This is a genomic window from Paenibacillus sp. FSL H7-0326 (genome assembly GCF_001955535.1).
Taxonomy (GTDB): domain Bacteria; phylum Bacillota; class Bacilli; order Paenibacillales; family Paenibacillaceae; genus Paenibacillus; species Paenibacillus shunpengii.
Genome location: NZ_MPVN01000001.1, coordinates 1 through 115,343 on the forward strand (window position 1 = coordinate 1; position 115,343 = coordinate 115,343).

110 protein-coding genes and 1 pseudogene (1 of these 111 running past the window's edge) are annotated in these 115,343 nt (G+C 44.4%); 21 read left to right on the top strand and 90 right to left on the bottom strand.

Annotation, left to right across the window (positions count from 1 at the left end):
• Nucleotides 1-87 precede the first annotated feature (87 nt).
• Nucleotides 88-456, bottom strand: a complete 369-nt coding sequence (locus tag BK126_RS00010) for a MerR family DNA-binding transcriptional regulator (protein WP_076310713.1) — start codon at nt 454-456, stop codon at nt 88-90.
• Nucleotides 457-627: 171 nt separating this feature from the next.
• Here BK126_RS00010 and BK126_RS00015 point away from each other — a divergent pair, with 171 nt between their 5' ends.
• Nucleotides 628-1,029, top strand: a complete 402-nt coding sequence (locus tag BK126_RS00015; RefSeq protein WP_076310714.1) for a VOC family protein — start codon at nt 628-630, stop codon at nt 1,027-1,029.
• An 81-nt stretch (nt 1,030-1,110) separates the two neighbouring features.
• Here BK126_RS00015 and cysI read toward each other — a convergent pair whose 3' ends face one another.
• The 3 genes from cysI to BK126_RS00030 all read right to left on the bottom strand — a co-directional run bounded on the left by cysI (nt 1,111) and on the right by BK126_RS00030 (nt 8,056).
• Nucleotides 1,111-2,835, bottom strand: a complete 1,725-nt coding sequence (gene cysI / locus BK126_RS00020) for an assimilatory sulfite reductase (NADPH) hemoprotein subunit (protein WP_076310715.1) — start codon at nt 2,833-2,835, stop codon at nt 1,111-1,113.
• Between the two features lie 33 nt (nt 2,836-2,868).
• Nucleotides 2,869-4,710 carry an assimilatory sulfite reductase (NADPH) flavoprotein subunit gene (locus BK126_RS00025; RefSeq protein ID WP_076310716.1) on the bottom strand — a complete coding sequence of 614 codons (1,842 nt, stop codon included), beginning with the start codon at nt 4,708-4,710 and terminating at the stop codon, nt 2,869-2,871.
• A gap of 232 nt (nt 4,711-4,942) precedes the next feature.
• Nucleotides 4,943-8,056: a pullulanase gene (locus tag BK126_RS00030; RefSeq protein WP_076310717.1), complete on the bottom strand. Its 3,114-nt coding sequence runs from the start codon at nt 8,054-8,056 to the stop codon at nt 4,943-4,945.
• A 370-nt stretch (nt 8,057-8,426) separates the two neighbouring features.
• Between BK126_RS00030 and BK126_RS00035 the strand changes: the two genes are divergently transcribed.
• Nucleotides 8,427-8,726, top strand: a complete 300-nt coding sequence (locus BK126_RS00035; protein WP_076310718.1) for an MGMT family protein — start codon at nt 8,427-8,429, stop codon at nt 8,724-8,726.
• A 77-nt stretch (nt 8,727-8,803) separates the two neighbouring features.
• Here the strand turns inward: BK126_RS00035 and BK126_RS00040 are convergent, their stop codons facing one another.
• On the bottom strand, nt 8,804-14,215 hold the full coding sequence (locus tag BK126_RS00040) for a S8 family serine peptidase (protein ID WP_076310719.1): 5,412 nt from the start codon (nt 14,213-14,215) through the stop codon (nt 8,804-8,806).
• A gap of 807 nt (nt 14,216-15,022) precedes the next feature.
• Nucleotides 15,023-15,775 (bottom strand): MFS transporter, encoded by a 753-nt coding sequence (locus BK126_RS00045; RefSeq protein ID WP_179085492.1) that lies wholly within the window; start codon nt 15,773-15,775, stop codon nt 15,023-15,025.
• Between the two features lie 15 nt (nt 15,776-15,790).
• Between BK126_RS00045 and BK126_RS00050 the strand changes: the two genes are divergently transcribed.
• Nucleotides 15,791-16,408, top strand: coding sequence for a LysR family transcriptional regulator substrate-binding protein (locus BK126_RS00050; protein WP_179085493.1), 618 nt, complete (start codon nt 15,791-15,793; stop codon nt 16,406-16,408).
• A gap of 64 nt (nt 16,409-16,472) precedes the next feature.
• Here the strand turns inward: BK126_RS00050 and BK126_RS00055 are convergent, their stop codons facing one another.
• The 10 genes from BK126_RS00055 to BK126_RS00100 all read right to left on the bottom strand — a co-directional run bounded on the left by BK126_RS00055 (nt 16,473) and on the right by BK126_RS00100 (nt 26,055).
• Nucleotides 16,473-17,525 carry a glycoside hydrolase family 53 protein gene (locus BK126_RS00055; RefSeq protein ID WP_076310722.1) on the bottom strand — a complete coding sequence of 351 codons (1,053 nt, stop codon included), beginning with the start codon at nt 17,523-17,525 and terminating at the stop codon, nt 16,473-16,475.
• A 199-nt stretch (nt 17,526-17,724) separates the two neighbouring features.
• Nucleotides 17,725-18,207, bottom strand: a complete 483-nt coding sequence (locus tag BK126_RS00060; RefSeq protein WP_076310723.1) for an SRPBCC domain-containing protein — start codon at nt 18,205-18,207, stop codon at nt 17,725-17,727.
• Between the two features lie 127 nt (nt 18,208-18,334).
• Nucleotides 18,335-19,147: a class I SAM-dependent methyltransferase gene (locus tag BK126_RS00065; RefSeq protein ID WP_076310724.1), complete on the bottom strand. Its 813-nt coding sequence runs from the start codon at nt 19,145-19,147 to the stop codon at nt 18,335-18,337.
• 450 nt (nt 19,148-19,597) lie between these two features.
• Nucleotides 19,598-19,975 carry a PH domain-containing protein gene (locus BK126_RS00070; protein WP_076310725.1) on the bottom strand — a complete coding sequence of 126 codons (378 nt, stop codon included), beginning with the start codon at nt 19,973-19,975 and terminating at the stop codon, nt 19,598-19,600.
• Between the two features lie 158 nt (nt 19,976-20,133).
• A complete protein-coding gene (locus BK126_RS00075; protein ID WP_083655657.1) occupies nt 20,134-21,012 on the bottom strand; it encodes a carbohydrate ABC transporter permease in 879 nt (292 codons plus the stop codon).
• Between the two features lie 15 nt (nt 21,013-21,027).
• The gene (locus BK126_RS00080; protein ID WP_076310726.1) at nt 21,028-21,918 is read right to left on the bottom strand and encodes a carbohydrate ABC transporter permease; all 891 of its coding nucleotides are present in this window, start codon (nt 21,916-21,918) and stop codon (nt 21,028-21,030) included.
• Between the two features lie 55 nt (nt 21,919-21,973).
• Nucleotides 21,974-23,275, bottom strand: coding sequence for an ABC transporter substrate-binding protein (locus BK126_RS00085; protein ID WP_076310727.1), 1,302 nt, complete (start codon nt 23,273-23,275; stop codon nt 21,974-21,976).
• An 86-nt stretch (nt 23,276-23,361) separates the two neighbouring features.
• On the bottom strand, nt 23,362-24,240 hold the full coding sequence (locus BK126_RS00090; RefSeq protein WP_076310728.1) for an AraC family transcriptional regulator: 879 nt from the start codon (nt 24,238-24,240) through the stop codon (nt 23,362-23,364).
• A gap of 177 nt (nt 24,241-24,417) precedes the next feature.
• On the bottom strand, nt 24,418-24,789 hold the full coding sequence (locus BK126_RS00095; RefSeq protein ID WP_076310729.1) for a hypothetical protein: 372 nt from the start codon (nt 24,787-24,789) through the stop codon (nt 24,418-24,420).
• 12 nt (nt 24,790-24,801) lie between these two features.
• Nucleotides 24,802-26,055 carry a stalk domain-containing protein gene (locus BK126_RS00100; protein ID WP_076310730.1) on the bottom strand — a complete coding sequence of 418 codons (1,254 nt, stop codon included), beginning with the start codon at nt 26,053-26,055 and terminating at the stop codon, nt 24,802-24,804.
• 208 nt (nt 26,056-26,263) lie between these two features.
• On the opposite strand from BK126_RS00100, the gene BK126_RS00105 reads away from it, so the two are divergent.
• Nucleotides 26,264-26,716, top strand: coding sequence for a MarR family winged helix-turn-helix transcriptional regulator (locus BK126_RS00105; protein ID WP_076310731.1), 453 nt, complete (start codon nt 26,264-26,266; stop codon nt 26,714-26,716).
• A gap of 27 nt (nt 26,717-26,743) precedes the next feature.
• A complete protein-coding gene (paiA, locus tag BK126_RS00110; RefSeq protein WP_076310732.1) occupies nt 26,744-27,262 on the top strand; it encodes a spermidine/spermine N(1)-acetyltransferase in 519 nt (172 codons plus the stop codon).
• 68 nt (nt 27,263-27,330) lie between these two features.
• Here the strand turns inward: paiA and BK126_RS00115 are convergent, their stop codons facing one another.
• From BK126_RS00115 to BK126_RS00135, 5 genes are all read right to left on the bottom strand, one after another.
• Nucleotides 27,331-27,720, bottom strand: a complete 390-nt coding sequence (locus BK126_RS00115; RefSeq protein WP_076310733.1) for a hypothetical protein — start codon at nt 27,718-27,720, stop codon at nt 27,331-27,333.
• A 107-nt stretch (nt 27,721-27,827) separates the two neighbouring features.
• A complete protein-coding gene (locus BK126_RS00120) occupies nt 27,828-28,832 on the bottom strand; it encodes an LLM class flavin-dependent oxidoreductase (RefSeq protein WP_076310734.1) in 1,005 nt (334 codons plus the stop codon).
• 201 nt (nt 28,833-29,033) lie between these two features.
• A complete protein-coding gene (locus BK126_RS28945; RefSeq protein WP_143757645.1) occupies nt 29,034-29,255 on the bottom strand; it encodes a glycine betaine ABC transporter substrate-binding protein in 222 nt (73 codons plus the stop codon).
• A gap of 387 nt (nt 29,256-29,642) precedes the next feature.
• Nucleotides 29,643-30,584, bottom strand: a complete 942-nt coding sequence (locus BK126_RS00130; RefSeq protein ID WP_076310735.1) for a tyrosine-type recombinase/integrase — start codon at nt 30,582-30,584, stop codon at nt 29,643-29,645.
• A gap of 231 nt (nt 30,585-30,815) precedes the next feature.
• Entirely contained in the window at nt 30,816-31,394 is a 579-nt protein-coding gene (locus BK126_RS00135) for a LysE family transporter (protein WP_076310736.1), read from the bottom strand.
• A 117-nt stretch (nt 31,395-31,511) separates the two neighbouring features.
• On the opposite strand from BK126_RS00135, the gene BK126_RS00140 reads away from it, so the two are divergent.
• Entirely contained in the window at nt 31,512-32,069 is a 558-nt protein-coding gene (locus tag BK126_RS00140) for a helix-turn-helix domain-containing protein (RefSeq protein ID WP_076310737.1), read from the top strand.
• A gap of 132 nt (nt 32,070-32,201) precedes the next feature.
• Here the strand turns inward: BK126_RS00140 and BK126_RS00145 are convergent, their stop codons facing one another.
• The 6 genes from BK126_RS00145 to BK126_RS00170 form a co-directional block, all read right to left on the bottom strand.
• A complete protein-coding gene (locus BK126_RS00145; RefSeq protein WP_076310738.1) occupies nt 32,202-32,720 on the bottom strand; it encodes a DEAD/DEAH box helicase family protein in 519 nt (172 codons plus the stop codon).
• Between the two features lie 31 nt (nt 32,721-32,751).
• The gene (locus tag BK126_RS00150; RefSeq protein ID WP_076310739.1) at nt 32,752-33,192 is read right to left on the bottom strand and encodes a hypothetical protein; all 441 of its coding nucleotides are present in this window, start codon (nt 33,190-33,192) and stop codon (nt 32,752-32,754) included.
• Entirely contained in the window at nt 33,192-33,398 is a 207-nt protein-coding gene (locus tag BK126_RS00155; protein ID WP_076310740.1) for a helix-turn-helix transcriptional regulator, read from the bottom strand. The genes BK126_RS00150 and BK126_RS00155 overlap by 1 nt, the downstream gene beginning before the upstream one ends.
• A gap of 205 nt (nt 33,399-33,603) precedes the next feature.
• On the bottom strand, nt 33,604-34,464 hold the full coding sequence (locus BK126_RS00160; protein ID WP_179085494.1) for a linear amide C-N hydrolase: 861 nt from the start codon (nt 34,462-34,464) through the stop codon (nt 33,604-33,606).
• Between the two features lie 134 nt (nt 34,465-34,598).
• Nucleotides 34,599-35,090 (bottom strand): XRE family transcriptional regulator, encoded by a 492-nt coding sequence (locus tag BK126_RS00165; RefSeq protein WP_256702646.1) that lies wholly within the window; start codon nt 35,088-35,090, stop codon nt 34,599-34,601.
• A 93-nt stretch (nt 35,091-35,183) separates the two neighbouring features.
• Nucleotides 35,184-36,044 carry an alpha/beta fold hydrolase gene (locus BK126_RS00170; protein WP_076310742.1) on the bottom strand — a complete coding sequence of 287 codons (861 nt, stop codon included), beginning with the start codon at nt 36,042-36,044 and terminating at the stop codon, nt 35,184-35,186.
• A 239-nt stretch (nt 36,045-36,283) separates the two neighbouring features.
• Here BK126_RS00170 and BK126_RS00175 point away from each other — a divergent pair, with 239 nt between their 5' ends.
• Nucleotides 36,284-37,144, top strand: a complete 861-nt coding sequence (locus BK126_RS00175) for an AAA family ATPase (RefSeq protein ID WP_256702647.1) — start codon at nt 36,284-36,286, stop codon at nt 37,142-37,144.
• A gap of 69 nt (nt 37,145-37,213) precedes the next feature.
• Nucleotides 37,214-37,735 (top strand): hypothetical protein, encoded by a 522-nt coding sequence (locus BK126_RS00180; RefSeq protein ID WP_076310744.1) that lies wholly within the window; start codon nt 37,214-37,216, stop codon nt 37,733-37,735.
• A 147-nt stretch (nt 37,736-37,882) separates the two neighbouring features.
• Here the strand turns inward: BK126_RS00180 and BK126_RS00185 are convergent, their stop codons facing one another.
• The 9 genes from BK126_RS00185 to BK126_RS00225 all read right to left on the bottom strand — a co-directional run bounded on the left by BK126_RS00185 (nt 37,883) and on the right by BK126_RS00225 (nt 48,695).
• Nucleotides 37,883-38,524 carry a nitroreductase family protein gene (locus tag BK126_RS00185; protein ID WP_076310745.1) on the bottom strand — a complete coding sequence of 214 codons (642 nt, stop codon included), beginning with the start codon at nt 38,522-38,524 and terminating at the stop codon, nt 37,883-37,885.
• 202 nt (nt 38,525-38,726) lie between these two features.
• Nucleotides 38,727-39,617: a TIGR01777 family oxidoreductase gene (locus BK126_RS00190; protein WP_076310746.1), complete on the bottom strand. Its 891-nt coding sequence runs from the start codon at nt 39,615-39,617 to the stop codon at nt 38,727-38,729.
• 80 nt (nt 39,618-39,697) lie between these two features.
• Nucleotides 39,698-40,144 carry a hypothetical protein gene (locus tag BK126_RS00195; RefSeq protein WP_076310747.1) on the bottom strand — a complete coding sequence of 149 codons (447 nt, stop codon included), beginning with the start codon at nt 40,142-40,144 and terminating at the stop codon, nt 39,698-39,700.
• 181 nt (nt 40,145-40,325) lie between these two features.
• On the bottom strand, nt 40,326-41,783 hold the full coding sequence (locus tag BK126_RS00200; RefSeq protein ID WP_445321902.1) for an extracellular solute-binding protein: 1,458 nt from the start codon (nt 41,781-41,783) through the stop codon (nt 40,326-40,328).
• Between the two features lie 106 nt (nt 41,784-41,889).
• Entirely contained in the window at nt 41,890-42,765 is an 876-nt protein-coding gene (locus BK126_RS00205) for a carbohydrate ABC transporter permease (RefSeq protein ID WP_076310749.1), read from the bottom strand.
• A 22-nt stretch (nt 42,766-42,787) separates the two neighbouring features.
• Nucleotides 42,788-43,714: an ABC transporter permease gene (locus BK126_RS00210; protein ID WP_076310750.1), complete on the bottom strand. Its 927-nt coding sequence runs from the start codon at nt 43,712-43,714 to the stop codon at nt 42,788-42,790.
• Between the two features lie 233 nt (nt 43,715-43,947).
• Nucleotides 43,948-46,320 carry a helix-turn-helix domain-containing protein gene (locus BK126_RS00215; RefSeq protein ID WP_076310751.1) on the bottom strand — a complete coding sequence of 791 codons (2,373 nt, stop codon included), beginning with the start codon at nt 46,318-46,320 and terminating at the stop codon, nt 43,948-43,950.
• 205 nt (nt 46,321-46,525) lie between these two features.
• Nucleotides 46,526-47,932, bottom strand: a complete 1,407-nt coding sequence (locus BK126_RS00220) for an outer membrane protein assembly factor BamB (RefSeq protein ID WP_256702648.1) — start codon at nt 47,930-47,932, stop codon at nt 46,526-46,528.
• A gap of 49 nt (nt 47,933-47,981) precedes the next feature.
• A complete protein-coding gene (locus BK126_RS00225) occupies nt 47,982-48,695 on the bottom strand; it encodes a hypothetical protein (protein WP_076310753.1) in 714 nt (237 codons plus the stop codon).
• Between the two features lie 258 nt (nt 48,696-48,953).
• Between BK126_RS00225 and BK126_RS00230 the strand changes: the two genes are divergently transcribed.
• Entirely contained in the window at nt 48,954-50,444 is a 1,491-nt protein-coding gene (locus tag BK126_RS00230) for a glycoside hydrolase family 43 protein (protein ID WP_076310754.1), read from the top strand.
• 50 nt (nt 50,445-50,494) lie between these two features.
• On the opposite strand, the gene BK126_RS29605 is transcribed toward BK126_RS00230, so the two are convergent.
• The 6 genes from BK126_RS29605 to BK126_RS00260 all read right to left on the bottom strand — a co-directional run bounded on the left by BK126_RS29605 (nt 50,495) and on the right by BK126_RS00260 (nt 55,432).
• Nucleotides 50,495-50,839 carry a hypothetical protein gene (locus BK126_RS29605; RefSeq protein WP_076310755.1) on the bottom strand — a complete coding sequence of 115 codons (345 nt, stop codon included), beginning with the start codon at nt 50,837-50,839 and terminating at the stop codon, nt 50,495-50,497.
• A gap of 182 nt (nt 50,840-51,021) precedes the next feature.
• Complete coding sequence (locus tag BK126_RS00240) at nt 51,022-51,738, bottom strand: hypothetical protein (protein ID WP_076310756.1); 717 nt, start codon at nt 51,736-51,738, stop codon at nt 51,022-51,024.
• Complete coding sequence (locus tag BK126_RS00245) at nt 51,735-52,610, bottom strand: ATP-binding cassette domain-containing protein (RefSeq protein ID WP_076310757.1); 876 nt, start codon at nt 52,608-52,610, stop codon at nt 51,735-51,737. Before BK126_RS00245 ends, BK126_RS00240 begins: the two co-directional genes overlap by 4 nt.
• Complete coding sequence (locus BK126_RS00250) at nt 52,607-52,972, bottom strand: GntR family transcriptional regulator (protein WP_076310758.1); 366 nt, start codon at nt 52,970-52,972, stop codon at nt 52,607-52,609. The genes BK126_RS00245 and BK126_RS00250 overlap by 4 nt, the downstream gene beginning before the upstream one ends.
• A 184-nt stretch (nt 52,973-53,156) precedes the next feature.
• Nucleotides 53,157-54,446, bottom strand: coding sequence for a UDP-glucose dehydrogenase family protein (locus tag BK126_RS00255; RefSeq protein WP_076310759.1), 1,290 nt, complete (start codon nt 54,444-54,446; stop codon nt 53,157-53,159).
• Complete coding sequence (locus BK126_RS00260; RefSeq protein WP_076310760.1) at nt 54,443-55,432, bottom strand: sugar phosphate nucleotidyltransferase; 990 nt, start codon at nt 55,430-55,432, stop codon at nt 54,443-54,445. The genes BK126_RS00255 and BK126_RS00260 overlap by 4 nt, the downstream gene beginning before the upstream one ends.
• A 195-nt stretch (nt 55,433-55,627) precedes the next feature.
• Between BK126_RS00260 and BK126_RS00265 the strand changes: the two genes are divergently transcribed.
• Together BK126_RS00265 and BK126_RS00270 are read left to right on the top strand one after the other, a co-directional pair.
• Entirely contained in the window at nt 55,628-56,644 is a 1,017-nt protein-coding gene (locus BK126_RS00265; RefSeq protein WP_076310761.1) for a glycosyltransferase family 4 protein, read from the top strand.
• Between the two features lie 6 nt (nt 56,645-56,650).
• Complete coding sequence (locus BK126_RS00270; protein WP_076310762.1) at nt 56,651-57,403, top strand: glycosyltransferase family 2 protein; 753 nt, start codon at nt 56,651-56,653, stop codon at nt 57,401-57,403.
• Nucleotides 57,404-57,495: 92 nt separating this feature from the next.
• On the opposite strand, the gene BK126_RS00275 is transcribed toward BK126_RS00270, so the two are convergent.
• Together BK126_RS00275 and BK126_RS00280 are read right to left on the bottom strand one after the other, a co-directional pair.
• Nucleotides 57,496-57,996, bottom strand: a complete 501-nt coding sequence (locus BK126_RS00275) for a PIG-L family deacetylase (protein ID WP_076310763.1) — start codon at nt 57,994-57,996, stop codon at nt 57,496-57,498.
• A gap of 17 nt (nt 57,997-58,013) precedes the next feature.
• Nucleotides 58,014-59,090 (bottom strand): glycosyltransferase, encoded by a 1,077-nt coding sequence (locus BK126_RS00280; protein WP_076310764.1) that lies wholly within the window; start codon nt 59,088-59,090, stop codon nt 58,014-58,016.
• Nucleotides 59,091-59,445: 355 nt separating this feature from the next.
• Here BK126_RS00280 and BK126_RS29610 point away from each other — a divergent pair, with 355 nt between their 5' ends.
• On the top strand, nt 59,446-59,562 hold the full coding sequence (locus tag BK126_RS29610; protein WP_218639238.1) for a YjcZ family sporulation protein: 117 nt from the start codon (nt 59,446-59,448) through the stop codon (nt 59,560-59,562).
• A 49-nt stretch (nt 59,563-59,611) separates the two neighbouring features.
• A complete protein-coding gene (locus tag BK126_RS29680; protein ID WP_256209910.1) occupies nt 59,612-59,746 on the top strand; it encodes a hypothetical protein in 135 nt (44 codons plus the stop codon).
• A 140-nt stretch (nt 59,747-59,886) separates the two neighbouring features.
• On the opposite strand, the gene nspC is transcribed toward BK126_RS29680, so the two are convergent.
• The 5 genes from nspC to BK126_RS00305 all read right to left on the bottom strand — a co-directional run bounded on the left by nspC (nt 59,887) and on the right by BK126_RS00305 (nt 64,989).
• Entirely contained in the window at nt 59,887-61,014 is a 1,128-nt protein-coding gene (gene nspC / locus BK126_RS00285; protein WP_076310765.1) for a carboxynorspermidine decarboxylase, read from the bottom strand.
• 1 nt (nt 61,015) lies between these two features.
• Nucleotides 61,016-62,254, bottom strand: a complete 1,239-nt coding sequence (locus BK126_RS00290) for a saccharopine dehydrogenase family protein (RefSeq protein ID WP_076310766.1) — start codon at nt 62,252-62,254, stop codon at nt 61,016-61,018.
• A 642-nt stretch (nt 62,255-62,896) separates the two neighbouring features.
• Entirely contained in the window at nt 62,897-63,850 is a 954-nt protein-coding gene (locus tag BK126_RS00295; RefSeq protein WP_445321901.1) for a phage baseplate protein, read from the bottom strand.
• A 233-nt stretch (nt 63,851-64,083) separates the two neighbouring features.
• Nucleotides 64,084-64,290 (bottom strand): zinc ribbon domain-containing protein, encoded by a 207-nt coding sequence (locus tag BK126_RS00300; RefSeq protein WP_076310768.1) that lies wholly within the window; start codon nt 64,288-64,290, stop codon nt 64,084-64,086.
• A 42-nt stretch (nt 64,291-64,332) separates the two neighbouring features.
• Nucleotides 64,333-64,989: an SGNH/GDSL hydrolase family protein gene (locus BK126_RS00305; protein WP_076310769.1), complete on the bottom strand. Its 657-nt coding sequence runs from the start codon at nt 64,987-64,989 to the stop codon at nt 64,333-64,335.
• 195 nt (nt 64,990-65,184) lie between these two features.
• On the opposite strand from BK126_RS00305, the gene BK126_RS00310 reads away from it, so the two are divergent.
• Nucleotides 65,185-65,814, top strand: a complete 630-nt coding sequence (locus BK126_RS00310; RefSeq protein WP_047913859.1) for a YfbR-like 5'-deoxynucleotidase — start codon at nt 65,185-65,187, stop codon at nt 65,812-65,814.
• A gap of 128 nt (nt 65,815-65,942) precedes the next feature.
• Here BK126_RS00310 and BK126_RS00315 read toward each other — a convergent pair whose 3' ends face one another.
• The 8 genes from BK126_RS00315 to BK126_RS00350 all read right to left on the bottom strand — a co-directional run bounded on the left by BK126_RS00315 (nt 65,943) and on the right by BK126_RS00350 (nt 74,765).
• A complete protein-coding gene (locus BK126_RS00315; RefSeq protein ID WP_076310770.1) occupies nt 65,943-66,686 on the bottom strand; it encodes a class I SAM-dependent methyltransferase in 744 nt (247 codons plus the stop codon).
• Nucleotides 66,687-66,882: 196 nt separating this feature from the next.
• Complete coding sequence (locus BK126_RS00320; protein WP_076310771.1) at nt 66,883-67,284, bottom strand: Rrf2 family transcriptional regulator; 402 nt, start codon at nt 67,282-67,284, stop codon at nt 66,883-66,885.
• A gap of 54 nt (nt 67,285-67,338) precedes the next feature.
• On the bottom strand, nt 67,339-68,265 hold the full coding sequence (locus BK126_RS00325; RefSeq protein ID WP_076310772.1) for an NAD(P)/FAD-dependent oxidoreductase: 927 nt from the start codon (nt 68,263-68,265) through the stop codon (nt 67,339-67,341).
• 353 nt (nt 68,266-68,618) lie between these two features.
• On the bottom strand, nt 68,619-70,268 hold the full coding sequence (locus tag BK126_RS00330; protein WP_076310773.1) for a catalase: 1,650 nt from the start codon (nt 70,266-70,268) through the stop codon (nt 68,619-68,621).
• Between the two features lie 200 nt (nt 70,269-70,468).
• Complete coding sequence (locus BK126_RS00335) at nt 70,469-71,263, bottom strand: alpha/beta hydrolase (RefSeq protein WP_076310774.1); 795 nt, start codon at nt 71,261-71,263, stop codon at nt 70,469-70,471.
• Nucleotides 71,264-71,415: 152 nt separating this feature from the next.
• Nucleotides 71,416-71,589: an SDR family oxidoreductase gene (locus BK126_RS00340; RefSeq protein WP_083655659.1), complete on the bottom strand. Its 174-nt coding sequence runs from the start codon at nt 71,587-71,589 to the stop codon at nt 71,416-71,418.
• 115 nt (nt 71,590-71,704) lie between these two features.
• A complete protein-coding gene (locus BK126_RS00345; protein WP_076310775.1) occupies nt 71,705-72,961 on the bottom strand; it encodes an MFS transporter in 1,257 nt (418 codons plus the stop codon).
• A 391-nt stretch (nt 72,962-73,352) separates the two neighbouring features.
• Nucleotides 73,353-74,765, bottom strand: a complete 1,413-nt coding sequence (locus BK126_RS00350; RefSeq protein WP_076310776.1) for a family 4 glycosyl hydrolase — start codon at nt 74,763-74,765, stop codon at nt 73,353-73,355.
• 148 nt (nt 74,766-74,913) lie between these two features.
• Between BK126_RS00350 and BK126_RS00355 the strand changes: the two genes are divergently transcribed.
• Nucleotides 74,914-75,747, top strand: a complete 834-nt coding sequence (locus tag BK126_RS00355; RefSeq protein ID WP_256702653.1) for an AraC family transcriptional regulator — start codon at nt 74,914-74,916, stop codon at nt 75,745-75,747.
• A 51-nt stretch (nt 75,748-75,798) separates the two neighbouring features.
• Here the strand turns inward: BK126_RS00355 and BK126_RS00360 are convergent, their stop codons facing one another.
• The 21 genes and pseudogenes from BK126_RS00360 to BK126_RS00460 all read right to left on the bottom strand — a co-directional run bounded on the left by BK126_RS00360 (nt 75,799) and on the right by BK126_RS00460 (nt 98,117).
• Nucleotides 75,799-76,431 (bottom strand): spore coat protein, encoded by a 633-nt coding sequence (locus BK126_RS00360; protein ID WP_076310778.1) that lies wholly within the window; start codon nt 76,429-76,431, stop codon nt 75,799-75,801.
• Nucleotides 76,432-76,849: 418 nt separating this feature from the next.
• Nucleotides 76,850-77,359: a hypothetical protein gene (locus BK126_RS00365; RefSeq protein ID WP_076310779.1), complete on the bottom strand. Its 510-nt coding sequence runs from the start codon at nt 77,357-77,359 to the stop codon at nt 76,850-76,852.
• Between the two features lie 69 nt (nt 77,360-77,428).
• A pseudogene (locus tag BK126_RS00370) lies at nt 77,429-77,731 on the bottom strand (P-loop NTPase family protein); the annotation flags it as partial.
• A gap of 100 nt (nt 77,732-77,831) precedes the next feature.
• The gene (locus BK126_RS00375; RefSeq protein WP_076310780.1) at nt 77,832-78,311 is read right to left on the bottom strand and encodes a GNAT family N-acetyltransferase; all 480 of its coding nucleotides are present in this window, start codon (nt 78,309-78,311) and stop codon (nt 77,832-77,834) included.
• A gap of 229 nt (nt 78,312-78,540) precedes the next feature.
• Complete coding sequence (cntE, locus tag BK126_RS00380) at nt 78,541-79,731, bottom strand: staphylopine family metallophore export MFS transporter CntE (protein ID WP_076310781.1); 1,191 nt, start codon at nt 79,729-79,731, stop codon at nt 78,541-78,543.
• Nucleotides 79,732-79,780: 49 nt separating this feature from the next.
• A complete protein-coding gene (locus BK126_RS00385; RefSeq protein WP_076310782.1) occupies nt 79,781-80,521 on the bottom strand; it encodes an ABC transporter ATP-binding protein in 741 nt (246 codons plus the stop codon).
• A complete protein-coding gene (cntF, locus tag BK126_RS00390) occupies nt 80,499-81,332 on the bottom strand; it encodes a staphylopine uptake ABC transporter ATP-binding protein CntF (RefSeq protein ID WP_076310783.1) in 834 nt (277 codons plus the stop codon). The genes BK126_RS00385 and cntF overlap by 23 nt, the downstream gene beginning before the upstream one ends.
• Nucleotides 81,333-82,229 (bottom strand): staphylopine uptake ABC transporter permease subunit CntC, encoded by an 897-nt coding sequence (gene cntC, locus BK126_RS00395; protein WP_083655660.1) that lies wholly within the window; start codon nt 82,227-82,229, stop codon nt 81,333-81,335.
• Nucleotides 82,230-83,162, bottom strand: coding sequence for a nickel/cobalt ABC transporter permease (gene opp1B / locus BK126_RS00400; protein WP_076310784.1), 933 nt, complete (start codon nt 83,160-83,162; stop codon nt 82,230-82,232).
• Nucleotides 83,163-83,177: 15 nt separating this feature from the next.
• A complete protein-coding gene (gene cntA / locus BK126_RS00405) occupies nt 83,178-84,773 on the bottom strand; it encodes a staphylopine-dependent metal ABC transporter substrate-binding lipoprotein (protein WP_076312469.1) in 1,596 nt (531 codons plus the stop codon).
• 256 nt (nt 84,774-85,029) lie between these two features.
• Nucleotides 85,030-86,337 (bottom strand): opine metallophore biosynthesis dehydrogenase, encoded by a 1,308-nt coding sequence (locus BK126_RS00410; RefSeq protein ID WP_076310785.1) that lies wholly within the window; start codon nt 86,335-86,337, stop codon nt 85,030-85,032.
• Between the two features lie 16 nt (nt 86,338-86,353).
• A complete protein-coding gene (locus BK126_RS00415; RefSeq protein WP_076310786.1) occupies nt 86,354-87,163 on the bottom strand; it encodes a class I SAM-dependent methyltransferase in 810 nt (269 codons plus the stop codon).
• Entirely contained in the window at nt 87,156-87,962 is an 807-nt protein-coding gene (locus BK126_RS00420) for a histidine racemase CntK family protein (RefSeq protein ID WP_305954021.1), read from the bottom strand. The genes BK126_RS00415 and BK126_RS00420 overlap by 8 nt, the downstream gene beginning before the upstream one ends.
• A gap of 232 nt (nt 87,963-88,194) precedes the next feature.
• A complete protein-coding gene (locus BK126_RS00425; RefSeq protein ID WP_076310788.1) occupies nt 88,195-89,082 on the bottom strand; it encodes a YwqG family protein in 888 nt (295 codons plus the stop codon).
• Nucleotides 89,083-89,145: 63 nt separating this feature from the next.
• Nucleotides 89,146-90,330: an alanyl-tRNA editing protein gene (locus tag BK126_RS00430; RefSeq protein ID WP_076310789.1), complete on the bottom strand. Its 1,185-nt coding sequence runs from the start codon at nt 90,328-90,330 to the stop codon at nt 89,146-89,148.
• Nucleotides 90,331-90,563: 233 nt separating this feature from the next.
• The gene (locus tag BK126_RS00435; RefSeq protein WP_076310790.1) at nt 90,564-91,292 is read right to left on the bottom strand and encodes an amino acid ABC transporter ATP-binding protein; all 729 of its coding nucleotides are present in this window, start codon (nt 91,290-91,292) and stop codon (nt 90,564-90,566) included.
• Nucleotides 91,285-92,736 (bottom strand): amino acid ABC transporter substrate-binding protein/permease, encoded by a 1,452-nt coding sequence (locus tag BK126_RS00440; RefSeq protein ID WP_076310791.1) that lies wholly within the window; start codon nt 92,734-92,736, stop codon nt 91,285-91,287. The genes BK126_RS00435 and BK126_RS00440 overlap by 8 nt, the downstream gene beginning before the upstream one ends.
• Before the next feature lie 319 nt (nt 92,737-93,055).
• Entirely contained in the window at nt 93,056-94,069 is a 1,014-nt protein-coding gene (locus tag BK126_RS00445; protein ID WP_076310792.1) for an NADP-dependent oxidoreductase, read from the bottom strand.
• 90 nt (nt 94,070-94,159) lie between these two features.
• Complete coding sequence (locus BK126_RS00450; RefSeq protein ID WP_076310793.1) at nt 94,160-94,453, bottom strand: ArsR/SmtB family transcription factor; 294 nt, start codon at nt 94,451-94,453, stop codon at nt 94,160-94,162.
• A gap of 58 nt (nt 94,454-94,511) precedes the next feature.
• Nucleotides 94,512-97,316, bottom strand: a complete 2,805-nt coding sequence (locus BK126_RS00455; protein WP_076310794.1) for a glycoside hydrolase family 2 TIM barrel-domain containing protein — start codon at nt 97,314-97,316, stop codon at nt 94,512-94,514.
• A gap of 108 nt (nt 97,317-97,424) precedes the next feature.
• Entirely contained in the window at nt 97,425-98,117 is a 693-nt protein-coding gene (locus BK126_RS00460; RefSeq protein ID WP_256702656.1) for a CPBP family intramembrane glutamic endopeptidase, read from the bottom strand.
• Between the two features lie 91 nt (nt 98,118-98,208).
• Between BK126_RS00460 and BK126_RS00465 the strand changes: the two genes are divergently transcribed.
• From BK126_RS00465 to BK126_RS00475, 3 genes are all read left to right on the top strand, one after another.
• Nucleotides 98,209-98,991, top strand: a complete 783-nt coding sequence (locus BK126_RS00465; RefSeq protein WP_076310795.1) for a MerR family transcriptional regulator — start codon at nt 98,209-98,211, stop codon at nt 98,989-98,991.
• Between the two features lie 222 nt (nt 98,992-99,213).
• A complete protein-coding gene (locus BK126_RS00470; protein ID WP_076310796.1) occupies nt 99,214-100,113 on the top strand; it encodes a 3-hydroxyacyl-CoA dehydrogenase in 900 nt (299 codons plus the stop codon).
• A 16-nt stretch (nt 100,114-100,129) separates the two neighbouring features.
• Nucleotides 100,130-100,735 carry a TetR/AcrR family transcriptional regulator gene (locus BK126_RS00475; protein ID WP_076310797.1) on the top strand — a complete coding sequence of 202 codons (606 nt, stop codon included), beginning with the start codon at nt 100,130-100,132 and terminating at the stop codon, nt 100,733-100,735.
• Nucleotides 100,736-100,794: 59 nt separating this feature from the next.
• Here the strand turns inward: BK126_RS00475 and BK126_RS00480 are convergent, their stop codons facing one another.
• A complete protein-coding gene (locus tag BK126_RS00480) occupies nt 100,795-101,316 on the bottom strand; it encodes a PadR family transcriptional regulator (protein WP_076310798.1) in 522 nt (173 codons plus the stop codon).
• 200 nt (nt 101,317-101,516) lie between these two features.
• On the opposite strand from BK126_RS00480, the gene BK126_RS00485 reads away from it, so the two are divergent.
• Nucleotides 101,517-102,749: a cytochrome P450 gene (locus BK126_RS00485; protein ID WP_076310799.1), complete on the top strand. Its 1,233-nt coding sequence runs from the start codon at nt 101,517-101,519 to the stop codon at nt 102,747-102,749.
• 117 nt (nt 102,750-102,866) lie between these two features.
• Here BK126_RS00485 and BK126_RS00490 read toward each other — a convergent pair whose 3' ends face one another.
• A complete protein-coding gene (locus tag BK126_RS00490; protein WP_076310800.1) occupies nt 102,867-103,784 on the bottom strand; it encodes a LysR family transcriptional regulator in 918 nt (305 codons plus the stop codon).
• Between the two features lie 147 nt (nt 103,785-103,931).
• Between BK126_RS00490 and BK126_RS00495 the strand changes: the two genes are divergently transcribed.
• On the top strand, nt 103,932-104,969 hold the full coding sequence (locus BK126_RS00495; RefSeq protein WP_076310801.1) for an alpha/beta fold hydrolase: 1,038 nt from the start codon (nt 103,932-103,934) through the stop codon (nt 104,967-104,969).
• A gap of 65 nt (nt 104,970-105,034) precedes the next feature.
• Here the strand turns inward: BK126_RS00495 and BK126_RS00500 are convergent, their stop codons facing one another.
• The 5 genes from BK126_RS00500 to BK126_RS00520 form a co-directional block, all read right to left on the bottom strand.
• On the bottom strand, nt 105,035-106,156 hold the full coding sequence (locus BK126_RS00500) for an NAD(P)/FAD-dependent oxidoreductase (protein ID WP_076310802.1): 1,122 nt from the start codon (nt 106,154-106,156) through the stop codon (nt 105,035-105,037).
• A gap of 162 nt (nt 106,157-106,318) precedes the next feature.
• The gene (locus tag BK126_RS00505; protein ID WP_076310803.1) at nt 106,319-107,158 is read right to left on the bottom strand and encodes a formylglycine-generating enzyme family protein; all 840 of its coding nucleotides are present in this window, start codon (nt 107,156-107,158) and stop codon (nt 106,319-106,321) included.
• A gap of 104 nt (nt 107,159-107,262) precedes the next feature.
• Nucleotides 107,263-107,898 carry a glycoside hydrolase family 11 protein gene (locus tag BK126_RS00510; RefSeq protein ID WP_047913822.1) on the bottom strand — a complete coding sequence of 212 codons (636 nt, stop codon included), beginning with the start codon at nt 107,896-107,898 and terminating at the stop codon, nt 107,263-107,265.
• Between the two features lie 72 nt (nt 107,899-107,970).
• Complete coding sequence (locus BK126_RS00515; protein ID WP_076312471.1) at nt 107,971-108,741, bottom strand: alpha/beta hydrolase; 771 nt, start codon at nt 108,739-108,741, stop codon at nt 107,971-107,973.
• A 55-nt stretch (nt 108,742-108,796) separates the two neighbouring features.
• Nucleotides 108,797-110,080, bottom strand: a complete 1,284-nt coding sequence (locus BK126_RS00520) for an SGNH/GDSL hydrolase family protein (RefSeq protein ID WP_076310804.1) — start codon at nt 110,078-110,080, stop codon at nt 108,797-108,799.
• 288 nt (nt 110,081-110,368) lie between these two features.
• Between BK126_RS00520 and BK126_RS00525 the strand changes: the two genes are divergently transcribed.
• Entirely contained in the window at nt 110,369-111,511 is a 1,143-nt protein-coding gene (locus BK126_RS00525; protein WP_076310805.1) for a family 8 glycosyl hydrolase, read from the top strand.
• 277 nt (nt 111,512-111,788) lie between these two features.
• Here BK126_RS00525 and BK126_RS00530 read toward each other — a convergent pair whose 3' ends face one another.
• The 5 genes from BK126_RS00530 to BK126_RS00550 form a co-directional block, all read right to left on the bottom strand.
• On the bottom strand, nt 111,789-113,018 hold the full coding sequence (locus BK126_RS00530) for a serine hydrolase domain-containing protein (RefSeq protein ID WP_076312472.1): 1,230 nt from the start codon (nt 113,016-113,018) through the stop codon (nt 111,789-111,791).
• Nucleotides 113,019-113,167: 149 nt separating this feature from the next.
• Nucleotides 113,168-113,554 (bottom strand): DUF1048 domain-containing protein, encoded by a 387-nt coding sequence (locus tag BK126_RS00535; RefSeq protein ID WP_076310806.1) that lies wholly within the window; start codon nt 113,552-113,554, stop codon nt 113,168-113,170.
• A 9-nt stretch (nt 113,555-113,563) separates the two neighbouring features.
• Nucleotides 113,564-113,911, bottom strand: coding sequence for a DUF1048 domain-containing protein (locus tag BK126_RS00540; protein WP_076310807.1), 348 nt, complete (start codon nt 113,909-113,911; stop codon nt 113,564-113,566).
• Nucleotides 113,908-114,237: a PadR family transcriptional regulator gene (locus BK126_RS00545; protein WP_076310808.1), complete on the bottom strand. Its 330-nt coding sequence runs from the start codon at nt 114,235-114,237 to the stop codon at nt 113,908-113,910. Before BK126_RS00545 ends, BK126_RS00540 begins: the two co-directional genes overlap by 4 nt.
• A 747-nt stretch (nt 114,238-114,984) precedes the next feature.
• Nucleotides 114,985-115,343, bottom strand: the final stretch of a protein-coding gene (locus BK126_RS00550) for a nucleotidyltransferase domain-containing protein (RefSeq protein WP_076310809.1). 400 nt of this gene lie beyond the right edge of the window; 359 of the gene's 759 nt are visible here — the last part of the coding sequence; its start codon lies beyond the right edge, outside the window; the stop codon is at nt 114,985-114,987.

A 115,343-nucleotide genomic window follows, 5' to 3' on the forward strand; every position in this document is an offset into this window, starting at 1 on the left:
TCGTTGGAAGTCTATTCAAAACTGGCAATCACTGATGCACAGCAGGAGTACAACGAGGTCATCAACAAATTTCCCATTTAATAACATCTACTTTGCGGGTGGTGTCAGCTTCGCTGGTACTACCCCAATTTCCATCAGCTCATTTAATTCAAGTACTTCTGCCGTTTTTTGTACAGTTTCCTTCTCTGTATGTAGTTTTACCTGTGCTTGATTAACCAGCCATAATGCCTCCGTCTTGTTCCCTCTTATGATAAGTGGCATAAGCTCTTTAATCAATTCCATACCAAATCCAGGCAAGAGCGCACGGATACATTGAAAATAGGCCTCGTGCTCCACGGTATAAATTCGGTATCCATTCTTCTCCCTTTCCACCTTAGGAACCAATCCCCAGGATTCATAATGTCTTAAGGCACTGGTGCTAATGTTCAATTTCTTGGCTATATCAATCCCTCTCATAAACAACTCCTATGCACAGCTTGTAATTTAGAATTAAACCTAATGACGGCTTTCAAGTATAGAATACCCTTACTTCAATAAAAAACATAACAAACCTTAGCATTTGCATCAATATTATATGATCTAAATGTAAGGTGAAATTCATCAAAATCCTAAGGAGTGAAGTTCAAAATGAAGCATACAATCGTACCCTATTTCATGGTGCTGAGTGCACCCCAATTTATTGATTTTACCAAGTCCGTCTTTCAGTCCGAGGTCGTGAAGGTTAACAAGCATGAAGAAACAGGAGGAATTATTCATGCAGAAATGAAAATCGGTGAGAGCCTCATTTACTTTGCCGATACTTCACATGATGGCAGCTGTGGTCCAGGCGTTTGCGGTGAGTTAAAGAATGACGGATTAATACCAATTCAAATGTATATCTATGTGGATAACGTAGCAGATACATACGAGAAAGCAATTGCAGCGGGTGCAACATCCGTCATGGAAGTGATGGAAGATGAAGATGGCGGCTGCATGGCAGGGTTTGTCGATCCATTTCAAAACTTATGGTGGCTTCAATCGAAAAAGTAAAGCAGTACTAGAGCCAAAACAAAAAGAGAAGTACCTGTCAAAGCAGGTACTTCTCTAGCCTTAATTCCCATGCAGCAAATATTATGCGTGAAATTTCATACCGTCATATACAGCTTCCACGTATCCAGCACGGATGACAAAATCACCAAAATGCTCTCCATCCTCACGCTCTTTAGCATATCTTGCGATGATCTCATCAAGCGACTCCAATATTTCTTTTTCCCCGATATTCTCTTTGTAGAGCTTATTGAGGCGTGAACCGTTAAATGCGCCGCCCAAATACATATTGTATTTACCAGGTGCTTTGCCGATGAAGGATAGCTCAGCCAGCATCGGGCGGGCACATCCGTTAGGGCAGCCTGTCATGCGGATTACAATCTCCTTCTCACGAAGTCCGTTACTTTCCAGAATATACTCGATTTTTTCCATAAGTGTAGGAAGGTAACGTTCGGATTCAGCCATCGCAAGTCCACATGTAGGAAGCGCAACACATGCCATGGAGTTTCTACGAAGCGCTGAATAATGAAGCCCATCCGTCAAGCCGTATTCAGCGATCAGCTTCTCAATCTTCTTCTTGCTCTTCGGTCCGACGTTCCCAATAATCAAGTTCTGATTCGCCGTGAGGCGGAAATCGCCTTTGTGAACCTTGGCAATTTCACGAAGACCTGTCATCAGCGGATAACCATCTAGATCGACAATTCGTCCGTTCTGGATAAACAGGGTGAAGTGCCATTTGCCATTGCTGCCTTCAACCCAGCCATAACGGTCACCATTATGATCGAAATGAAAAGGACGCGCAGGCTCCAAAGCATAACCAAGACGAGTGGTCAATTCATTCTTCAGCCAATCCAGACCCCGATCATCTACCGTATATTTGAAGCGTGCGTGCTTACGCACGGCACGATCACCGTAATCACGCTGAATCGTCACAATCTTCTCAGCTACATCTACCATCTGCTCTGGAGTACAGAAGCCGATTAACTTACCAACCTGCGGATATGTTTTGGTATCGCCATGCGACATCCCCATACCGCCGCCTGCGGTCACATTGAACCCTTTCAGCTTGCCATCCTCCACGATCGCGATATATCCGAGATCCTGGGAGAATACATCAACATCATTCGATGGAGGTACTGCAATACCGATCTTGAACTTACGCGGCAGATATACCGCACCATAGATAGGCTCCTGCTCGGCATCATTATCACGGCTGTCAATGATCTTCTCTTCATCAAGCCAGATCTCATGATACGCTCTTGTGCGGGGATCGAGATGATCACTAACCTTACTCGCCCATGCATACACTTCTTCATGCACTTCGGATTGGTAAGGATTTGGGTTGCACATCACGTTCCGGTTAACATCTCCGCATGCAGCAAGTGTGCTTAGCAGTGCATCGTTTACTTCGCGGATCGTGCTCTTCAGATTCCATTTCAGTACACCGTGAAGCTGGAAGGACTGACGTGTCGTCAGCCGGATTGTACCGTTTCCGTATTTATGAGAGATCCGATCCATCATCAGCCATTGATCCGGTGTCACCACACCTCCAGCTGCGCGTACACGCAGCATGAACTGGTAGGCTGGCTCCAGCTTCTGCTTGGCACGCTCGTTGCGAAGATCACGATCATCCTGCATGTAGCTGCCGTGATGCTTCATCAGACGATTATCGTCCTCTGGAATAGAACCTGTAATTGGATCTTTTAATGTTTCAACAAGACTACCTCTTAAATAATTGCTTCGACGCTTTATATCCTCCACATCGCTGTGGGGTGCATTTTGTGGCGGGTACAATTCATTTAGTGCCATGCTAGTATCTCCTTCCGGTATGAAAAGACTTCCTTAGTAAACATCGCGTTGATATCGTTTGTCCTGCTGTAATTGAATCAGATAATCTGTTGCCGCCTCCATCGTCAAGCCGCCTTCTTGTACGAGAATGGCTGCAAGTGTGGAATGCACATCGTGCGCCATCTTCTTCTCATCTCCACAGACGTAGATGTAAGCACCCTCCTGAAGCCACTCGTACAGCTCGCGGCTTCTCTCAAGCATCCGGTGCTGAACATATACCTTCTCGTCTGTATCTCTGGAGAAAGCGACATCCATCCGGGTCAGCACACCATCTGCCAGCCAGCGCTGCCATTCCACCTGATATAAAAAGTCGGTTGCAAAATGCTGATCACCATAGAACAGCCAGCTCTTGCCCCCGGCTCCCTGCTCTTCTCTCTCTCCAATGAATGCACGGAAAGGAGCAACACCCGTACCTGGTCCAATCATAATAATTGGTGCATCAGGGTTCGCTGGAAGCTTGAAGTTATCGTTATTCTGTATAAATACAGGGAGTTGATCTCCTGGTTCGATTCGTTCTGCCAGCTGCACGGAGCAGACACCGTAGCGATCCCGTCCGTTCGCTTGGTAACGTACTGTACGCACAGTCAGATGCACTTCATCAGGATATGCACTTGGACTGCTGGCAATGGAATAGAGGCGTGCCGGAATTTTACGAAGCAGCGTAACGAATTCTGATGCCGTTACACCACGTAGATCAAAGTCCTGGATCAAATCGAGCAGATCATGGTCATTGATATAATTGCGAAGCTCTTGTTCATTACCTGGCTCAAGCAGCTTTCTAAGCTGAGCATTCGAGGTCAGATTCACAATTTGCTCCAGCAGCGGCTTGGTCAGTACCGTAATTTCAAAATACTTCGTCAGTGCATCCTGTAAAGAGAGCGTGTCGCCTTTTTTGGATACCTGAATGATTTCTTCACCGTTCCACCCTGCTGCAGCAATGATCTCTTCTACGAGCAAAGGATGATTCTGAGGGATGATGCCGAGGCTGTCCCCAGGCTCATAACTTAGTCCAGATCCTTCTAAGGACAGCTCGATATGTCTGGTTTCACGATCGGACCCGCGTCCGTTCAAATTTAGATTCTCAAGCACCTCGGCTTGAAACGGGTTCGATCTGGTGAACTCTGATTCCGTACTGGTAGAGGCTGCAGCACCTACACTACTGACACTTACCGGAGTTAATGTACTTGCCGCATTCAGCTCAGACAGGACATTATTCATCCATTCGGCTGCTGACTCTTCAAAGTCAACATCGCAGTCCATTCTTGGCGTCAAACGAGTTCCGCCGAGCTCGGCCAGACGATTGTCAAAATCCTTGCCTGTTTGGCAGAAGAATTCGTAGGAAGTATCTCCAAGGGCCAGAACAGAGAATTTCAAGTCATCCAGCTTAGGTGCACGTTTACTGTGCAAAAATTCATGGAAAGCAATTGCACTGTCCGGCGGCTCTCCTTCTCCATGGGTGCTGACGACAATGAGCAGATTCTGAACCTTCTTCAGATTGTTTGGTTTGAAATCACTCATAGAGCTGGTTGTTACTTCAAACCCTTGCTCCTGAAGCTTCTTGCTGAATTTCTTTGCAATTCCGCTGCTGTTTCCCGTCTGAGAGCCGAACAGTACAGTTATCTCTTTGCTGATCGCAGGTGCAGGGACTGCAGGCTGACCAGCAGCGTTCACAGCCGGTGTTTCTAACGCAGATGTCGCAGCCACACCGCTTGCTTGAATCGCCGTTAAATAGCCGCTAAGCCATATACGCTGTGTCTCGGATAATGTGGGTAATAATCGATTTAATAGTTCCGTCTGTTCCTGAGTAAATGGGCTGTTAATCACTTGGAGTTCCAATAATATCCACCTCGGATGCTTTGATAATAATTCTCAGTAAGTTTATCAGAATTAATTTGTCTCTACTGAAACTATCACAGGACCAGAGAGTGGTCAATTAGATTGATCTTATGACATCTATCAGGTTTGCTGATAAAGGGTGTTTTTTTGTGAATAAGAGATAATTATGTAGAAATATTGTGATGAATAGAAAACTCTCCCTATCAAATAAGGAGAATTTCTTAGGAATGCTTTACTTTTTAGATTTTTCTTTCATCTTAATTACAACAGCCGTCAGCGGCTCAAGTGTAATTGAAGTTTTACTAAGTTCAAACCCGGATTTGTCAGAAACCGCCTTAACTCCAGCTTCATCCTGATCCACGACAACAGTTCCTTTCGTAAGATCTGTATCGAGGCTAAGCGTTCTTGGAGTTTGATCCGCATTAACAAAAACATAGTATGTCCCCGTGTTATCCGTTGACTTATTTTTGTAGGCGATGATCAGATCCTTGCTGTTCATCTCCGGTGCCGTAATTAGAGATACATTCTTATCTACGAGAGCTTCATCCCCTAGACGGAAGGCGTTGGTTGATTTCCTCAGTTGAATGAGTCCCTCCGTATACTCCCTTGTTACACTGTTAACCGGATATTTCTTACTGTCCAGTGCCTTATCCCAATCGAATTTGTTAATCGCATCTGAAGAGTCATAGGAATCGTGAATGAAATAGCCAAATACTTTACCGGTTTCATCTGACAGAGCGTGATATTTCTGCTCAGGCAACCCTTCACCATGCCACTGCTTCGTACGTCCGTATTCCTGCCCCGCGTGCAGAAATGCCGTTCCCTGAGAAGTCAGCACCATCAGATTTCCAAGCCTGATCCGCTGATGAATTTCGAGATCATTTGCCGGTATGGACGGATCTTTCTTGATCGATTGTGCAATAACATCATACAGCGGGAGATTATCATGAGCTTCAATATATTGAACCATATCTCCAGGATCGTCCGCTGGCGTGTTAGTCGGCTGGCCTTTGATATTGCTTATGATCAGGTTGATATCTCTTGCACCGCCGGTAAGGAATCTAGGCTCTCCTTCAGAACCGAATCCGGATTTTAATTCATTACGGATTTCATCGGAGAATACACCTACATCATTTGTCTCGTCCATCCAATCCTGGTCAGCACCTTGTCCGGCAAGTTCAGGATCTGCATTAGCTCCGCTGAACGTTCTCCAGCCCTCACCAATGAAGAGAGCATTCGGATTCAGCTTGGCCGCTGCATCATAAGCTTTTTGAATAGAACCGGAAGTCGCATCCCCCATCATATCGAAACGCATGCCGTCAATTTTATATTCATCAAACCAGTATTTGACGGAATCAACCATCAATTTCTCGGCCATGACATGATTCGTAGCCAGATTATTGCCGAAGCCGCCGACGTATGCACCATTACTGTCCTTCCAAGCATAGTAATTCGGAACGATATCATTCAGAAGATCAGCATTCGCCATGTGCGTATATACGACGTCGAGAATGACACCCATACCTGCATCATGAATAGCATCAATCATGTTCTTAAGCTCCTTGACTCGAAGCTCCGGATTTGTGGCATCCTCGGAATACGCCCCATCAGGAGAGAAGTAATTGTGAGGGTCATATCCCCAGTTATATTCGTTGCCTCCGGCAGAGTATTGCAGCTCCCTGTCGCCCATCTTCGTCTCATCCCCATAGTACCAGGCCATAACCGGGAGAAGCTGTACGTGAGTGACGCCTAGTGATTTCATATAATCCAATTTGTCTTCTAATGCACTATAGGTGCCCCATCTGGAGGTTAGGTCATCTTGAATAGAAGGATCGGAAGTATAATCCCGAACGTGCAGCTCCCATATAATCGCATCCTCTCTATTTTGATAACCGTCAATCTTGGCATAGTTATAACCCTTCGGATTTGTTTTACTGAGATCAATGATGGCTGCTTTGCCAACGACATCCCCGTCTTGACCCGCAGCGCCTGAAGTATCGACCTGGAAAGCTGCCATCGATTTCGCATAAGGATCCAGCACTTTTTGACTCTCGCCATTGTTTACAACCTCATATTGGTAAAAATAATTTTTAAGATCCTTCACGCCAAGCTCATCTGGTCGAACTACGGTCTTCCATACCCCTTGCTCTTGAAGGGTCAGCTCCTTGGATCCAATATGAACAGATGCATCCTTCTTATCGTAAACATTCAGTGTTACTGAGCTTGCAGTCGGCGCCCACAGCTTGAAGGTGACTTTTTTCTTACTGTATGTAGCACCGAGGTCGTTACCCTTATAAGCATACAATTCATCAATAACACGCCAATGAAGCTCTGCCTTAACCGTTATGCCTGCATACGTAATTGTAAGTGGAAGCTTGTTCAGATCAAAATCAGCTGTGATTACTACTGTATTTTTCTCGGTTACTTTGACTTCACTAGCTTCAACAACCGAGCCAGCCTGATCCTTAATGATCAATTCTTTGCTTACCGCATCCGGAGTAAGTCCTTCAGTTCGAGTAAATTTGAGCTCAATCTGGTCCTTGGATGTGACTGTAGCAGCTGTAACTCCTGTAGCCATCTCACCATAAGGTGAGACGTACACTTGATCATCACCTTCCCGGACCCATAATTGATCATAATGCTGAAGGAGGTTGAAGCTCTTATCTCCACCATCCTTTTCCTCACCATTATTACGATTCACAATAAGAAACCCGAGCTTCGTCGCATCCTCTTTTAGCTCAACATCAATATAAGCACCATATTTATCGGTCTGTTCGTTAGTAAATGGGAGCGCGCCCTGCGGCCAATCTGTTGAAGGCGCTTTCACATCTTCCCATAACCATAATCCATATCCATCATAGTCTTGATCTGCACGAGAATAATGGATTCGTACGACGTCATCAGCCAAGGGTACAGGTTCATACAGGAGAATCTCGTCTGATCCTTGTCCCAGCCACACCTCATTTATATTTGTTGAGCCCAGCTCTAGTATCTTATCTCCACCGCGCTTCTCCCCGGTCGTCCGATCTACGAGGAGAAAGCCAACTTTTTTAGCATCTGCTCTGAGCGGAATATCTACATAGGCTCCATAAGCATCCTGCTGTGCTGCTGTAAACGGAATTGCACCGCTTGGCCATTCGGCTGACGGAAGCTCTACATCCTCCCATACCCAAACACCCAGATTCTCTCCAGTCCCGTCATAATGAATTCTTAAAGTCTGCTCAGGTATCGACTGAATTGAATGATTCTCCTGAGCATCAGCAGGCACGATCCATATGCTTGTCAAGACCATAACTGCAACGATGAACACTGTTACTGCTGTACGCAAAGAACGATAATTGTGCATGAACATTCCTCCGATTCATATTGAAATGGAATACACCCAATTTGGTACCGTTTGCATAGATTGTCGAACCATATGGATCGTTGTTATTCTATCTTCTTCCTGCTCAAGAATAGCGTAAACATGCACCTCCGTTCTAATTAACGCAAACATTCTTCTAAATGTCTGCTTGTGGTTTTGTCCAGAAAAGGAATTCCTTGCTTTAAATCCAGTGAAACCGTTTGCATGATTATATTACCTTTGAGTCTTGATCATCGTCAACCACTTGTTCGCATTCTTCGCGATAAACAGTTCTTAAGAACGATATTTTTTTGATATAATCATCTGAAATGATTCTATTAACGAATGTAGAAACTTAAGGAGACAGGAAGCAATGCAGCCCTTTACCGCAGAAGTGATTCGAATCATTCAATCCATTCCAGAGGGAAAGGTAATGACCTACGGACAAGTTGCGGCTTTAGCCGGTAGTCCTCGCGCGGCAAGACAGGTTGTCCGGGTACTCCACTCAATGAGTGAGAAGCATGCCCTTCCCTGGCACCGAGTCGTAAATAAGTTCGGAGAGATAGCCATCCCTGAGGACGAGCAGCGATTGATCCAAGAGATGAAGCTCGAAGATGAAGGTGTAGAACTGGGACTTGACCGACGGATTGACCTATCCAAATATCAGGCCTAAAAAATCGAGAAAGAGGAGAATCCGGACCATTATCCGGAACTCCTCTTTTTCAATAGGACAAGTGTTCGTTCAAGAGCTTAGCGAATTCGAATGACAAATGTTTTCGTATTCACTGCACCTTGATCATCTGTGACGATGAGCTCCACCGTATAATTCCCGCCTTTGGTATAGGCATGTGTAGCGGTGACTCCACTACCCGTTGCTCCATCACCAAAATTCCATGTATAAGAAACAATGCTGCCATCCTCGTCGTATGAATTTGAAGCATCGAAAGTAACATCCCGGTTACGCTGCGCTGCGCTCGGAGATTGAATGATGGCGACAGGGGCTACATTCGGCGGAGCCGGCTCTTCCCCACTCTCTGTTACATATAGTTTACCAAGTGCTGCAACTTCTGTTTCGTTTCCTGCTGTATCCCATACTCTTACTACGATAACTCCGCCTTCGAGCCTCAACGATTCTGAGGTTGTATAGGTTCCTTCATAGTGTCCAGGTGAAGTCTCTGTGAGCGGAGCTTCGTTGAAGCTCGATAGGGCATTGCCTGGCAGTTCGACACGGAAGGATGCCGACAGACCAGGGCTGCTATCAAAGGATACATACACTGCATCTCCTGCTGCAATATGCAGGTCAGAGCTTGGTGTGAGATTCGTTATGACAGGTGCCGCCCAGTTTACTACAACTGTACGTGTAATAGTTGTTTCATTTCCTGCCAAATCCGTTGCTGTAACGGTAATGAGATTATCACCTGAATTGATTAGAAGACGATGCTCGAAGCTTCCATCCTCCGTAACTTCAGCTGCTTCACCATTCACTGTAACCGTATCAAGGTATTCATCATTCACTGTACCTCTCACGGTATAAGCTTCAGCGTTCGTCGTCTCTCCATCCTCTGGAGAGGTAACAACAAGCTCTGGTGCAGCTTGATCAAGAGTTACCGTAACTGGAGTAGAAGGGTCTGTTACTTCATCACCCACCAAGGCTTCAGCGACAAGAACGTTCTCGCCTGCATTCAGGTCGATCACTGCTACAAATTGCCCCTCTTCCACCGTCGCAGTTGCTGCTTCTTCTTCCCCATTATAAATCGTCACCGTTGATCCGTTGGCATTGGAAGTACCTGTAATTGTAATGGACTCCTCATTCGTATACGTATCTTCAGCCGGAGAAGTGATGATTGGCGCGCCAATGGCATACTGTACATGCGCACGGATCATGTAATTTCCTTCCTCTAGAGGGGAGGCAGTCCATGCGCCACTGATCCGCTGCCATGCCCGTTCAGCGACTGTACTGCTCTCATCGGTTGCTAGTCCCGGTGAATAAGGATTCGCTTCGGTCTGCTCGTATACAATGTAAAAGTCTCCTGTAACCGAGACCGGTTCCGGGAACTCTACCGTTGTCCATTCGTCATTTCTTAGAGCAGTACCGTCAAATGGACCTGCAAGCTCACGTCCAGGTGCTCCATCTGGTCCAGATGCATCATATACAGAATAACTGAAGGCTGTACCGCCTGGGCTCGGCCACTCTGTATTCCAGAAGAGGAAGGATGCTCCGGTTACTTGTACCGCTTCTGATTCAGGACTCATTTTAACAGCCCACGCATTCCCTGCCGCATTCCATGCACGAGCATTCTCCGCTGTTCCGTCATCATATTTGATCTCACCTGCATAGCCGATGAAGGGCTTCAGATCAAAGTCATGCGTGACAGTATCGTTCGCAGGAACGGTTACTTCTGCTGTTTCACTATAGTAATCTAATGCGGAGATGGACAAAGTATAAGTTCCTTCATATACCTGCAGAGTAAAGGCACCCGCTTCGTCAGTCCGAACAGGGGATACCTGTGCGTCTTCCATGACCATAACTACTGCATCTGCAATCGGCTCTCCCGTACGTTCATTTGTAACGATGCCTGTAATCGTGCCTTGTGGAATTTCTTCGAGCTGGAAGTTAACGTTACGTGTCTTGCCATCTTCAATGCTTACAGGCACTGTCTGTGGGTAATAGCCGTAAGACTCGACCTTCAAATTATAGTCACCAGCTACATGATTAAAGCTGTAACGGCCTGTATATGCATCCGTACGAACCGATCTGCCGGTTTCGACAACCGTTACTGTAGCGGAGACGGGAAGACTAAGCAGTCCGACTTCTCCATCCTTCGATACGGAATCACCTTGAGTCGTAATCGGCTGCTTGCTCACAAAGTCCATCAATACAGGTGCTTTCTGTATTGCTTTGGCTTTATTAGATTCAGTCTTTGTATCACTAGCTGTTGATTCTGGTGCAGAAACAGCCAGCACCCGTACATCATCTACGTACCATCCGGCTTTTTGTACACTGCTGTCCGTGGTTAATCTGAAGCGTACTTGAATTTCATTTCCTGCATAGCTTGACAGATCAATAAATACAGGTGACCACTGCTTACCTTCTGTTGCATGAGAGTAGTAGCCAATCTCTGTCCAGGTCGTACCGCCATCCGTGGTTACTTCCACGTAGGCATCATCATAGTTTCTTTCGATTTCGTACCAGTGATTGAAGGTCAGTGCAGCCGTATTCTGAGAAGTTAAGTCAATCACAGGCGATACCAGAGAGAAATTTGAGCTTGCCAGATAAGTTCCGTTCAGATCCGTGCCCCAAACATTCGGAGGACTGACCGCGGAAGCTGGACCCGGTGCAGCAGGAGCTCCCCGCTCCCATACATCATTCGTTCCCGCATGTGTCCATCCATTGTCATTATCACCATCGAACGAATCACTGAATAGGGTCTCCGGCACAGCAACATCCACAGCGACTTCATTGGAAGCGTCACTCTCGTTGCCGCTGTAATCTTTTGCTTTGACTACATAATAGAAGGTTGCTTCTCCTTCAATCGTAATACTGTCAACATAGGATGCTTCAGATGTCGTGCCAATCAGCTCATATCCCGTGTCGGATGTTGAAGAACGATAAACATGATATTCCTTCAGATCTTCATCAGCAGGAGCACTCCACTCTAGCGATACGTCACCAAGTATTGAAGGTGTTCCTGTCAGATCAGACGGAGCTGCTGGAGCCACTTCATCCGGAAGCTGCAGCGAGAAGTCGTCAATGTACCATCCTTCTCCTTGAACTGATCCATCCGAACTGAGGACAAAGGCCACATATACTTTTTGACCCGCATACGCGGTTAAATCTATATACTGGTTTACCCAATCTTCACTGCTTCCCGTAACCGTAAGCAGCTGTTCAAACTCATAGTCATTCTCTTCTGTCGCTAAGTACACACTTCCGAAATCACTGCCGTCTTCAAGGTCAAACCATTGCTTGAAGGACAACAGAGCACCTTCAGGTGCGTCAGCTAAATTAATGGGCGGTGCAATGAGAGCGGTGTTAGAATTCGGTGCATACGTACCCGACAAATTTGTCGCCATTACATGCTCCCCGGAATAGGCACTTCCAGGTCCGCTTTCAGGAGCTCCCCATACCCAAGGATTGTCAAGATCAGGCAAGAATCCAACATAATCCTGTTCAAAATTTTGGGAATAACCTGGTTCGATTCCTTCCAGTACGTCTACGGAGTGCACTTCCGTCTCATAACCGTTATTGCCATAGTCATTCACACGGATGTAATATTCAAGGCCTGGCTCCTCGATAAGTGCTGCAGGAATAACAGCTCGGTACGTACCATCAAGCGCATCTCCGGAAGTGAGTTCCGCTGGTATGTATACATAGCGGCTCATACCTTCTGTTCTTGCATAAACACTGACTTCAGTAACGGATATATTATCACTGGCTTCAATGGAGAATCCGGCATCCAGTCCGGCATAAACCGATTCCAGAACAGTGTAATCCAGCTCAGGTGCAGTCAGGTCATCACCGTCAATAGTCACTCGACCCGTTACAGAACCAACTCCTTGAAGGACTGAGCCGACCGCATCAAGTGCATTGACGATGCCGTGTCCATATCCGTTGTTAGGTGATTCTGGATAGGTGCTATCCGTTCTTTCTGTGGCAGTTTCTGTCAGAATATCCTCCAGATCATCGACAGTGAGAGAGCTGTTCGCTTGCAATAGCATGGCCGCAATGGCAGTCGTATGGGGCCCTGCCATCGATGTTCCATTCCAGCCCCCTTCATAACTGCCGCCTGGTACCGAGGAGCGAATGTTCACACCCGGAGCAGAGACTTCAGGTTTAATCTCATCATACGGAGAAGGACCCAAGAGGGAGAAGTCAGCCAAATTTCCATTGATGTCCGTTGCACCTGTAGCAAAGGATTCCGGATAGTTCGCCGGGTTGGCAACAGAACCAGGGCCTCCTGGATTCGTCAATGTAGTGTTACCCGCAGAGAATTCGGGGAATATCTGCGCATCACGCCATGCTTGTACGATAGGTCTGAACCATTCATCGATACCTGCTCCTCCACCCCATGAGTTGTTCACTACATCTGGAGCAAGCTCAGGATGAAGATTACCCTCTTCATCTACCGGTGCCAGCAGCCACTGAGCACCATCCAGAATGATGGCATCCGTTGTGCTCGGATTAAAGATTCGGACCGCCATCCATTTCGCGCCGGGTGCTACACCGATCATATTCGTGCCGTCTTCTTCAGCACCTACCATCGTCCCCATCGTATGCGTACCATGACCGTCCGTATCGGCTGGAAGTGAGGCACCGCTATGAGGATCGTACCAGCTTAGCTCTGGATCAACGACATTGCCGCTCGGATCCAAACCACGCCATTTGCTGGCAAGGGCAGGGTGTGTATAATCAACACCTGAGTCCAGATTCGCGACGACAATTCCGGAGCCGTCGATTCCTTGCTCCCACACTTCGGGTGCGTTGACTTGAGCGATGTTCCATTCAATGTTTGCCGGGTCATAATCTGAAGTTTCTATATTCTTGCTCTGATCCGCTGCTGAGGCAGCAGAATCGCTGTCCAGATCACTTGCCTTCGGAGTCGAAGCCTTCTTATCCACCGTAACTTCCTGCAGGAATCGTTCTTCATTCGGAAGAATCTTGTCTATGCCCGGCTGAAGGGCCAGCTCCTCCATCACCTCTTTGGTACTTGTAACCGCCAGCGAATTGACGATGAAATAGCTCTTGTATTCTTTAACTCCGCCAGCTTCCTTCTGTTCATCCAAATATTTTTGGATCGGTATTTGTGTACGCGATGCCGTTTCACGAAGTGTACTAACCACTGAGGTACGAGCTGAGAGCTTTGCAGCTGCAGGGGTTGCTTTTTGAGTGGAAGCCAGATCCATTGCTTTCTGAGAAGCAAGCGCAGTATCCGCTTGTTCCGACATTTTGACCAGATAGGTGACATATTTGTCTTCGTCAAACAGCTTATTTAGCTTAGAGTCTACTTTTGCAGTGATCAGTTCGGGAGCCGCAGTACGCAAATCGATCTTGTCAGAAACTGAGGTCGTCGGTGCAGCCATAGCCGGACTTACGATGGACACTGCCAGGAGGAAAGCCATGCTTAATGAGAAGGTTTTTTTCGTCTTTTTCGCTGTGACCAAGTCTAATACACTCCTTTGGGAATAGAGATAGAAACGTGTGAATTTCCTCCAAACAAATACACGACCAATCAAACAACGAGAAATTAGTAATCAGAATTTGATTGGGAGCACCACCTCCTTTAAGGGGTTAATAGAAGTGAATTCATAGACTTAAGCGTCTTCGATGGGAAAAAGAAGATTGATTTGAGTAGATTCAGGGGGCTAATCTATTTTGTATTACTGAGAGAGTTTAAAAATTCTTGGAGATTGATGAGATTCTCAGAGTTTGATGAGATGAGAGTTAACATTTTAGAGGAATTGTTAAATGAAAAGCTATTGCTTGTGAAGAGAGTATAAATCATAAAAAAAGACGGTTACAAGCATTTATTTAACATAATTTTACATTTGGTTCTTAATACTTATTTTACATAGGTCAATTAAGTATTAAGACGGATACGTCATATGACATGCATGTCGCATTTTTCGATAAAATTCTCATAAAAGGATAAAGAACCGCATTTATAGCGGTTCTTGAAGGAAAATGCGAATTGGGGCGTTGATATTACTACTAGGATAGAATAATAATGTCAATTTTGTGATAGATGCAGGACCGATTATCCAGCATTTATTTTTCAGTTGTGATTTAGGTTGTTTGGTCTATGAAAAATACATTTTGACGCACAGATCAGCGTGAATCAAAAACAAAATAGTACCATCTATGCTCGTGCAGCATTTCTTTTGTCCTGTTCGCCTGAATTCTTTCTATTTTATTTGTTGTTTATTAACAACTTCATAGGAATAAAATACTAATTGTTTCATTTTGGCGAATTAGTGCGAATGCCTGTTTGCTGTTCGAACTTTCGGAACAGGGTTCCTGTACAAGTAGTGAAAAGCTGCGAGCAGGAGGATATGCATGACAGCGAACACAAAATACATATTGCTGAATACGGATGCTTCCAGGTTTCCATTTAGTCCATTCCACGCAGTCCCCGCTCCTTGATCAAGGAGTATACTGTAGAAGGAAGCGGCGATTGCGCCGGACATAAAATTAAGAGTAGAAACAAGCCCCATCCCTATTCCTGTATATTCTGGAGCAAGTGAACGGGACACGCTGTTAATCAGCGAAATTTGAAGACTCATTTGGCTTACAGTACCCACAATGAGGATAGCTGCTATCCAATAATGATGAACCCCTGCCCAAATGGACATCGCCATAAATGTAATGAACAAGAGACATGCCGATATCGAATAGACAAAGTGATTCCCACGGGCATCGACGACTTTTCCAATCCTTTTTCCAAGCAAGGCTGAAGCGATCGCTGCAGGAACCAACATAAATCCGACGATTCCCGAGGAAAGATCATTGACCTGTTGCAGCAGCAGCGGGGTCAGAAATGGGAACGAGAACCCAATCCCCTGTACAAGAACCAGAATAACCAGTCCGATGGCATACCCTTTCGATCGAAACAACTGAAGGGGGATAAATGGGGCTGACGTCAGCCTTGAACGAACAAGAAATAATATAAACAGGACTGACGCTGCTGAAAAATACAGTATGTTCGCTTGAGTCATCGACATCATAAGCAATACAAGCCTTTGAAATTGTTCAGTAAGAAATATCCAAACGCCAAATTCGGGATCATTCAAGCCACACATCATGAGATGGAGTCTTTATTAAATGAAGATCGGATTGATTATTGCCTGTCTTCCCTTCCGATCGCTGCATCGGATATCCAATCTGAATATCTCACGAAAGAAATTATTAATTTGGCACTCCCCCCAAACCATCCATTCTCTGATCGTGACAGGCTGCAACTGTCTGAAGTGAAACAAGAGCACTTTGTTGGTTACAAGGAAACTCATGCTCTCTACCATATCCAGAATGAATTTTGCCGTAAATCCGGAATATCACCCAATTTTGTATGCCGGGTGGATGAACCCTCCATGCTGCTCAAAATGGTTGAAGCAGGGATGGGAGTCGCCTTCGTATCCTCCTGTATTCGTGACTGGTCTCCCCAAGTGCAGCTAGTCAGCATCGTGGATGAGCATTCCAAAGCCTTGTTTCGTTTAACCTGGCATAAGAACCGCTATTTATCGAAAGCGGCTCTAGCTTTCAAGCAATTTTTAATAGACTACTATATGCAGGGTTTGAATTTAAACGAGAAGCTGGAAGATCGATGGCAGAACGAGGAAAAAATCTCTTCGTCAAGATAAATAAAAGAGCTGGACCGTATTCATGACGAATACGAGCCAGCTCTATAAGAACGAATACACACTATTAGTTAATAAATCCTTCCAGTGCAATGGTCGGTTTGCCGTCTGCGTTCCATGCGCCCTTGTTGTAACCCCCATTATAACCTGGGGTCGCTTGCGGTTCCCAATAGAATACACCGAGCCCCTTGCCTCCAGAAATATTACGCACATCATTTTTGATCTTGGTAATGAAGCTCTTGGCTGCCGAAGCCTGATTATAATCCATACCGATCTCGGATATGACAATCTCCTTCCCATACTTCGATATCAACTGATTCGCATTCGTTATGGTCTGATTCACCTTGGTGGTCCAATCAGAGGCCGATGGATATAGAGACAGTCCGATCACATCAAAATTAGCTCCATTTTGAACAAGACCTCCGATATTCCAGTCGAGCACAGCCTGATCATGTCCGTTCGCCAGGTGCACGATGGTTTTCGTATTCGGACTGATCGACTTCACGGCATTATGCCCGGTGTTCACGAGCCAAGCGTAATTTTTCATGTTCACAGAAGCTTTACCGTCATTCCATAACATGCCGTCATTCGTTTCATTACCAATTTGAACCCAATCCGGTGTAACCCCTTTGTTCTTCATTGTATTCATTACATAAATGGTGTGGGACCATACGGCGTCCATCAGCTGCTGAAAAGTGTAGTTTCCCCATGCATAAGGCTTATTCTGCTGTCCCGGATCTGCCCAAGAGTCACTGTAGTGCAAGGTCAGCATCACACTCATTCCCAGATTCTTCGCTCTAAGCGCGAGATCAGCTGCTTTCTCTGCATTCATATATCCGTTTGCATAATCACTCATGTTTGGATTCACCCATACACGCAAGCGTACGGAGTTCATCTGATAATCATTTTTCAAAATTTGCAGGATATCACGCTGCACCCCGTTCTTGTCCTTCCACTTGTATCCTGCTGCTTCCATCCCTGCTACCCAGCTGATATCCGCTCCTTTGGCAAAAGCAGGGGCTGCCTCTGCCTTACGATCTCCACCAGACGGGCCGAGCAGCATGAGTAACATCGAGAGACTCAAGAATATCAATCCAAATCTGTTTCGGTGCTTTTTCATACAAGACCTCCTATATCCAGTTCACTCTCCTCGGAAAGTGTTATCTGTATTGTAAACGCTATCATATGGACGTCCTAGGATATTTTTCCAACATTTTGGCACTTATTCTAACCTGACTAAAGGAGTAGGAATCGATGAGGTAAAAGGAGGTAAAAGAAAAAGCCCTCCATGAAGGACGACTTTTTTACGTTTAAGCAGGTTATCGAAAAGGCTTGAGTGCTTCCACATATTGCGGATACCAGTGATCCCACTCTTCTTTACTCTCTGTTAATGCTCTTCCATTTAACAAAGTCTCAATAGCATCAAGGCAGACATGCCAGCCTGCCAGATCCTTAGGGGTATGGTCTGTAAGAAAAGTGATTTTTTCTGAGAGTAGAAGCGTCGAAGTTTCGTCACTGTCGTCTGCGTGGATTTCAAATCGCACCTTGTCTTCTCCCCACTTAAATTCGAGTACCTTGCCCTCTACATAGTCCAATATCGGCATTTCCTCATAAGTCCCATCCTGCATATCAAACAGGATCATTCCCCCGGTTCCGAGTTCTTTCACCTCAAGCTCTGGAAACCACTCTTTCAATCGTTTGTTATCAATGAGCATTGCCCATACCTTATATGCAGGATGATTTAATTCGCGTTTGAATTCTGCGATGTAACCCAATTCATTTCTTTGAATATGAGCGATCATTTGAATGTCCCTCCTTCTTATATACACATCATTATACCGATAATATAAGGTCATTACGAATGATCAAAGCCGTCTATCCAGTCAACTACCCATAATGAGCTATTGGTTTTAGACTCGATGGTCTAAGCTACCTTCTTCGTCCGATGTAGAGTAAATGTGAGGATATACCAAGCAGCGCCGGGTCTTCTGCAGTTGAGATCATCAGCTCCACATATTTTCGGTAAGCCTCGTCGCCTTGATTTCTACAATAATCCACCTGTTCAGGTTGCAGCAATGCTCCGATACTGGTAGAGCCAATAAGACTAATCTTCTCAAATCCATGCTCCTGCATAAAAGGTTCGATGCCGGCTGTGTCGAAGTAGTACGCTCCCGTAAAACGCCCTTTATCCTCGTGATTAAATCTGCCTGTAGCCCAAAATTGCTCGAGATTATCCATCGTATGATTGGGTTTCCAGTGAGTTGGATTCAGTAATGAGTTCAGCAGCATGCGGGTGCGTGTCTGAAAGGCAACAAACACGACTCCACCTGATCTGGTAACTCGGTACAGCTCCCTCGCGGCTTTGGCTCGATCCGCTTCTTCCTGCAAATGGTACAATGGACCAAGCATCAGGGATGCATCAAAGGCTTCATCTGAAAATAAATGGAGGTCCGCTGCATTCAGCACATGAAATCCGTCAAATTGTGAATCCAGCTGTAAACGTGCTGCCTGTTCTTCTGCTATTCTCACAAGTCTGGGGGTCAGATCAGACAAGGTGACCCGATAGCCTTGCTTCGCCAGCTCCAAGGCATATTTACCTGGACCTGCCCCATTGTCCAGTACATGACCAGATGGCGGAAGGTATTTCCTTATATAATGCCAGTTCACTGTAAATTCCAGCGGTTCCCGATCCAGTCTTCCCCATTCATCAAAGGCTTCATAATAATCAATGATCTCTTTCATCATTACTTCCCCCTGCAATGGATATCTAGATAAACTGCCTGTTTGGCACCAAAAAAGCCCGTCGCCTCTAAAGAGGCGACAGGCCATCATTCCTTCGCGGTACCACTCTTCTTTATTCGAATGCGGGTCATGTGCACAAACGCATCCGAATCTTGAACAACCGTATATCGACGGTTAGCCGGTACAGCCTAAATGAAGACTCCAATATCAGCAAGAGTTCAATTCAGCTATACTGCTCCAGGGTGAGGTGTGCCTCTGCTTGAATCCCTGCCTTGCACCAACCGGCAGCTCTCTAAGTCATCATGCGGAAGCAGATCCCTTTCATCGCTTTTCGTGTTTTGAATTTCCACTATTATACATATAGAAAAGGTTATTGCCAAGCAAAGAATTTGCAAAAGCTCACGTAAGGTCTCTGATCATTTGTCCGATCTGCCCGCACCATGCTGTCTATTATTTCAAAATATAATGAGAAAGTACGCTCTGCACCTCGTAAATATTTGTGTTTTTATTAAATGTTTTTTGAAGCGGAACGGTAGAACTGGAAATGTAAATCTTAAGTTCAGCTTCCATGTCAAAATGTCCCGCCGTTTCAATGGAATAATGCGATATGCTCTTATAAGGGATCGAATGGTATTCCACCTTCTTGCCCGTAATCCCTTGTTTATCAACTAGGATTAATCTTTTGTCTGTGAAAATAAACAAGTCTCTTACCAGCTTATACGCCCGCTCAATTTGCTCATTAGGTGCCAGCAGAGCAGCAAATTCTTTTTGAACATCAGCCAAGTTCACTTGTGAAGCATTTCCTAATAATCCTTCTAAAAATCCCATAATGGTTCTCCTCCGTTCCTATAATAACTCCATTATATTAGAAAAAGTCCGAAATTAGCAGTCAGAATCTAGGAAACGATCAAAAAGGCAACATTCATGCGAGCGCAGTAGAACTCACGTGAACCTTGCCTTTCATCTACATATCATATTGTCATTCTCTAACCTTTTACCGCCCCGAGTGCAACGCTTCCGATAATCTGTTTGGAGAACACGGCGAACACGATAATAATAGGGACAATCGAGATGGCGACACCCAAGTACAGGAGTCCATAATCCATACCGTAATATCCCTGAACCAGTGCAACGAGCACCGGCAGTGGATATTTATCCAGTGAGAAGAACAATACAAGCGGAGTAAGGAAGTTGTTCCATGAGCCAATGAACGTAAATATGCCAAGCGCTGCTACCGCAGGTCCAAGAATCGGCAGCACAATCTGGTTAAAGGTTCTGAACTCTCCGCTCCCATCAACCCGTGATGACTCGATAATCTCATCCGGAATGCTGCTCTCGATGAATTGCTTGATGAAAAATACGTTGAAGGCATTGGCTGCCGCCGGCAATATGATGGCTGCATAGCTGTCCAGCATGCCGAGTGTACTGAACAGTCGATACATCCCGATCAGCGCCAGCTGCCCGGGTACCATCATCGTTGCCAGCAGGAACAGGAACAGCCAGGTGCGGCCTTTGAATTTATATTTTGCAAATCCAAAAGCCGTCAAGGCACCGATATACAGAGAGAGAATCGTGGAAGCTCCTGCGATAAAGATGCTGTTCCCGAAGCCCCGCCAAATGTTGATCTTGGAAGCCATATTGGCATAATTGTCGGGCAGGAACGAACCCGGAAGAAAGGTGAAGGTTGACGCGATCGTAGCATTGTTATGGGTAGAATAGATCAGCATGAGATAGAACGGGATAATACAAATAATGGCTAGCGCAATTAGAAAAAGATAGATCAATACTTTGCCAGGTGTCAGCCGATTTACCTTTGCTTTTCTCTCATAAGCCATGCTTTGCTCTAATGATTTGGCCGTTTGCATCCTCATTCCCCCCTCTTATGAGCTGCTCTTGCGTTTGGTCATCATGAACGAGGCAACCGACAACAAAATAATGATCACGAACAAGCAGAAGGCAATGGCTGCTCCATAACCAAAACGCGTGCTTTGGAAAGCAACATTGTACAGATACATAATGCTTGTCATGGCTGCCCGGTCAGGTCCCCCCGTTCCGTTCGTCAGTGTAAAGGGCTGATCAAAGATTTGAATGCCGCCGATGATGGACGTAATGATCTGGAACAAAATAATCGGGCGCAGCATAGGAACGATGATGTGAAGGAAGATATGCTTCTTCTCCGCGCCGTCAATTTGGGCCGCTTCCTGCAAGGAAGGGTCGATGCCCTGCAGGCCTGCAAGATAGATCACCATGGAGTAGCCAAAATATTGAAAGAACAAGATCGCCGATACGATCAGCCGCATGAACCAAGGATCGTTCTTCCAATTGATCGGATTCTCAATGAGACCCACCTGGACTAGAAAGTGATTGAGTCCCCCGGACTGCCAATCAAAGATCAAGCTCACCAGCAAACCTAAGGAAGCTGCAGTGACGATGTTCGGAAAGAAATATACGGCCCTAAAAAAATCTCTTCCCTTGAGAAGCTTGTCATTTAGGATAAAAGCCAATACCAGCGACACGGTCAGCTGAGGAACTACCGATATTCCCCATATGAATAACGTATTAAACAGTGTCTTCCAAAAGAGCGGATCCTGCACGACCGCCGAGTAATTGCCAAGGCCGACGAACTCCGGCGTCGTAATTCCGTCCCAGTTGGTGAAACTGATGTATAAGCTGTACAGAATCGGATAAAGTCCAAAGATGAGAAAAATGATGAAAAACGGAGCAATAAAATAATAACCATAGTGGTCTTTGCGTATGGACTTAGCAAACATTCATTGGTCCCCCCCGTCATCGGTTTCCTATTCAGGTTCTTTCGTATTCAGCATTTCACTCCAATCCTTCGAGCTCTGGAAATCTCAATTTGACGTCGCGTTTAATCCTCTTTATCGCTTCCTCCTTCGTTTGAATGTCGTTGTTCAGATACAGCTGAAGGACGTTTTTGAATATATCATTGTTGATCACCGTGTCATATTTCGTTCTTTCATAGACAGGTACGTCTTTTGCTGCTTCTGAGAAGAACTCAAAATGCTTCTGCCCGCCAAGATAATCCGACGTTACTGTCTCTGCCAGCTGATCATTCACGATCATGTTGCTCGTAAAGTAGTCTTGTTCCTGTGCCAGCTGAGACAGAAATTCGTGGTCAAAGTTATAAAACTCAATAAACTTCCAGGCCAGATCCTTCTTGTCACTATTGCTGTACATGGCAATATAGGTTCCACCCGAGCTGAATCCTGTTGGTCCTTTAGCGAGCCCCCACAGGCCAGAAGTGTCCGGAGCATTGGCCTTAAAGGTGTATTGGAGCCCCCAGGTGGCTGCTGGGTAAAACATGACGGTACCCTTCTGCATGGAAGCAGCGGAGCCTGCACTTCCTTCTTCATATTCCGCAAGCACCTTACGTTCTCTCGCTTCTCTAACAAGGTCCAGAATTTCCAGATACGTATCATCCATGACAAACTTGCCGTCTTGTACCCAGGGTATTCCGTCATAAGAGTTCGAGATCGCGTTCCAGTTCGCCAAAGCATGGACTTGGTTGCCGCTCTCCTGCTGTACCCGTTCGCCGATCTCAAAGATTTTGTCCCATGTGTCAATTTGCTTGCTGACCTCTTCGGGATCATCTGTCCCCAAGTATTCCTTCGCCAGATCCCGCCGGTAATAGATAGCTCCCGGAGTTGCCTGATAACCAATTGCTCTAACATTTCCTTCACTGTCTTTCTCATTGGCCTGGACAAAAGGATACTGCTCAGGAAGCAGTTCGTCCGCATGGTAAGGTGCCTCCGACAGATTTTGCAGGTAAGGCACATCAATCAGCTCTCTAATGTTAGCGTTTTCAATCATAAAGACATCAGGTGCCTTGGAGCTGGTCTGAAGTGCCGACTTCAGCTTGGTGATATAGAAATTACCCGGAATGTTGACAAAATTAACCTTAATGTCCGGGTACTTCTCCTCGAACTTCTCAATCGCATAGCCGGCTTCATCCGTGAAGCTCCACACCGTGATCTCGTTATCATTAGATTCGGCCAAGGCCTGGAGCTGACAGCCTGACAGCAATACGGCTGAGCATAGAAGTACAAGCAGCACTAGATGATGGCGTTTAACCTGCGGCTTCCGGTGACGAGAAAATAGATTCATGAGCTCCCTCCTTCAATTAAGGAAACGCTTACATTTTATTCGATTATATTGATTTTGAAGTAGGCTTTCTTCACCAATATTGTTCATCATCCTTCATATTTTGCGTTGTTTGTTTTATGCTTCTTTCGAAAATCGGACGGGGTGCAGTTATTATATTTTTTGAACAGGCGGTTAAATGAGTTAATATTGTTAAATCCGTGGCTTACCGCAATATCAAGAATGGAATCCTCACTGAACAGCAGCGCCCATTCCGACTTGATAATTCGAAAATGATTCAAATACTCCATCAGCGTGATGCCCTTAATGTCCTTGAACAGCTTGCAGACGTAAAATTTACTAAATTTAATATGATCAGCGACCTGATCCAGCTTGATATTCTCAGCGTAATGCTCCTCCAGATATTCACATACCCCCTCAATAAACTCAAACTTCTTCGAGGTTGTAATTTGCCAGTTAAGCGCATCGGAATCCTCACTAGGATCGATTGTGCGCAGGAGCTGTACAATAAAGTCATACAGCCTTGCAATCATGGCCCATTTATAACCTGCCTGTCTGTTGCTCTCTTCCGCTGAAAGCGCACTGAGGTACTCTCCTAATGCTCTTTCTTTACATGTGGATGCAGGAATAACGGATGTTTTATTAAATAACTGCTTCATACCAAGCCAATCTGTGTCTTCTATAAAGCTACTCGTAAACAGCTCCATTCGAAACAATATAATGGTCAAATTCTGCGTTCCCGGCAAAAAACAATGCACATCTCCAGGCTTGATCACCAGCACATCGCCTTTTTGAAGCTCATAAATACTGCTGTTCACGCCAATACGCCCGTAGTCCCCTTCGACAAATACCATCTCCACCTCTTCATGCCAATGTGCTGCATAGTTAAATTGATCACCCGTATGAATAACCCTGATAGGAAAACCTTCTGTCATATGACCTGTTTCAAGAAATGTCGGTACGCCCATTCTCTCCACCCTTTCCTATTCGTTTTTATCACACTACCTTATTATAGTTATGCTCCCCCGGTTCGTACCAGCAAAAATATAAATAAGCCGCTGTTTTCAATATAAATGAAAGCAGCGGCTTATGCAGGAATCCACCTTGATTTCGAGATCATAAATGAGGTTTTATTGTAATTTACTTCAGTTAATTAGGTCTTCAAAGTAATTCTTCACTTCCTGAATGCTCTGCGTACGAAGTACAATTTCGTGATTATCGGTAATTAACATCGTCGGAATCTCTTCAACATCCACCCGTTTCGCTCTAATCTGGTCATCGGCAGTGTTGATGTCATACAATTGTATACCTTGAATAACCTCCAGCAAATCCTCACTTGAGTTCATATACTCAAGCAGCTCGTTATCTAGCTCTCTGCTCGAATCGCGAAACAGATGAATTATGTACATCCCTTCTGTATCGGATAGAAAATAAGAAAGCTCAGCTTCCTTGCTGCTCCCGCTGCAGCCTGCAGCACATAGGAACAGAAGCACAACGAGCAACTTGAATTTTCTCAATTGAACCTCCACTTAATCAAGCACAATGGTCTTGTTCATTTCAGCCCAGGTAGCAGGACCTATAATTCCAAGACGCCATAGAGCAATGCCTTTCAGATCATATCGCTTCGCAAGACCAATCTTCGTATTAATGCTAGCTGCAGTTTCGCTGCCACGGGATATCCCCAGAATAAGCTTATCCTTGTCAACCTGCTTCAGTGCCAGCTGTATGGCTTCATCCACCTTTGCCACGGGCTCAGGACTTTTTTCATCTCCATAGGCATACGCCATGATGACAAGATCATCCGCAAGATTTGAGAGCGTCTTATAGTCATAGCCTTGATACACGCTGTTCAGTGCATGCACAATGACGGTCAGCTTCATGTCTTGCTGCTTGGCTCTTAAAGACAGCTCTTTGACAAATGCATTATAATCGCTCTTTACCTTGGATTTATCACCAGTCATCCCGAGTCCTTCGAGGTCCAGTGCAATGCCTTTGAAGCCTTTTTCTGTTGCTGCCTCCATTATGCTGTCTATCGTTTGACTTCGCAGTTCCTTGTCTTCGAGGTTCTTCGTCAGCTCCAGCATGCCATCTACGGAATATACCATGAGAAAGGGAGTTGTTCCTTCCGATGCAGCATCATTAATAATCGATTCACCAGTAATCTCTCCTGATGGAGCTGGCCATCTGTACTCATCCCCTGTTAACGTAAAATTACCTTCTCGATCAATACGGCTCCAGCCAAACGCGGCAGCGTCAAAATGATGGAGATAGGAAATTTCATCAAAGGAACGCAGAGCATAATAGCCAAGCGTGTACATCTCTTCTCTAGGCGATGTAATGGATACCGTCTTGGACGCTTGGTTCCAGCCTACGCCCGCACCAAACTGCTGACTGAAGAAGCTAAGTGGAATCATCGTTGTATTGCTGATTGTCCTCGGGGCTAACGTTAATGAGACGTTTTGTCCGTTTACTTTTGCTGTCTTGCTGCCGAGAGTGAGTTCAACTGTCTTTTTAATGCCATCCGACAGCTTGGAAGCCGTTATTTTCTTTGCCTTCTGGTTCCATACCACGTTGATCCCAAGCGCTTCGGATATGGCTCTGAAAGGGACCATCGTTGTTCCGCTAATGACGACCGGCTCTACTGGAAAAGGCAAAGGATAATTGTCCAGCATAATCTTCACTTGATTGGTGCTCGCCGCTTGTGCAAACGGAGCTGCAGCTCCACCTGCTGCTGAACCTAATACAATGGCGCAGCTGAGCAGTATTTTTCCCCATTGCTTCATTTCTCGCTCGTCTCCCATTCTGAGTCATTATAGTAAAAGCTGTATCTATCAACGCTGCATATTTTACTATAATAATAGAAGAAATAGGTTAATTTTCTTTAATCTGATAACATATCTCTTCATATTTGTTGCATTTACAACAATTATGAGGTAAGTTTATTATGTGGTTTTTGTTGTATATGCAACAATAAGTTTAAGGAGTTGAGTTATGACGGAGATTCTTCGTGAAATTGGAATGATAGCAAGAGCATTAGATTCTATAAGTAATATCGAGTTCAAAGAATACGATCTGACTAAAGGCCAATATCTGTATCTAGTGCGAATTTGTGAAAAACCCGGAATTATTCAAGAAAAGTTGGCTGAAATGATTAAAGTAGATCGAACTACAGCAGCTCGTGCTGTAAAAAAACTCGAAATGAGTGGCTTTATTGAAAAAAAAGAGGACAAGCATAATAAAAAAATAAAGAAACTCTTTTCTACAGAAAAAGGAATGACTACTTATCCTTTTATTAAGGAAGAGAACGATTATTCTGAACGTGTTGCTTTAGAAGGGTTCTCAGACATAGAAACAGAAAACATGCTTCACTTTCTCAAAAGAATAAGATCAAATATCGAAAAAGATTGGGAATATGTAAAAAGAGGAAAAAAAAGAATTTATTAAAAATACATTGGGATGTGACATATTCATATGGTTGTTAACATAAAAAAATGCACTCGTGAAGATGTGCTCCTGCTCCAAGAAATAAGTATTGAAACATTTAATGACACATTCAGAAATCAAAACTCACCAGAAAATATGAATTCCTATCTGGCAAAAGCATTTCATTCCAAACAGTTGGAAAAAGAACTGTCCAATATTTCATCTGATTTCTATTTTGTTTATTTCAATAATGTAACCGCTGGGTATTTAAAGATTAATATCAATGATGCTCAATCTGAACTAATGGGTGATGAATCACTTGAAATAGAAAGAATATATATCAGGAACAAATTTCAAAAACATGGCCTTGGCAAGCAATTGTTAAATAGAGCTATTGAAATAGCATTAGAACGTAACAAAACAAAAATTTGGTTAGGTGTTTGGGAGAAGAATGAGCCAGCCATCGCATTTTATAAGAAAATGGGATTTGTCCAAACCGGATCTCACCCTTTTTTGATGGGCGATGAAGAGCAAATTGACCTTATAATGTCTAGACCCCTTTCATAAGCAGCTCAAGCGACATTCTAAAAATAAGAAAAAGCCAACCTTGTTTAAGGCTGGCTTGAATTTACATATTACAGGTACAAGGCGTCTACGTAAGCTTGATCCTCTTGACCTTTGGGAGTATACCCTTCTTTTATTAACGTACGAATCGTTGTTTCCTTGAGCACCCAGACTAAATATTTATTCAATATCGCCCATAGGAGAATGCCCAGCAGGAAAAATGGAATGAGCGAGACGGACATAATTATGGAGAAAAAGAGCAGCATGATCTGCGCAAAGATAAAATACAAAATAATGAGGCTTGGAGCAAGCATTTTACTTGCCCTCACCTGACGATATACTTTAAACAGCTTGAAGGATGCTGTCCAATTCAGCTTGCCCTTTGCTTTGACAGGTACTTCAGCCGCTGTATCTCCCTTTAACATATAGAGTAGTGATTTTTGGTCTTTCTTCTTGTTCAACGAATGGTTCCACCTTTTTTGATATAAGATCTGATATTGTATGCTAGTGTTTTGCTACCACTTCTACAATACCACATCCGAATTCAATATTGAAATATGCTCAGGATCTAGAGATCTCTCACAGCCTCATGCAATATACGAAAGGATTCCTTGCGCTTATCCAAATCGTAGATAAAGGACAATGCCATCAGCTCATCGAACAGATACTGTTCCTGCAGCTCGGTTACTTTTCTCTGTATAGTTTGCTTAGAGCCTATGATATGAGCCTGTTTAATGGAGTCCACTAGTTCCTTGTCACGCAGAGACAGCTCGGCTTCATTCCAGGCTTCCGGACTGTCCATTCGCAGCACTCTCCCTTTTCTTAAATAGAAGGTAAACTGTATGGAAGTCTTTGCAAGCTCTTCTGCTTCTTCATCCGTATCTGCCGCGATCACCCGAATCGCCGCCAGCCCGTAAGGATCATGAAGACCCTCATGAGGTACAAAACTCCTTCTATATTCACGGAAAGCGGAATAGAGCTGCTCCTCCTGCCCTGGTGAGAAATAAGCAAAGGCGTACCGAAGACCCATGGATGCGGCAAGCCGCGCACTGGAGCGACTCGTCCCGAGAAGCCACAGCTCCGGAATGAACTGAGTACGTGGGGTGGTCATCAATCCTCTTAATGGATGGGACACAGGGAGTACTCTTCCTAGATATTCTTGCAGACTACGCAGCTGATCTGTAAAGGTATCCGGGTCTCGAAGCTGCAGGTCCTGTAACGCCTTAGTCGAATTCGGTAAACCACCAGGGGATCTGCCTACCCCCAAATCCACTCGATTGGGCGCAAGCGCAGATAGTACTTTGAAATTCTCAGCGACCTTGTACGAACTGTAATTTTGCAGCATAACACCGCCTGAACCAATCCGCATATTTGACGTCATCGCGGCGATATAACCGAGAAGCACTTCTGGCGAAGAACCGCCCATCGCATCGGTGCTATGGTGCTCAGCTACCCAATACCGTGTATATCCAAGTTGATCAGCAAACTTTGCCAGCTGGGCCGTTTCGTTAAAAGCCAATTCAGGAGTGCCCTTCACTTTCAGCGGTGTTTGATCCAGTATACTGACGCGCATTGTACACTCCTCCTTCTGTCTTGCATGTTGATTTTAAGATGCTGAGTTACGTTAATTGCACCTTCTATGTATTATAAAAGATTTTGACGGATGCTCCTAATTCAGAAATTTAGTTTACATAATGTTTAATATGTAGAGTATAATTATAGATCTTGGCGAAAAAGATCCGCCATATAGGCGAATCCCCTTTAAAAATTCATTTTAACCTTCAATTATACCTTTCTCGATCAGAAAATCACGAGCCACATCATCTTCAAGAAGGGCATCTACATTTACTTGTGCATTATGGTCCTGCATTTCCTGCTCCGTCAGGAAGCCTTTCAGCTCATTGGCAATCCACTCCAGCTCAGGATACTGTTCAAGTGTTTTGAGGCGACATTTGTTTACATAATATTTATTACGAAAATTGTTGATATCCGTTATACTTTTTTTCTAAATCGCATCTCTAGTTGATCTAGTTTACATTCATTGATAGTTTATATAAAAACAGACATATTCTCTCGTTATGAGTGAACATGTCTGTCTTTGTCTTGTTCCGGTTGCATTTTTTGATGAATAAAATGGGCCGTTCGATCGTACATTTCTCGTCTCCCACTGCCACGATCACATCATCATCTCTTATTTCAACATAAGGGCCAGGCGAGATCGAATCTGCCTTAATTGTAATTTCCTCAGGCCGGTAAGAAATTCCCCGTTTACAATCCTTTTAAAGCAATCGGCTATGAATTAAATAAAAATGTTATCGTCTGAATTAAATTGAATTTTGATTCACTTATTTAGTTTACATAATATTCATTACGGAAATTTGAATTATCTACTGTTACCAGCATCACTATAATCAGGAACGACAATATCCAGCATCGCCATCGCCTGCTCCTTCTCCCGATTCGTAACGTGAGTGTATACGGTTGTCGTCTGAATCGACGAATGACCCAGCAATTCCTGCACTGTACGCAAATCAGCGCCTTTACGAAGCATCATCGTAGCAAAGGAATGCCGGAGCTTATGACTCGAATAGGATACGTGCTGTGCAGGAGGTACATCTTTCTGAAAACGCTCAAACGCTTCAGAAGCAATTAGCTGTATCGTACGTATGGACAGCCTTCTCCCCTGCTGGGATACGAACAAAGCATCCTCCTTCGACTTCCGAGGTGAAATCCTTTTATAGATCACATCCTTCAGCACTTCACCAACAGCATCGGGTACAGGAAGCAGCCTCCACTTACGGCCTTTGCCGAATACACTCAGCGTTTTTCTCTCGGCGTTGTAATCACCTAAATTGAGCAAATGAACCTCACCTACACGCAGTCCCATATAGCCCATGAGCAAAAAGATCGCCATATTCCGTTCCCGGTATTTCCCCTCTACTGATGCCATGAAACGTGATAGATGCTGTTCATCCATAAAAACAGGAACTCTATTCTTCTCTGTCTTGGATTTCTTAATTCCAGCCGCCGGATTAACCGTAAGGAGCTCCAGCTCAATTAGAGCTTTGAAAAAGCAATTCACGGCTGCATGCTTCCGATTCCTAGTCGCATCACTAATACCACGGTCACGTGCCTTGGATAAGAAGGACAGCACTTGAAGCCGTTTTACCCGATCAATCGGTTTTCCTTCCAGCGTGTCTAAAAATTCAGATACATCACTCTTGTAAGATTTCACGGTATAACCTGTGTAGCCCGCATCCTTCAACCAGATGTCAAAGGCCTCGAGCTCCTCCGCATAAGTATCCTGTATGTAATCTGTCATCATGCTCGTCTTCACCACTTTCTAAGCTGCTGTTAAACTGACCAAGTGATCGAGTGCAGATATAAAAATAGATTAAATCAAAAACTGCGTATAATTTATATTATACGCAGTTTTTTTGTGGAAAGAAAGCGGAATTAAACGCTAAAAGCTGTATCATATCCTCATCTGACACAGCTTTTTTGAATGGCTATGTTCCTCGTTGGATTGAATTATCAGTGTCTCATCGGTACCTTATTATACATGTATTGAAAATGCGGCATAAATAAGCAACAATCCCATAAGTACGTTAAATGGCCTCTCGTTCTTGGCAAGAAAACGTTGAAACAAAGATCCAAACATAGCCCAGCTGGAAGTTGACAGGAAAGAAATAAAAGCCAAAAAGATTGAAAACAAAATAAGGCTTAAGCTCGAATTATAGTGAGGAAGGATGTAAGTAGATACCGCTGTCAGGCCGTACAAAATCCCTTTCGGATTCATAAACTGCAACAACACGCCTGTTAAGAAAGTGTACGGCTTCGTCTCCTCTTCCTTTTTTTGTGGCTTGCTCCTCATTATGCCGATCGCCAAATAGATCATGTACATACTACCTATAATCGCCAACGCGAATTCGATCTTGGGTATAAATCGGAACAAGAGAAGATTAAAACAACTGCAGAACAGCATAACTACAAAAAATCCGGTCATTACGCCGCAACTAAAAGGCAGTGTCTTTTTATAACCGTATCGTGACGCATTCGACATTGAGAGGATATTGTTTGGCCCTGGAGTAAAAGAGCCTACGAATACATAAATCAAAAAAGACATGAAGAGCATATGTTTTTCACCCCTATGTATGTTATAATTATACAAAATGTGCGTTTTAACGTATACTATTACGCTTTATATTGTACAATATAGACGTTATAAAGCACAACAGACGAAGGGAGCATTTTGTTGAATATTAATTCTGTGCTTGCAAAAAATTTGAAGAGTTTGCGGAATCAGAGAAAGCTTAGTCTCGATAAAGTCTCTGATCTAACAGGGGTCAGCAAGACGATGTTAGGCCAAATTGAACGCGGCGAGTCCAGCCCAACGATACAAACGGTATGGAAAATAGCGAACGGATTAAAAATTTCATTTACCTCGTTAATTAACGAGCCTGCCGAAGATACGGTGATCGTGTCCAAAAACGAAACGAAAGCGATCTATGACGATAATGAAAAGTTTAGAGTATACCCTTATTTCCCTTTTGAAGACGGCAGGCGTTTTGAGGTTTATTCGCTTGAGATCGATAAAAGTGGTTATTTGAGTGCTGAGCCTCATGAGGAAGGAACGGAGGAATTCATCACCGTATTCGATGGTCAGTTAACGGTTCGGTTTAACGGGGAGGAATATACATTGAACGTTGGAGACTCCATCCGGTTTCGTGCCGATCGCCAGCATGTGTACCACAATTCAGGAACCGAAATCACCCGTGCCAGCATGATTATTTATTATTCGAATTCTTGAGAGGATGCAGGTAACAATCGCAAATGAGATCGGCTATCAAAATATTTTCTTGGACAATAAGAAAACAGCTGGCTCCTTAACCAGCTGCATCTAAGTTCTGTAGGAAAGAGATCTCTTGTTTTGTCATTTTCCTCAATCAGGACATTCATTACCTCTAGTGTACTGATGAACCCATTCTTTTATTTGAAGGGCAACTTGAGTGACATCCGTCTCCGTAGTATCAATTGTAGGCATGGGTGGATTATAAGCCTCTCCAGCAATTTCAAGCAATCGAGCTGCAAAGTTAAGATGGTTCTGAATCTCTTCCTCTGGCCAATTTCTCTCACGAAGGCGTTTTTCCCGTGTTACATCATGACAATGTAGGTTCAGATAATACACATGCTTGAAGAACGAAAAGTCTGCACATTTCTCAATATCCCACGGCATCATGGTTCCGCATATAATCGTCATACGTCCACTCTCCGCGATATTTCGGGCAACTCTCAGCCAAATATTTCGGATCTTCTCCCAATCGTGCCCAACAAAATCAACAAGATGATCAGGATCAAAAATATCAAATTCAGGCATTATTCTTCGCAGATCCTGAATTACATAGGATTTCCCGGAACCGCTTGCACCAGTTACGATAAATAAAGGTAATTTACTCTCCATTGCTTCAACCTCGATTCATCTTATTAAGCTCTTAGATCTTCTTTGCAAAATAGATCCACAATGCAAAAAACACGATCAAAACAAAAAATAAAGCAGCCATTAAGGTATAGAATATCATCGTGTTAAAGAACCCGGCAATTACAGAGGCTATCCCAAGACCTACAAGAATGATGACCATGCTGAGTGAGCTGGCACTCTGTAGAATGACTGCATTCCGCTCATCATTCTCCTCGATATACATCTTCTTCAGCTCTGCTTCATTTTTACTGGCTTTTCTATACTTGACGAGGAAAAAAACGATGCACAATTCAAAACCGATAAAAGCTCCTGTATGAAATCCTTTTATAAAACTGGGTAATTCGGGCAGTCCCCCTCGATAAAACACAAGTCCTGCATAGATCAATAACATGGTAGCAGCTATCAACAATAGAGCGTTCTTACGGGTTGTTACTTGAACCTTATACTTCTCCATTACATCTCCTCCACTTCGCTGAAATCAAACACTTCTTCAATCGTAAGTCCAAAATATTGAGCAATTTTGTAGGCAAGAACGAGGGAAGCCGTATATTTTCCCGTTTCAATGGAGGTAATGGTTTGCCGGGTCACCCCTACAATGAGCCCTAGTTCCTCCTGCGACAGCTTATGTTGCTTACGCAGTTCAGCAATTCTCGTCTTCAATCGACCACTTCCTTGCAATGTTTACTTTGCAAATTTAGCATAGTTTACTTTGCATATTATGTCAAGCATACTTTGCATAAATAAAATCGTTTACTTCTTATTAAGATTCCAAAACAAAAAAAACAGCTGATCATAACAACCAGCCGCCACTTCAATCTTTTTAATTTTTTGTATATCAAGTCTTACACCACTTATCATGCAAAAGTTATCGTAACCGAAAGGACTCGGGGAAACGAGCTATAACAGTAAGTACTTCATCACTGAGTGGAGACCCGAATACAGTACTTAACTGGGGATTCCGAAAAAAAGCTTCTACTATTCTTTGATTTAAATCAGCACTGTATAAGTCAAAATTAACTTCCTTATCCTGCTGAATGTTCACAGCAATACCTGAATCACTCACAAAATCGATGTCTTGAAACCGAATCCTTTTCTGCTTAGGGAATCGTTTGGATTCAAACTGAATCTCCAGAGTAGCTGTGTTATAAACTATACTAAATGCAGTATCCACCCTCTGAGTCGATCGAAGCATTTCGTTTAAGTCAACCACTTCTGTTGCTGCATATTCTAAACATTCGACTGCTCGATCAAACCGTTTGATTGAATCCAGATCATAATCATTTAAACCATCCGGACATGTATTACCTGGTGATTTCAATCGAACCATTGTCTCCAAGTAAGGTGTATTAACGATTACTGGCACTGGTAATGTGCTGCCTGAATATATCGCTAATTCTCCATTCAAAAACTCAAAAACAGCGCACTCTCCTGTACGATCGCAAATGATGTAATGTAGTCGAGAGAATGGGTTAACGATTTGCAGAGATTCTGCTGTCTCTTTTACCTCTTCAATCGACGCACAAGTATCCAGCATAAGTTGAATCCACTGTAACTCACCGATAGCAGGAAGACCTTCCTTGTTCGGATAACTAGATTGCCAGAGCGTTGTCTGCTCCACGACTAAACCGGCTTCGTTCATTCCCCCATTCGGCATTTCCTTACCTACCTGTGATACGGTTAAGCTATTGTACTTAGATATCCACTTCATTGGGCGATCTGGCGGCATGATTAATGCTGTTTTGCACATTCCTTTTCTATTCGAGAACGTGTAGGCTCCATCGTAAGGTACGTCCTGATTCTTACACCGAGCAGCCCCATGCCAACTTGATGTAGAAATATAGCCGTACTCATAAGCTCACCTTATTTCTTTAGTTTATGGGATAACTCTTCGATTTTTCCTGATAGTATCTCATTCAGGAACAAATCAACGATCTCCCCTACCTGCTCATTATCTTGTTCTAAGATCGCAATCATCTTATTAAGCCGCATTTGATTCTTTTTCTCTCTTTCCAGCTCCTTCTTTTTTGTGAGGTAGGGTTCGATGTCTTCATCACTCACACCTCCCTCTTCGAGTTCAGCCACTTTTTGATCAAGTAGCAGTAAATGTAGTTCTACCTTAGCAATGGAACTGAGTGGTTTCACATAGGATTGTTCATCTACAAGTACCTCTTCATCAACACTAAAATAATGGGCGAGAACTTGTAATCGCTCCTTTGGTATGGGTCGACGTTTTTTAATCCAATCTGAAAATTGCTGTGGGGTAATGTTTAGCTCGCGACCTATTCCCGAATAAGACAGTTCGTTAATCATGACCAAATATTCCAAGACTGTTTTGGTAAGAAAGTTGTTCAATCCAAACCCTCCAAGACATAATTTATGTCACAATTATATAAAATCGACATAAATTATGTCAAGTCTATCAACTTCAAATGTACCGTCTGGCCATTAGTTACTTGACGAACGTGTTAAGAAAGAGATTAAAGCATCATCATACTCCGCTGCATGCTTTCCAATCCATATGAGGTGGCCCCATGAATCAAGAATACACATTTCAGAATGGGGAATTAGTTCTCTTGCTGTTTGGGGATGACTTATCGGTACGGAGCTATCATGATTCGAATGCATAATTAAGGTTGGTGCTTGTATTAACCTCATTTGTGCAAAATATTCACATTGATTCTGTTCTAGATCTATGAGGAATCCCGAATACGAGCGCTGTCGGTTATTCATTTTACGAAATTGTTCTATGTATCCATGGTCAAGTCGTTTCTTCACTTCCGAGTAAGGAAGCGTAGAAAAGGACGAAGCCATCATTCTAAAGGTCAATTTAGGCAATAAATTAGTTAACGTTGCAACGATCTTCCATGTTCTTTTTTCACTTGAAGGGCTGAAAATAAGTTTGGCCACTTTGTATTCCCGATGCTGTGGAGTGAGCCAAGGTTTGGTAACCGCACATTGAAGTGTCAAACTAGCGACTCGATCGGGAAACATAGCGGAAAACATGATTCCAGTAGGTCCACCCGCTGAAACGGCAATGATATGCACTTTCTCCACAGCCAAATGATCTAGTATATTATGATACATACAACAAGCTTTCTTTAAATCTGTGATATCAGAAGTTTGACCGTACCCTGCACGGGATGGAGTAATAATAGAATATCCTGCTTCTAACAATCTCGTATAACCAAATTCTTCATGACAGTTTGAATGTCCACCATGAAATAAGAGGATAGGCTCCCCCGTACCCATAACAGAATACTCTACTGTAACATCTCTTGTTCTTAACAAGTTAACTTCACGAAACATATCATCACACCTCTCCCGAATTTAGAACAGTTAGGCCTTACTTTGAACAAAAAAAAGCAGAAAGAGCCCGCGATGTGCAGGCTCCTCCAGTTAATCCTTATGTATAATTTTCCAAATAGCTTGAATTAACTTGAACTATATCACAACCTTAGGCGTTTTAGCAACGCTCAAGTCTGATAGGTCCTAGACATTTGCTTTACGAACGAGTAGTTTAGTATAGATACTGATTAAGGAGGATAATGATGATATATTTACATACTTTTTCATTTCCGAGTGCGGACATGGAATTCGACTTTTTTATGCAGATAAAAAGAACGTGCTATGACTCATTTTATCCGTTCAAGATTCTATCAAAAAACAGCTTACAAACCATTGATTTTGAGCCAGTAACTATTTTATATGGTGGTAATGGGTCAGGTAAATCCACTGCATTAAACGTAATCGCAGAGAAAACGGGAATCCAACGTGATTCAATCTATAACAAATCGAATTTCTATCCTGATTATGTGCATATGTGCGAGATGCATACCAGAGCAGACATTCCAGAAAATAGTAGGATTATTACTAGTGATGACGTGTTTGACTACATGTTGAATATTCGAAATCTTAACGAGGGGATCGATCAGAAGCGGGAAGAATTGTTCGAAGAATACTTAGATGCGAAATATTCGCAATTTCAGATGAGATCTATGGAAGATTACGAGCATTTGAAGAAAGTGAATGCCGCCAGAAGTAAAACACAGTCCCGATATGTGCGAAGCACTTTGATGGATAATGTGAGGGAATATTCTAATGGGGAAAGTGCCTTCCGCTATTTCACTGAAAAAATCGGAGAAAATGGACTTTATATTCTGGATGAGCCAGAGAACAGTCTATCTCCACAACGTCAGCTGGATTTGTTGAAATTTATTGAAGATTCTGCCCGTTTTTTTGGCTGCCAGTTTATTATCTCTACACATTCCCCTTTCCTGCTATCCATGAATGGAGCAAAGATCTATAACCTGGATGAAAATCCTGTGAAGGTGAGACACTGGACCGAATTAGATCATGTTCGCACATACTATGAATTCTTCAAAAAGAATGAGAATGCCTTCAATTAATCAGATAGATGGAACAATCCTCCACTCCCCTGCGTCAGTTGTTATATGACAACCCTGTGGAGGTCGAAAATGCGAGTATCTATAACTGGTCTCACTTTATTATTCATCCTCATGCTGCTGTCTGCTTGCTCTTCCAACGTCGATTACACACCGGATGAGATCGTTAAGACGGAGAAATCGGTTACCGCAATCAAAAGAATTGATGATTATCAAATAAGACTGAAAACAAATTTAGTGAATGAACAAACGGCTCAATTGCTGCGATTTCAAGCTGGTCTCCGATATGTGGGCAGCGAATCTAAGATAGAGATCATGCATGGCTTTGATATACACCGAATTGATCTGCAAATAGACGACCAATCTATTCTTCCACCGAGTTCCTCTGAGAGTATTGCTATACCTACCCTGTTGACTAAAAATGAGTGGCTTGAGGAGAACATGGAATTGTCAATGAATGAAGATCAGTTTGAGCGGATGATCAAATCAGACGGGGATATCGTTCTGTATTCCTATTATTTTGAGGATGGCAGAACCAAGGTGGAGAACATGACCCGAGCGCTTAGCATTAAAATGTCCGACATTTTTCAATAATGAACTAAAGATGATTAGCGATAGCTTGGCACACCTCTACAAGAGAACCCGGATCTATGGAATTCATACAGCAGAAAAAACAGCAGCGACAATTAGTCACTGCTGTTATGAACTGGCGTTTACCCTCACCCGGGATAAAAGCAACTATTATTCTTGCGTCAAAGCATTCCAATAAGTTACCCGATCGAGAGGCATACGAGATTTAGGCAAACCAGGCTTCGCTGCTTTACCTATGGATATGAGCATGACTGGAACTAGATGAGAAGGTATCTTAAACTCTTCAATAAGACGCTCATGTGAGAAACCACCCATAGGTACACTGTCATAACCTCTTGCCTTTGCAGCCAGCATCAGCTGCATGGACACCAGACCTCCGTCAATCTCAGCTGTACTCCGAGCTGTTTCTTCTGACATCGTACGGTAATATTCTAACATTCTTGGTACGTAAGCATCCCGAGCTTCCTGAGGCATGCCCAGCTCTACAGAACGATCATAGATCTCATCTGCCCGTTTATAAGCTTCTTTGTCTCCAAGTACAATAATTGTCGCTGCGGAATCCACGACTTGTTGCTGGTTATTTGCGATCGGCTTGAGTGTCTCTTTGACTGCCGGATCGTTAACCACAATAAAGCGCCATGGCTGTAAGTTGGACGAAGAAGGTGCAAGCACGGCATCTTCAAGAATGGCTTTCAGTTCTTCCTCTGAGATCGTAACACTCGGATCGTAGCTGCGAATAGATTGACGTTCACGAATCAAATTAAAGAAATTGGCTTGTATATCCTGGGTCATTTTGTAATGCCTCCCTAATATCTGTAATTATTATAATTACGAATTGAAACGAAAATAATATAATGCAAAATTTAATTTTTGTCAACTTATTTACAAGCTATCTCGTATCTATATATCATTGATAAGTCTCGACTTTCAGTGAATCGGGCTCGATGACCATGCGTGTCTTTAACCGGCTTTAATTTGATTACAATATGCTAAATTATTTGATGTTCAGAACCGACTTCAAGGTCGTTTGTATCGTCGGATATTTAAATTCAAAGCCTTCTTCCAATAACCGTTCTGGTACAACCCACCTGCTCTTCAGTATCAATTCTGTCTCCGTTCGAATAACAATGGCACCCATCTCCAGCATCCACTTGGGCGTTGGAATCCCTACAGGGACACGCATTGTCTTCCTCATCTCGTGCATTAATTCACGATTAGTCACCGGATACGGAGCCGATGCATTAAATACACCTTCGAGATCTTCGCGGCTCTGTATATACTGCACCATGCGGAACAGATCCTCGACATGGATAAAGCTGAATTTTTGATTGCCAGGCCCCTGCTTACCCCCTAGCCCAAATCGCGTCAAATAAATATAAGGTGTCAATACGCCTCCGCCCGGTCCGAGAACAATAGCAATACGTAAAGCAGCCTGCCTTGTATGTGGCAGTTTGTATCCAAAGAAGGCTTTTTCCCATGCCTTAGCTACCTCCACAGAAAATCCCGTACCTAACTCACCTGATTGTTCCGTCATCGGTTTGTCTTCAGCGTGACGGTAGATCGTTGCCGTGCTTGCGTTAATCCACAGAGCCGGAGGCTTGCGGCAATGGAGTACCGCCTCTCCAAGAATCCGAGTTGTGCGCGTACGCGACTCCATGATCTCCTTCTTGTTCGATGCATTGTATCTGCAGTTTACCGATTTACCGGCCAGATTAATTAACAGATCTGCACCATCCAGTGCCTGAACGATTCCGGCATGATCTTGCCAAGAAATATGACCTTGCTGTCTAGAGATGATGAACACATAATATCCCAGCTGCTCGAAACCATGTTGGAAATATTGGCCGATAAAGCCAGTCCCTCCTGCAAGAACGACCTTCTTCATACCCTCACCTATTTTCTCATTGATAAGATCTCTATTGGATTGGTTCATTCGTTCATAGTTCAAGCGCTATTCTTACATCATCATTGATTAAGAGTCACTAACCCCCATTTGTCCAGTGCAACAAAGATTGCATAGAACAGGAGAAACAGCACGGGCTGGGCTGCAATAAATAACATCGTCGGATTTAGCAGCTTGTTGAAGCGGAAGACATACTTTTCTACAATTATAAAGACGACGGTTAGGATCACTGCTACCCCGATACCAATCAGAAGCATTCCTGCTCCTGGTCCAGGCACCGTTTGACTTATGTCAGGCAAGTATTTCATAACGAGCTCGAACCCTGCCGCTCCTCCTGCGAATAGTAGAATCAAACCGATAATATACCGAAGCCTTGATACATATTGCTTAGATAACGTAATCAGCCTGGATACGATGACTGCGTTTCCCATTGCAAAAACGATTAATAAGATGGAAAATGCGATCGTATCCACATTCAGTTCAGAAGTATATAATTCCATTATTTTCATATGTGTCAATCCTCTTGATGTCATTTATTTAGTTGCCTATCTATTATAAACGCGCTTTAATTGAAAAAGTATCGTTATCGTTATAAATAGGCACCCTGACTTGTTATTGAACTGAACGCTGGAAACAAAAAACGAGAAGAGATTGCTGACCCTCGCAATCCTTTCTCGCTCGTAAAATCTCTTATTTTGCATCATACGATGCTTGGAATTCCTCGATAACCTGTGAACCTCCTGCTTTTAGCCATTTATCGACTTCTGCCTGCCAGCCGGCTTCGTCAATCTGTCCCATAATGTATTTCGTTTGGGCATCACTGATTAAGAGGTCAAGCTCATTGCCTCTTTCCATATAGGTTGTGGATGTCAGAGTCAGACTGATGTTCGGAACCACATATTTGGCGTTCTCCTTGGCCATTGCGGTCCCTTTTTCTCCTTGAGGCGTATCCTTCAGCGGCTTCACATGATAGCCCTCGATATTGAGCAGATTGTCGCGATATGGCTTCACTTGCTGCTGGAACAAGGCAAAATCAATAAACTCCGTCCGGCCATCGTCCGTTTCCTTATAATGCACATCCTTGACGCCTCTCATCAGCAGGGTCGAAGACGGTTCATCCAGCAGGGCATTCATAAATTCAAGCACTCGCTTCAGCTCTTCCTCAGACTTCACCGCCTGCTTCGGAATGGCCAAGAATCCATTATGCCCTGGCTCACCAGCAAGTCTTATACCTTCGGGTCCTGTCCAGGCCGCATTATCCACGACATAGCTTGGGTCGGTTGCAGTAAGCCGCTCATACTGACTCTTCAGGGCTTGGGCGACCGCATTTCCAAGACCGGCACGGCCTGAATCGAACAGCTTTCCTGTTTCCGTACCGTCCATCACCGCAAAATCCTGATTGATCAAGCCTTCCGCATACATCCGTCTGAACATATCAAGCACATCCACATACGGTGTGGTCATGAACTCGGGTGTAATTTTACCATCGACAAGCCCCCATTTATTTACTCCCCCGATACTAACCGCAAGACGTGTCGTTACTGCGGAATGTCCCGTATTGTAGCCTTTGTCGAGCACAAATCCGTAGGTGTCATCCTTACCGTTGCCATCCGGGTCCTTCTGTACCATCGCCTTCTGCAGCTCATACCACTCATCCAGATTGTCCGGCAGCTCCATACCCAAGGTCTCGAGCCAATCGCTGCGGTAGTTATAAGAAGCACGTCCCATGTCACGGAATAACGGAATGCCGTATATTTTCCCTTCAACAGAGATGTTGTTGTAGTGATTCGGATCCTGCGCCTTCAGATTTGGATAATCGTCAATATAAGGTCCCAGCTCCCAAAATAGTCCGGATTGCAGTGCGCTAATTACAATGGGTACGTAATTCAGCTTCATGATCATCGGCATCTCATTCGAAGCAATCATGACACTGACCTTCTCATCATAGGCAGAGGACGGAACCCACTGAATACTTAGGTCTGTATTCGTATATTCCTCAATTGCCTTCTCTACATCACCGCTCTCCGGAATTTCCCCAACCTGAACAATCGCCATACTAATGGGAAACGGACTGTCTCCATCAACAGCTGCACGGCCATCATCGGAAGTGCCGCATCCTGCAAGTAATAAGGTGGTGGACAGCGACATTACACATGCACCCGAAAGTAAGCGCTTAACTTTTTTCAAAAGTAACATCCCCTTATCTATTCATTTTAAGTTACATATTCATTGAGGCGACTCAGCGCATATCATCTCAGCCTTTAACTGAACCGAGCATAACGCCTTTCACAAAGTGCTTCTGTAAAAATGGATATACGAGCAGAATAGGCATGGTGGCGAACACAACGACCGCCATGCGAATCGTGAGCGGCTGAATATCCAGATCCTCGAACGCGGTAGAATCCCCGACACTGCTCTGAGCTAGGATGACGATCTCACGCAAGTACACCTGAATGGGCCACTTGGTATTATCGTTGATATACAGGACCGCACTGAAAAAAGTATTCCAATGATCTACAGCATAGAATAGCGCAAATGTAGCAATGGCAGGACCCGAGAGCGGCAATACAATCCGAAAGAATACACCGATATCGGTACATCCGTCGATCTTAGAACAGTCCTCCAGCTCGCTCGGAATCTGCTGAAAGAAATTTTTGAGTACGATCAGGTTAAATGCGCTGATGACACTTGGAATGATGAGCGACCATAAGGAGTTGGTTAGATGCAGGTTCTGTACAACAAAGTAAGTCGGAATCATTCCTCCGCTGAACAGCATCGTGAACAACACGCCGAGCATAATATATCTACGTCCTTGAAGCCGAGGTCTGGAGAGCGGGTAAGCCATCAGACAAGTGAACACGAGATTAAACAGCGTACCGACAATCGTGACATAGATCGTAACACTTAAACTGCGAATCAGCGTATTGGTTGAGAAAATATACTGGTACGCAGACAGCGACCACTCCTTCGGAAAAAGAATGAGTCCACCCTTAGCCACTTCCTGCGGCGCTGTAAACGAGACAGCAATGACATAGATGAAGGGCAGCACGGCCGCCAGAGCAGCCAATGTAAGCAAGATATAGTTAAGTACATCAAAAATCCGACTCGCCGCGGTTTTATCCTGAACCATATGAGAACCCCACCTCCCTCCTTTAATAAACGCCTTCTTCGCCAAACCTCTTGGCTAACCAATTGGCGGAGACCACCAGCACAAGAGCCACCACGGACTTGAACATGCCCACAGCTGCGCTATAGCTGTACTGACCCTGGAGAAGCCCTTTGGTATAGACGAATGTATCGAACACTTCGCCGACATCCCGGTTTGTTGGAGCCAGCATGAGGAAGATCTGTTCAAATCCGGTATCCAAAAAGCTGCCAAGCCGAAGGATCAACAGAATAAGGATGGTGCTCCGAATCGCGGGCAGTGTAATATGCCATATCTGACGCCATCTCCCTGCTCCATCCATCCGTGCGGCCTCATATAGCTGCATATCGACGCCCGTTAGTGCCGCAAGGAAGATAATCGTTCCCCAGCCCACTTCCTTCCATATTTGCTGAGAGACAATAACCGTTCTGAACCATTCTGCATCGAGCAGGAAGGCAATTTTTTGTCCCGTCAACTGATAGATGAGCTCATTAAGAATTCCGTTCTCGGTTGTCAGCAAAATATAGCATATCCCCACTACAACGACCCACGATACAAAGTGTGGAATATAAATGAGAGTTTGTATAAATCGTTTAAAGCCTTCCCTCCGGATCTCATTCAGCATCAATGCAAGAATGATCGGTGCCGGAAAAAAGAAAACCAAATTGTAAAAAGCGAGTAGAAACGTGTTCCGGAACAAGATAAGAAACTGCGGATCACTGAACAATCGTTCGAAATGCTTCACTCCTACCCATGGACTGCCGAAAAATCCAAGATGCGGCTTGAAATCCTGAAAGGCCATGATTAGACCATACATCGGCACGTATTTAAATATAAGAAAATACAGGATGCCGGGTATAAGCATGACATACAGCCATTTATCTCGTAGTAGACCTGCTATGGACAATGATCCCTCTTTTCGCATTCTCATCATGACCGCATCCGGCTTGGCATCCGCTAATTCTGACCGGTACTTGATGATCTTCCTCCCCCTTCTGCATTAGATTAGGGATAATTATGCAGATCAACGGGATGACAGGAAATGATCATTTCATAACCTTCCATTCATTTGTTGCAGAGCACGACTAATTAACGCTCAATAACTCCCCCATAACCTTCAGTATGCAGGATATAAGGTATAGCCAATGCGGACCTAAAAGCTCATCGCTAACGTTCTGGTTCTAACTTGGGCTCTCGCTCCCGCTTCAGTTCCAGTTCCGGCTCCGCCTTCGTTCGCACTGTGCTTCGTTCATACTGCTCCCGATATTGCCCTGGCGTCATTCCTGCCCATTTTCGAAAGGTTCGTATGAAGGCACTCGTATTGGCATACTTCAGCTTACGTCCGATATCGGACACGAGCAGACTCGTATTCTCCAACAGCAGCTTTGCCTGGCTCATCCGATAGGAAGTTAAATATTCACTGAACGGCATGCCGACATCTTTCTTAAATACTCTGCTCAGATAAAAAGGGTGGTAGTTCAATTCAGCAGCGCACGACTCCAGCGTAATGTCCTGATCAAATCTGGAATGAATCATTTCCAGCATACGGCTCGCAATTCTTACCTGCTGTTCCTCCGCCTGCTGTTCCATGGCATGAATAATAGGCATGAAGAGCTGCTGTTCGAACCAATATCGTATATCTTCCTTTGTATTCAGCTTGGTCAGCTTAGATAGCAGCTTCTCTCCGCTTAGCGTTCCGCCCAGATGTAATTCCAGCTCTTGTGTCTGCGCTGTTTCAATAATTCGCATGGCCAATTTAATGAGCAGGATATTGAGCTCCTGTTGAAAGGTCCGATTTTCCGTAATTTCGTTCAGGTAGAGCTCCATTGCGAGCGAGAGCTGATCCTGTTCTCTTTTCCTCAGTGAATACAGAATATGTTCTTCAATCTCCCGCAGCTTGGCATATGGAGTTCTGCCGTCTGATTGATCTGCTCGCTGTGGCGTGTAACGTATGATGCAGCCTGCATCCGGCACCATCCGCTGCCTTAGGGCAGAGGCGGATTCCATATAAGCTTCAGGCGCAGCAGACAAGTCCTGGAAGGACCGGCTGAGACCAATACTGATTTGCAGCTGCAAATAGCTTTCGATCTGGTCTTTCAATTGCACCGCCGTTTGGTAGAATAGATCATTCCCCTGCGCATTCTCAGCACTATTGGGCGGTTCAATTAGCAGCGTGACTTGAGCATGGTCGAGTATAACCGGAGCAAATCTGGAAGCTGGACTGATTAATTCTGCTACCATATTATTTATGGCATACAGCAGCAGCTCCAAATTATGCTCGTCATATTTGCTTAGATGGAAGGTATCAATCTGTATCTTCATCACCGATAAGGCTTGCCAAGACTTAGGGAAACCGCATCTGGAGGAACGCTTCACAAATTCATCCGCCTGTATTCGATTAGATAACAGCATCAGCATCAGTGATTCACTCATATGCTCCGTATGCGTAGACAGCTGTGCTTGAAGCTCCGTTCTTGAGGAAGAGAGCCTGCGAATGCTTTGTTCTATATAGTGGAGTTCATTTAAACCAGCAGGCTGAGCATTCTGATCGGGCCCGATATCCGTTTGACGAGAGTATTCGACCAAGCGATGAATCGGCTTGTACATGCGCCGGCTCCAAATGTAAGCGGTAACAAAAATGACGACTAAAACGACGCCGCTGACCATGGCTGTAATCCACGCGATATGCTGCGTTTGCTTGGTCATGGCCTCAACAGAGGTGACAGATACATGAGTCCATCCGTACGAAGCCGAATGAAGAAAGATTACGTTATATTGAGCGCCATCCACTTGAGTCCGAAATGAATAGGCTTCTGATTGCTTTGTCATTCCTGTATTTTTCAGACTGCTGAGCACTTCCGTATTGACCGCTGAATCCAGCTCCTTCTGCCAGGAGTCCGGGATGGAGCCAAGGATCAGTCTCCCTTTCGCATCGATAATATATTGCGATCCCAGCTCTGTTGCTTTGGACAAACGTTCTGCCATATGCTTCTTAGGCATCTTCACGACGATAAGCCCTTTTGGACCCGTACGCATAGGAAACAGGGGGATTTTTTGGACCCACGTTGTGTAGATTTCGCTGCTCGATGTATCCATGAATAGACTGCTGGCATGGGAAGCATAATTCATAATTAAGTCTCTATCCTTGAATTGATCCAGGCTCTGAAAGCGATCCAGTCCTGTAACTGTACCATTCCCGAGATGGATAAAATAAGCCTCCGAGGTCATGACCGGGGTCTGCAAATTGGACAAAGCTGAAGACATCTCTCGAATCTCCTGAAAATGAGCTGGTGTCCATTTCTCTTGTAACGCTTGCTTCATAAGAGGTGAGCTCGCCAGCTGTAGTGTAGAGCGCTCCAGTCCTTTCAGCATGTCGTCAATCTGCTGTTCATTGCGCCGAAGCAGCTGTGTGTTGCTGGCTAATACCTTCTGTTCAACATCACCAGCAGCAATGTAATAAGATAAGAAGCCCATTGTCAGGACCGGAATCAGTCCTAGGAACAAGCTGAAACGCAGCAGATGCATCATATAAGTAGGCATAATCTTGGCTCCTCCCTTTAGATCATAATAAATTCACCCTATATATGGCTGCCTCCTGGGAATTCACAGCCAGCAGATGAGCAATATATTCCATAAATTGGTGTGAAAACCTCTTGTGACGCAGCAAATGATCTGATTTTTGAACTAAAAAAGCACCACCGCATAAGCGGTAGTGCCAAATTCATACTATAATCTGTAACTTACATTATCGCATTGATGCGGGCACCTTTACTCCCATCAGCCTGCCTTCTGCCTGTATAATAATCATTCCGTTTGTCTTAAGGGTCGCCTCATGCAGATCAGCTCCTGTCTTGACTCGGAAAACGGGTTTAGATTTCATCATATGAATACCGAGCAGGGTTCCGTTACGCTGTGCCATATAGATTTCATTCCCGTACACATCAATATGAGCCACAGGCGCGTCCCCATACCATCCAATCCTCTGACCGTTCGCCAGCTTAACGCCGACTAATTTCCCTGAAGCATCCTTGAATAGGAGTCGTTCCTGCACAACTCCGAGCATGTCCAATCTGTCTCCATCAGGACGCTGCAAGCTGCGGAGCGGGCCCTCTCCAGCCTTGTAGCTGTTAAAATTGTATACTGCGACTTTATCGCCTTGCTCAATGTACAGCTTGTCCCCCGCAAGGTAGGCATCTCCCGAATGGTAACTATACGGTGGTTCACCAGCCAGCTTCCACATGTACTCCCGGCTTCCCTTCTTCACACCGGTCTTCAGGTTAAACGCATTTACGATCACCTTGCGATCGGGCAGAGACTGATAATCCGTCAGCATCGGTGAGTAATAGTCTATCGAATAAACGATTCCGTCTTGAATCTTGAGAGCATCACCTTGACCAAAATCTTCCCACAGCTCTTTTCCCGTCTTCTTGTCGTATGCATTTAGTTGAATGGATGTGAGTGCTCCTTGAACGAAGAAGGTTCTAAGCACCACGCCATCCGCTTCTTCAAGATAAGCAGTGCCATTTCCTTCAGCCTTCTCTTCATCCGCCTTCCACTTGAGCTTGCCTGATGATTTATCAAATGCAAAGGTGGTACTGCCATTGATCGCATATAATGTATCTGAAGTGGGTACTAACGCTTCCGTCAGTTCCCCTGCATCAACATGGGTGGATGACTGTGCCTGCCACTTTAATTTACCCGTCTTTGCATGGAGAGCATAAGGCTTCTTATCCGTTGTCATTCCATATACGATCCCTTGATCATACGTGATGAGTCGATTCAAATGTCTTCCGTTACCGTAACTCCATAGCCGTTTACCCGTTTGCGCGTCAACTGCGATCAACTTATTGCCGGAGAATGCGAACACATTACCCTCTTCAGCAATAGCCTGAACTCCTGTGCCCTGACTCTGCTCCAGACCACTATCAACTTGGAGTGTCCAGGCTGGTTTCAATTCAGGGACTTTAATTGTAGAACCGGAATACCAGGTGCGTACAGAAACATCTGCCTTGTCTGCACTAACGTAAGAAGTTGGCAGGATGTTTGCGCCATGAATAGTCAGTACGCCAGCGGTTATACATGCAATCACTCTCCTGATTCGCTTCTGTTTGTTTTTTATGATCCGATCATTTTTGTTAGAGCTAACCATCATTTGCCCTCCCTAAATCGTGCATTATCGTGACTAGACTTCATTCGCCCTATTATGGAGCAGAGGAAGCCGTTGTTCCCAGATCGAAGATGCCGCTGTCATTCGGATCATCTATCATCTTGCTAGCAATCTGTTCTCCGGATTCATCATAGCCCTTAATCTCATACGGCATATCTGCTGACGAAGGGAGAAGCACGAACCATAGGTGCTCATCAGGCCCCACCTTTATTTGCTTCGCCTCATTACTACCGTCCTTCATTGTTTCAACCGTGATTCTCACGATAGAGGGATCAAATACGTATCCAAATAACATGGGAAAAGGAGTGGAAACGCCCTTCAATTCAGGTAAACTCATATAATGGACAGCAGAAGGTTTATCAGAGGCTTCACTGTTTGAGAAACCACCTCCCCATACCCATTTCCAGCCGAGCCAGGTATTCCTGACATATTCGACCTGTAAATTGGTGCTTTCTTGTCTCGTGCTTGTCTTGAATAGCAGCATCCCTTCGTCCACAGGTTCTTGATGTATCACATACGGGGATGAACTGCCTCCTCTAAATTGTTCTACTGCTGCTTCCGGTGTCTTGCCGATTGGAATTTTCAAAAAATCCTCATTCATGCCAACTGCCTCTGATAATCGGCGATCAGCGATGCCGCCCGGACTTTCAATCATAAATATGGCTGCAAAAAAGATAGTAGCAGAGAGTAAAATGACGGCGAGAAGTGTGAACATCATCATACGGCTGCGTTTCGTTTGCTGTGTCATCTTGATCTCCACCTTGAGCTTATATTTTCTGATGTTGCTGTAACGACGGAGGATTCCCCGTATTCACAATTCTATATCTCAAACCCAAATCCTGCCAACTATCTCTACTAAAAGAAGCAGATAATCGAAGAACTATAAAATCGCAAGTTAGTCCATTGCCCGAATCAAACCATGGATGATATAATGAACTCGGTTTACTAAAACGGTTTCGTTAACGCTTTCTAAATCCACTATATCTATACATACTTGAGGTGACTTATGAAATATAACAACCCGATTATCAAAGGCTTCTACCCTGACCCGAGTGTCTGTAAAGTAGATGATACCTACTATCTTGTTACCAGTTCGTTTCAGTTTTTTCCCGGTGTTCCGCTCTTTGAGAGTAAGGACCTGATCAATTGGAATCAGATCGGACATGTACTCACAAGAAAAAGCCAAGTCATGCTGGATAAGGTGAACAGCTCAGGCGGCGTTTTTGCCCCTACCATACGACATAACAATGGCCGCTTCTATATGACCACCACAAACGATACGACACATCAGAATTTTTATGTCTGGACAGATGATATTTATGGGGAGTGGTCTGATCCGATCTATATTGATCAGGGCGGTATCGACCCAGATCTGTACTTTGAAGACGGCAAAGCCTACTTCATGAGCAATGGAAGCGACGACGACGGTACAGGTGTCATTCTTCAATGTGAGATTGATATTGAGACGGGCCGCAAATTATCTCCTAGCCGCCATATTTGGAAAGGTACAGGAGGGCGTTTTCTTGAAAGCCCGCATATGTACAAAATAAATGACTGGTATTATTTATTAGCTGCTGAAGGCGGAACGGAATTTGGTCATATGGAGACCTATGCCCGCTCTTCTTCACTTCACGGTCCTTTTGAACCCTACGCGCATAATCCGGTTCTGACAAACCGTAATTTGGGTGGTTATGAAGTTCAGGCCGTCGGCCATGGTGACTTGGTTCAGGATCAGGAGGGAAACTGGTGGCTCTTCCACCTGGGCTTCCGCCAGATTGGCAAATGGATTCCTTACCACCACTTGGGACGCGAAGTCTTCCTGACGCCGGTTACTTTTGGTGAGGATGGATGGTTTACTGCAGGTCACAACGGTACGACACTAACAAGCTTTGAGACCAACCGCATCCCAGAGCACGTTGTTCAGAATGAGAAGAAAGAGTATACCTTCGAGAATACAGAATGGGGCTTGGATTGGTGCTATCTGCGTCACCCTCATTTCGAGAATTATGAACTGGGGACGGATAAACTGACGCTCAAAGGGACTGAAGTCACATTAGATCAAGCCGCATCTCCAACCTTTATAGGAATACGACAAAGAGATTTTAATGCAACTATTTCTTGTGATGTCGCCCTTACAAGCGGTGAAGCAGGAATCACTCTATATATGGATGAGAACCATCGTTATGATCTGGCAATCCGTCAGATTGAACAAGGCTATGAGGTCATTGAGCGTCTTAACATTGGGGATATCAAATTGATCCAAACAATCATTCCTGTGGAAGACAGCAATCATGCTACACTTCTTATACAAGCTCTTCCAGAGCGTTACAGCTTCTTCCTTCAGCAAGGAGATCAACAAATCCCGCTCGGAACAGCGCAGACCAAATACCTATCCTCAGAGGTCGCTGGAGGATTTACGGGTGTAGTCATTGGTTTATATGCTTGTGGTAAAGGTGGATCTGCTGAGTTTACTGAATTCAGTTGTAAATATGAATAAGGTTTAAAAAAAGGGGCAGGTGCATGAGTGCATCTGTCCCTTTTTGCGTGTTAATCCGAGTGTTCCTTCATTTTCTTACTATCTATGTATATTCGTAAGCTTTCAAAGACGAGCAGCAATAGTTCACACAATAGCTTCCAAATGATCATACAAACAAAGAAAAAAAAGATTCCCCCGATCATTCCAATTACGTAATTTGGGGCTTCTACACTCGAATACGTGTGAAATCCAGTTGACTCCGTAACCGTAGTTGGAAATAAGACGGATAGGGCCTTTCCGAAAATATAAGAGTAATACAGTGAGATAGCTAGTCCGGCATAGAACACTAATGAAATCAGATATTTATAATCGGTATCTCCTAGAGCAAACCAATTGATCATTTTATTTTTACTCATATATAACTCCTTAATATATTCAAATTATACACACAATGAATAAGCCTTCTCATAATGACAAGCTCCTTAACATGTAACATTCTACCATAAATGTAGACGATATGAATTATACATCGAACTTGACTACACGCAAAAAAAGCAGCCGTTTATCCGACTGCCTCACTCTTCTTTCACTATTATCTTTATTCTCGATTCGCTTTTGGCTGTAAGGAAGCATTTCGCATCATAGGATACGTAGCAAACAATGCGATCAAGCCAATAATTCCAGCCACAGTAAACCCGCTCATCACCTTAACATTTAAGTTTGATATCCAATCGAATGGTGCATCCAGCGCTCCTGAATAATACAGGAACATCCCGGCAATCCCCATAATCATTGCACCAATTAACGTCCATTTCATACCCAGTCGATACATAATACTGTAAATAAAGAATGCACCGCTGAACAGGACCAAGCTAGACATAAGATCAATCCACAAGTAAGGCAGAAATTGATATTCACTTGAATATAGTATTCCTGGATGTAAAATCCTTACCGAACTGATCCCCTGATCATACAGTGTCCAAATAACCCCCTGTAGTACATTCAAGATCAATACATATACGAATACAGCAATAAGTCCGACTCCATAGAAGCTTCTGAGGATTTGAGTGCGCGTGCTACCGAGACTAACACCAATGGGCAGAAGACTCTTAAATCCCATAATACCGTAGAACGGAATGAAGAAAAAATAGGCTGGTGCAGCAATGGTACTAAGCGTCTCGCTTAAATCAAAGGAGATTCCAACTAGAATCCAAGCCACTGTTAGCGGAAGCGTGACGTATAGTAATAGAAGCTTTCCCATAAACCATGCAGCATCCTCATACAACAAACGAAATGTTCCTTGGGCACTGTTCATCGCATACCCTCCTTCACTCTCTCCGTTATATTCAGCAAATAGTCCTGCAACTGTGCTTTCTCCAAGGTAACACCGCTTAACTTGGCTCTCTCTTTCCACTCACTTGATAATGGCGCGTCAATCATAACCTTCTTCAGAGAACCCATAATATTCTCTTCGTAGACTCTCTGACTGCCTACCAGCTCATTTACTTTGTCGATCTCACCGGTTAACCAGATCCCTCTTTCTCTGACACTGTCCATCGATTCGTGCATTAGTGGCTTCCCGTCATGAACGACAACGATCGATTCTAACAAAGGCTGCAATTCCTCAATCTGATGGGTCGATATGAGAATTAGACGAGGATGCGCGTCATAGCTAGCCAGCATTAGCTTATAGAACTCCTTCCGCATACCTGCATCCAATCCATTCGTCGGTTCATCCAAAATAGTAACGTCTGCCTGGCTGGCCAGGCCAATTACGACCTGGAGAGCGGTTTTCATACCAGTAGACAGCTTCTTTGTCTTTTTCTTATGATGTAATCTAAATGTCTCAAGCAGTTGTTCGGCCAAGTTCTGATTCCAGTTCGGATTGAAATATCGATAGAACCTCAAGGCATCACCTACAGTCCAAATATCACTAAAGGGATGATCTTCCTGCATGTAGCACAAATGCTTCTGTGCTTTCTCATTATTGTAAGGCTGGTGTCCCATGATCTTAACCGTGCCGTCTATTGGCTTCTGATGCCCTGCAAGCAGCTTCATCAACGTTGTCTTGCCTGCACCATTTCGTCCCCATAGTCCTGTTATGATTGGATCATGTTCGTCGTAAGAAAAGCTCTTGATCACTGGAGTTTCATCGTAAGCATATGAAACATTACTTAATGAGATCATTCTTTCTCCTCCTTAATCCATTCAATGACCTGCTCCACCGTCATACCGATTCGCATCGCTTCTTCTAGCAGCGGCCGAATATAATCTTCGCGAAAATTCTTTTGTTTGTCCCGCAATGCCCGATCTCTCGCCCCTTCTTGTACAAACATTCCGATTCCTCTCTGTTTGTATAGAATGTCAGCATCAACTAAGGCTTGCAGCCCCTTACGGGCCGTAGCGCGGTTGATGTTGTAAAACCGGGACAGCTCATTCTCAGAAGGAACTCGCTCCTCTTCCTTTAATAGACCAGATACAATATCATCTATGATCATTTGGGCAATTTGTTGGAAAATGGGTTGGGATTCATCCAACAAACCTCTCAAAAACAGTCCTCCTTTCTTGCCATTACACTTTATCTGTTGGTTGGTTGGCTACTTGTATAACCAACTATACTATACAATATTTGGAATGTAAATGGAGAATAGCGGAAAAAGAGCCGCCTTTTACATAAAAGGCGGCTCGTGAAGCTTTTATACTCCTATTTATTGCCATCATCATTCGCGAGTGTTACTTATACCCAATACCTTGATAATGATATCCTAATGATTTCATCCATTGTGCATCAAGCATATTTCGGCCATCAAAAATATTAGGCTGCTTCATATGCGAGTGCAGCATCATCCAATCAATGCTTGTAAATATCGGCCATTCTGTACATATGAACACGGCATCTGCATCGTTAAAGACTTCCTCCGGTGTATGAGCAATATTAACCTTATCATATTTTGATTCAGCAGGCAGCTTGGCAATCGGATCAAACAAATGAATAGCAGCATGATGATCCATCAATTGCTGAATTAACCGCAGAGAAGGTGCTTCCCGAATGTCATCTGTATCGGGTTTAAACGCCAAGCCCAATACTGCTACCTTTTTGCCCGAAAAGTCTCCAAGCTGCGCTTTAGCTTTGTCCAGTAAATATAAATATTGTGTTTCATTTACGTTCATCACCTGTTTCAGTATCTGCAGCTCCATGCCTTCCTCTTCTGCCTTATGAACCAATGCCGCTACATCTTTTGGAAAACATGAACCACCATAGCCGATCCCTGCCTGTAAGAACCTCGCTCCAATTCTTGTATCATACCCCATTCCTTCAGCGACATCCTTGATATTAACATCCAGCTTGTCACTTAATCTCGATAGCTCATTCATAAAGGAAATTTTCGTAGCGAGGAACGCATTTGAAGCATATTTTATAAGTTCAGCAGTTCGAGGAGTTGTTTCGATGGTTACACATTTCATAGAAGAATACAGCGTTCGCAGCTGCTTCGCTGCTGCATCATTTGTCGTACCAATTACAATTCGATCGGGATTTAAGGAATCTTCTAATGCCATGCCTTCGCGTAGGAACTCAGGATTAGAAGCAACATCAAACGGATACACGTTTTGAGTCTCACGGATCCACTCCGTAACTTTTTCCTGTGTTCCAACAGGAACCGTACTCTTGTTCACAACCAGTTTATAGCCGTTCATATGTTGACCGATATCTTGAGCAACCTGCTTCACATAAGTCAAATCCGCACTTCCATCTGCAAGGGAAGGAGTACCTACACATATAAAAATAACATCGTTATTCTCTATAGCTTCCTTCTTGTCAGAGGTAAAGTTGATATTTCCAAGTTGATTATGCTTTTGCAGCAGCTCTGTCAGTCCAGGTTCATGGAAATATAGGATTCCTTGCTTCAATTGATTGAGTTTACGGCTGTCCGTATCCAATCCCGTCACCTTCCAGCCCATTTCCGCAAATACCAAGGCTGTCGTCGTACCAACATACCCTGTGCCAATAACAAGTATCTTCACTCCACTCCTCCTCCCTCTTCTTCCGTTCCAACCAATGCAGAGCCGGATCCAATTATCATTTTCGAAATGGGGTGAGAAAGTTTATTCAGATGAACATGGCTAAGAAGAATGCTGTCTTCAATTACACAGTCCTTAACCGTAGATCCCTCTCCGATAGAGACATAAGGTCCAATGACAGCATTTTCAAGGATACTGCCGTGATCAATCGAAACAGGTGGATGGATTTTCGTATTTTTTAGAACAACGGAAGGATGAATATTATTTTCATATGGCATTTCTTGCAGCATTTTTCGATTGGCCCCGATCCATCGATCCATTGTTCCGACATCAATATTGGAAACCTCTGCTTTATCGAAGGACACCGGATAGTCATTTTGAATCAACCATTGAATAGCGTCCGTAATTTCATATTCACCTCTGGCCGAAGGCTTGACCATTTCAGATGCCTTAAAAATAGAAGGAGAGAATACATACGCTCCGAGCACAGCTAGATTGGATTTAGGGTTCTTCGGTTTCTCTTCCAGCATCACGATCTTCTCACCGACGACCTCAGCAATGCCATAATCCTGGGGGTTCTCTACTTCTGCTAATAACAGTGCAGCGTCGTTACCCTGCAGCTGTACTTGCTGTTTTAATTTTGATAACGAAATGGAGATTAGATTGTCTCCAAGCAGTAAAATGAAGGGATCCTGGCCAATGAAATCCTTTGCCTGCAGCAATGCGTTCGCAATTCCCTCCGGCTTCTGCTGGTAAATATAAGTAATGCTGATATTCCAGTGACTTATTTTCTGTAAACTCTCTTTGATAATAGACTCCTGAGAAGGATGAATCACGATTCCGATTTCAGATATATTTTGCTCTGTTAATTTTTCGATGCACCCATGCAGTAAGGGTACATTTGCAACGGGAATTAAGGTTTTCGGATAAGATATCGTGAACGGATACAATCGCGAGCCTTTTCCTGCACATAATATTAATCCCTTCAATATGATTTCTCTCCTCTCTATTACTTTCTCCTTATACTCTATGTAAATTCAATAGATTTGGATTGGATGTCTATCTACTATCCGCACGAGGTAATCGCATAGAAAGTCCTTGCAAGGGGCCCATTCCATCCCTAATTTATCCGCATAAGATAGTCAAAAGAAAATTTACAGTTATTTGAGGAGGTATTCCATACTTTGAAAATCGTTCAAGTATCAACAAATTCCCTGCCCGTCCCACCGGAAGATTACGGCGGTACACAGCGAGATATTCATTACCTTACAGAAGAGTTAGTTCGAAGGGGTCATGAAGTCATTCTGTTTGCCAAAAAAGGATCGAAGTGCCATGCAACGAAAACATTCGAATATCCTACGGACGATAAAGATGAACAATTGGATTTTATAATCAAAAACATGCCATCCGATGTAGACATTATCCACGATCATTACGGAATTGTAGCCAGAGCCAACCCCCCGATCCCCACTATTCGAAATTCTCATTCGAAGAAAGCCAAAGATATTCAGATCCCCGTATTCGTCAGCAAAAAAATACGTGACAGAAATAAAAAAGGATACTTCGTGCATAACGGGATACGTGTCAGCGACTACCCTTATAAGCAGAAGAAAAAGAGCTATCTGCTTTTTTTGGGAAGAATCATGAACGAAAAAGGCGTTCACCTCGCTGTAGAAGTTGCACAAAAAACTGGAAAAGAGCTTATTATTGCTGGAACCTTTAACAATAAACCAAAGTATGAGGAATATTTCAATGAGAGAATCAAGCCACACTTAAATGACAAAATCAGATATGTCGGGCCTGTAGGCGGCACAGAGAAGATGAAATTGTTATCCGAGGCGAGCTGTGTCCTTTTCACATCGACATGGAATGAACCCTTTGGTCTGGTTCTTATCGAAGCTTTGGCCTGCGGCACTCCAGTACTCGGTTTTAGAAAGGCAGGAGCGGTCCCTGAGGTGCTAAGAGGCTTGCCGCAGTTATTATGTAATGATGTAAATGAAATGTCCCGTAAAGTCCGCGCTAAAAAATTCCCTGCTCCAAGAACTTGCCGTCAGTATGTAATTAAACGTTATTCAGATAAAGTGATGGCGACCAATTTTTTAAAGCTGTACAAAAAAGTTCTAACCAATAAGGAGTATAAAATAAAGAAGAACTCAACATGGAATACGAGAAGAAACAGTCTGGATAAAGGAGTTGAGTAACTAAATATGGCTTCCATCATTGCGTGTACGATGAGACCTGAGTGTATGGACAACATTTTCTCGAATTATAAACGGCAGGAATGGCCGAACAAGGAAATGATTATTATCTTAAATAACAACAAAATGAACCTCAAGGAATGGAGAAAGAAAGCCAAAAAATACGAAAATGTGAGAGTATACAAACTCCCGGAAGAATACACATTGGGTAAATGCCTTAACTGGGCTATTGCACGGGCCAAGGGTACATTTATAGCCAAATTCGATGATGACGACTATTATGGCGCCCACTATATGAAAGAATCACTGCTTGCCCTGAAGGCCAAAAAAGCGCCGATCGTTGGGAAGCATTCCACTTATTTATATTTTGAAGAGAAAAAAGCGCTCATGGTATATCGTCCAGGGAAAGAAAATGTAGAAGGGTCAAGAATTAAAGGCGGGACCTTATTCTTTCGTAAAAAGATCTGGAAAGAGATTAAATTTCCAGAGAATACGATCGGGGGTTCTGATGCCAAATGGTTAAAGGCATGCTACGAAGCAGGGTACAGAGTTTACTGCGTTTCCAAAGAAAATTATGTTTGTATCCGCAGAAAGGATATCCAAACCCACACCCAAAAGAAAGTGACCGAAGATTATATGAAACAATGTGAACTGATTGCCTATACCGAAGATTTCATACAGCCTACAACCGTTTATTTCTCGGATGACGGCTCCAGGCTTAAGACGAACAGTATGAAACCCAGACCTAGATTAATGAGGTAATCGAATCAATTATGCGCGTGTCAGGCTGCATATCATTCATGAATTGATAAGCAGCCTCGATACATAAGGAGTCTTTGAAGGATATGCATTTGTTATCGATGCTTACGAACACTTTCATATTCAATATATTTCTTCAACCAGCCAATGTCCTGACTCTTATATCGTTTTAACAGTTTGTATTTCTGATTTAATACTTCTTTATCGAGTTTTTGGTCAGAACGCTTGAAAATATATAGCTTCTCCTGTGCAATGTCTTTTACAATTTCATGCAGAGCTTGATGCTGTGTGTGGCCGTATTCCCCCTTTTTGTTATGCGTAACTATCCTATTGATTTGGGGATTGGCCTTAATTACTTTTTCGATGTCTTTCTTTAGTGCTTTGCGGTCAAAATCGCCTCCCCATTTATCCCTGTAGTTCCACATTTCAAATTCAGCTCCGATATCTTTCATCACTTGTTTGAACTCCCGGGAGCGGACTTGATGTTGACCGTTTGTTACACATATCACTTTCCAGCCTTTTTCCGCGAGCAGAGCAGCCCCTCCGAATATGATCTCATCATCCGGATGGGCGACAATCATAAGCTTATCTATCATTTCTCTCCCTCCAGTGATTACAATACAGAGTTATACAAAGTCATCAGTTTATCGACAATAGCTGATATATTAAACTTGGCAATCACAAACTCACGTCCTGCTTCTCCCAATTGGGCAGATGATTTACTTGAGTGTAGCGCACTTCCAATTAGAAGCTCGATTCTCCTGCTGTGCACGGTTTGTTTAGCTTTGTGATCTCCGAAATAATATTTCCAAGCTTCTTTGAAGTTTTCTGGTTTTAAAATTCCAAAGATTCCCTTGCTGCCAATAGCGATGACCGGGCGCTTGCATGACATGGCTTCAAGGGCTACGCGGCCCGTACCGATAACGACGTCACTTATAGAAAATAAGGAGACTGTATCAAGACGTTCTCCGAGAACATGGATTCGCTGACTATGCTTTCTTGCTGCCTGTTTCCTGACTTCACTCAGATCCGGACCTCCGCCAACGACAACAACATGTACATCATCCCTTGTATCCATGTATCGCTGCGCCGCGCGAAGAAACAATTTACAGATAACCCCTTTCTCGTCTTCCAATCGGCTCACATATAAGAGCACTTTTGATTTCTGAGGAATATTTAGTTTATTGAGCAGCTTCTTGTTTTTTTGGTACGTGAATTGGGTGGTATTTATCCCGTTCGGTATAACGATGGAGGATATGTTTTTCTCTTCCAGCCACTTTTTCACAGGCAGACTGACACTAATCACAGCGCTGCGCTCATCACATCTCTTCATTATGCTAAGAATCAAAGAACGTGGATAATAGGTTCCATGAATAGTGAAGACAAAGGGGATATTTAACTTCTTGCTGAGACGGCTGCCAAGTACGCCTGTCGTTTCATGGTGAGCATTGATGATATTAATCTTATGTTTCCTGATCCAGCTCTCGAATCTCGATTGGTTTCTCATATTGGTATACGTAGGACAGCCGATCGATTGGAATTTAGATAGTAAACTTCCCTTTTTGCCTGCGACAAAGACGGTAAGATTTCGCTTTAACATTTCTTCAACGACAGAAGAGACATAGGTCTCAGTTCCACCTATCTCAAATTTATCAATAATCATAAGCAAACGAATAGATTGCTTTTCCATACTCCCCCCCCTCCCCACTCCATGTAAGAATCTCAAACTCTATCCTACATACTATGGAGTAAATAGATTATAGGTCACGGAAAATCGTCTAATTATGTATACTATTCATTTTTTTCACATCAATAAAAGTACCCTCATCTTCTGAAGGCTCCTTGTTGAAATCGAAATCGTCATCATTATAGTGGTCATGTTTTATGCGTTTTTTTCCCTCATTTACATCTCCGATAATTTGCTGTGCAGTTCTGTGAAGGTCTAGTAAATGTGTACAATTCAATAAAAAGTAGATGATAGTTTAATCATATCGATAGAACGATGCATAAATTGAAAATATGATACAGGATGGGAGGTGCAAGTGATGAGTAATTCTGTTCAAGGAACTTCCTATGATAATGGTTCTTCCAAAACCCTCGGTGTCATTCTCGTATTGTTTATATTGCTTGTAATTATTGTTAAAGCTTTTAAATGGTCTTAATTTGAAAATCATAATGTGACTCCTTCTGTCAAAGTGGGAGGTGAAAAATATGAACGAAATGGTTAAAGAGTTTCTTAAAAGAAAAAAAATAAAAGTTGTCGTTTTGAAACCAGGTGAAAAAGCACTTGTCGTATGTAAACATCGTCGTCACCACAAAGATCATAACAAGCATAAAAGATCTTAATCTTGATTAGGTTGACTATTCTTTAATCGAGGCTGGATAGCTTCAGATTTATGAAATAACACAATAAAGCACTAACCTCACGATTTAATGAGGTTAGTGCTTTTAGTTTAGTTGATGATTAATTTAAATATATAAGTGATTTAAGCAAGTCTCGTCTTGAAATCCTGGTATCCGAATTCGCGAACGACCTCACAATTACCGTCTTTACGTTTCACCGCAATAGCCGGCAATGGCATACCGTTAAACGTATTTGTCTTCACCATGGAATAGATCGCCATATCTCCGAATACCAGTCGATCTCCGCCCTTCAGCGGCTGATCAAAAGAGTAATCACCGATGACATCACCAGACAAGCAGGTTTGCCCGCCAAGTCGATAGGTATATGGCTTCTCTCCCGGTTCACCGGAACCAAATAGAGGCGGACGGTAAGGCATTTCGAGTACATCCGGCATATGACAAGTTGCCGATGTATCAAGAATGGCAATATCCATCCCATTCTTGTGAAGATCCAGCACAGAAGTCACCAAGTAGCCTGCGTTGAGGGCTACAGCTTCTCCCGGCTCCAGAATTACCTTAAGACCATACTTCTCCTGCATTCTTTTAATGCATGCTTCAAGTCTTGGAATATCATAATCTTCTCTCGTAATATGATGTCCACCGCCAAAATTGATCCATTTCATCTGTGGCAGCCACTGTCCAAACTTCTCTTCCACTGCATTCAGCGTCGTCTCTAAATCATCAGAGTTCTGCTGGCATAGCGTATGGAAGTGCAGACCCGAAACGCCTTCAAGCAGCTCTGCACGGAAGTCCTCGTGCTTCGCACCGAATCTCGAGCCTGGAGAACATGGATCATAGATTTCATGACCTTCCTGTGTGGAGCATTCCGGATTAATACGAAGTCCAACTTGTCTGCCGGCCTTGAGCGCTCTATCCTTGAATTTCTCCAGCTGTGAGAAGGAGTTAAAAATAATATGATCGCAGATCGAAATAATCTCATCAATCTCATCTTCACGGTAGGCTGGGGCAAATACATGGTTCTGTTTGCCCATTTCCTCATAGCCTAAACGTGCTTCAAACAAACCGCTCGCTGTAGCACCGCACAAATATTTTCCGATCAGGGGATACATTGCAGTCATGGAAAATGCTTTTTGTGCAAGTATAATTTCAGCTCCTGTACGCTGCATCACACCATTCAGGATCTTCAGATTGTTCTCGATGAGCTCCTCATCGACTACAAAACAGGGTGTAGGCAGTTCCTCGAACTTCATCTTAGCGAACAGACTCCGATTTCTTTGCTTCCTCCGGCAATTGATCTACAAGCACCGGATTGAAATCTTCTACCCACGGAAGTCCCCATTTGTTCAACTCTTCCATGAATGGATCTGGATTGAATTCCTCTACATTGTATACGCCTGGTTTGTTCCATTTACCAGTCATCACCATCGCTGCTCCGATCATCGCAGGAACACCCGTAGTGTAAGAAATCGCCTGGGAGCCTACTTCTTTGTAGCATTCTTGGTGATCACAGATGTTATAGACATAGTAAGTCTTGTCTTGGCCATCTTTTTTCCCTTTGAAGATACAGCCAATGTTTGTTTTACCTACTGTACGTGGTCCAAGAGAAGCTGGGTCTGGCAGTACCGCCTTCAGGAATTGCAATGGAATGATTTGCTTGCCTTCGAATTCGATCGGCTCGATGGAAGTCATACCCACATTCTCAAGTGCCTTCAGATGTGTAAGGTAGCTTTGTCCAAATGTCATGAAGAAACGAATACGCTTCAGGCCAGGAATGTTCTTCGCAAGGGACTCAAGCTCTTCATGGTACAAAAGGTACATATCCTTCTCACCCACTTCAGCAAAGTCGTATACACGTTTGATTTCCATAGGTTTTGTTTCAATCCACTCGCCATTTTCCCAGTATCTTCCGTTAGCCGAAACTTCACGAATGTTGATCTCAGGGTTGAAGTTTGTTGCGAACGGATAACCGTGGTCACCGCCGTTACAATCCAGAATGTCGATATATTCAATTTCATCAAAGTAATGCTTAAGTGCATAAGCGGAGAATACTCCCGTTACACCTGGGTCAAAGCCGCTTCCGAGAAGTGCAGTAATCCCTGCTTGCTCGAAGCGCTCTTTGTAATCCCATTGCCATTTGTATTCAAATTTCGCTGTATCTTCCGGCTCGTAGTTCGCCGTATCCATGTAATGTGTCTTCGTTGCAAGACAAGCATCCATAATTGTCAGGTCTTGATATGGCAAAGCCAGGTTCATTACGATATCCGGTTTAACTTCGTTTATTAGAGCAATGAGTTCATCTACGTTGTTCGCATCGACTTGAGCTGTCGTAATTTTCGTTTTTCCGCCATCCAATTTTGCTTTCAGCTCATCACATTTCGATTTGGTACGGCTCGCAATACAAATTTCTTCGAATACTTCACTGTTCTGAACACATTTGTGTGCTGCTACGGATGCTACGCCGCCGGCGCCAATAATAAGTGCTTTTCCCATTCTCATATCTCCTAACAAATTAAATTTTCAAGCCGTATTTAGTACACCCACCAAAACCAGCTGAATGTATGCCACTTGCGAAATTTGCAAGAAAAGTATGTTACTCATAGCTTCTCAAAACAAAAAAGCAAGTGTAAAAATCGCATAATTGCGCATCACACTTGCTTACGATATATCGTAAATATTAAATAAGCATAATTACTCCATAACCATCTGGGATGGTCACATGAACATGAGAAGGCTCATTCATATTTATGAGTATATCAATAATGGATCAGAGTCTGTCAGCAAATAATTACTTTTTCCACTCTTATTGACCGTTTCACAAGTTGATGTGCAGTGCACAGGTTGTAAAGTAACCAACTTATAAAATTTGAGCTTTTAACTCAATCAATAAGGCAACGAAAGTTGCCGATCGGCATTTGACCCGGCTGTCCGTGTGGCCTTAACGTCCTACCTTTATCGCAGGAGTGGTCAAAATTATCTGCTGGAAAGATCCGTTACGATAATTAGCTTTCCATTTCACGCAAGGACTACAATAACAGATGTCATAAACGAATTCAAGAGTTTTCTAGAAAAAAAACAAAATGATTTTATATTGCGCTGATTACCTAATAATCCTTCATATCTAAATCTCGGAGATTAGTTAAACACGGAATCGGGAACATAATATACTTTTTGTGTATTTGTCTTGTTAACCGGATCGGGAACGATCGTAAAATAGACATTGCCGTTCTTCGTCTGAACCCCTTCAATCTCGTGGTTGCCTACATTTGTAATGTTCACGAGTGTTTTAAAGGTACCTGAGCTCGAAATCATCGCAATTTGAGGCGTATCTCCCTCAGCTCCACCCGATGTGTAAATCTCTGTACTGCCCAGCATATCTGCTCCCTGAAAAGAACCATTCGGCCGGATAATGCCGCTTCCCGATTGAGTAAAGCTGCTGACACACGCACTCACTGCTGCGGCGCTGTCCATCCGTACCTGCTCATTGCTGTCTAGAAGCTGGTTCAGTTTAGCCGTGTCATAAATCGACCATGTCACGGTACCTTCAGCGGTCTGGACTCGGAAGAACGTATGTGTACTGTTGCCGCCTCCATCAACACGGTAAGTGTCTCCTAATCTAGAGCCGGTTTTATTCGCATAATTCATGTAAGTAAACCGGCGCAGATCCGTATAATCCACCGTGGTTCCTGCGGCATACTTAAGTCTTGCGACTTGCAGTGACCAGTAATAAGACGTGGAGGCATCTGCTTTTGAGCTGAAATAGAAGTAATTCTCCCCATTGTACGTATACATGTCCAGCGTTTGACAATGGCCGGTGTTCGTTACCGTCATTTCGTCCACATAATTCGCGTCTGTGCCATCGATAAGCAGTCTTGACAGATAGCAAGTGCCCTGTGAACGCTGGGTTACATATAGATACTTGTCAGCAATATAAGCTTTTTGTACAACGACGTTATGCTTCAGTCCCTTAAGATTGTACGCCAGCTGAGCTGATGCATTAACTGTCTTCTGTGGTGATGCAGCCTGTGCTGGCAATATGGTCATACTGAACATGATGCAGGCAAGAACCAGAGATACCCATAATTTCATACTTCCCTTCGGCTTCTTTAACATGTGCGACTTGAACATAGTACACCTCCATTTAATGTGAGGATAGCTCGTCCAGCAGCATGCTCGTCCAGCAGCATGTATGAGAATATCAGACATAGAAGTTATGGATCAGCTATCCAGTTAACACTATGTTCTGCTTATGTTTTCCGAATTCCTGTTTTATGTAAATTATGGGTTTAACTTCCTGTCAACTGCATGATATCTTGAATTCCTTAAACGAAGAAAAAGTCCAGAATGTTAGAGCCCTGCGAGGCTTTCTTGTTGTAAAATTCGGAATATCCGCAATTGTTGCAGAACACGACGATAAATTGATTGTTTTGAATATCAAACATCTTAGACAATCCTGTTCCCGTCATGGCTACTTCTTTACTGTCCGCGTCTCTACTTCCACATTTAATACAGCCTTTATTATTGTTCATGTTCATACAGCCTCCTAATTTTAAAATTTAGATCTGTCATTGTTACTCAATTGCATACTCGCTCTGCTGAACGACCTTTAGCCATTCATTTGCAATAAGCTGGTGTCCCGCAGTTGTCGGATGAATACCATCCCACACCCAATATGCTGTATCTGCTCGGTTCGCTGCTTGATTGAAGGTATCCTGCAAAGGTACGAAAAGGGTATTGTAATCTTCTGTTAATTGCCGGACGATCCTACGGTACTCGCCTATTATTGAGCTCCACTCGCTCCAATCTTTTTCCGTTGCTTCTGAATGCATTACAAACGGCTCGCATAACACAATCCCTGTATCTGGCAATACATCGCGTGTCTCGTCCAGCAGCTGTCGATAGATTCGCTCATACCGGTCTGTAGCCCCGCGAGCACTGCCTGTAATGATGCTGTTTGCATCGTTTACGCCAACTAGCAGACTAATCAGATCAGGCTGTAAGCTGATTGCATCCTCATTCAATCTGGCATAAACGTCAGATACGCGATTACCGCTGACCCCTCTATTCATAAAATATGGCTGAGACTCTGCATACTGTGAACCGAGCTGTGCAGCTATAATATATACATATCCATGTCCCAGTATGTGGTTTGGATCAAGGTTCCGCCCCCAGTTACCGTCGGTTATCGAATCGCCTTGAAACAAAATTTTTCTTCGCTTGTTCTCCATCCTATTCACTCCGCTCCGCCTCAAGATGTAATACGCTTTCCATTGTCCTCTTCATTGTACATAAAGGTCATTTATCCTGCCTAGCCTGTATGTCGTTAACATGAATCGAGTTCCTGCTTAATTCTGCGATGACATATCGGTGTTACAGTTGGGTTGTACGCACACACATTGATAACACAAAGGATGATTAGACATATGGGAATTCACACTTACTTCCGTTCACTGAACGATCTTGAGCGCATCATACGCACACCTGGCAAGTTTAAATTTGAAGAGCACAGCGTGTCAGCGCATTCCTGGAAGGTAGTGCAATATGCCAAGACCTTGGCTGACATCGAGGAGCAGCATGGAGTCCACGTAGATTGGAAAAAGCTATACGAGATTACAAGCAGCCATGACTATGGCGAAATTTTTATCGGCGATATTAAGACCCCTGTCAAGCACTACTCTCTAGAGCTCCGCGCCATGCTGCAGCAGGTAGAAGAAGGCATGGTTCAGCACTTTATCGAGGAAAATATTCCCGAGGAATTTAAGTCGATCTTCCGCAGACAGCTTCGTGAAGGCAAAGACAATTCTGTTGAAGGGCTAATCCTAGAGGTGGCAGACAAGCTCGATCAGGTATATGAAGCGTTTGTAGAATTGCAAAGAGGTAACACAGAGAAGGAATTTGTTGCGATGTATCGCAATGCCATTGTGAAGATTAAGAATATCGACCTGCACTGTGTTCGTTATTTTCTGGAGCAGATCCTCCCCGACATTATCGACGAATGTATGACCTCCCCTTATGATATTAAGCAGATCACGAAGGAAGCCCTCGCGCAATGAAACCTCACCGAGCAATTAAACACCTCGTAAGCTTGTTTTCATGAACAAAAAAGCCGCGAAATCGCGACTTTTCAAATACCTTTAAACTCAATATAATCGAATATGCAAAATTCTAATATATTGATTCCCTATTGCTTGATGGCTGCAATCCGCAGTCTGCTGATGTCGATCATCCAATGACCATCCTTGTATAGCTCAGACCTCACTCGTTCTTCCACAGCATCATATATGAGTGCTTGGTGTTCAGCCGTAACCCCCCGGAATAGATAAGAAGAGAAGTTATCCATCCAGTTCCGAATCCCTAATCCCCCTTTTAACGTAGATTTACTGTCCATATGCTGAGCAAAAATGACCTTGAATCCCGTTTGCTCCAGCAGACTGGAATATTCACCGATCGTAGGATGATACCAAGGGTTTCTTCCCTCCCACTCGTATCCATACTGTTCCAGCTCTGCTCTGATTGCAGTCAGTATAATAGCGATATTACCGCTTGCCGCGAATTCCGCCACGAATCTGCCGCCATTCCGAAGGGCAGACCCGATGGAGCTGACGACTGCAGGCGCATCCTTGATCCAGTGCAGCACGGCATTCGAAAATACAGCATCATATAGAATTTCAGTTTTATAATACCGAGCATCTTCAACCGATAGCTGCAGTTCAGGATAATTTAGCTTAGCCTTCGCTATGATTTCCTCTGAGGCATCAATGCCTGTTGGAATCGCGCCAGCAGCCGCAATCTTGGCCGTTAAATTCCCATTTCCGCAGCCTACGTCCAGTATTCGCTCTCCGGCTGCAGGCTGCAGCAAGGAGATCAGATCTTTGTTCTGGGGTCCAGTATGATTAGCCTGGTTCGTAGAAGCTTCAATATTCATTGACTCATCTCCTCTTATTGAAAGTGTTTATAGATATATAATATCTCTAATATGACGTTAGTGCATCCATCTTATGCAGCAAAGGTAGAAAGCTCGGTAGGAACTGTCTACCATGTAAGCATGTGAAATGTGAAATGTACAATCTTCATTCACCACGCGTTTTCTATTTTTCGCACAGTAGGAATGAATTCTTCCTTTAACTTTTTACTTGAAGCTTCTTCGCAAGACTGGATATGGTCTGACTTCTCAGATGTTCTTCCATTTTGCCCTCTGCTTCCAGCACAACCTGCTGAATCAAGCACTCGGATCCATGGTTTAGATTACATTCGAACAAGGAGGTCGTTCCTTCTATAGCATGTATGATATCAAGGAAGGAGATCTCCTCCCAGCCGCGTCTCAAGCTATATCCCCCATTCGCACCGGAGACCGATTCAATCATCCCTGCCTTGACCAGCTTCGTCAAAATCTTGGACAAATACGTAGGAGATACCTTCTGCCGCTCAGCCAGCTGCTGTACACCAACAGGTTTATCCGGGGTAGCCGCTGCTAGAAACAGCATCGTATGCAAAGCGTAATTTGTTGCCTTAGAGTATTTCATATTGCTAATCATCGCCTCAATAAAAGATTTAATGAGTCCATAATACCTTTTATTTCAAGACAGCGTCAAGAAATCACCATGACTGTCCCAAGTTTCTGTGAGCAGTTCCGAATTAATGCCTGCAGCAGCCATGGAACCCATTGAAGCAGCCATGATCAGCTGATACATCTGAGTTGCTGAATCTCCCGCACTATACACTCCGGGCACACTTGTCTTCCCGAATTTATCTACAACGACCGTTCCATCCTCGGCTGATTCACAGCCTAGAAGCTGAGGAAGGTCAGAGCCAATGCCGAGCTCTGGAGCAAAGAAAATCCCGGTACAAGGAATCATCGTGCCATCCTCCAAACGGACACCCTTAACCATTCCGTTGATTGAGTCAATCTCAGAGATAGGTGTATCAAATACTGGAATGTGATGCTTATTCAGTTCTTCTCTGTCCTGAGATGTCAGCTTGTCATCTCCATTCGTACAGATCGTGAAATCTCGAGTCCAGCCGGATAAGGTCTTCGCCATATGCAGTGCCTTGTCATGGCTGACAATAACGACCAGCTTCTGATCTCTAAGCTCCCAGCCATCGCAATAAGGACAGACAAAGGCGCTCTTCCCATATACCTCTGCCAATCCTTCGATTGGAAGTCGGATATCTCTCTTCCCAACTGCCAGCAGCACCTTCTTAGCATGATAGTCTAACCCTTTATTCGTGGTAATTGTAAAATCCCCATCCGCTCCACTCGCAGACACGGCTGTGTCTGTGGTGAAAGTTACGCTTGGATACGACTCGATCTGCTCTTTGGCCACACGCCGGAACTCATGCGGGGTAATTCCATCCCGAGTGAGAAATCCGTGGGAGTGACGAGTGACTCTGTTCCGAGCCTCCTCTGCATCAATAACCATGACCTTCTTTCTTGCCCGGCCTAACACAAGTGCAGCATTCAAGCCCGCAGGGCCGCCGCCAACAATAATGCAATCATAAGTCATAGATCTAAATCCCCTCTCTAAGTATAAGATATTATAGATATTTTATATCTATAATTAGTGCAAAAAAATGGTCGTAGAGATGCTTACTAACTCACTCGATGCTTTTAGAATAAAGATCATGCACATTCTTGGTTTTCCACAAACTTAGTTATCATAGATATGATGTGTCTATAATAACTCTAATTATACGTTTTTACAAGTGTGATTTTTCACCTTAAGGTTAAATAGATGTTTTCAAGCGACTCTCAAATCCACATAAAAACGCCACCTCCACTTGATTCTTCAAGAAGAAATGGCGTCTCTATTTAGCTTAATCCTTCTGACGATCTGTCAACGGAATATTCCATTACAAATCAATAAGGATCTGCCTCATGGCTCTTCTTCACCGCATCCTTGGTTGCTTGGTTTGCTGCTAGTGAGCCTTGTCCATATTTCGAAGAGCCTGATTCACGGCCAGGAAGCTTGCCTTCCTGCTCCATCTCACGCAGCTCTTTGACTTTCTTCTCAATGCCTTCTCTTACACGTCGGCCATAATCCTCATCTGCCTGCGTAAAATGCTCGATCATCGCCGTTTGAATTCTCGGGTCACATACCGCGAGCGCTTCAGACAGGTTCTTGATCAATTCATCACGTTCCCAGTCCTCAAAGCTGCGATACGTCTCCCCTGCCTGACCGTAGTTGTTAGGACGATCAATCGGCTCGCTCATCGCTGCAGCATTATACGTCGGACGGTGCTGAGGATGACCTTCTCTGCTCGCTTCCTGATACCCGCCGATCATGGACGGTTCATAGTTGATATGTGGGTTAGCTCCGGATTCCTTCGGATCACGGATATCCATCTGTCCGCGATGCTGATTCGTGCGAACCTCCGTTTTCGGTGCATTTACCGGGAGCTTAAGATAATTCGCACCTACACGATATCGCTGAGTATCGGAGTAGGAGAAGGTACGGCCTTGCAGCATTTTATCATCGGAGAAGTCCATGCCGTCTACCAGCACGCCCGTACCGAATGCGGCTTGTTCAATCTCCGCGTGAAAGTCTACCGGATTACGATCCAGTACCATACGGCCTACCGGAAGCCACGGGAATTTATCTTCTGGCCACAGCTTCGTATCATCCAGCGGATCAAAGTCCAGCTCAGGATGATAGTCATCCTCCATGATCTGTACGAACAGCTCCCATTCAGGATAGTCGCCTCGTTCGATGGCTTCATACAAGTCTTGAGTTGCGTGACCGACGTTCTTCGCCTGAATCGAATCGGCTTCCTCCTGGGTCAGGTTGCGAATCCCTTGTTTCGGCTCCCAGTGATATTTTACAAGCACAGCCTCGCCTTGATCGTTGACCCATTTATAAGTATTAACCCCTGAGCCTTGCATATGGCGATATGTAGCCGGTATGCCCCATGGAGAGAACAGGAATGTGATCATATGCGTCGCTTCAGGCGAGCGCGATACAAAGTCAAACATCCGCTGAGGATGAGAGACGTTAGAAGCAGGGTCCGCCTTAAATGCGTGAATCATATCAGGAAACTTCATAGCATCTCGGATAAAGAAGATCTTCAGGTTGTTACCCACGAGATCCCAGTTTCCGTCTTCCGTATACATTTTGACTGCAAATCCGCGGGGATCGCGTGCTGTCTCTGGAGAATCCTTCGCTCCTGCAACCGTGGAGAATCGAACCATCAGCGGGGTCTTCTTACCCGCGCCGGAGAATACTTTGGCCCGAGTGTACTTCTCTACCGGCTCATCTCCAACTTTTCCGTACGTTTCGAAATATCCAAATGCTCCGGTTCCTCTAGCATGCACGACACGCTCAGGTACCTCTTCCCGGTCAAAATGAGAAATTTTTTCGATAAAATGATAGTTTTCAAGTGTGGCTGGCCCACGATTACCGATAGTACGAATGTTCTGATTATCCCTTACTGGATGACCTTGCCGCGTCGTCAGTGTCTCGCGCTGTACATCTTGCTCGCTTGATGCATTCTTGTCCTTGTTCTCTGCCAAAATGAAAACCTCCTTCAAAAATTTGTACTTTTGCGGCTTGCAATGGAATATTTCTTCCATCTTAGAACTTCTTCAAAAAAGACCTATATCCTTCACGATGAACGTCAAAATGGCCTCATTAATGTTTAAACTTAGTGGATTTTCATAAATCATGAAATGAATTAAGTTAGGATGAATCTTTCGTGAAGCAAAGATTAAGGTTATGAGGCTGAATGTTCAGCTTCCAAAGACGCCAGGAAGTGCTGAATTTCTAATGTTGTGTCATTATAAGGCTTGTTCTCATGCCATCCATAATTAAAGAATCCATGTCCCATGCCATCATAGGTTAAAAACTTAATGTGGTTGCCTGCATGATTCATTTGCTCGACAAAGGTTTGATTCTGCGCGTAGAGTTCATCCGACGTTCCACACATCCAGAGGGTAGGCGGCAGATATTTCTTAATATGATGAATAGGAGACAAATCCGTCGCAGTCTCTAGTAATTCAGGGAACAATCTGCCCATAATGTCCACCCCATCCATACCGGCTGCGAACACAATTAGTGCGTTAGGGATATGATTGGTACTGTTATCGTCATTAAACTCATCAAACATGATCGAGGATACAGCGGTATATCCACCAGCGGAGGCGCCGCACATGACAACCCGATTTGGATCTATACCGAGCTCCGTCGCATTGCTTCTGACCCACCCTACTGCCGACTTGGCATCGCAGATCGCTTGCATCGGAGTAAAGCCTTCATCATGACCGTTTCGATAATCAACACAGATTGCAACGATACCCTGAGAAGCCAAATACCGTGCCTGATTCTGAAATTGAGCTGGTGATAAAGGACCCTTTTTGAAGCTTCCTCCATTAAAAAACAAGATGGCTGTCCTATCCTTAGCTGAATTATCGGGATGTTCAGACTCAAATATGTACAGGCTCAGTTTACGTTTTCCGACCGTTTTATAGGTAATTTGTTTCACAGGATAATCGAACTCAATTACACGCATATTCATCCTCCCCATTCGTTGTAGATTCATTGCTACTCACCATATTTTACCATAACAAATGTAAATAAAAGGAATTATTTGCGTACAAAAAAAAGATAAAAAGCCATACAGCTCCTCTGCATGGCTAGATTATAACTATAATGCTTGCAGCTTTATTTTGCCGCTTTTCTTCGCATACTTGCAGTCGTTCCTCCATCTACGAGCATGTCCGTCCCCGTAATATACGATGCCTGGCTGCTGCACAAGAATTCTACGGCAGAAGCAATTTCATCAGGCTCCCCTTCTCGGTCAACCGGCGTACTCGCTCTGCAGAAGTAGCTGAGCAGTTAACAAACGTTGCTCTTACTTCGATGCAGCTGGCACGTTAATAATCGAACATACAAAAGGCCGCTTAATAGCGGCCGATGTTACGTATAGGTGGTCAGGAAGATGTACGTCGAGCTAAAAGTGTATATTTTTCATCGCACTTGAGTCTAGCTGATGTTGTTTCTTCGTATAAACCATCATCAGCGGAATACTGATCGCAAACGCTCCAGCCACAAGCAGGAATGGAATTCGCGGATCTATTCCGTATGCCCAGCCGCCAATTACGCCGGAAGGTGAAATAACAATCAGGATGAGAACCTGGAGCAGAGCAAATATTTTGGCGCGGTTCTCATCGTCAATCGCATTCGCCACGGCCGTTTCCAAATAAGGATACGTCATCATCGTGCCGATCGCCGCAACGATTGTGCTAACACTGAGCAGGATAAGGTCACCTTTTGGCGCCACAACCAGAATGACATTCGATAAAACGGAAATGATAAATCCCCACACCATGATACTATTCACCTGCGATTCGGCAATCCGGGGCATGATCCATCGCATGAACATGAGCATGATAATGGAGGAGAACGCCGGGAACACAGAAATCAGCCCGCTCCCTAGCTGCAAATATTCAACCATAAAGATGGAAACATACGTCGTCTTGACTGTCGTTTGAAAATTAAACAAAATATAGACCGCAAATATGATGAGGAGCAGCGGACTGCGGAGCATCACTTTCAGCACGGACAAGTAATCGGACATCCCCTCTTTGATACTCATTGACTTGGCTTCCTTCATTTTACGATAGCCTATATCGGTCTCTCTCGTCGCATAATGGCGTCCGATGAACTGAATCGTCATCATGATGCAGGCCAGAACGAACATGATTCGAACCCCAGGTACAAGGGAGAAATGGTATACCAGAAGTCCCCCAATCGGAGCGAACAACCCGCCTACCACACTAATCAGCTGCAGCAAAGTAAATACGTATGTTCTTTCTTTAGGAGCCGTATCCTCAACGAGCAGACAGTAGAACGCGGTATGAGGAACCTTTTGAAAACCGTTCACGATCGCGGCGATCACGAAAAACCAGAAATTTTGCGAGACTGCCCACAACAGTGTAGCGACGCTCCAGCTAAGTACATCAAAATAGAGCAATGCACGCTTACGCCCCATTCGGTCTGTGAGGTATCCGCTGAGGAAGGATGAGAGTACTTGAACGAGCAGTCCGATGGTAGTAATCCAGCCGATTCCCGTCTCGGTTACCCCGAGCTCATACATGAAGATCGAGCTATACGTCACAAACATGCTGTACGGAATCAGAAACAGCGGTTCATAGATGAGACAGCCCTTCGCATTGCCAGTCAATTGGCGAAAAGAGTTAGAAGCCATATGTTCCTCCGGATATGTAAGAAATCGATTGATAGAAACAATTAACTAGTGATGAAAGCTGCTTTATACTTGATCAGATACTTATTTTCAAGCTTTAAATTGTTTAATAACATGGTCCAATATTCCCTTAACTTTACGGTAACTCATTGTATGTAGTGAATGCGATGATGAACAGATGCTTTGCCTTCAATTTTGCTATCCTGACCCTCTCCTTATTGAAACAGTGCTAATCCATATCAAAGAGGATTGACTGTATCATCATGCTATCTTCCATAAAATGACTTCGTATCCTTTTGAAGTCTATCATAATAACAAACGGAACTAAATGGTTAATGACATAAAAAAAGCCGCTGTGTGCAGCGGCTGATTATCATTATATTCAAGAACGAGATTAGACATAACTCTTTGTATACCAATGCTCGGGAATAATATCTTTTTCAAGCTCAAGCAGCTCTTCAATGATACGTTCAGCGTCTGCAATCGAATGCACCAGAGGATCTGTCAGCATCGCTCTTCTAAGCTTCTCCCGGCTGCCTTCAATGACCGCTTCGGCAGTTAGTTCATGAGTGTCCAGGACAAGCTCTTGCATTCCTCGGATTCCTCTCGGCATCTCACCTATAGGCAGCGGCTTGACCCCATTCATGTCAACTTCACATAGCAGCTCCAGAAAAGCATCATCGTTCATATTAGTCACTGCACCCTGGTTGAGAGTATTTATGTAGAACGGCTTGCCTAATCCCCCAACCATATTTTCTATAATGTCAGTTGCATGGTCGGGACCAAATGAAATCATATATTGTTCTATCGGTATTTGTCCGCTAATAAATTGGTCTACCTGCTCCCACATTTCCTCGTGGCGCTTGTAGCGGTCTTCTGTCTCCCAAATGGATAGCAGCGGTATCGCATCCTTCGTTTTACCAAGTCCCTGGTAGTAAGAAACGTATTCCTTTGTATGCGCAGTACAAGTTGGAACATATCCAAAAATATCGTACAATTCGTAGCTTATTGCGTCATTAAACAGTGCCTTAGCACCGGTATCTCCACCCACGGTTTCTGTCTCAGCCGAACGCTTCAGTGATTCAGCAATATCAGGGAGTACATTGCGTCCTTCATACTCTGCCTTAAGCAGCCAAGTGAAGTGATTTACACCTGCGATCTGCAGATCGAACTTGCTGTCGATTTCTGCTGTATACTCGGTTTTGTTGTTAATAATCCCTGCTCTCTCCGCATATATGATCTTCTTGTGAGGCATATGATGGGAATCACATAGAGCAAAGCTCTTGAGGTTTGGTGCATACCTTTTTAACGCGATCCCGTGTACGGTAGAAGGATTAATATAATTGATCACCCATGCATCTGGACACAGCTCTTCAATGTCCTTAGCACATTCCATGATGACAGGAAGCTCACGCATCGCCCGGAATATCCCGCCGGGTCCAATGGTATCTCCTGAGCACATTCGAATTCCATATTTCTCGGAGATGGCGCAATCGATTCCCCGATACTTTACGGTATCCTCTGCGAAGCTGAGTACGACAAAGTCTGCATCCTTCAGCACGTGCCTCCGGTCTGTGGAGCCCTCAATCTTCAGATCTACCTTATTCGCTTCTACAACCATCTTGGCGAGCTGTACCAGCTTGTTCAAGCGCTCTTCATTCGTATCCACTAGGGCAAGCGTCCCTGTGTTCAGATGCTCGGAATGCACCATTTGCCAGATGGACTGTCGTCCAAAAAACAAGCTTCCTGCGCCGAGCACAACGACTTTCGGTTTTTGAATACTCATGATATCATCTCCTCCATTCATTAATTACATTTTAGAAATTAGTATGAGATATCTGAATGCCTCAGAGTATGCTAATCATGTCATTTAGTACGATAATGAAACACGACTAGGTTCATATGGTATATTGAATAGACGAAGGATATGTCGAATGGTATGGGAGAATATACACATGAATAGCTTTAGTATCTTCAGAGATTTATCAGAGCATATCGTGCTGCGAATTAATTCATGCAGAGAAGTTCATCATTTGAGTGGTTGGATCGAGACCAAGCAGCATCATGATTACGACTTATGGTACGTCCAAGAAGGGCAGATTGAGATTCGAACAAACGATTCCGTTCATTTGGCCTCAGCCGGAGATTTAGTTCTCTTTAATCCAAAGGTTGCTTACACCGCTTCGAATCTTGGCGACGATTGCAGGTTTCTCTATACCCATTTTGACTTTGGATTAGGGGATCAGCTTCGGATCTTGGATCAGTTTCAGCTGGCAGGTGTCATAGCAAGCCCTCTTGTTCCAGAGGAAATCAGCTTGTTCTTGAAAGCCTATAAGGAACATCAGCTTGGCTCCTCCATGTCAGGAATTCATTTAAAAGGCTGCCTTACGATCTTAGTCGCTAAGATTCTGGAATGTTATGAGCAAGGAGAATATGTAGGCCAATTCGCAAACCCTGCTCCCGAACGCAAAAGAATCACGAGTCTGCAATCCCTTCAGCCTGTGCTTGATCATATTCAAGAACAATTACATATGCCGCTCCGTGCGCGGGAACTTGCTGTAATGGCAGGTATGTCGGAGAAATATTTCATTTCCTACTTCAAACAAGCTTTGGGGATTACTCCGGGGCTATATATCTATCAGCTAAAAATGAATCGTGCCCGCGAGCTGCTGTACAGCAAGCAGTATACGATCCAGCAAATTGCTGGCATGCTTGGATATCCAGATCCATACAGCTTCTCTAAGGCATTTAAGAAGTATTACAACGTTCCACCTTCCAAGTTTGATTGAGGCATACATAGCAAAAAGCACCGATTCAGCTAAGAATCGATGCTTCCCTTTTTAATGGAATGAAGTTGTTCCGCCCATGGGTGGTTGGATTTGCGCTGGAGCGTATCCATTTTTCATTTGTGTCATATCCTGCTGTGTAAGCTGTGGTACTTGGTAGTAGCCATGCTTATTTTGATACAGCGAAATTTCATATGCCATCTCGATACAGTTCGGAACCGAGTCTGCCAGCACACGGCGCACTACCGGATTGGTTGATTCTAATGCAGCCATCGTTTTTGCTGTTGCACCAGATTTAACCGAATGCAGCATGCTGCAGGAAATGACCTCATCATTAATCTCAGCTGCAGATTGAATCGGCTTGTTCGGTTGAGTGGGCTGAAATCCGTAAGTAAAATCATTTCCTTGATGCATTTTGTAGCTCTGGGTCGGTATCGATGGATCTTGTCCTGTTTTAAAGCACTCTAACGTCGTGTTGTACTCATCCGTCATAAATTGTTTCTGACGCTGTATGATATCTTTCAGCTCTGGATCCTGAACATGCTGGCTCATAATGGTGTACGTGTTCAGGGTAGTTACAGCCCCTGCCAGTACCTCATGTACATCAAACATTTCATGTCCACCATGGTTCATTTGCGGTGATACTGCACCCGTCTGCATATTTTGGTGATTGGGCTGGAATTGCATTTACGTAATCCTCCTCTTATTGGCCAAGCATATCTCGTGATTTTATTGGATCGAAGCATTGTTCAAACCAAGGATATTATGAAGTCGTTTGGTCCAAAATATTCAGGAGATCGAAAACATCTTATTTGGAGGAATACATGGTGGGATACATATTCGGGATCTTGTACTTTCTTTTTTGGTTTTTTGTTTTTACATTGAAAGGGATCTGGCTTTAATTTTTAGTTGTAGTGATAAAAATCCTACAGTTATATGTAAAAAAGTCGATTTCGAATGTCACTTCATTAAATTATTTCCCCGACAATCCTCACGCCTCTCTCTGTTTAAGCATATACAGAACCATCATCCAAGTTTGATTTCTTCAAAAAGAAATTTAAAAAAGAGAAAGAATGAATGTCGGATAAAATGACCTTTCTTTATTTTATTTTTCCCCTGTCACAGTCGCCTCCTTTAAACACACCCACTGATTGATTTCATCGTACCCACTCACCCTTGCCATAACCCGATACCCTGGATACATCCATTCCGCTGGAGTAAGAGACTCTAGCAGAGCCGTATCTACTAAGCCAACCGCATCCTGCGCTAATAAGTTAATCAAAGTGCCTTGAGGAAAGAAAGCTTCAATATACCCTGCAACACTTGCTCCAACAGGAAATTTGCTTTTCGTCTGATTCCAGTGCTCAGCCGAGGCAACAAGCTGCTGGCTCCACAGCCTATTAAACTCGTCTTGATGGATTTCTTCGTAGTAAGGTTCCTCAGAATCAAGCGGATGCTCTGCTAACATAAAATGATGCTGTTCATGCTTACGATTCGATGTGATTATACTGCCATCGTCATGGATTACAATCTGTCTATAAGCTATACCTTGCTCATTTATTTCGAAATACCAAGTCCCCATACCCGGTTCTTGAACGTCTTTTAAATATCTCAACTCACATCACTCCTTAATTGCCTATAAGCTGCCATGATAACTGTAAGATGCTATTTGATGCTCTCTAAAAATGATTCGCTTGAATGCACGATATACACAAATGACTCTGTGAATGTCCAAGAAAATGATGGTATCGGCAGCATGAAGTCTGATATCCATTGTTCCACTGTAGTTTCCATCGATAATCCACTCTTCTTTTTCCACTAGATCAAGCTGAACGTCTTTTTGTTCATCCTTTGAGGCAGGCACCCAGTTGGGTTTCCAAAAAAGAGCATCCAGATGATATACGGTTATCCCTAACCTTTCACCTAATTGCCTCGCCAGCGTGGATTTACCTGACCCACCTGAACCGATAAGCACCACCTTTCTCATAAATCTCACCTCCCACCGGTAATAAAGATAAATTTGAAAATTTAACCTCTAATTGAACACAGGCCTGAACATGATCTAAGTACGAGCCGAAATGATCATTTTACCTCAACCGTTTAATCATCTTATAATTGGTTAACTTCACTCCCCTAATCTCAACCGTTTGTTCTTTCACAACTATATAGCCTTGACGTTCGAAAAATGGCTTGGCTGTAATGCTTGCTTCTGTATCTATTTCCGGAAGGTTGAACTTCATCGCCTCTTCTTCCAATCTACTAACTAACGACCCTGCGACCCCCATGCCCTGATAGTCTTTGTGGACAAACAGTCGATCCAAGTACCCATCATGCCTCAAATCTGAAAATCCAACGATTTTATCTCCGATATTGGCAACAAAGGTTGTATTTCGGCTCAGCGATTCTTTCCAAGCCCCCATTTTGGAATCCTTCTCATCTCTGGGCGCCCAAGCATTTACCTGCTCCTCAGTGTAATCTTTCGAATTCACCGCATGAACGGTTTCATAAAATAAATTAACGATTTCCTCCAAGTCCGTTTCCTTAAATCTCAAGATCTCAAACTTCATTTGCAGCCCCTCCTTCTATATAAAGTATCCTGTCATTCCAAGCCCATTGTACGTGTTTACCTTATAGTTTCCTACTGCCAATGCAATAAGTATCCATGCTAAATGCAGCCCAACTTTTAGGATAAGATTTTATCAGTAAAGCCTGCATAAAGACAAGTGGGAATCAGCTAGCTTGCACATTCATTTCTATATAAAAAAAGCCGCCGTATGGCGACTTCTTCATCTCTAGCTATGCAGTTCGCAACCTTTTTATCGATGCAAAAACAATCAAAGCGGCTCCCAAACCAGCACATATCATATACATGAGAGAATAAGAGGACACATCAGCAACAGGTCCCATCACCACTCCGCCAAGCGAAACGCCGAGATCGGCAGTGGCAATAAACAGTCCGACCAGCATGTTCCGATGCGCTTCAGGCAAGACAAAGGTCAGATAGGTCGTAAGCGTTGGATATAGAATGGCCTGGGCAATTCCGATGAATAACGCACTGATATAGAACAATACTGCACCTATGGTTACCGACAGACTCACGAACAATGCAGCTAACGTCAGCAGCAGTAGGGTACCGCCAATAAACATCGGATGCCACTTCCCGTCGGACGGAATCTTCTTTCTCAGGACGAGACGGGAGACGACCACCGTAGCCGCTTGAATCATGAGAAATACAGCAGCATTGCCATATGTAATTTGATCCGAATAGAGTGGAATGAACGTGGCGAAGGATCCGAATACAACGGAAGCGACCAGCATCAGAACACTGCATTTAAATAAATGCGGATTAGTAAATAAATGATGAAAAGACCCGAGCATCCGAGTCCCTGGCTCCTTCACCTGCTCCTTCACTTGCGGCTTCGCCGAATCGGTATCCTTCGTCATTCGAGCTGTATACCCGACAATTCCCGTCAGCAGAGCAATCGATATCATCACCGCTCCAAAGTATCGATCATCGCCCGTCTCCCACAGCATGAGTGCAAACAGGGGTCCTACGATCCCGGGTATATACGAGAACAAGGAGTATAGGGAGATCCCTTGGGAACGCTCCTTTTCCGGGAGTGCGTCAATAATGCCGATCTGCAGTGCCATGGAGAAAAAGGCCGTCGATACGCCCTGCAGGATGCGGGCGATGACATATACATTAAACTCAGTCACGGCATACAGGATCAATGCGATCCCATTCGTAACCAATATCACTCGAAGAATCCGGATGGGACCATACTTCGCAATCATCGAGCCGGCCCATGGACGGAAAAACATCGTCGTAAACAAGTACGCCCCCATAACCAGCCCAATCGTCGTGTTACTGGCGCCACGCTCGTCCCCCTGCAGCGGTATAATAACATTAAGTATGGCATTGGCACTGAAGTATAGAAGTACCAGAATATATAGTCGAAGAAAAGGCCAAGACAGTGCACCCTTCATGTTCTGATTGTTCCTCCTTGCTTATAAACTGCAGCATCTATGGAATGATCTATAGGGTAATCATTGATCTTAATAACGTTCTGGCGTACGGAGTCTCTACTTCCTTCAATTGATCCACCGTTACCATTTCCTCAACCTGCCCATCCTTGAAGATGATCACTCGGTCGCATAGGTAGGCTGCTGCTTGGATGTCATGGGTGATGAATACATAGCTCATATCATAGATGGACTTTAGCTGCTTCAGAAGCTCCAGGATCTGAACCTGAATCGATACATCCAATGAGCTGATGGCTTCATCCAATACGATGCATTTGGGAAATGTAGATAACGCTCTTGCAATACATACCCTCTGAGCCTGTCCGCCTGACAGCTCATGGGGATACATTTTTCGATAGGAAGCATTTAGCCCGACTTGTGTTAGCAGCAGATCAATGAGTACATTCTCATCCTGAATATCCGTACCTCTTAATGGTTCTCTAATGGCCTCTTCCACTGTGAAAAAAGGGTTGATCGATGAAGTGTAATCCTGAAATACCGCACTTATACTGCCGGCTCTTACTCTCCTGTCCAGCACATTTTGACCATTCCATGTCACAGTTCCGTTATCAGGCTTCTCGATTCCTAAGATTAACCGTCCCAATGTGGACTTCCCGCTTCCACTCTCACCAATAATTCCAAGACATTCTCCATCCACACAGTCGAAGCTTACCTTCTTTATGATCTGCTGCTTTTTCCCGGAGAATAATCCGCCTTTTTTGTATGATTTCTCAACTCGATCCACCTTCAGCAATGGTGTTCGCCCCCATCAATCTTTTAAAATGATTGCTAAGTGTCATTCTGCTGGACACCAAGTATTTCGTATAATCATGCTCAGGTCCATAGAAGATCTTCTGAACAGAACCTCGCTCTACCACCCTGCCATCCTTCATGACCATAACCTCGTCGGCCAGCTTCTTCACGGCAGCCAGATCATGTGAGATAAACAGCATAGAACAGCCGAGCTGTGCTCTTAGTCTCGCAAATTGCTCCAGAACTTCATATTGCGCTATGCTGTCAAGCGCGGTCGTAGGTTCGTCCGCAATAATCAGATCCGGCTCAAGGTCCAGGGCGAGCGCAATCATCACACGCTGCAGCATACCGCCTGACAGCTGATGCGGATACTTATTCATCACGTCGATTGGATTTTTGAGCATCACTTGCTCCATTGCTGCGGACATGCGACTGACGATTTCTTTTTTATTCCAGCCATAATGCTCTGACAGCGTCTCCTGCAGATGAACCCCGATTACACTGGAAGGATCAAATGCGCTCATTCCATTTTGCAGAATCATGCACAGCTCTTTCCCTCTTTTTTTTCTCATTTCCTTCTCTGCTATTTTGTTCAGGTGTTCGCCTTTAAATATAATCGTCCCTTCTTGCCCGAGCCAGCCCTTATTCAGCCGCATGATCGATCTGCAGGTGAGCGTCTTACCGCTGCCACTCTCGCCTACGATCGCAAGACAGCTGCTGTTTCTAAGTTGAAAGGAAACATCGTGTACAATTTTTTGTCCAGTTTGGGTGTTCCAAATATTCAATCCTTCTACTTCAAGAACATTTCCCATCTATCTCACCGCCTCTTCACCTTTATATTTCATGAAGATATTTCTGCGAGCTCTTCTCTCTTTGAATTTCATGCCTGCGAGCTTGGGATCCATGGCTTTCTGAAGCGCATCCGACAAGAAATTGAAGCTCGTGACGACTAGTATGATGGCGATACCCGGGGCGAGCATCAGCTCGGGTCTCGTAAACATCACTTCTCTTGCTTCGTTCAGCATCATGCCCCATTCCGGACTCGGCGCTTGAATACCGAGACCCAAGAAGGAGAAGCCGGAAATTTGCAGAATCATCGAGCCTAGTGAGCTGCTCGCAAGCACGGCAATATCCGATAGAGTCAGAGGCAGCAAGTGCTTGAATATGATGCGAGTACTGCTCGTTCCAGCGGCTTTGGAGAACCGGATATAATTCGACTCCGTATATTGCATAACAGCCGTTCGGATCATTCTGGCAAACCATGCCCACTTCATCACGATAAACGCAATGAGGATGTTCGTAAGCCCTACGCCGAATACTCCAATAATCGCCAGAGTCATCACGTATCCGGGGAATGAGAGCACGATATCACATAACCTCATGATAAGAGCGTCTACTTTTCCTCTAAAATAACCGGCCAGGAAGCCCATCGCACCACCAAAAATCAAAGATACAGCGAGTGCGGCGATCACCCATAGCACACTCGGACGAATCCCATATATTAAGCGGGACAGAATACATCTTCCGAGATGATCATTTCCTAAGAGGTATTCCCATGATGGTGTATTGTAACGCAGCGTCATATTTACCTTGAGCGGATCATGTGGAGCAAACCACGGGGCGAAAATGCCGAGCACGATCGTTGAAACCAAAATAATAAGGCTTGTGACAGCCAGCTTGTCTCTTCTCAAATTTCTCCAGACTCTCATTTATAGATCATTCCTTAGCTTGGGATTGAGCATGGCATTGACAATGTCAGCGATCGTATTGAACAGGACAAAGGATACCGCCAGTATAAGCACAAAGGCTTGAATAACTGGAAAATCCCGGCTGAGAATCGACTTCACGCTGAGTGAGCCGAGTCCTGGCCATGCGAATACATTCTCTATAACGACGGTACTGCCGAGAATGACAGGGACTGCCAAACAAAATATGGATACAGCGACCTGGAGTGAATTTCTCAGCAAATGCATAATCACCTTTCGCTCCTTGATGCCGCTGGCACGCGCATACAGTACATAATCCTCGTGAAGATTGTTCAGCATGGAGCTGCGGACATTTCGGAAATAGATGCCGGCATAGCTTACCGAGATCACAAGCACAGGCAGAATATAATGCTGATAGCTGCCCATCCCGCTGGTAGGCAAGAGATCCAGTTTAACCGAGAAGTAAAATATGAGAAGCGCGGCCAGCCAGTAAGGCGGCAGCGAAGTCAGAATGAATGAGAATCCTCTAATGGATTGGTCGAGCAGCTTCCCTTCATGAAGTGCACATATGATACCAAGCACAATCGACAGGATGATGATGGCCACAGAAGAGACAAGTGTAAGCTTCAGTGTATTCATAAAGGCAGGGCCTATTAAGGTGCTCACAGGTTCTCCATCCACAAAAGAGTGACCAAAATCCAGCTGGATCACGTTCGTTAACCAATGGAAGAATTGAATGAACAGCGGCTGATCCATACCTAGCTCTTGTTCGGTCTGACGGATCAGCTCTTCTGTAATGACGGGTACGCCTTGTGCCTGCAGGACGGCCTCAGCCGGTCCTACAGGGGACAAGTTAACGAATATAAATGTGACAAAAGAAATGATGAGCAGAAGCGGTACAGATATTAGCAACCGTTTAACAACATAGCTTCCCACTTGCGTTCTCCTTCCTCACTCGAAATGCATCTGATCGAAAGGCAGCTCAAACTGCGATTGTTTAAAGGAAATTCCGGTTAAATCGGACGGAGCGACGACGGTCACACTGCCATTAGAAATCGGTATGAATACGGCTTCATCATGGACGACGGTCAGGATATCCGCGTACAATGATTTGCGTGCTTCCTCGTCGGTTGTAATCATGACTTCGTTGATTTTTGAATAGAGCTCATCGGCTTGTGCAATGCCCTGTGTTGTATATAAGTAGGATGCATCCGAAGTAAAGGCTGAAACGGTGCTCTGCGGGTCATATGCGAGTCCCCAGGTTTGATTAAATAACAGCTCATAATCACCCGATGCTCTTCGGCTCGCAACGGAAGTCGATTCTTCACCTATAATCTCCAGCTGAATACCGATCTCCGCCAGCGTGCTCTGTATGAATTCAGCCTGCATTTTCTGTGTGGAAGAATTCACATCATAATGCAGACTTATGGACAGCGGTTTTCCGTTCTTCGTTCTCACTCCGCTGTCATCCAGCTTCCAGCCTTCGCCGTCCAAAATTTCATTAGCCTTGGCCAGATCATAGCCGCGTTCCTTCAGCCCCACGTCCGCATATTCCACATTGGAGGAGAACAAGGTGCTGGCAGGTGACTCAGTCCCATTGAAAATATCTCTGGCAATGGTCTCCCGATCAATGGCGTACCAGATTGCTTCCCGCACAGCCGTTTCGCTTGCCGGACTTTCTTTTTTGCTGCTGTTAGCTACGATCATCTTCGTATTAACCGGTTCACTGCGTACCAGCTGATAGTCACCGGTATCCACTAATTGATTCATCGCTTCAACATCCATGCTGTCAGCTCCCCGGTCATCCGTGAAGGCGAAGTTGACTTCTCCCTTAAGCATGGCAAGGTAAGTCGTCTCTCCTGCCGGCAGCACTTTCGAGGTAATTTTCTTAACCTGAGGCACCTCTCCCCAGTACTCTTCATTGGCTGTGAATACGGCATACTCTTCCTTCTTGTGCTCACTTAGAGCATAGGGACCTGTGCCATGATAGCCGGATACCCCTTCCTTGGTCTCTCCATTGATAAAATCCTTCGGGGAAATGAAGACAAAAGGTCTGGTCATGGATAATTCGATCAGAGCCGGATAATACGGCTCACTAAGCACAAATTCAACCGTAAATTCATCAATTACATTGCAGCTAACGAGCTGTGTGGACAGCTTGATCCAGGAATGCTTCTCCGCATTTCTCTGAACAGCTTCTATGTTAAGCTTGACTGCCTCTGCATTAAATGGCTCCCCGTCATGAAACGTAACGTCTTCCCTTAGATGAAAAGTATACGTTTTGCCATCTTCGGAAATATCCCATGATTCAGCAAGCAGTGGCTTAATGCCGTCCTTTGTGTTCTCAACGAGTGATTCATATACCATTCCCTGTGCAGGCATGGAACCCGTGTACAGATGAGGATTCATATCGCCGATGTCCTTGGCTGAAGCGTATATGAGCTCCTGAGCAGGAGTATTGCCGCTGACGGTCTCTGAATTCGTGTCCCCGCCCGATGAGGATTGTGACGAACATCCGGATAGGACGATCACCGCTAATAAAAACATGCATATGGATTTGAAAGGTTTGCTGAACAAGCTTGATCTCTCCCTTTTTCTCTTTTTATATTGATCATCTCTATGAAATATGCGTAAATTTTACGATTAAACAAGAACAGAAAATGGCCATAAAACCACCAGTATACATCGAATTTAGAATCGAATCCTTCCGTGCTATTCAAGTGAAATTGTTCAGTACACGAAGCATGCTTAAGGACGATACTACAGCGGTTATTGAGTTACAACCATACTGCCTATTTCAATCCTATGAACTTAGGCTTACTGCACTTAAAGAGCTGCAAATTTGCTTCAGATCCTCTGAGAAGGTTTGTACTTCAAAAGCATTGGACAATATTCTTTCCGGGTGCTGTAGGGCAATCTCTTGAATCATGTTCTCATACCTCTCAACAAACCTGTCAATGGTGGGAGAAGCGTTGTTTGTATGTCTGGCAATTCCCTGAATGATTTTGAGGCGATAGTAGTCCTCCTTCGGCATTCTCGGAATATCCCATTCCCCCTGTTTATTGATGAATGTCTTTCTGATGGGAACAGCGGAGAAATCGAAGTATTTGCCATCCTTATCCGGCTTGGAGAAGGGATCAATGAGCAGACAAGTGTACCTGATATACAGCAAATATTGCTGATGGATGTCATCCAGCTCAAGAAAATGCTCAATATCCTCGCGGGCCAGACTCTCTGATCTAATCGGGTAATTGTCATCAATCATAAACTTAAGCAGATTAAGCGGTTCCACCTGGAGAGAGGACAATATATTCATGATCTCTTTCCATTGGGACAGCATCTCTTGAATCAAAGTGGATGTAATAGGCCCTTCAGGAAACAGCTTATATACGTAAGCCGGTATATCCGATTCCCCAAAGATTCGATGTAATGAAAAATCATTCATGAATAATGGAGGGTGTACATACAAGGATATGTTTCTGCTCTCCGCGGCGATTGGCGATTCCATTCGCTTAAGCTGGACGCCAGACCTCGTAAAATGCTCGCATAAACTGCTCACACGATCAGAAGCAGGAATCGTAGATCCGACATACAGCTTCTTCTTCACTGCCGTTGTCAGTACTTGATTGGACGGAGTTGAATCTGCCCATCGTGTGTCCCCCAGATAGGTCGAGAAGCTGATCATCTCAGCTGCTGGATTCATGGCTGCCATATAACTCTGAACCAGGCTGCCTGACCCCAGTGTCGGTGACATGAGCAGGATGCAGCTTACATGTCGAAGGAGCTCCGCGTCCAGCCTCTGAAGCACTTGTCCATAAGCATCGGCCGTCACGGTTAGTACAATCGTATCCCACATACCGGTTACTGCTTCATAGCTCTGGAACAACTCATCAACCTTATTCTCGCCTTCCATCACTTGATGCAGTTCATTTTGAACATCGGCCCGAACGAATTGATGATTACTGCTTAAGGCATTATAAAAATGCTCTGATCGCGCAGAGATCCTGCCTGCAATTCCGATGCGGCTGTTCCACTGCTTCTTCATAAATACGGCCATTTGAATCGATACCGGACCTGTACCGCAGATTAGAACTCGATTAAAATCGCTCATACAACCTCCCTAACTCCTAAGAGTTGTTCTTCTTATACAGAGCAATATCAAATACCTGATCGTGGCGCAGTACGTGCTCCTCAAGTCTCCACTTTAACGTGTCCACTTCCTGGAGAGGGAAGTTAAACAAGGACTTCAGTCCATTGCCATACCTCATCGCCACCACCACTTGATCACTCGTCAGTGCATGCAATCGATCCATGATATTGAATTTGTCTTCTACCGTAGAACTGAAGATGATATGGGTAAATTCGTTTATCCCTTCAAGCTTCTCTGGCGGTGTCTGTGTAAGACAGATATCATACTCCGGACCAAGAACGTTGAGGACAGAACGACCTAAATGAATCGCTTCAGCATCAATATCTACGCCTACCACCCGCGCACCTGTTCTCTTGGCAATGAGCAGAGGCGTCATCGGGAACGAACCGGAACCAACTAATAACACCTTGGAATCGGATGACACTTGAAAACTTCCAAATTCCTGCTCGATGCAGGATTCAATATTTTTGAAATAATCAGATTGATCCGAAGAGCCGCTAAGCAGCTTCAGTGCCCGGTATTTCTCCATGATTGCGACACAAAAGGCCGATTCTCTTCTAAGGCTCCATACCAGCTCAGCCCCCAATTCTTCGGACGCCAGCTCATCCCATAAATTTCGGTTTGCCTGGTTTGTAATGAATGCCGCATATTCATCGGTCAATAACTCCAGGTCATGTGAATGGTGAGTCGTCGAATTATATTGGTGAGACATTGCTTCAAACCGTTTCAGGAATGCTTCCAAGCTGTGGGTAAAATCGTGTGAATCGATTGTAATCGTCCTAGCCATCGATATAAGCTCTCCCTTCAGCCACGATTTCGACATTGCCCTTAATAGCAACGCTCGTCAATCCATTGTTATATGTAGCGTGAACCTTTATAAGTCCGCCGGGCTGAATGACTTCTATATCGACATTTGTATTGTTTCTCCATGCCAGATAAGCTCCTATGGATGCTGTACCCGAGCCACAGCCTCTTTCCCATATCATGCTGCCAAGCTTGGGAACATGAATGAGCGGTGTCATCCTATAATTTTCTGGTTCATACAACAGAATGCCTATAAGCTTATGATGACCAGCCAGTCCCATGAGTTGTGCTGTCATTTGAGCCGAATTTCGAATACTTTCGGAGATCTCGTCTATTTCCATAATGAGATGGATCGAATCGCCGTAGCGTACTAAGAAGCATGCATAATCCTGTCCTCCGATATGTATCGTCTTTGGTTCAATATGATGAGGGATTGGCATATTCAATTCACAGGTATACAGATCTCCGTTTCTCATAACCAAGCAATCTATTAATTGTTCAGTTCCGGAGGACTCCAGGATGATCCTTCCTTCCTCACTGAATCCGATACCCTTCTTGGATACGATATAGGCGGCCAGAGACATGCATGCATTTCCGCAAAATTCACCTCCAGCCATATGTAAATATGCCGCAGCACTGCCTGTCGGCTGTTCAATGAATCCTACCTGCTCTGCGTGAATGCTATCATAGGACATAATCTGAGTAGCAATGGTCTCATAGTTCCGATCCCCATGATCCGTTTGAACAAGTACGGTCATATTCTGTGTCGGATTACATTTCACAAATTCGATCTCCTGCCGCATCCGCACTTCCCTCTCTTTAATTGTAAAAATTACGATTAATTCCGGGCTGAGTTGATTATATGATTAACACTAAATACTGTCAATTCTTTTTTGTCCAAGTCAACCTTGTTCAGGAATTAGAAAACAAAAAGAGCCGCTCCATCACGGCCCTTTCCATTCATATCATTTTCTTACCTATACAAATTCCCTCGTCCAGCAATCTCCGATTGCTTCAGCTGGAATATAGAGAACAATACGTTCGATCAAACCGGCCAGCGAGTAAATCTTCCTTACGAATAAAGAATTGTAATACTCCTGCATCCCACCATAAAAATCCGATATCATCATCAGAATCGATCTCAAGCAGCATAAGCGTATCCTGAATTTCTTGCATAGCTGCCGTCTCCCCGCCTGCAAGCTTCTCAGAGATCCTCTTGAGCGCTTCTTCGGTACTGTATTTGTACTGCTCACCGGTCAACAGCATTAAGGCTGCTTCATATTCTGCATCATCATGCTGTCCCTCTGGATAACCAAATATTTGAACAACATCTTCACGAAGTCTGTCTCTAATCGCGAAACTCAGGTCCTCATACTCTTCATAATCATGTTCCTCGTCCTCTATCACATCATAATCCACGTATGCATAATTTGGAGGCTCTAGTGAAGATCTGGCTTCCAGCTGATAGCCAGTAAACTTGCCTTCCAAAGTGGTTATATTGGGAGATTTACGTCTTGCCGCCCCATCTAGTTCATCCCTCTGCACAAATAATACTTGGTGTTCAATGTTGAAGGCAGGCTCATCAATACCTACAAAAAAATAGAGCATGCCACTAGATGGCAGCAAGGATGATTCATCATACTTATGTATCTCATCCAAATTCAGCTGGGCAAGAAATGTCATAGGCGTACCACTGCTTGCCTGAGGCCAGACAATAGATGACGGCAGATCAGGATCTCCGCCAACTCTTGACACACAAGGATGAGTATAATCCTCTTTCTTCGACTTCTTCAACCTTACCCCTTGCCGTGTATGTTCAATTACATATTCAGCCGCATGAGTGAAATCATACTCTTTGATCAAATGTTCCAGCTTTTGTCGAGCACCTTGTTGAAGACTCATATTTCCTCCTCCTTAGTACATTCTTGTTAACTTAATATATGGGAAGTAGAATGTGGTACAGCCTCAGAGCTCTTTCTGATCTATTAGATATTGAGATGTAAATTCAAAAAATGCAGCAGCATCTTCCCAGCTATCAAAGCCCGCCTGAGCCATTACATCGCTGCCTCCGCCTTTCCCCTTAAAGTCAGCCAAATGCTCCTTAAAAAACTTCCCGCAAGACGGAGCAGCTTCTTTACTCTGAGAGAGGATCACTTTATTCTCGGCAGCTGTGGCAAGCAGTACCGGTTTGTTCGTAATTGAGGTTAATTTATTTGCTAACCATTGCAGATCCTTAAGTGTCTTGTCCTTGAAGGTATGACCGATCAAAATCTCAGTGGCATCGCTAATCATTTGATGCGCAAGATACTCATCATTTTGAGCTTTAAGTTTAGCTATCTCCGTTTGCAGCTGTTTATGTTCTTTCTCCCAATTCATTAGCCGCTCGATAAGCTCTTCCTTACCCGCTTTGAATCGGTAGGATAACGTGCTGATGATCTGCCCATACAAGTTGAATTCCTTCAGAGCTCGATAGCCGGCTGTAAAATAAATTCGTGTATTCCCTTTCTGCTTCTCTGTCTTGAGCAGCTTGATTATTCCGATCTCACCGGTCGAGGATACATGGGTGCCTCCGCAGGCATTGTATTCTACATCCTTCATCTCCACGATGCGGATGTTTTCCTTTACTGTAGGCTGCTTGACCAGTTTGATTCCAGAAGCTTCTTCTTCGGTCACCCAATAGCTAAGAATTGGATGATTCAAATAGATATGGCGGTTCGCTTCCTGCTCAATTGTATTTATTTGGTCTCTGCCCAGCTCAGCTGTTTCTACATCAATTGTGCAATAATCGGCTCCCAGATGGAAGCTGAGTGTCGGATATTTATAGAGCTCAAGGCATATAGCGGACAGCAAATGCTGTGCGCTGTGCTGCTGCATATGATCGAACCGGACGTCCCAATCAATCCTGCAGCTAACCTCACTCGATTCAGGCAAGGATTCAACCTTATGTACAATCTGATCTCCATCGGCAGTAACATCCAGTACCGGAATCCCCTGAATCGTCCCGATGTCACAAGGCTGGCCTCCCCCATGAGGATAAAAAGCCGTTTCTTCGAGCTGAACGTAACAGCTGTCATCTTGCTGCCATGTATCTATAATCCGGGTCTCCCATTGAGTCGTATAAGCAGAGTCGTAGTAAAGCTTCTTTGTCATGATGGATTGTCCTTTCTGCGGTAGGTGGTAAGTTGGTAAGTTACTCAGAAGTGTTACACTTTCTCAGCCGTAAACGGTTTACACCATCCCAGCATGCTTGTTTTATTATACACGGCTTCCTCTTATTAAGGTATTCGTGATCCAGGTTATACGCTGACAATATAAAAAAACCTCCGAGTTCCTGCGGCATTGCCGTCAAGCCTCGAAGGTTCTTATTATTATTTAATGATGAATTAGAGCACTTTCTGCAGGAAGCTGATCGTACGCTCATGCTTCGGTTTACCGAATACTTCCTCTGGTGTACCCTCTTCAACAATATAACCGCCATCCATGAAGATGACCCGGTCCGCAACCTCACGTGCGAATCCCATCTCATGCGTCACGATCATCATCGTCATGCCTTCACGCGCAAGGTCCTTCATAACGCCAAGTACTTCACCCACCATCTCAGGGTCAAGCGCCGAAGTCGGTTCATCAAACAGCATGACATCCGGGTTCATCGCGAGTGCACGGGCAATCGCTACCCGCTGCTTCTGACCACCCGATAGTTCGGATGGATAAGCACCCGCTTTATCGGATAGACCGACACGCTGCAGTAAGCGCGTAGCCGTCTCACGTGCTTGCTGCTCATTCATTTTACCGAGCTCCATCGGAGCAAACATGATGTTCTTCAATACATTAAAATGCGGAAACAGATTAAAGTGCTGGAACACCATCCCAATGTTTTCTCGAGCTTTGTTTATGTCTGTTTTGGGATCACTAAGATCCTGATCATCCACAATAACATGTCCAGCCGTAATTTCTTCGAGCTTGTTGATGCAGCGTAAGAGCGTACTCTTTCCTGATCCGGAAGGACCAATGACGCACACCACTTCACCTTCGTTGACAGACATATCAATGTTCTTAAGTACTTCATTTGAGCCATAACTTTTCTTCAAGCCTTCAACACGAACTTTACCCACGACTACGTTTCACCTCCAGCGAGCTAGCAATTTTAGTTAGAATTGTGATGACAATCAGATACATGATGGCAACCATCAGCCAGATATCAAAGGATGCGAACGTTCTCGCGATAATAATCTTACCGGATTGAGTCAGCTCGACCAGTCCGATCGCGGATAGGATCGACGTATCCTTGAGTGTAATAACCAGCTGGTTAATAAATGAAGGAATCATCACACGGATCGCCTGTGGAATGACAATTTTCATCATCGATGTGCGATAAGGCAGTCCAAGCGAACGTGCCGCTTCCATCTGACCTTGATCAATAGATTGAATCCCGCCGCGAATAATTTCTGTTACATAAGCACCTGCATTCAAGCTGAGTGTCAGAATGGCAGCCAGGTAGAGCGGCATCGTAAAGCCAAATGCTTGTGGAATACCAAAGTAAATAAAGAATGCGAGTACGATAAGCGGTATACCACGGAATAAATCAACGAACACAGTTGCGATGAAGCGCAGGACCTTGTTTTGTCCAACCTTCATAAGTCCGAAGATCAAACCAAGAATAAAGGCAAAGAACAAGGATACAATTGTATAAATCAGTGTTTGTCCAAGACCCTTCAATAGCGGTGGAATCGACTGTAACATCAGTTCGCCGCGACTTAAGGTTGGAGCAGGTCCCCCTTCGCCTTCACCTAAATACTTCTCTAGAATCTGATCATACTCTCCGCTCGCTTTAAGGTTTGTGAGTCCAGCGTTAAACTTTTGCAGCAGCTCTTGATTTTGTCCTTTACTAACTGCAAACCCGTAGGAACCGCCTTCTTCCTTCTCAGTTACAATCTTCAGTCCGTTGTTTTGAGTTACCCCGTAAGCCAAAACCGGATAGTCTTCAAAAGTAGCAACTGAATTGCCCGTCTTCACATCATCATACATTTGTGAGGAATCATCAAATGGTACAATGGTGAATCCGTACTGTTCCGAAATAGACTCAGCGAAGCTGTATCCTTCAGTACCCGTCTTGACGGCTACTTTATGGCCTTTCAGGTCTTCGTAGCTCTGAATGGTATCGTTATTAGCACCGACACCCATAACAACCCCGGATTCAAAATAAGGCTCTGAAAAATCAAATTTCTGTTTTCTTTCGTCTGTAATACTCATACCGGCAATAACACCGTCGACTTGATTCGACTCCAGCGCTTGTACTGCCGCATTAAATCCTAGCGGTTTAATTTCGTACTGAAAATTCTGATCCTTCGCAATTGCATCTAACAGATCTATGTCGATACCGACAAAATCACCGTTGATATCTTGAAATTCAAACGGTGCGAATGTAATGTCTGTTCCAATTACATAGGTTTTTCCAGAATTCGACTGTGCTGAAGCACCTCCCGCCCATCCGGACAAGCCGGTTACTAGAAGCAGTACCAGCGACAGAATAAAAAATGAGACCTTTGTTGTTTTCATATGTCCTCCTCTTACGGTCTTCTTTTTCATAGTTACACCTGATTTACGGAAGGAGCTCGTACTCCTTTTAACAGACGTATCGATTATTATACATTTTTATTTGCCGCATGAAAATAATCATTCGATGATTTTTTGTACAGTTATTATTCGTCTCTCTTGTGTTTTCGATACAATTCGACATAACGACGAATTCATTATCCAGTCAACATTTCTGCTAACAACGTATAATATTTCCGCTTAAGTAGATCAAACAGCACAAAAATAGCCATCTCCACAGATTTATTACCATCGTGAAGATGACTAGAATTTTTCGATCTTATTATTCCGTTGGTACTACTTTAACCAGCATTTTACCGATGTTTGTACCTTGGAACAGCTGGAGGAATGCTTCGGGAACACGATCAAAGCCTTCAAGAATCGTTTCTTCATATCGAAGCTTGCCTTCCGCTAACCATTGTCCCAGCATCTTCGCGCCTTCCGGTAAGCGGTCTGCGTAATCACCAAGCACAAAGCCTTTAATCATAGACCGTGTCTTAATCAATTTCGTCAGAATCCGAGGACCGACATCACTGCCCTCTTCTTGATTATAGGATGAGATCGCGCCGCACAGCGGGATACGGGCATAATCGTTTAATTGGGTCATAACCGCATCGGAGATGTCTCCTCCCACATTGTCGAAATAAATATCAACACCGTTAGGGCAGGCTTTTCCTAGCGCTTCCTTCATATTGGCCGTCGTCTTGTAGTTAATAGCTGCGTCGAATCCAAGTTCCTTGGTAAGCCACTCTGTCTTCTCATCAGACCCTGCAATACCTACCACATGCGCGCCCTGGATTTTGGCGATTTGTCCGACAATGGAGCCGACCGCGCCGGCCGCACCAGAGACGACAACCGTCTCCCCTGCCTTGGGACGGCCGATGTCCATGAGTCCGAAATAGGCTGTCAAACCTGTCATGCCAATAACACTAAGATAGGCTGATAATGGCGCGATGTTCTCGTCAACCTTCTGCAGCTTGTCCGCATCCGCTACGTTATACAGCTGCCATCCAAGCATACCCAATACTTTGTCACCTTTACTGAATCGATCAGATCGAGATTCGATGACTTCTCCAACGACACCTCCAGTAATCACTTCACCGAGCGGATAGGGAGGAACATAAGACTTGGAATCATTCATTCTGCCGCGCATATATGGGTCCACAGATAAATAAATCGATTTAACCAACACTTGACCTTCACCGGGCTCTTGAATCGGTGCTTCTTCAAATTTAAAAGTATCTTCCGTTGGCATGCCTTGGGGCCGTGAATGGAGTAAGATCTTTCGGTTCATCATAATAAATATCACTCATTTCTTAAGTTTTATAGGATATAAAGTTTTAAAACCTTCAAACTATTTGTGCAAAACAAAGGTTTCTCTTCTGCCTCAGAGGCTATCCAAGAAACCAGGTACTGCTGCATTAAACATATCCTTTACTAAATGAATCTTCTTATTCTGTCCTTCTCTAACGACATGAATCAGCTCAGCCTCATTCATAATTTTCAGATGATAAGTAACATTGGACTTGTCCATACCCAGCGTTCTTCCAATCTCTCCGCAGCTATTGAGTTGTGGACTTTGCAGCAGGTAACGGACAATCTCGATGCGCTTCTTCTCAGATAAAGCCTTGAAGATTCGCGCTCTCTTCTCATCATCTATCGTTAATAGTTTGATAGTCATACAACTATCTTACTCATTAAACGATATTTTTGTCAACGAAACCGACCATTCGAAATATTTACAGCAGTTTAGCTAGCTCATTCCATTCAAGCTGAACCGTTGGCTCAAATGCATCACTGTGCACGTATCTAAGAATGCTATGGATGAACTGCCTGCCTTCCGGTGTATGTGCGATCTTCTTATCATCAAAGGTACCCACTAACACTCGGCCTTTGGATACACGAGCCTCAAATAATAAGCCCAGCTTATGATTACGCTCGAAATTGTCAATGGTTTGAACGATGGGCTGAAGCTTAGAATCAGTCTCATCTAATATGATGGAGCGGGAATTCATAACGATATTCCACCATGGATAGGTAGAATAAGTCTCGCTTAGGAAATGTTCGAACACCGGATGCTTGTTATCGATATATAGTCCCATCGTTCCAACAGGCGTCGGCTTATTCATGCTTTCTGATATGGATCGAAACATCGGATAACACCAGAAGTCCGTGCTGTAGGTACCTTCAATGGAATGAGTCAATGACGCCGGGTCTGGAAGCAGCAATATATCTTCTCCGTGCTCCAGCAGCTCTTTTGCCTGATCATTAAGCTCCCGGAACAAATGAATCCCTGTCCAGTCGAGTTCAGTGTGCTCGGGGTAAATCCAAAGATCATAATTCTTATAAATATCAGTTCCCTCGATCGTCAGCTTCAGCTCGACCTGTGTCATCACTTCAACCTCTGGCAATTGGATCTGAATCGTACCTATCTGTATATGATTAGAATCCGGACCCGCAGGGATCATTAATTCGCCTTCCGCTAAAGACGTTCCCTTGCTTAGCATTTCCCACTTCAGCACTTTACTATCAATGGATTCCGTCCGATAATAACTTAGCTCGATAGCAGCTTCGAAAGACTCTCCGGCTTCATAATTGTATCGTTCAAATCGAGCCAGCAGGACGGCATCCGAACAGAATGTTCTCCACTCTTCTGGTGTAATCAGTCCTTTGGAATCCATGAATGCATCCAGCATTCCAACTAGCGCGGTTCCTTGCCCGCTGAAATCCTGCAGGTCGAGCAGCTGGAAACCAGCAAGCCGTCTTGTCCGAAATGCAGCTTCCAGCTCTTCCTTATAACATGCTGCAGCTAATTTTCCAGAGTTCTCGAAGTATGCCTCGGCGAGATGTCCTAATCCCTTCGCTTCAAGTCGATCACGGAACACTTCGAAATTTCTCGCTTTTAGTGACCCTGTATATTTCTCAATTTCCTTGAAATTCGGGTACGTCGCATATTGCCCAATCTCATGAGAGATAACAGGAATATGAGGAATTAACTGCTCCTCCGCTGTTTCTGCCTGCACAGTACGCATCTCAGTTCCATATTGAATCTGGATGGATTGCGTATCGGCTGAAAGCTCTTCGATTTCTCTCTTAGCAGAAGGGACAATCTGCTCATCATAATCCTTCATCGTGCCGGGTAGATCGGTCTGCACATGTCCAAGTGGTGCATCACACATCGCATAGGAGCCTCGGAACAGACGATCCTTCGAGAAGCGAACTCCACAGTAGAAGTCGTCTTCCTCCAGAATGACAGGTACAAATTGAAAATTATTCGACCCTTCTGTATACAAATGCCGCGAATCGAAGTCTTTATACTGCTTCAAAATTTCATTTAATCTCTCCTTGCTCCCCCATAGCTCATTTCCGAGCGACATCATCACAAATGAGGGATGATTACCATACGCTCGAAGCATCGCGTAGCCTTCACTTATTAGATAATCCTGCTCTGCCTGATTATGCTGTTCATACGTCTCATCGGTTATGGTTCCCCAGAACGGAAGCTCCGGCTCCATATAGATCCCTAACATATCTGCTGCGATAAATGCGGCTTCCGGCGGGCAGCAGGTATGAAAGCGATAATGATTAATACCATAAGATTTGGAAATTTTCATAATTCTGAGCCATTCTTCCACATCCGTTGGAGCATATCCCGTTAGTGGAAAAATCAAACCGTCATGTTTGCCGCGTAAAAATGTGTTCTTCCCGTTGATCGCAAACTTATCTCCAGCTGCTGTGAATTCGCGAAGTCCAATCAAGACTTGATGTGAATCCAAGACCTCGCCGCTAACCGCTTTCAATTCAATGTTCAGCTCATATAAATTAGGCTCCAAATCGCTCCACAGCAAGGCATCTTCACCCATTTCATAAGTAACCGATACATTATTCGAGCTTAATTGGAATACTTGCTCCTTCACCGTATGTTTAACATCTGTATTAGAATGTCTTGCCGAGATATGGAGCTTAACCGCATCCCGGCTGCCGACAAGACGGGCTGTCAGCGCAACTGTCTTTTTCACCGGATCGGTATAAGCTTGAATGTTCTCTATATAACGATGACTGAAGAACTGCAGCTCTACTCGACCCGTGATTCCGTTCCAATTGGTCTGTGTATCCTCGGAAGTCATATGCCCTCCCTTGGTCGGATAATTCGTATTGTCTACACGGATCGTAATGGTATGCTTCCCTTCAGTCAGGGCTCCTGTTAGATCATGTACGTGCGGAGTGTTTAGACTGTTCAGTGTCCCAATCTCTTCTCCATCTACCCATACTGTGGTGACACGTGTACGCTCCAAGTACAGGAAGCAAGGCTTGTCCTGAAGATTCTCCGGAATTTCCACTTCTTTAGCAAACCAAGCATGGCCTTCAAAAGCATATTCATCGGTTAACGCACCGACTTTGACCTCTGTATTCTTCTTCCCCTTCTTTGCATGGGATGTCGTATTCGGTAGTGTGATGCTATCTACAAATGGCAGCTGTAGACCCTGCTTCTGCTCATCCAGCTGCAGACGCCAGGCCCCTTCTAGATTCATTCTGTGCAGCATTTTATTCTATTCCCCTCTCCAACACTTCAGCTTCTATGTAATACATGCCATTCTATCATGATAACGCTTCATTTTAATACCTTAAATATTCTTGAATTACAATTCAAGTCAGAGCGCTGTTAGAATGACAGCCAGTCCATTAAACCCTCCATGCACAATCATCCCTGGTACGATCGATCCTGTCTTCTCATAGCACCATGCACATATCACTCCCGATACAAAATTGACAGGTAAGGTGTTGTATGTAGGAATGTGAACGATAGTAAAGATAATGGAACTTAAAATTAATCCGGCGGCAACTCCCCATTTAACTCGAAACCACTTATATAAAAATCCGCGGTAAAAAATCTCTTCATACACAGGTGATACAATCGCAGCAGAGACAAATCCGATCAGTATTGTGAGCAGGCTTATATTTTGCTGAAGACTAACTGTTTTGCTATTCTCTGTACCTATTCCCCATAGTTCCATCAGGATCAATATGAGAATGCTGGATGCAATTAATGCGATCAGCCAGATTATGATGAATCCCCAATACGATTTAGAAAAAGCTTGTAATCCAACGTCTGCCCACCTTAACCCATGCGGCTTAAGCGCAATGAAATACACGCCTGCGATAAAAATGATGGCCATGATCAGACCGGTTAAAGTACCCGAATATAAGCTGTTTTGAAGCCATTCATACAGAAAGTCCTGCAGTAAATACTCAATCGTGACCGGAACAATAACCAGGACAAGCAGCAACAATAATCCGAGCTCCTTATATGACCACTCCATAGATGCAAAGATTTGTTTCTTCAAATTCGTTCCCCCTAGAACTCAATATGTGATAAATTCAGGTTAAATGGTGACGTTACGTAACCTGCAAGCTTTTTTTAGGAGGAGTTACATAATGGATTTTCTAACTACGGGCATGGTATCTAAAAAGCTGAATGTTTCGCTAAGAACCCTTCGTTATTACGATCAGATCGAGCTGGTGCAGCCTTCATTCAAAGACGCAAACGGCAGGCGACATTATACGCCAGATAACATACTGCTGCTTGAGAAAATATTACTGCTTAAGTCTGCCTCTATGTCACTCGAAGATATCAAAAAATTAATGAATCAGCTGTCTATCGAAAAAACGCTGCGTGTTCACAAGAACCACCTTGAATATGAATTAACTCGGCTAGAGCACTCACTTCTTCACACAAATACGCTGATTAACATGACGAAGCTCCAGACTGAAATAAAATGGGATCTGCTGCTGCCTCTGCTGTCAAATGATAACGAAGCTGAAGAACGAAAAGAAAGAAAGAAAAAGGTCATGGAAGAGTGGTTCACAGAGGATGAGCAAACCTTGCTTACTAATCAATTACCAAAAATGGAGAACGATCCTGTTCAATTAACGAAATGGATTAATTTGATTAAACGAATTGAAATTTGTCTGGAGGAAAATAAGTCCCCAAGTTCACGGGACGCCCAAATCATCGCTGAGGATACACTTCTTCTATCGAATGAAATGTTCCAGGGGAATAAAGAGCTTGCGGATAAGTTCTGGGAGGCAAGACGATCTGAGGCAGCTTCATGGGATCTTAATCTGTACCCGATCAAAGAGGAAATCGTTATTTTCATGGAACAGGCCATTATTTATTATGAAACAAACCATAATCTGGAATCTTACGTTCATACATAAGAGCTGCCATACTATAATTGCGAAGTCCGGGGTAAATTATATTTACCTTTGGACTTTTTTTTGTATTTGTTTTTCCAGTAAGATACATCACAATAATGCGCTGAAAATGTTGACAAAAGGTGAACCGAGGAGTAGTTTAAGGGTATATCATCATTTGAACACTTGTTCAAAACATACGTTCAAATTATTTGTTTTTAACTCAACTTAGAGGGAGAGATTCAGATGAACTACACAAATATTACAGTAGCAGGCAGCGGTGTCTTGGGAAGTCAAATCGCTTACCAGACCGCATTCTATGGATTTCAAGTAACCGTTTATGATATCAATGATGAAGCGTTGGATAAAGCGAAGGATCGGATCTCGAAGCTTAAAGCGCGGTATCAGGAGGATATGGGTGCAACTCAGCAGGAGGTAGATGCTGCTTACGAGCGCATGTCCTTCAACTCTGACCTCCGTGCAGCCGTTTCAAGCGCGGATCTGGTTATTGAAGCCATTCCAGAGATTGTGCCGATTAAGACGGATTTCTACAAGAAGCTCGGAGAAGTCGCACCCGCACATACCATTTTTGCATCCAATTCTTCTACTCTGCTGCCAAGTCAGTTTGCAGAAGCTACGGGGCGTCCAGCTCAATTTCTTGCCCTCCACTTCGCTAATGAGATCTGGAAGAACAACACAGCGGAGATAATGAAGCATCCAGGTACCGATGAGAAGGTGTTCGAGGACGTAATTGCGTTTGCTCGCGCCATTGGTATGGTGGCCCTTCCACTGCACAAGGAGCAGCCTGGCTATATTCTCAACTCCCTGCTTGTTCCATTGTTAGATGCAGCTGAGCTTCTCTTGGTTAAAGAGATTGCCGATCCGGAAACGATTGACAAAACTTGGATGGTCGGTACAGGCGCACCGAAGGGACCTTTTGCGATTCTTGACGTGGTTGGTCTAACTACAGCCTATAACATCGTTCTTGCGAAAGCGAAGGCTACAGGGAATCCGAATTTGGAGAAAGTTGCAGAGCTGCTAAAGACCGATTATATTGATAAGGGTAAGCTTGGCGTTGCAACGGGAGAAGGCTTCTACAAGTATCCTAATCCCAGCTATGAGCATCCTGATTTCCTTAACAGCTAAAGGAGTATATTGACCTATGAGCCCTGCGAAGGACGACCAGGAAAAAAACAAACATGTAAAAGATCAAATACTGAAAGCAGCCAAGAAGCTGTTCTCATCACAAGGATATGAAGCGACAACGGTCAGGCAAATCTGTGAAGAAGCCGGAGTTTCGCTCGCTCTTGTGTCCTATCATTTTGGCGGTAAGGAGAAGGTGTTCTTCGCCTTATTTGATCCCATCAGGGAGACGACTCAGAATCATCTGTACGACTTGTCGAAACCGTTAGATGCCCTGATTGTTTTTTGCAGATCCTTTGTCTTATTCAGATACGAGGAGCACGAGCTGATCACCATCCTTCAGCAGGAGCTCTTCCTTATGAGTCCGAGGCTGGAGCTGATGACGGATGTATTTCTTCCCTCGTGGGACGAGCTTCGAGCGATTCTTACGGCTGGCAAGAAGCGAGGGGTTATTGAATACGAGTCACTAGAGATGACCATCAATTTTGTCATGGGAACTTTAATCTTCTCGTTAAGCAATCCGTTCCTTAATCCATTAGAGAAGAATTACTCCCCAGAGGAAGCAGCAGAACAAGCCATTGGTTATATTCTCAATGGTATTCGAAATAATAAAGGCACGCAGTAACTGCGTGCCTTTTGCTGATAATTCAGATTCATTTGCCACAGATGACATGAACGTTTACACTACTCTGCTTCTCTAACCACTTTCTCCATTAATTTATGGATCCAGTCCTGCTCAGCCTTTAGTTTAAATATAGATAGACGAAGCACTTCTTCGCGGTAACAATCAATATTATGCGGCTCCAGTCTTTCCTCCAAATCAGATAAGAGCTGTTCAAGATCCTTCATCCGCATAGTTAAAATACGCAGCCGGTTATCCGGTGAAATATACCGAAACAGAGACACACGGATCAAGAATTCGGATTGATGCTTCGCATCTCTCTCTGTAAATACATTGACCAGCTCCGTTATTCGTCTCCTCCCATTCTCCGTAATTTCGTATATATACTGAGTTGGCCCCCCGCTATGCTCATTCATTCTCTTCGTGACCAGGCCTTCCTCCGTAAACTTACGTAATGCTGGATACAGCATGTTGTTGTTCACATCCGTCAAATATCCTAGATCCTTCTGGATTTCCTTCTTGATTTCGTAACCATGTTTAGGAGATTCTTCGATCTGGATGAGTATAAGCAGCTCTATGTACATTATGTAAACTCCTTATATGGTGTAGTTCCTTCGTTTCTCTACGATATTGTAAGCTTACCAAATTCTTAGCTTTATCTTCAATCTATATTCGACAAAAAAACGTTCATCGGGCTGATGGTCATGGGTCCTTCGAATGTGTCTGCGCATTTTTATATATGTTAAACTAACATAGTTATTCAAACAGAGTGGAGGGATTGATCGTGAACAATGAAATTATATCCTTGGAGGAAATTACCGAATTCAAATCGTCGTCAGAGGAATTCAGCCCTTATGCCTGGTATAAGGACAAGCTTCAGAACGATCCTGTCAGCTATAATGAGGCAACGAACACATGGAATGTATTCCGCTATAACGATGTAAAACGTGTGCTGAGTGATTATGAGCATTTCTCTAACGTCAGAACACGTACGACCATCAGCGTCGGCGCTGATGTCGACGAAGGTAAGCACGCCGGGAAATTTAACCTGATGACAGATCCTCCCGAACACCGAAAGAGCCGCTCCCTGCTAGCTGCTGCATTTACCCCACGCAGCTTGAAGCTATGGGAGCCTCGAATCCAGGAAATCGTAAGCGAGTTGATTGACTCCATGGAGGACAAGCCCGTCATTGATATTGTCGACGAGTTTGCCAGTGCCCTGCCTACGATAGTTATTGCAGATCTATTAGGCGTCCCTACCAAAGACCGAATGTTATTTCAGCAATGGGTATATGACTTGTTCCTTCCTATGCCCAAGGAGAACCAAGAAACGGTAAATGAGCGTAAACGCAAAGCCGCTGTTGAATACTATTCCTATCTCTACCCTTATATTGTCCAAAAAAGATCCAATCTGTCGGATGATATCATATCGGATTTGATCCGGGCAGAAGTGGACGGAGACCAGTTATCCGATGATGATATTGTTAGAACAACGATGTTCATTCTGGGAGCAGGCATTGAAACGACAAGCCACTTGCTGGCCAATACGTTCTACTCCTTCTTATATGACAATAAGGAAATTTATAATGAGGTTCGGACAAACCGTGAGCTGCTACCGAATACGGTGGAGGAAATGCTGCGCTATCGTTTTAATGTAGCGAAGATGGACCGGACGGTCAAAGTGGATAATAACTTGCTTGGTGTTGACCTGAAGAAAGGGGACGTCGTGGTTGCCTGGATGAGTGCAGCGAATATGGATGGTGAAGTATTCGAAGATCCGTTTACGTTAAATATTCATAGACCGAATAACAAGCAGCACTTGACCTTCGGGAACGGCCCTCACTTCTGTCTTGGAGCACCGCTCGCTAGGCTGGAGGCCATAACAGGAATCAGCATGTTTATGGATAAGTTCGCCCGAATCGAGCCGGTCCCTGGCTTTAACCTGGAAGAGAACCTGACGCCATCGGCCGCAGGTAAAATGCTCTCCTCACTGCCGGTACGTGTATACAGAAAATAACCGTTTTCGTGTCTGTTTATATTAAACAGGAGAACTGCCTAATTTGCAGTTCTCCTGTTTTTAAGTTGGTGTCATAAACCATAGCCGGATTCCCTGTTCCCAGTACAATTGGTGAATTTACGAGGTAATCGCTGAATTCCCCTCTTCAACAGCTATCACTTCCCTTGCTGTTTCTATAAAAGATAATATGATGGGGGACATCCACTTGTCTTTATGCCATACCATATGCGTATATACGTGCAAGTCAGGGATTTGCCATGGAAGTGCAATAAGCTCACCTCGTTCTACCTCGGCTCCCACTGTTATTTCGGGAAGAAAGGCGATGCCGATCCGAGCCATTGCACATTGTTTAATCGCTTCCGCATTTTGAAACTCCAAATAGGTAATATCATCAATTCCCTTTTTCTCAAACGAGCGGTCAAACATAGTACGATAGGTACAACCTTTTTCATTGACCAGGAACACTTCTCCGTGAAAATCTTCTAGCTGTAGTACATTTCGTTCTGCCAGTGGATGGTCTGGAGCAACGAAAAAGCGAAACGTCTCTTCTAACAGCGGTTCCACTGTAAGTCCCGTCGAGAGAATGGCTTCATCCAGCATAAACACCACATCTGCAGTTCCCTCGAAGAGCGTTTGCTTAAGTTCCTGATTAGGCACAGAGCGGAAAATAAGCCGAACTCCCGGATACCGCGAACGAAATTGCTGAAATACACTGGGAAGACGATAGGCACACAGAACCTCGTTGGCACTGATCGTCAGGGTCCCGCTTAATAAATGATCGTTTTCATAAACGGCACTCCGAGCTTCATCCAATTGATCTAAAATACTTTGAACATGAGTTAGGAATCGCTTACCCGCTGAAGTGAGCACGAGTTGTTTGCCCAATCGGTCAAATAGACGGACGCCAAGCTCCTCCTCCAATGCTTTGATCTGCATCGTAACGTTGGAAGGGACATAATTCAGAACCTCTGCAGCTCGACTGAAATTCAAAGTTGAAGCAACCGTGCGAAACGTATTCAATTGACGCAATTCCATCCTGCAGCCTCCATTTTAACTTTCAATATTATTGAACATTGCCGTGAATTCTGTTCACTTTTATTGAGAGTAGCATAGCTCTATACTAACAACAACAAATGCATTTGTAATTTATATAGGGTTCAAGTTGAAGGGAGCAGTAAAACAATGGATTACGAGGTTTTTGATCTGGGTGACGTTACTTTGCAATCAGGAGTGACACTACCGAACGCATTTCTTGCTTATAAGACGTATGGAACATTGAACGAAAAGAAAGATAATGTGATCGTCTATCCAACAGCGTTTGGCGACCAACATGTTCAGAATGAATGGTTAATTGGAAACGACATGGCACTGGATCCACAGAAGTATTTTATTATTGTTCCAAATCTGCTGGGAAACGGGTTGTCTTCGTCTCCGAGCAACACAGCTCCCCCTTTCGACCGGGGGCATTTTCCACAAGTTACGATCTATGACAACGTGAATTTCCAATATCGGCTGGTCACTGAGAAATTCGGCATTCAAAAAATAGCACTCGTTGTTGGTTGGTCCATGGGCGGCATCCAATCATATCAATGGGCAGCAAGCTACCCCGACATGGTGGAACGAATTGCCCCTTTCTGCGGAGCTGCAAAGACTTGGCCGCAAGCGTATGTGGTCCTTGAGGGTATGAAGGCTGCGCTACTGGCTGCTATTGACTTCGATTCAAGTAAAATAAACCAATTAACTTCTGCACATATGCGTACGATTGGCCGGTTCTATGCGGGATGGGGCCTATCCCAGACGTATTACAGAGAAGGGCTATACCGTGATATGGGATTTGACTCGTTAGAGAATTTTATGGCTGGCGTTTGGGATGACAGCTTTATGAAGATGGATCCGCACAATGTCCTCGCCATGCTGTGGACAGGCCAAAATGCAGATATTAGTGCAAATCCTGTCTATAAAGGAGATTTTGATGCGGCACTCCAGAACATTAAAGCACTAGCCTGCATCATGCCAGGGAGCACGGATCTATTTTGTACTTCAGACGAAAACGAATACGAGGCTAGGCTTATACCCAATGCTGTTCTTAAACCTATTGAATCGAGCTGGGGACATTTTGCCGGTCGCGGAATCAACAGTGCCGACAGCAAATTTATTGATGACAATTTAAAACACTTGTTGTCGCTTAATCCGAACAGATCAATAACTGTAAGAAATTAAAGTAAAGAAAAGCCTGCTTCCCCTCCCTATAGTTTGGAGAAATGTAGGCTTCTCTTCGTCTAGTTCTATTCCATCGCTTTACGAACATCATAATCCTCTAGGTCGATGTCCAGCTCCATTCCAAGTGCCAGCTTGGCGAGCTGATTCCCGATATAGGGTCCCATCGTAAGTCCAGAGGCACCAAGACCGTTTGCCGTGATAAGACCATGCCAGCCAGGAACAGTTCCGATTACAGGGAGAAATCCAGGCGTAAATGGACGAAATCCTACTCTAACCTCCTGAAAAGTACTGTTCTCCAAGCCGGGAGCGAGCTCCAGCCCTTTGTCCAGAATTTCCTGCATCCCTCCAACTGTCACCCTGATATCATAGCCTTCGATATCGTTCTCATGTGTCGCACCGATGACTATTTTTTGCTCATCAAAAGACAGCAGATATTGATCCGTTGGCGGCATAACGACAGGCCAATTGCCCGTGTCTTGATATTCAGGAACCTGTAGGTGCATAATCTGTGCTTTCTGGTAGGTCACTTTAAAATGAATGCCCAAGGGTGCAAACAAGGCGTTGGCCCATGCTCCAGCACACACGATGACTTCATCCGCAGAGTAACGTTCTTGACCCACTGATACTCCCGTCACCCGGTTTGATTCATACTTCATAGCGGCATCTCCATTAATAAGCTTGGCCCCGTTACGCTCCGCCGACCGAAGAAGCGCATCACGCAGTGCCCGTCCATCTACTCTTGCTCCTCCGCTAACATACACAGCGTGGTACCCTTCTGCTAGCAGTGGGAAGAGCCGATGGGTCTCATCCGTACTTTTCTGCATAATTTCACCGATATCAGGTGCGTCCAGCTTCCGCTTCTGTGCCCGCTCCTCCATTTTACCAATCTTGTCCGGATCGTGATGAATACTAAGGGCACCGACTCCGGCATAACCTGTTTCTGTCTCGCCCTCTTTCTCCAAGCTGTTGATTAAATCAGGGTAATAACGCGCTCCGCCCTTTGCGAGCTGGTACCAGGCCCGATTACGCCTCTGTGATAACCAAGGGCATATAATTCCTGCTGCAGCATCGGTGGCCTGACCTTCATCCTTACGATCTATAACCAAGACCTCTGCACCAAGCTTCGCTAGATGGTAAGCGGTTGATGCACCCAGTATTCCTGCTCCTATGACGATGACTTTCTTCATACTTACATTCCTTTCTTATACCAATAACTCCATTATAACGAATACTGCACAATACTATAAACACAAAAAGAAGCAGTTCATCATCGACTGCTTCTTCGTGAATACTAGTTACCTCCATTACTGATATTGTCTACACGTATCCTTCGGTTGTGAAGGAGCCGATCACTTTCCTCGAACCACTCGGAAGCCCTGATCCGGACCAAAACCATTCGCATCAAATTTTCCGGGAAAGGAGATCTCATTATTGTTAACGCCGCCGATCCAACCTCCGCCCTTTACCACACGCCAAGTATTCTCCGGGCTTTCGGGGTGACTGTACCAGTCCCAGCACCATTCTCGCACATTACCGGACATATCATAAATCCCTAACTCATTGGCTTTCAGGGATCCAGCTTTCTTCGTTTGATTTCGATTGTTCTCGATGGCCGGCCAGCTCCAATCACCGGTTAATATGTTATCCCCTGCATTTATCCAGTACCATGCCACTTCATCTGGGTTATTGCTTCCACTATAGGCATAATTCTGACTTTTCTGGCCTCCACTTGCAGCGTATTCCCACTCAGCCTCAGTCGGCAGGCGATAACCATTAGCATCTTCGTTTATGGTAATCGTCCATTTCAAATGATCGTTCTCATTCTTATTCTTCGTATCAATAGTACTCTTATCGATGTTATAGTAAGGTTTCAAATTCTCCTTAAGACTACGCTGGTTGCAGTATTCCACGGCATCGTACCAGCTTACCGTTTCAACCGGCAGATCATCTCCTTTGAAGCCGGACGGATTCTCTCCCATAATCTCCATCCATTCCTTCTGAGTTACTTCATATTTTCCAATATAAAAATCGGAAATCGTTATGTCTGAATCACTAAAAGTAGACTTGCTGCTCTTAAACGTTCCACCTTCTACGTATACTAAATCATCGCTTACATCAGATTCATTCGTTGAACAAGCGCTCAAGCCAGCGGCTGCCATAATACATAAGCACAGGATCAGCTTTCTCATTCCATAATCTCCTTTAAGCCCTACGTTGAGAGCAAGACAGGTCCAGGGACCTGTCTTGCTCTATGAATATCAATATTACAAGTGCTTCACTTCATTTGATCTCGTTACCAGACTGTCACGTTAGAGCTACCGCTGCTCTGATATCCCTCAGTAGCCATAACCTGATAGGACCAGCTATTGCCTAAGTGCATACCTTTGCTCGCCCATGCATTAACATGATTACTGAATGTGATCGTGGAATTTACACCAATAGGCCGCTTGGTTTGTCTTACGCTCCAGTACTGAGGGAAGGTTTGAGTACCGTCAATAGAAGGTGCATTGTATCTCATAGTTGTATAGATGTCATACGTGCCGCCATCACTGTTCACTGTGCCTTTGTATGTTCCAGTAGGACGGTAGGTTCCCCAGTTGTCTACTACGTAGTACTCGATTAGTGAATTTCTGGTCCAACCATAAAAGGTCAAATATCCGTTACCGGAAGGAGCAAATACGCCGGCATTGTAGTTAACTACCCGATTAGGCGTACCGTATGTCCAGCCTTTACCCACAACGAAATTGCCGGTATTCTGCCAGTTTACACTGTAGTTTCCACCAGAGCCATTCACGGCATTAACGGTTCCTCCACCATCTGTCCAATTCTGCCAGTAATCCGTCGCAGCACTTGAAGTTGCGGCAAATACTCCAAAACTCATAGAAGCGGCAAGAACAACCGTCAACAATTTTTTACTGAATTTGAACATGGTAAACTACCTCCTGATATTTTAATAGATTGGTTTGTGGCCCAGTAATACCGTGATCTTCCTACTGTCTGGTTATTTGAACAAGTGTTGTGAGAATAGATACAAATCGTTCTTCCACACGGGCCAGTCATGGCCTCCGCTCTCTTCATACCAAATGTGTGTCACACCTTGCTGCTCCAAGTATTGATGTAAGTCAATACTAATCTGTATAAGATTGTCCTGATATCCGCAAGACAACCATAGCAAGTTTAGCAGCGATGATGCTTCCGCTGGATTAGGTACGAGAAGACTCGGCGTCTTGGTGTTCGGAGCTGGGGAAAAGGCACCTACCCAAGCGAAAAGGTCCAGGTGGCTGAGTCCAATATTCAGAGACTGACCTCCGCCCATAGACAATCCGGCAATCGCCCGGTTATTCCTATCTGTGCTTGCGGAATAGTTCGACTCAATGTAGGGTATTAGGTCATCAATAAGGTCAAGCTCAAATCGTTCAAACGCGCTTATCTTCTCAGGTTCAAATAGGTCCCCTTCGGCGCGGTCATTAGGCATAGCACGGCCGTTCGGAAGGACAACAATCATGGGTACAAGAAGATTGTCATTGTATAGATTATCTAGAATAATCTGCGGAGCTCCATGGTTGTACCACTCCCCTTCATCTCCGCCAATTCCGTGCAACAGGTATAGGACAGGGTATGTGAGATCCGTGGTATAGCCTGGTGGTGTATACACCATCGCTTTACGTACATTGCCGACCGTTGTGGAGTTATACTGGGCTGTCTCGATCACTCCGCGTGGTATATTTTCGCGGTATTGGTCAAAACCCGCCGGTGCTGATGAAGTTAACATGTACAATAAACTCCCTTCACGCCTTTCATAATCCCATTGGCTGAATGCATGTCCCTTAATCGACATATCCAAAACCGAGTATAGTGAACAGTCTATCCTCATGCCCCTCCATCATTTCAATTTCAATCGTATGCTCTTTCGCCTGATTCTCATCGAACAGGAGCATGGCATGGCAATGTGTCCAGTTCACTTGGTGTGGATCAGCTTTTTTGACGTATTTGCCATCCACCTTGATATTAGCAGTTCCGAATTGCTCGCTGCCGGAGTCTTTGAAGATCAGAATAAGTCGTTTGCATCGCAGACACAGCTTAAAGCAGCTTTGGCTCATTGTCTTGTAGGGAACGTGCATCCAGTTATTCGGGAAAAGTGGCGTTCTGTATTCATGATCATCCATCTCGCTCATCTGCAGATCCGTATCGATGTGCCGAAACCTGCCTGTGTCGATTCGGGCGAGTTGATTCCCGTTCTTTCGATCTAACAGTTTTACATTGACATAATCGTTCCCGATAAGTGGTGTCTTTCTGAGGTCCGGCTCTTCTTGATCCGGTTCGGATAGATCCGTCACTTGGAACAGATAAGCCAGTGCATCGGCCATGATCCGATGTCCCGCATTGGTAGGATGGTAGATATCATGAAAATATTGCTGTTTAGATATGATGTTGCCCTCCGTCTTTGTCTTTCCGAATTGCTCTACAAGAGCATCTTTCATGCTCACCATAGGCAGATTATAATACCAGCCTATCGGAGCAAGTCGGTCCTGAAGGTTCCAATCATTCTGAAAAACACTGAACATCAGAATTACCGCAGGGTGATGACCATTAGCAAGCGCTTTCAAAATCAAGCTTTCGTAACAGTTACCCCGAGTCTCATCGTCCGCATCGTTTACGGCAAATTCAATGATCACGATATCCGGCTGAATCGTACCATCTCGGAGCACATCCCGCTCATAACGTACGACACCAAGTTCTGAAGGCGTTCCACCAACACCCGCTTTAACTAGCTGAATTGAATTTCCATCTGAAGGAGCGAACATCAGCTTAAATCGTTCATAAGAGCGATAGGCATAACTTTGGAGATGAATGGGTGAAGCACCAGCTCCTTGAGTAATGGATCCACCGATGTAAGCAATAACGACAGGAACGCCTTGTCTGGCCTTTTCGATGGCTCGTTTTAATCTGACATTGTTACCCTTGTTCAGCAGAGATCGGGCAATCAGTTCCAGATATGCCGGAGAATCGTAATCAATGTCCGTCTTGAAAGAGGATTCATCCACTCCCACAGGATCGCGCGGTGCAGTTAACTCTAGGTTTTCATCTACATCTCCTGTATTGCCAAGCATGTTACATCACCACCATCCTTTCAGCTAGAGTTTACACTCCAAGTACAACACATCGAAGGAAAACCTGTACTTAACGGCAGTCTTATGGCTCCTTCTCTCCGAGTGTATCGCCTACATCCTTTATCAACAACCTGACAGAATATAGGACTTGTTCAAATTTATCATCTCAATTCAAATAAGAAAATATTGGAAATAAAACATCTGTGATTTTTTATGTAAACGCTTTAATTTATACACTTTAAGCATGATATAATTTCATAAACAATCTTTACAAAAAGGAGATCAACAATGAATACGTTAAGTCAGGGCGCTTACAATACAGGTGCATACACCAACTTATTTCAAAAACTAGGTTATGACGAACATGAGATTATCGCTAAACTGGAGAAGACATGGAACGATTTGTTCTATGGAGATGAGAACACAAGAATCTATTATCCGATGGATGAGGACAAGGGTTACATGCTTGACACTGGCAATCATGATGTTCGTTCTGAGGGAATGTCCTATGGTATGATGATGGCTGTACAGATGGACAAGAAAGAAGAATTCGATCGACTCTGGAATTATTCCCACACGTTTATGCAGCATACTGAGGGTCGCTACAAGGATTATTTTGCGTGGCATTGCAAGCCTGACGGAACCCGTCTGTCACAAGGTCCTGCACCTGACGGTGAGGAGTTTTTTGCTATGGCCCTGATATTTGCCTCGAACCGCTGGGGTGATGGCGCCGCACCGTATGATTACAAGGTACAAGCCCGAAAAATCCTTAAAGCATGCGTACATCAAGGTGAAGATGGCGAAGGCGATCCAATGTGGGATCCTCATAACCGGCTGATCAAGTTTGTACCGGAATCGTCATTCTCTGATCCCTCCTATCATCTTCCTCACTTTTATGAACTGTTTGCTATTTATGCGAATGAAGGAGATCGAGCCTTCTGGAAAGAAGCAGCAGCGGCAAGCCGAGCTTACCTGCATACAGCCTGTCATCCGGTAACTGGACTTTCTCCTGAATATGCGAACTATGACGGTTCTCCGGCTCCGATTCAACCACACGGTGATTTTAGACATTTCTATAGTGATGCATATCGGGTTGCAGCGAATATTGCTTTGGACTGGGAATGGTTTCGCAAGGATCCCTGGCAGATTGAACAATCCAATCGGATTCAGTCCTTCTTCAGTGACATTGATGTTTCTGATTACCGTAGATACACGATTGAGGGTGAGCCCTTCGACGAACCATCCTTGCATCCAATAGGTCTGCTTGCTACCAATGCCATGGCATCACTGGCTGCGGACGGCCCCCATGCTGACCAGTTTGTCCGCCAATTTTGGAACACGCCTCTCCGTCAAGGCGAGCGTCGCTATTATGACAATTGTCTATATTTCTTTAGTCTGCTGGCATTAAGCGGCAGATATCGTATCTACTAATAACCAGCTTAACGTTCTACTCCTACTCAAGCGAAAGAGGACTTCACTGAACGTCGATTCAGAGAAGTCCTTTTATGCGTCAAACGGGAACAAACTGTCCGATTAAAATAAAGTATTAGACTGGACCTAAGAAGATGCAACAGCGACAGCCAAGGATGAAAAAATAAGTCCTAGATTGTTGTTGTTTCTTTAAAACTAACGTTTCGGTTCATGCTTCGCCAAGGGGCTGTCGTTTGGTGTGGGTTGATGGCGAGCGAACCCGCGCGCGGGCTCGGCGTCAGTCTTCGATTGCCTGGTAGACCGTTGTCCAGAAGTCGTGCATAACCCGTGACGAATCCCCAGTGGACATCCCAACCTGGGTAAGCAGAATTCCGATAAGCTGTTTGTCCGGGTCAGCGTAGGTGGAGGTGCCGGCTCCGCCGTCCCAGCCGAACTGGCCGATAGATGCGTAGTCACCACGATAAGTACGCACCGCCATCCCGAAGCCCCAACCGCCGTGCTGCCCGGTGCCGTACGCCAAATGGACGATATTACGGGCCCAAGCTTCTCGGGCGGCTAGTTGCTCGGAAGTTAGGCGATTGGTGGTCATCAGTTCGACGGCGGACCGGGACAGGATCCGCTCAGTCCCGTGCATTCCGTGATTCAGCAGCATCCGGAAGTAGGCGTGATAGTCGTCGACGGTTGAGTCCAGTCCGCCACCGCCTGACTGAAATGCTGGAGGTTGGCTGTGCCGTCCGCTAACGGCCTCATCCCACACGTGTAATTCCCCGGTCTGTGGGTCGGGGGCGTAGAGAGGCGGCAGCCGATCGATCTTGTCGGCGGGCACGTGGAAACCAGTGTCCTTCATTCCCAGCGGTTCAAAGATGCGTTCTCGCAGGAACGCCTCGAACGACTTGCCACTGACCCTGGAGACGAGCACACCAAGCACGTCGTCGCTGATGTTGTATAACCACCGCTCTCCGGGCTGGTACATCAGCGGGAGAGTGCCTAGGCGGCGCATCCACTCATCCGGATTTGGTGCCGCCAGTTCTGCCTGAGCGTAGAGCCCTTGCTCAAAAATCTTTTGCATCATCGGTGAGCCCGGCGCTGTCGTGTCCAGTCCGAGCCCGAACGTAGAGGTCAACAGGTCCCGCACGGTAATCGGCCGCCTCGCCGGCACGGTATCGTCCAGCGGGCCGTCTGCCTGTCTCAGTACCTGCCTGTCAGCGAGTTCGGGCAGCCACTCCTGTACCGGGTCATCCAGCCGGAGCCTGCACTCATCCAGCAGGACCATCGCCGCTGAGACCGCGACCGGCTTGGATGTCGAGGCCATCCGAAAGATCGTGTCCCGGCGCATCGGGGCGCCACCGTCATGGCGCATCGTTCCGAGTGTTTCGACGTGCGTCTCACCGTACCGGCTGACCAGGGCGACGAGCCCAGGAATCTTCCCGGAATCGACATGCCGTGCCAGGACGTCGCGCACTCTGCGCAGCCCTGTATCGGAGAAGCCTCTGTTGCTTTGACCCATCATCTTTTGCATTAGTTTCCCTCTCTTTACTTTTTATTTTTTGTAACACTATGAATTTTCTTTTATTATTCAAGCTTTGAATTGATAGATTCTTCCTCGTTTTGCATAGGCCATTGGTGCCAAGCAGGGCAAAAATATCACCTCCCTTTTTACTTTTTATTATCCGTAGCCTTTTTCATGGTCTTGCTACCTTCTTGGTGGTCTAACAGTTCTTGAAAGATGTCATCGTAAGTTTTTGAATCTTTGATTAGATCGTCGCAGAAAGCCGCTACGTCACTGCCCGTCACTTCGAGCACGCCTTTCCCCAAGGCCGCGCCATCTTCAAAAAGATCGACAATCCCCGAGAGCAAACCCGTCCCGTCGGTTAGCTCAACAGGGCCGACCTTAAAGAAATATTTTTGAATCTCTTTATAAACAATCTGATAATCTTGTGGGAGCGCTTTAACACGCGCCACGTGTTCTCTCCACTCTTTTTTGCCTTCGATCACGTGCGCTCGCCACTCTTTTTTGCCTTCAATGATATCTCGTATTCTCATTTTATCCTCCTATTTACCTAATTTTTTGGCGATATTATTGTTGAGTTGCTCGCGCCACTTGTCCCGAAAGGACTTTGCCCCTTCTTCGCCGGCCAGCGCTGAACAGAAGCCTTTGATATCGTCACCCAAAACCTCTTGGACACTCTGACCGTCCGCCGCCGTTTCTTCGAACAGGCCAAGCACACCGTCGAGTATTGGCATGAGGTTACGACCAGTGAAATCTGAGTGCGACCAAAGATTGGCATCAATTTCTTCCCATGCCGCTTGATAATCAGCCGGCAGCTTTTTGGCTCGCGATTCGAAAGCTTTCATTTCTTTCGTCATATCGCTGCCGGTGATTTTTTCCCAAAAATTCATTGTATTTTCTCCTTTAACTCGTTTATTTTTGATGATACGAACTCCCATTTTTCCCAGAACCTCTGCAGCTCCTCACGCCCCGCGTCGTTGAGCGCGAAAAACTTTCGCGGCGGCCCCATGTCAGAGGGCTTTTTGGTTACTTCTACCAAATTGTTTTTTTCAAGCCGGATCAGGATGGTGTATACCGTTCCCTCCACAACATCCGTGAAGCCGAGGGCATTCAACTGCCGCGTGATTTCGTAACCGTAGGTTTCGTTGTGGCTAATAATTTCAAGGACGCAGCCCTCAAGCACGCCTTTAAGCATTTCCGTTAAGTTTTCCAGCATAATCGCCCCTTACTATTCTGTGTCACTAGTATGCAGTATTACTTACTACAGCTATAAAGTAACACGTAGTAGTTGGTTTGTCAATATCGTTTGCTCTGACGCGGATTATATAATTTCAACCTAAGTTCCCTGGGCTTATCCTGAAGATATTTAGTTAGTTGTTTATCCAATTCTCGAAGCTTGTTGCGTTAATCTGTCCGTTCAGCTAGATGTGGAATGTTCAATGCCATTGTGTTGGGTAACAGCTCTGCCAAGGTCGTAGAGGCTTCGCAGCAGTAGTTTTTGCACCAATAGTTATTAGAGTTTGCCTAAGTTCATCCTGAGTTACCTTGCAGAAATGCTCATATTCGTAAGCATAAAATTATCCAGCTTATGATCACCTATTCGAATCATATGCACCAGATTAACCAAGTCTTCTTAAGAGCTCCGCAATGGGCCCAATGTAGCATGTCAGGTTTTGATTCGGTGCTGTACCCATAATAAACTGAGAGTTCGAGAATCCGCCTTAATAACTTTAAAAGGCTTCTGTTAAGTTCTTTCGACATGGAAATAAATCCCTCCTTCCTGCTAAGTTCTTTGTTTATCTACGCAAAAAAACCTGTCATTTCGACAGGTTGAATAATCTTCTAAATACCGTACCAGTTACCACAAAATATAGAAGTCTTTTTAAGCTCCACATTAGACTAAGAGGTTAAAAATGCAGTGATGTCCCGACGGGCTTAGGGGGCTGGATGTGTCTCTCGCTTCTCAGAGTGACCCGGCAGCCATTGCATTTAAGGAGTTCTCAAAATAGCAATATACTTCATCTGCAATTCCCAGAAACTTTTCAACAAGTACATCACTATCCAAGTAACAAGCATACAGATACTCAACTAAAGCGGAGTCAATCTCGCAATAGTTTATTATGGCATTCTTCATCTTCATAATGTCATCTTGCCATACACCTGTATCTACTAAAACCAAAGAGTATAATGCACGAATTAATCTCTTCGAATACCCTTTAATATATCTAGTTTTCATCGTGTGATCACTAGCAGTAGAAAGTGAACGACGTACACGATCTACTTCTTCCTTGGTCTCTGTATTTAAGTCTAAAATGAACTCTG

What these genes read in the sequence shown, in the direction of transcription:
- BK126_RS00410 (WP_076310785.1), bottom strand. Translation starts at nt 86,337, where the DNA reads ATGAGCGATTTTAATCGAGTTCTAATCTGCGGTACAGGTCCGGTATCG.
- BK126_RS00220 (WP_256702648.1), bottom strand. Translation starts at nt 47,932, where the DNA reads ATGATGGTTAGCTCTAACAAAAATGATCGGATCATAAAAAACAAACAG.
- BK126_RS29605 (WP_076310755.1), bottom strand. Translation starts at nt 50,839, where the DNA reads ATGAGTAAAAATAAAATGATCAATTGGTTTGCTCTAGGAGATACCGAT.
- BK126_RS00225 (WP_076310753.1), bottom strand. Translation starts at nt 48,695, where the DNA reads ATGACACAGCAAACGAAACGCAGCCGTATGATGATGTTCACACTTCTC.
- BK126_RS00305 (WP_076310769.1), bottom strand. Translation starts at nt 64,989, where the DNA reads ATGGAGAACAAGCGAAGAAAAATTTTGTTTCAAGGCGATTCGATAACC.
- BK126_RS29610 (WP_218639238.1), top strand. Translation starts at nt 59,446, where the DNA reads ATGAGTAATTCTGTTCAAGGAACTTCCTATGATAATGGTTCTTCCAAA.
- BK126_RS00310 (WP_047913859.1), top strand. Translation starts at nt 65,185, where the DNA reads ATGGGAATTCACACTTACTTCCGTTCACTGAACGATCTTGAGCGCATC.
- BK126_RS00195 (WP_076310747.1), bottom strand. Translation starts at nt 40,144, where the DNA reads ATGAAAATAATGGAATTATATACTTCTGAACTGAATGTGGATACGATC.
- BK126_RS00230 (WP_076310754.1), top strand. Translation starts at nt 48,954, where the DNA reads ATGAAATATAACAACCCGATTATCAAAGGCTTCTACCCTGACCCGAGT.
- BK126_RS00175 (WP_256702647.1), top strand. Translation starts at nt 36,284, where the DNA reads ATGATGATATATTTACATACTTTTTCATTTCCGAGTGCGGACATGGAA.
- BK126_RS00215 (WP_076310751.1), bottom strand. Translation starts at nt 46,320, where the DNA reads ATGCCTACTTATATGATGCATCTGCTGCGTTTCAGCTTGTTCCTAGGA.
- BK126_RS00455 (WP_076310794.1), bottom strand. Translation starts at nt 97,316, where the DNA reads ATGCTGCACAGAATGAATCTAGAAGGGGCCTGGCGTCTGCAGCTGGAT.
- BK126_RS00525 (WP_076310805.1), top strand. Translation starts at nt 110,369, where the DNA reads ATGAATACGTTAAGTCAGGGCGCTTACAATACAGGTGCATACACCAAC.
- BK126_RS00200 (WP_445321902.1), bottom strand. Translation starts at nt 41,783, where the DNA reads ATGTCGCTGTCCACCACCTTATTACTTGCAGGATGCGGCACTTCCGAT.
- BK126_RS00015 (WP_076310714.1), top strand. Translation starts at nt 628, where the DNA reads ATGAAGCATACAATCGTACCCTATTTCATGGTGCTGAGTGCACCCCAA.
- BK126_RS00545 (WP_076310808.1), bottom strand. Translation starts at nt 114,237, where the DNA reads ATGCTGGAAAACTTAACGGAAATGCTTAAAGGCGTGCTTGAGGGCTGC.
- BK126_RS00240 (WP_076310756.1), bottom strand. Translation starts at nt 51,738, where the DNA reads ATGAACAGTGCCCAAGGAACATTTCGTTTGTTGTATGAGGATGCTGCA.
- BK126_RS00280 (WP_076310764.1), bottom strand. Translation starts at nt 59,090, where the DNA reads ATGGAAAAGCAATCTATTCGTTTGCTTATGATTATTGATAAATTTGAG.
- BK126_RS00300 (WP_076310768.1), bottom strand. Translation starts at nt 64,290, where the DNA reads ATGAACAATAATAAAGGCTGTATTAAATGTGGAAGTAGAGACGCGGAC.
- BK126_RS00045 (WP_179085492.1), bottom strand. Translation starts at nt 15,775, where the DNA reads ATGATGTCGATGACTCAAGCGAACATACTGTATTTTTCAGCAGCGTCA.
- cysI (WP_076310715.1), bottom strand. Translation starts at nt 2,835, where the DNA reads ATGGCACTAAATGAATTGTACCCGCCACAAAATGCACCCCACAGCGAT.
- BK126_RS00010 (WP_076310713.1), bottom strand. Translation starts at nt 456, where the DNA reads ATGAGAGGGATTGATATAGCCAAGAAATTGAACATTAGCACCAGTGCC.
- cntC (WP_083655660.1), bottom strand. Translation starts at nt 82,229, where the DNA reads ATGAGAGTCTGGAGAAATTTGAGAAGAGACAAGCTGGCTGTCACAAGC.
- BK126_RS00470 (WP_076310796.1), top strand. Translation starts at nt 99,214, where the DNA reads ATGAACTACACAAATATTACAGTAGCAGGCAGCGGTGTCTTGGGAAGT.
- BK126_RS00320 (WP_076310771.1), bottom strand. Translation starts at nt 67,284, where the DNA reads ATGAAATACTCTAAGGCAACAAATTACGCTTTGCATACGATGCTGTTT.
- BK126_RS00540 (WP_076310807.1), bottom strand. Translation starts at nt 113,911, where the DNA reads ATGAATTTTTGGGAAAAAATCACCGGCAGCGATATGACGAAAGAAATG.
- BK126_RS00520 (WP_076310804.1), bottom strand. Translation starts at nt 110,080, where the DNA reads ATGCTTGGCAATACAGGAGATGTAGATGAAAACCTAGAGTTAACTGCA.
- BK126_RS00465 (WP_076310795.1), top strand. Translation starts at nt 98,209, where the DNA reads ATGGATTTTCTAACTACGGGCATGGTATCTAAAAAGCTGAATGTTTCG.
- BK126_RS00315 (WP_076310770.1), bottom strand. Translation starts at nt 66,686, where the DNA reads ATGAATATTGAAGCTTCTACGAACCAGGCTAATCATACTGGACCCCAG.
- BK126_RS00480 (WP_076310798.1), bottom strand. Translation starts at nt 101,316, where the DNA reads ATGTACATAGAGCTGCTTATACTCATCCAGATCGAAGAATCTCCTAAA.
- BK126_RS00130 (WP_076310735.1), bottom strand. Translation starts at nt 30,584, where the DNA reads ATGATGACAGATTACATACAGGATACTTATGCGGAGGAGCTCGAGGCC.
- BK126_RS00090 (WP_076310728.1), bottom strand. Translation starts at nt 24,240, where the DNA reads ATGGGCGTACCGACATTTCTTGAAACAGGTCATATGACAGAAGGTTTT.
- BK126_RS00430 (WP_076310789.1), bottom strand. Translation starts at nt 90,330, where the DNA reads ATGACAAAGAAGCTTTACTACGACTCTGCTTATACGACTCAATGGGAG.
- BK126_RS00085 (WP_076310727.1), bottom strand. Translation starts at nt 23,275, where the DNA reads ATGAATCTATTTTCTCGTCACCGGAAGCCGCAGGTTAAACGCCATCAT.
- BK126_RS00290 (WP_076310766.1), bottom strand. Translation starts at nt 62,254, where the DNA reads ATGGGAAAAGCACTTATTATTGGCGCCGGCGGCGTAGCATCCGTAGCA.
- BK126_RS00295 (WP_445321901.1), bottom strand. Translation starts at nt 63,850, where the DNA reads ATGAAATTATGGGTATCTCTGGTTCTTGCCTGCATCATGTTCAGTATG.
- BK126_RS00490 (WP_076310800.1), bottom strand. Translation starts at nt 103,784, where the DNA reads ATGGAATTGCGTCAATTGAATACGTTTCGCACGGTTGCTTCAACTTTG.
- BK126_RS00355 (WP_256702653.1), top strand. Translation starts at nt 74,914, where the DNA reads ATGAATAGCTTTAGTATCTTCAGAGATTTATCAGAGCATATCGTGCTG.
- cntA (WP_076312469.1), bottom strand. Translation starts at nt 84,773, where the DNA reads ATGTTTTTATTAGCGGTGATCGTCCTATCCGGATGTTCGTCACAATCC.
- BK126_RS00445 (WP_076310792.1), bottom strand. Translation starts at nt 94,069, where the DNA reads ATGATGAACCGAAAGATCTTACTCCATTCACGGCCCCAAGGCATGCCA.
- BK126_RS00270 (WP_076310762.1), top strand. Translation starts at nt 56,651, where the DNA reads ATGGCTTCCATCATTGCGTGTACGATGAGACCTGAGTGTATGGACAAC.
- BK126_RS00335 (WP_076310774.1), bottom strand. Translation starts at nt 71,263, where the DNA reads ATGCGTGTAATTGAGTTCGATTATCCTGTGAAACAAATTACCTATAAA.
- BK126_RS00135 (WP_076310736.1), bottom strand. Translation starts at nt 31,394, where the DNA reads ATGCTCTTCATGTCTTTTTTGATTTATGTATTCGTAGGCTCTTTTACT.
- BK126_RS00055 (WP_076310722.1), bottom strand. Translation starts at nt 17,525, where the DNA reads ATGAAAAAGCACCGAAACAGATTTGGATTGATATTCTTGAGTCTCTCG.
- BK126_RS00070 (WP_076310725.1), bottom strand. Translation starts at nt 19,975, where the DNA reads ATGGGATTTTTAGAAGGATTATTAGGAAATGCTTCACAAGTGAACTTG.
- BK126_RS00160 (WP_179085494.1), bottom strand. Translation starts at nt 34,464, where the DNA reads ATGCCGCCAGATCGCCCAATGAAGTGGATATCTAAGTACAATAGCTTA.
- cntF (WP_076310783.1), bottom strand. Translation starts at nt 81,332, where the DNA reads ATGGGAAATGTTCTTGAAGTAGAAGGATTGAATATTTGGAACACCCAA.
- BK126_RS00275 (WP_076310763.1), bottom strand. Translation starts at nt 57,996, where the DNA reads ATGATAGATAAGCTTATGATTGTCGCCCATCCGGATGATGAGATCATA.
- BK126_RS00035 (WP_076310718.1), top strand. Translation starts at nt 8,427, where the DNA reads ATGCAGCCCTTTACCGCAGAAGTGATTCGAATCATTCAATCCATTCCA.
- BK126_RS00425 (WP_076310788.1), bottom strand. Translation starts at nt 89,082, where the DNA reads ATGAGTCTTCAACAAGGTGCTCGACAAAAGCTGGAACATTTGATCAAA.
- BK126_RS00510 (WP_047913822.1), bottom strand. Translation starts at nt 107,898, where the DNA reads ATGTTCAAATTCAGTAAAAAATTGTTGACGGTTGTTCTTGCCGCTTCT.
- BK126_RS00345 (WP_076310775.1), bottom strand. Translation starts at nt 72,961, where the DNA reads ATGGCTTCTAACTCTTTTCGCCAATTGACTGGCAATGCGAAGGGCTGT.
- BK126_RS00325 (WP_076310772.1), bottom strand. Translation starts at nt 68,265, where the DNA reads ATGACTTATGATTGCATTATTGTTGGCGGCGGCCCTGCGGGCTTGAAT.
- BK126_RS00060 (WP_076310723.1), bottom strand. Translation starts at nt 18,207, where the DNA reads ATGATCGCTCATATTCAAAGAAATGAATTGGGTTACATCGCAGAATTC.
- BK126_RS00495 (WP_076310801.1), top strand. Translation starts at nt 103,932, where the DNA reads ATGGATTACGAGGTTTTTGATCTGGGTGACGTTACTTTGCAATCAGGA.
- BK126_RS00440 (WP_076310791.1), bottom strand. Translation starts at nt 92,736, where the DNA reads ATGAAAACAACAAAGGTCTCATTTTTTATTCTGTCGCTGGTACTGCTT.
- cntE (WP_076310781.1), bottom strand. Translation starts at nt 79,731, where the DNA reads ATGAAGGGTGCACTGTCTTGGCCTTTTCTTCGACTATATATTCTGGTA.
- paiA (WP_076310732.1), top strand. Translation starts at nt 26,744, where the DNA reads ATGGTTGTTAACATAAAAAAATGCACTCGTGAAGATGTGCTCCTGCTC.
- BK126_RS00180 (WP_076310744.1), top strand. Translation starts at nt 37,214, where the DNA reads ATGCGAGTATCTATAACTGGTCTCACTTTATTATTCATCCTCATGCTG.
- BK126_RS00245 (WP_076310757.1), bottom strand. Translation starts at nt 52,610, where the DNA reads ATGATCTCATTAAGTAATGTTTCATATGCTTACGATGAAACTCCAGTG.
- BK126_RS00205 (WP_076310749.1), bottom strand. Translation starts at nt 42,765, where the DNA reads ATGGTTCAGGATAAAACCGCGGCGAGTCGGATTTTTGATGTACTTAAC.
- BK126_RS00150 (WP_076310739.1), bottom strand. Translation starts at nt 33,192, where the DNA reads ATGGAGAAGTATAAGGTTCAAGTAACAACCCGTAAGAACGCTCTATTG.
- BK126_RS00145 (WP_076310738.1), bottom strand. Translation starts at nt 32,720, where the DNA reads ATGGAGAGTAAATTACCTTTATTTATCGTAACTGGTGCAAGCGGTTCC.
- BK126_RS00415 (WP_076310786.1), bottom strand. Translation starts at nt 87,163, where the DNA reads ATGGCTAGGACGATTACAATCGATTCACACGATTTTACCCACAGCTTG.
- BK126_RS00065 (WP_076310724.1), bottom strand. Translation starts at nt 19,147, where the DNA reads ATGAAAGAGATCATTGATTATTATGAAGCCTTTGATGAATGGGGAAGA.
- BK126_RS00080 (WP_076310726.1), bottom strand. Translation starts at nt 21,918, where the DNA reads ATGTTTGCTAAGTCCATACGCAAAGACCACTATGGTTATTATTTTATT.
- BK126_RS00450 (WP_076310793.1), bottom strand. Translation starts at nt 94,453, where the DNA reads ATGACTATCAAACTATTAACGATAGATGATGAGAAGAGAGCGCGAATC.
- nspC (WP_076310765.1), bottom strand. Translation starts at nt 61,014, where the DNA reads ATGAAGTTCGAGGAACTGCCTACACCCTGTTTTGTAGTCGATGAGGAG.
- BK126_RS00535 (WP_076310806.1), bottom strand. Translation starts at nt 113,554, where the DNA reads ATGAGAATACGAGATATCATTGAAGGCAAAAAAGAGTGGCGAGCGCAC.
- BK126_RS00185 (WP_076310745.1), bottom strand. Translation starts at nt 38,524, where the DNA reads ATGACCCAGGATATACAAGCCAATTTCTTTAATTTGATTCGTGAACGT.
- BK126_RS00500 (WP_076310802.1), bottom strand. Translation starts at nt 106,156, where the DNA reads ATGAAGAAAGTCATCGTCATAGGAGCAGGAATACTGGGTGCATCAACC.
- BK126_RS00170 (WP_076310742.1), bottom strand. Translation starts at nt 36,044, where the DNA reads ATGTTTCGTGAAGTTAACTTGTTAAGAACAAGAGATGTTACAGTAGAG.
- BK126_RS29680 (WP_256209910.1), top strand. Translation starts at nt 59,612, where the DNA reads ATGAACGAAATGGTTAAAGAGTTTCTTAAAAGAAAAAAAATAAAAGTT.
- BK126_RS00515 (WP_076312471.1), bottom strand. Translation starts at nt 108,741, where the DNA reads ATGTTAACTTCATCAGCACCGGCGGGTTTTGACCAATACCGCGAAAAT.
- BK126_RS00210 (WP_076310750.1), bottom strand. Translation starts at nt 43,714, where the DNA reads ATGATGAGAATGCGAAAAGAGGGATCATTGTCCATAGCAGGTCTACTA.
- BK126_RS00190 (WP_076310746.1), bottom strand. Translation starts at nt 39,617, where the DNA reads ATGAAGAAGGTCGTTCTTGCAGGAGGGACTGGCTTTATCGGCCAATAT.
- BK126_RS00030 (WP_076310717.1), bottom strand. Translation starts at nt 8,056, where the DNA reads ATGCACAATTATCGTTCTTTGCGTACAGCAGTAACAGTGTTCATCGTT.
- BK126_RS00360 (WP_076310778.1), bottom strand. Translation starts at nt 76,431, where the DNA reads ATGCAATTCCAGCCCAATCACCAAAATATGCAGACGGGTGCAGTATCA.
- BK126_RS00375 (WP_076310780.1), bottom strand. Translation starts at nt 78,311, where the DNA reads ATGAAGTTTGAGATCTTGAGATTTAAGGAAACGGACTTGGAGGAAATC.
- BK126_RS00530 (WP_076312472.1), bottom strand. Translation starts at nt 113,018, where the DNA reads ATGGGTCAAAGCAACAGAGGCTTCTCCGATACAGGGCTGCGCAGAGTG.
- BK126_RS00505 (WP_076310803.1), bottom strand. Translation starts at nt 107,158, where the DNA reads ATGAGAAAGCTGATCCTGTGCTTATGTATTATGGCAGCCGCTGGCTTG.
- BK126_RS00105 (WP_076310731.1), top strand. Translation starts at nt 26,264, where the DNA reads ATGACGGAGATTCTTCGTGAAATTGGAATGATAGCAAGAGCATTAGAT.
- BK126_RS00475 (WP_076310797.1), top strand. Translation starts at nt 100,130, where the DNA reads ATGAGCCCTGCGAAGGACGACCAGGAAAAAAACAAACATGTAAAAGAT.
- BK126_RS00120 (WP_076310734.1), bottom strand. Translation starts at nt 28,832, where the DNA reads ATGCGCGTCAGTATACTGGATCAAACACCGCTGAAAGTGAAGGGCACT.
- BK126_RS00350 (WP_076310776.1), bottom strand. Translation starts at nt 74,765, where the DNA reads ATGAATGGAGGAGATGATATCATGAGTATTCAAAAACCGAAAGTCGTT.
- BK126_RS00075 (WP_083655657.1), bottom strand. Translation starts at nt 21,012, where the DNA reads ATGCAAACGGCCAAATCATTAGAGCAAAGCATGGCTTATGAGAGAAAA.
- BK126_RS00100 (WP_076310730.1), bottom strand. Translation starts at nt 26,055, where the DNA reads ATGAAGCAATGGGGAAAAATACTGCTCAGCTGCGCCATTGTATTAGGT.